This window comes from Nocardia sp. NPDC049707, assembly GCF_040674855.1.
In the GTDB taxonomy this organism is placed as follows: Bacteria; Actinomycetota; Actinomycetes; order Mycobacteriales; family Mycobacteriaceae; genus Nocardia.
Genome location: NZ_JBFANN010000024.1, coordinates 1 through 86,282, shown reverse-complemented (window position 1 = coordinate 86,282; position 86,282 = coordinate 1). Strand labels below are relative to the sequence as shown.

Below are 86,282 nucleotides of genomic sequence, written 5' to 3'. Positions count from 1 at the left end.
GTTTGCCGCAGCGTGATCCCTTGGGTGGTTTGCCGCAGCGGGAGAGCACGGGCGGTTTGCCGCAGCGTGATCCCTTGGGTGGTTTGCCGCAGCGGGAGAGCACGGGCGGTTTGCCGCAGCGTGATCCCTTGGGTGGTTTGCCGCAGCGGGAAAGTACGGGTGGTCTGCCGAAGCGTGAGAGCACCGGTGGTCTGCCGCAACGGGATTCGGCCTCGAATGGTTTGCCGCAGCGAGAGTCCGGTCTGACGGGTGTCCCGCCGCGGGACACCGGCTCGAGCTTGCCGCAGCGTGATGCTCTGGGTGGTTTGCCGCAGCGGGAGAGCACAGGCGGTCTGCCGAAGCGTGACGCTCTGGGTGATTTGCCGAAGCGTGATGCTCTGGGTGATTTGCCGAAGCGTGATGCTCTGGGTGATTTGCCGAAGCGTGATGCTCTGGGTGATTTGCCGAAGCGTGACGCTCTGGGTGATTTGCCGCAGCGTGAGAGCACGGGTGGTCTGCCGCAGCGTGATCCCTTGGGTGGTTTGCCGAAGCGTGAGAGCACCGGTGGTCTGCCGCAACGGGATTCGGCCTCGAATGGTTTGCCGCAGCGGGAGTCCGGTCTGACGGGTGTCCCGCCGCGGGACACCGGCTCGAGCTTGCCGCAGCGGGATTCTGCTTCCGGTGGTCTGCCGAAGCGTGATGCTCTGGGTGATTTGCCGCAACGTGAGAGCACGGGTGGTCTGCCGCAACGGGATTCGGCCTCGAATGGTTTGCCGCAGCGGGAGTCGGGTGCCACCGGTCTGCCGCAGCGTCAGTCGCCCGCGAGCGGATTGCCGCAGCGCGAGGCTCCGAACGGTCTGCCGCAGCGTCAGCAGGGTACGCCGCCGCCGAGCGGTCTGCCCCAGCGCGACAGTCTGCTACCGTCCCGCGACAGCCTGCCGCAGCGGGAGCCGGGCCCGACCGGTCTGCCCCAGCGCGATCCGGGTGCAACCGTACTGCCGCGCAAGGAAGTTCCGCCGGGTGTCGGTCTGCCGCGACGCGATCGCGGTGCGGCCCAGCCCGCCGTCAGCAGTGAGACCCCCGCGGTTTCCGAGAGCGGGGCAACGACCACACCGCGCGATCCGGGCCGGCACAGCTTCAAACCTGATCCGGAGAAGGCGGCGTCGTTCTTCCAGACCAGGTTGCAGCCCGCGGTCGACTCCGATTCGGTCATGGGCGGGACGCCGATCTTCGCCGAAATGATGTCGGCGTGGCTCTCGGATCCGAATGCGGACCGGTCCCAGGTGGCCTCCTCCTTCGAATCACCGGGCGACGAGGGCTGGCAGGCGGCGCGCCGCGCCAGCGAGGCCCAAGCCGAAACGAAGACGGCCGCCGGTTTGCCTCAGCGCAATCCGGGCGGAAGGCTGGTCCCCGGCGGTGTCACCGGCAACGCTGATCGCACACCGCGTCGCGATCCAGAAACGATCAGGTCCAGCTTGAGTCGTCACCAGCAGGGCGTCCGGGATGGCCGCGCAATGAAGGCAATGAACCTAACCGGAGATAAAGGAGACCGATGAACCCCGATCTAGGTGGTACGAATCGTCAGCTGGATTGGCTGGTTTCGAACTTCGCCAACGAGGTTCCTGGCGTAGCTCATGCCGTCCTGGTTTCGGCTGACGGCCTACTCATGGCGGCGAGCGCGCAGCTGCCCGTGGACCGTGCCGAGCAGCTCTCGGCTGTTACCGCCGGACTGGCCAGCCTCTCGGTAGGCGTCTCGAATCTATTCGAGGGCGGCACCGTACTGCAGTCGGTGGTCGAGATGGAGCACGGCTACCTGCTACTCATGGCAGTCGGCGACGGCTCGTATCTCGCGGTGCTGACCAATACTTCCTGCGATATCGGCCAGGTGGGCTACGAAATGGCCCTGCTGGTCGAGCGTGTCGGCCAGACGGTGCAGGCGACGCCACGCGTCACGATGGGTTCCTGATGGTGGGATGGACATAGACGATCACCGCATGGGAAGCGCCGAGCCGAGTCTCGTTCGCCCGTACTCCTTGACTGCAGGCCGTACCAGGCCCGCGGTCGAGTTGGCGTTGGAGGCGCTTGTCGCATCGCATCCGGTCGCCCTGGAGCGGCAGTTCGAACTGACCAACATCGAGACGTCCATCGTGGAGTTGTGCAGAGAATCGCCGTCCGTTGCTGAAGTGGCAGCGCGTTTGGGTATCCCCATCGGGGTGGCCCGCGTGCTCGTGGCCGACCTCATCGAGGCCGGGCATGTGCGAGTTTCGGCAACTTTGAAAGACGATTCCAGCGACGATGAACGTCGCGAGCTGATCGAAAGGGTTCTCAGTGGACTCCGGCGTATTTAATTCGACGGCACAGGTCGATACCCGCACCAGCAAGCCGACTTCGGCAAAGATCGTGGTCGCTGGCGGCTTCGGCGTCGGTAAGACCACGTTGGTGGGTGCCGTCTCGGAGATCGTTCCGCTGCGCACCGAGGCGTTGGTGACCAATGCCAGTACCGGAATCGACAATCTGACCGGTATTCCGATGAAGTCGACCACCACGGTCGCGATGGACTTCGGCCGGATAAGCCTCGCCGACGATCTGGTGCTGTACCTGTTCGGTACGCCGGGCCAGTACCGCTTCTGGTTTATGTGGGACGACCTGATCCGCGGCGCCATCGGCGCCGTGGTGCTGGTCGACACCCGCCGACTCGAGGACAGCTTCGCGGCCGTCGACTACTTCGAAGCGCGCAATCTACCGTTCCTGGTTGCGCTCAACGAATTCGACGACTCGCCGAGGTATCCGATCGAGGACATCCGCCAGGCCCTCGCGGTGCCTGCGGATGTGCCGATCCTGTCCATCGACGCCCGTCGTCGTGAGCCTGCCAAGCAGGCGCTGGTCTCGCTCACCGAGTACGCACTGCGCAAGGTCATGCAGGGCAACTGAGCGTTCGCGCCCGCCGGACCCACTCCGAATCGACTGGCCGAGAGGTCGACTGAGAGCTCTGTCGGTGCCCGGTGGCAGACTGCCGTCTATCCGGGCACCGACACTGCCTCGGGTCCGGGAGCCCGAAGCGCGAGCCTCGGCGACCAACGTCCGTGGACGCCGGCGGCGCTGGCCAGCATGCCGGTGCGGGTGGAACCACCCCGGATGGAGCGTGGAAACCGAGGTGTGCGGTCTTGTGCTGTGCACGGAAGACCTCCGAGAAGGGTGGTGCCTGGAAAGCCGAAAGGGGTTTCCCAGACACGCTGTAAGCTCGCTCGATGAGGACTTCGGCGCGGGAGTTGCTCAGGCAACTGCTCGACTCGGACTCGTTTATCGGCTGGGACCGGCCACCGGTGACGGTGGCCGCATCCCCGCGGTATCGCGAGGAACTGCGCAAGGCCGAGTTGGCGGCTGGCACCGATGAGGCCGTGCTGACCGGCGAAGGTCTGCTGCGTGGTCGACGCGTGGCCGTAATCGCCTGCGAGTTCGGATTTCTGGCGGGTTCGATCGGGGTGGCCGCGGCCGAGCGCATCGTCTCGGCGGTCGAGCGAGCCACCGAACTCGGCCTGCCGCTGGTCGCGTCACCGACCTCCGGTGGTACCAGAATGCAGGAGGGCACAATCGCTTTCGTGCAGATGGTGAAGATCGCGGGTGCGGTCGCGACGCACAAGTCGGCCGGGCATCCCTATCTGGTCTATCTGCGCAATCCCACAATGGGCGGCGTGTTCGCGTCCTGGGGTTCGCTGGGGCACATCACCTTTGCCGAACCCGGCGCACTCATCGGCTTTCTCGGCCCTCGCGTCTATAAGGCGTTGTACGGCAAGGATTTTCCGGAGGGCGTACAGGTCGCGGAGAATCTGTACCGCAGCGGCGTGATCGACGGGGTGCTCCCGGTTTCGGTGTTCCGCCGTATCGCCCATCGCGCGCTGAGCGTGCTCGGCGGCGTGCCGGATCCTGTTGCGGCGGAATCTGGTTGGGCCGCACCGGTACACCGGGTCGCGAATGCGGCTCCGGATGTCGCGGCCTGGGAATCGGTTCGGATCTCGCGCAGTCCGGGCAGGCCCGGAATCCGTGACCTGTTACGCCATGTGACGCAACGGGTTCCGCTCAGCGGTACCGGTCAGGGCGAATCCGATCGCACCATAGTGCATGCGCTGGCTCGCTTTCGGGGCCAGCCGTGCATTGTGTTCGGCCATGATCGTTCGGGGCAGCAGGGTGAACACACCATGGGCCCGGCCGCGTTACGGGAGGCCCGGCGCAGTATGGCGCTGGCCCAGGAATTGCGGCTGCCGCTGGTCCTGGTGATCGATACGGTCGGTGCGGCCCTGTCGAAGGAAGCCGAGGAGCGCGGGCTCGCCCCCGAAATCGCCCGCTGCATAGCCGATCTGGTGACCCTGGATACCCCGACTGTCTCGGTCCTGCTCGGTCAGGGCACCGGCGGTGGCGCGTTGGCCCTGCTCCCCGCCGACCGGGTCCTGGCCGCCACCCACGGCTGGCTCGCGCCGCTGCCGCCCGAAGGGGCGAGTGCGATCGTGTACCGCGATACCGCCCATGCCCTCGAATTGGCGAGAGCACAGGGCATCCGGGCCGCCGATCTGCTCGCCGACGGCGTCGTCGACCGGATCGTCCCGGAATTTCCGGACGCCGCCGATGAACCGGTCGACTTCGCCCGCCGCATGGTCGCCGCCATCGCCGACGAACTGACCGGGCTGCGCACCCGTCCGCTGGCCGAAATCCGCGCGTCCCGCCACACCCGCTATCGCCGCCTCGGCCTTCCCGAGTGCTGACCGATCTCTGCCAAACCGGACAAAAGCGATCACGTTCGGCAAACCAGTGGTCAACACACCAGGGGTTCTCGTTGACGATGCGGCGCGGCACTTCTACGGTCGGTTGGTGACCTTCAGAAGCGAGACCAGCGCCATTCCCCCGATCGTGCTGAACGACGGGAACGTGATCCCGCAGCTCGGCTTCGGTGTGTTCCAAGTGCCGCCGGACGACGTCCAGCCGGTCGTCACCGCCGCGCTGGAGGTGGGCTATCGCAGCATCGATACCGCCGCGATCTACGGCAATGAGGAGGGCACCGGCCGCGCCATCCGCGAATCCGGGCTGCCGCGCGACGAGGTCTATGTCACCACCAAGCTGTGGAATTCGGATCAGGGCTACGACTCCACGCTGCGCGCCTTCGACGCCAGCATGGCTCGGCTCGGCCTGGACTACCTCGATCTCTATCTCATCCACTGGCCGGTGGCGCAGGCCGATCGCTTCGTCGAGACCTTCAAGGCGTTCCAGACTCTGAAGGCACAGGGCCGGGTCCGTTCGATCGGGGTATCGAACTTCACCGTCGCCGATCTGAAGCGGATCATCGGCGAGACCGGTGAGATCCCGGCCGTCAACCAGATCGAACTGCATCCCCGGTTGGCGCAGCGCGAGCTCCGCGCGTTCCACGATGCGAATGCCATTGCCACCGAGGCGTGGAGCCCACTCGGGCAGGGCACACTGCTCGACGATCCGACCATCGTCGCCATCGCCGAAGAGGTCGGCCGGGCCCCGGCCCAGGTGATCATCCGCTGGCACCTCCAGCAGGGCATTGTGGTCATTCCGAAGTCGGTCACCCCGTCCCGGATAGCAGCCAACTTCGATGTCTTCGGTTTCGAACTCACCCGCGACCAGATGAACGCCATCAACACACTCGACAACGACGCTCGCATCGGTCCGGATCCAGCCACCTTCACCGCCGGGCTGCCCGCCTCCCCGAATATTTAGGCCATACCAGTCGGGTGCCGCATGAGTCGCGTTCAGGTCCTGCGTCGTGCGCCACGCGAGTTTTGGGCGTACCCGGTGAGTTACCCATGTCCGTGCGAAATCAGTGGTCTCGTTCCAGCTTTCGCCGGAACGACGGGAGTTCCAATGCTGAGTACTGGCTAGATCAAATCAAGGTGTCGCGTCAGCTCTTGGGCTGCGGCGCGGCCGGCCCGGTTGGCGCCGATGGTGCTCGCGGATGGGCCGTAGCCGATCAGGTGGATGCGCGGGTCGACGGCTACCTGGGTGGCGAGGCGGCCGGCCATGGTGATGCCGCCGCCCGGACCGCGCAGGCGTAACGGGGCCAAATGGTCCAGGGCACTGCGGAATCCGGTCGCCCACAGGATCACCTCGGCGGACTGGAACGAACCGTCGGCCCAGCGCACCCCATTCGGTTCGATACTCGCGAACATCCGATGCCGCCGCAGCGCCCCGCGGGCCTGGGCGGCGCGCAGTCGATCGTCGAGTCGCAATCCGGTGACCGAAACCACCGAACCCGGCGGCAGGCCATGCCGCACCCGGTCCTCCACGATCGCGACGGCGGCGCGGCCGTCCTCCTCGGCGAACGGTGTGTCACGGAATACCGGCTCGCGTCGGGTCACCCAGGTAGTGGTGGTGACCTGCGAGATCTCATCGAGCAACTGAACCGCCGACACCCCGCCGCCGACCACCACGACATGTTTGCCGGCGAATTCCGCGGCGGTGCGGTAGTCGTGGGTGTGCAGTTGCCGTCCGGCGAAGGTCTCCGCGCCCGGATAGTGCGGAATGAAGGGGTGCTCCCAGGTGCCGGTGCCGTTGATCAGGCCGCGTACCCGGATCGTGCCCGCGTTATCGGTCTCGACATTCAGCGTCGTGCCCCGCCCCGCCGCGAGATCCGGCCCTGCGGCACACGGGGTTCCGTCGGCATTGCGATCGCAGACCACGGTCACCGAGACCGGTCGGTGCACCCGCAGATCGAATCGCTTCTCGTACAGCTCGTAATAGCGTGGCACTGCGGTGGCGGCGGGCACCGCATCGGAATCGGGTGGCAATGTCTCGGCGAACGACATGCCTGGGAGGTCATGGACGCGATTGACGGTGCTCAAGGTGAGCGATGGCCACCGAAACTGCCAGGCCCCGCCGGGTCCCGGTGCGTGATCGACGATGAGGAAGTCCCGTTCCGGGCGCAATCCGAGGCGTTGCAGGTGGTAACCGGCCGACAGCCCTGCCTGACCAGCACCGATCACCAGGATGGAGAAGTCTCTCGGCACAAAGGGAGATCGTAACGGCTTGGTCGGTACGCGCCATGGCCTGTGGCAGAGTTGATGTAACCACTCGAACCGGTCAGTTGGGGAGAACGCATGCTCGAAGTTAGCCGCGATGGCGATGTCGTCACCATCGAACTACAGCGCGCAGAGCGGCGTAACGCGCTGAACATCGAACTCGTGACTGGGCTTCGCGAAGCGGTGTCGGCCGCGGCCGAGGAGGCCAGGGTGATCGTGCTCACCGGTGAGGGATCCATCTTCAGCGCGGGCGCTGACCTGTCCAGGGTTTACTCGGAGGGATTCCTGGCGGCCCTGGTCGACATGCTGCGCACCATCGAATCGGTCCCGGTCCCGGTGATCGCGGCGATCAACGGCGCTGCGCTCGGCGCGGGTGTGCAGATCGCGCTGGCCTCGGATCTGCGGGTCATGGAGCCCGAAGCCTATATCGCCATTCCGGCCGCCAAGCTCGGCATCACCGTCGACCGCTGGACCGTGCGGCGGCTGGTATCGCTGATCGGGGGCGGCCCGGCCCGGACCATGCTGTTCGGCGCCGGACCGGTATCGGCCGCCGATGCCTACGCCTTCGGCTTCGCCAACCGACTCGGCACGCTGGCCGACGCGCAGGAGTGGGCCACATCGATCGCCCAGCTGGCCCCGCTCTCGCTACGGCATATGAAGTTGGAATTCAACGATGACGGCACCCGAGATCCGGAGGGTACGCGGCAGCGTGCCGCACTGGAGGCGGCGTGGACCAGTCAAGATGCCAAGGAGGGGCGGCTGGCCAGGGAAGAAAAACGCGCCGCGAAATTTGTGGGGCGATAAATGACGCTGAAGAAGATAGTCGGCATTGCCGCCGCGGCATTCGGCGTCACCTGGGTGGCACGCGCGGTGTGGGACATCCCATCGGCGATCGGCGCCTCCATCAATGCCATTCAGCCGCACGCCACTGGCGCGGTGAGCTACCGCAATCGACAGTTCCACAACACCGAGCCGAGCACCCAGTTCGTTTCGGGCGCCGCTCCGTCCCTGCTGTTCTCGGCGCTGACCCGGCGCAATGCCGGTCGTCCGCGCAATGCGGTGCCGCTGGCCACCCCCGACGTGCCGACCGAGGCCGCCGATCTCGCGGTCACCTGGTACGGGCACGCATCGGCACTCATCGAGGTCGACGGGTATCGGATTCTCACCGATCCGGTATGGAGCGAACGGGTTTCGCCGTCCGCGCTGGTCGGCCCGGCCCGGCTGCATCCGGTGCCGACGCCGCTGTCGAAGCTGCCGCAGGTGGACGCCGTGCTGATCTCGCATGATCACTACGACCATCTGGACAAGGCGACTATCCGTCAGCTGGTTCACGAACAGGGCGCGCCCTTCCTGGTGCCGATCGGCATCGGCGCGCATCTGCGGCACTGGGGTGTGCCCGAACACCGGATTGTCGAATTGGATTGGGGCGGTTCGGTTTCCCTTGCGTCGCTGGGCCGCGAGCGCGATGGTATGGAGCTGGTGCTCACCTGTACCGAGGCGCGGCACTTCTCCGGCCGCGGTCTGGTCCGCAACACCACACTGTGGGCGTCCTGGTCCATCGTCGGCCCGACGCGGCGGGTCTACTTCGGCGGTGATACCGGATACACCAAGGCTTTCGCGCAGGCCGGTGCCGCGCTCGGACCGTTCGATCTGACCCTGCTGCCGATCGGGGCCTATGACGAGGCCTGGCCGGATGTGCATATGAACCCGGAAGAGGCGGTGCGGGCACATGCCGACCTAGGCGTCGGCGATCCCGGACACGGACTGCTGGTGCCGATCCACTGGGCAACTTTCAATCTGGCCTTCCACGGGTGGTCGGAGCCGGTACGCCGGATGGTCGAGGCGGCGCGGGCAGCCGGTACCGCGGTGGCGGTGCCGGTGCCCGGTCAGCGCATCGACCCCGATGACCTGCCGAGCCGGGATTCCTGGTGGGAGGATATCGGGTGAGCACATCGGTTCGTCGACAGGAAGGAATGCAGACATGAGTCTCGCGGATACCCTGAAAGGCCTGGTCGGCAAGGGTAGGGAAACGGTGGCCAAGAACGCCGACAAAATCAACGAAGCGGTCGACAAGGCCGGTGGGTTCATCGACGAGAAGACCGGCCACAAATACTCCGACAAGATCGACAAGTTGCAGGAGGCCGCCAAGAAGGCGGTGCCCTCGGACCAGCCCGAACCGGAGCCGTCTGCTCCCGCGCCGGAGGCGTCCGCTCCTGCCTCGGAGCCGTCTGCTTCCGCGTCGGAGGAGCCGCCCGCGTCGGAGGCGTATGCTCCCCCATCGGAGGAGCCGCCTGCGCCGGAGCCGTCTGCTTCCGCGTCGGAGGAGCCGTCTGCTCCCAAGCCGAAGGAACCCGGACAACCGCAGGCATGATCTGTGGCGGGGACCGTTTTCTGTCGGTCCCCGCCCTAAACTTCCTTTATGGTGACCCGCCGGAAATTCGGTGGCGGCCCGGACCGGCCGGATATCGAGGTTGAGCTGAGCAACCTCGACAAGGTGCTGTACCCGGCGACCGGAACCACCAAGGGCGAGGTCATTGCCTACTACTCGGCTATCGCACCCGCGATGCTTCCGCATATCGCCGGGCGACCGGTCACCCGGAAGCGCTGGCCCAACGGGGTCGACGAATCATCCTTCTTCGAAAAGAATCTCGCCGAGCACGCGCCGTCGTGGCTGGAGCGCCACACCATCGAACATTCCGGCCGCAAGGTCGTCTATCCGGTCATCGATTCCGAGGCCGGGCTGGCGTGGATCGGGCAGCAGGCGGCGCTGGAAGTCCATGTTCCGCAATGGCGTTTCGACGGTGACAAGGTCGGCCACGCCACCCGGCTGGTCTTCGATCTGGATCCCGGGTCGGGTGCCGGACTCGCCGAATGCGCGCGGGTCGCGCTCGCGGTGCGCGAGATGGTCGAGGGCATCGGACTGCACGCCTTCCCGGTTACCAGTGGTAGCAAGGGAATTCACATCTATGTGCCATTGGATCGGGAGTTGAGTCCGGGCGGCGCGTCCACCGTGGCCAAGCAGGTGGCGACGAATCTCGAGAAGCTGCATCCGGATCTGGTCACCGCGACAATGGCGAAATCGGCACGCGACGGGAAGGTCTTCCTGGACTGGAGTCAGAACAATCCGTCCAAGACCACCATCGCACCGTATTCGCTGCGCGGCCGGACCGAACCGAATGCGGCCGCACCGCGCACCTGGGCCGAATTGGAGAACCGGAAGAAGCTGCGGCACTTGCGCTTCGACGAGGTGCTCGCCCGCTGGCGCGATGGCGGCGATCTGCTCGCCGAATTGGATCCACCCACCTCGGCCGGCGATGCACTGACGAAATACCGATCGATGCGCGATGCCGCGGCGACCCCGGAACCGGTGCCGTCCGAAACGCCGATGCCGGGGGCTGACAATAGGTTCGTCGTCCAGGAACACCATGCACGGCGGCTGCATTGGGACGTGCGGCTCGAACGCGACGGCGTGCTGGTGTCGTGGGCGGTGCCAAAGGGGCCGCCGATCTCATCGGACCAGAATCGGCTCGCCGTGCACACCGAGGATCATCCGCTGGAGTACTTGGACTTTCACGGTGCTATCCCGAAAGGACAGTACGGTGCGGGGGAGATGACGATCTGGGATTCCGGTACCTACGACACCGAGAAGTGGCGCGAGGACGAGGTCATCGTCACCTTTCACGGTAAGCGGCTGCGCGGCCGTTACGCGATGATCCGAACCAATGGCACGCAATGGCTGATGCACATCATGCGCGATCAGAATCCGGCCGAGGAGGCGGCCGATCGAGTCTCCAGTGGTTCGGTCGGACCGAAAGCGGCGTACATCGTGCCGAGACCGGCTGGGCCCGGGCACTTTCCGCGCGGCCTACCGCCGATGCTCGCCACGCCCGGCGAAGTCACCGAGCTCGATGATGTCGAATGGTGCTTCGAAACCAAATGGGACGGCTTCCGGCTGATCGTCGAAATAGCTTCCGGGACACTGACTCTGCGCAGCCGGGCAGGCAATGTGGTGACCGAACGCTATCCCGGCATGGCGGTGCTGGCCGAGGAGTTGGCCGGACACGATGTGGTGCTCGACGGCGAGGCCGTGGTGTTCGACGATCACGGCGTCGCCAATGTCGGTCTGCTACAGGCCGATGCGGCGCGGGCGGTCTTCGTCGCCTTCGACGTGCTGTATCTGGACGGGACTTCCCTTATCCGCAAACGGTATTCGGATCGGCGCCGGGTACTGGAGGCGCTCGCCGCCAACGCACCGTCGCTGCGGGTGTCGCCGCCACTGGACGGCTCCGGCGCCGACGCGCTGCGCTACAGCCAGGAACACGGGCTGGAAGGTGTGGTCGCCAAGCGCAAGGATTCGGTATATCTGCCAGGTAAGCGCGGACATTCGTGGGTGAAGCAGCGCAACTGGCGCACCCAGCGGGTGCTGATCGGCGGCTGGCGGCGCAGCGATGCCCGCGACTTCAAATCGCTGCTGGTCGGCATTCCACACGAGGGCAGGCTGTATTACGTGGGGCGGGTCGGTACCGGGTTCAGCGAGCCGGTCATGCGGGAGCTGGCCAAAGAACTCGGCAAGCTGGTGCGCAAGACCACCCCGTTCGACAATGACCTCACTACCGAGGAACGCGAGGACGTGGTGTGGGTGACCCCGAAGCTCGGCGGCACCGTGCGCTTCATGAACTGGACCAAGACCGGTCGCCTCTGGCATCCGGCCTGGCTGAGCGAGATGTGACGGCGGTCGCTGATGGTTTGCCGGGTCATCGGGGAGTTCGCTGGGTATCGTTTGTTCGCGGTTGTGTCGGCTCGAAAACGAGGAGTGCACGGTGGATTTCAAGAACCTGGCGAACAAGGCGCTGGATCTGGCCAAGCAGAATGCGGACAAGGTGGATACGGCCATCGATAAGGTGGGCGATCTCGTCGACAAGCAGACCGACGGCAAGTTCGCGAGCCAGGTCGACGCCGCGCAGGAGGCCGCCAAGAAGGCCATCCACCAGGACGGCTGAATCGCCGATGGCGGACCGGATATGCCGATCCGCCATTCCCACGGTCAGCTCTGTTCGCGGGCGAGCAGCGGAATGATGGTCGCACTGTCGGTGACCATCGCGTGCCCCTGGAATTCGAAATCGTTGTAGGCGCGGGCCATTGCCGCTTTATCGCGGCCACCCACGGCATCGCTGATGATCACCGGCACGAAGCCGAGATCGGTCGAATGGGTGACCGTCGGCGCAATGCCGATCTCCAACGCGACACCCGTGATCGCGTACGCGCCGATGCCGAGATCGCGCAGCACCGCGGCCAGTGGCGTGCCCTCGAATGCCGACATCGAGGTCTTGTCGAAGACCACCTCATCCGCCGTCGGCCGCAACTCCGGAACCAGCTCGAAGGCCGGGGTATCGCGCTGCAGGATGAACTTCACGTCATCGACATTGTCGACCTGCTGCCAGCTCATGGCCATTCGCAGCGCGAAGGTCCCACTCAGGCGGCGCGGTAGGAAGAAATGCCGCAGGAAGATAATCGGATAACCGCCGCGCCGGGCCGCCTCGACCACCCGCGTCACCCGCTCGACGATCTCCGGACCGTCCGGAAGTTGGGAGAGCACACCGACCTGCATGTCGTAGACGATCACCGCCATGCGGTGCGGCGCACACACATCGGCGAGTTCTTCGGGAATGTCCAGTCCGTTGCCATGCCGCATGGTCAGCTCACTCCTGTTCGATGCCGATCACGGCCGGCGGAACGGCCGGACGTGATTCGGTTGCGCGATAGCTGCTTTCGAAGCGCGCCGCGGCGCGCTCAGTCCCAACTGTAACCATGTCGGAAATCGGACACGTGAGGCGTCGCCGATGCCCGCCGATGACCGTTGCTGGGCCTCTGATCAGGCAGTACCGTGATGACATCGAGGTCGGCGCCGACGCGTTCCCGGCGCATTGTGCGTCGCGCCGCGTCGGATCACTGGAGGCCCCGATGAAGATTTTGTCTGCGCCATTCGTCAGCAGTAACCGGAGATCCGGCGCGAAAACCATCCCGCTCGTTCTCGCGGTCGTGGCATTCGCATTCGTTCCGGTTGCCAGGGCGGTGCCGAGCCCGGATCCGGATCCGTTCCACCCGGCATCGATCGATCTGGCGCCGCAGCCGGCCGGCGCCATTCTGCAGGCGCGCTCGTTCGCATTGTATGGTCTGCCGCTGCCGGTTACGGCCTGGCAGGTGCAGTACCGGACCAGCGATACGAACGGTTCGCCGATCGCGGGGACGGCCACCGTCCTGGTGCCGAATTGGCTGTGGCTCGGTCCGGGCCAGCGGCCGCTGCTGTCGTATCAGATCGCCGAGGACAGTCTCGACACCCGGTGCGCGCCGTCGTACGCGCTGCGGGGCGGCTGGGATCTCGGCGCCGCGAATACCTATATCGACACACTGTTTATCGCCGAGGCACTGCGCCGCGGCTGGGCGGTGGTGGCCAGCGATTACGAGGGGCCGGATTCCCGATTCCTGGATGGCGTCAACTCCGGCCGTGCGGTGCTCGATGGGATCAGGGCGGCTCGCGCGCTCGCACCGGGCGGCGTCGGTCCGGCGAGTCCCATTGGGGCGTGGGGCTATTCGGGCGGTGCGTTCGCGACGCTGTGGGCGGCTCAGATACAACCGGAGTATGCGCCCGATATCCGGTTCGCCGGGATCACCTCCGGCGGGGTGCCCGCCGATTGGCCCGCCACGACCCAGGGTGTCGATGGCACCGTGCAGGCGGGCCTGGCCATGCTCGTCTTGATCGCGATCGCAAAGAATGATCCGAATTCCGGTGTGCCGGAACTGCTCAACGAACGCGGTCGCATCGCCCTGGCCGAGGATGCCTCGGCCTGTGGACCGGATTTCATCGTCAAGTACGGCAATGCGCATGTGGATGATTTCTCGGCGGTGCCGGATGTGTTGTCCCATCCGGTATTTCGGGCCGCGACCGACCGGCAGGAGCTGGGCGGCAGTGCGCCGATCATGCCGATGTACCTGTATCACAGCACAACCGACGATGTGGTCCCGGTCGCGGGGTTCACCGATCTGGTCGGCCGATACTGCGCACAGGGGGCCGACCTCACTTTCGTACATTCGCCGCTGCCCGGACACAATGTGGCCGCTATCGGTGAAGCGGCCGGTGCGATGGGTTTTCTTGCTGATCGCTTCGCGGGTGTTCCGGTAGCGCCCGGCTGTCACAGCCGGTGAACGAAAGATGCGGCGCGCTACGAGTATTTGCCGCGCGCCGCATCGGCCGGTGCTGTTCGCCGTCCTACTTGACCGGATTGTCCTGCCATTTGGTGGTGCCGGGCTCGGCGGCCAGGGTGCTGACCAGATCGATGCCCGCGATGATCAGTGCCGGTCCGCCGACCACGATGGTGCCGATAATGCCGCCGATGCCCGCGCCCGCGATGACGCTGGCGATGACGGCCGGCCCGCCGATGATGCCGGTGAGCCCGACGATGGCGCCGACTACCGTGCCGAGAAAGCCGCCGATAGCGGTGGCAATGCCGAACTGGGTCAGGAAGTTATCCTGCGCGCGCAGATTCTCGCGCGGCGACGCGATCGGTGTCGCCACCGGCCGCGCCTGCGTGTAGTCCTTGACCGCGGTCAGCTCCAATACCGTGCCCGCGTCGCGGATCTCATGCGGCAGTGCGAATTCCAGACCGTCCTGCCGGAACGACAGCGGCAGCGTGACCACCGTATTGCCGGCGATGTCCTTGACATCCACGGTGTTCGCGGACACCTTGAAGGACCCGTTGGTCAGTGTGGTGACGATCTTGTCGCCCACCAGTTTTGCCTCGTATCCGATATCGGGCACGGCACCCGCCTGCGCATACGAGGTGCCCGCGCCGACCGCGATGGCGGCGATGATCGGCACGGCGATCGCGGTGATCTTGCGGAAAATCATTCCGGTTGTCCAATCTTCATCAGTTCTGGCAAGCGGTAGCAACACTCCACACCGGAAAATTCCTCCCCCCGACGCCGTGCGGAGCCACGATGTGATCTAAAGAACGCACTCCGAGCACACCGTACCGCGTACAAAACATTAAGAGGAATGCTTTTCGGGGTATAAAAGTATGCCTGTATGACGAATCTCGTTATAGCTCTTCGCTATTCGTTCACGACCCCGGCTGGTGCAAGACATTGATGGCGCGGGCGATCACCAAGATCACCAACACCAGGGAGATCGCCGATTGCAGCATCATCGTCGCCTTCGCCCATCGCGACATCGGCATCACATCGGTCGGGCTGAACGCCGTCGCGTTGGTGAACGCCAGATACAAATAGTCCAGAAACTGTGGCTCCCACTCGGGTTCGGTCAGCTCTGGACTCTGCATCTGGACGAACAGGAAGTCCGGCAACGGCTTGCGCGCATGCGCGCGCGCCGCGGGTCCGCCGCGATCGAACTCCCAGTACCAGAGTCCGAACACCACCACATTGGTCAACCAGACCGCACCACCCGATACGAGCAATTCCACGGGATCGGTGAGGGCCCCTTCGATCAGTTGGAACACCAGTCGACCCGCCGAAACCGCCGTGGCCAGACTCAACAACCCGGTCAGCAGAAGGCCCCAGTTGCGCAGCCAACGCTGTTCCCGGTTGAGCCGGAATGGATTCGCCACCACCAGCACACCGAGCAACAGGACCTCGAGGAGGGGCAGCAGCAGCCAGGCCGGCTGCTGCCGAAGTTCCCGCGGCGCGACCTGCAGAACCACGATCACCAGCACGGCGAGTGTCGCGGCCCACCGCGACTCACCCTCGGTCTTGCGTTGCCAGGCAGGCACATCGTCTTGGTCCGGCACAGGGCCAGTATCGCCGATCAGGTGAGTAGATCGAGGACGATCGCGCCGAGGCAGACCGCGACAACAATTGTCAGCGCGATCGCGTCATTGCGTCCAGGGGCGCTCGGGCGGGCGGTGAGCTGGCCGGTGCCGCCGCGCGCGGTGATGGCCTCGCCGAGTTCGGTTGCCCGGCGGCTGGATACCGCCATGGCGGCGGTGAGGATATCGACGAGCGGACTATCGGCGGCGCGATTGACCAGGCTGTCCTTCGGCCGCAGTCGGCGTGCCGCCCGCAGCACTCGGATCTCGTCGATCAGCAGCGGCAGGCCACGCAATGTCAGCGCGATCACCACCGCCCATTCGTCGACGGGCACCCGGAATTTGCGCAGTGGGGCACCGAGTTTGGCCAGTGCGGGGGCAATATCGCCCATCGGGGTGGTCCAGGCGATCAGGAACGAGGCGGCCAGCAGGATCAGGCCGAAAACCGTGACATTGGCATAGCGCAGCAAGGCTTCGCCGCCCACCGGCACATTGAGCAAGGCGCCGACACCGAGCATGGCCCAGAACCACCACGGCAGGCGCGGCAGGGTGCTCAGCGGCAATCGGGCCGCCACCCCGATCGTGATCAGGAATACGACCATCACGCCGAGCACCGGCCAGGACGGCAGGAACATCAGCACCACGCTGATCAGGAACGCCCCGATGATCTTGGTTCCGGCCCAGAGGCGGTGCACCGGACTCGAAACCGGCACCTCGCGGAACAGCACCGCGGTCATGATTGCGCCTCGCTCACGCTCGGCTCCGTCATGACCGCGGAGGCGGCTGTATCGAATGTGCGCTCGCTCATTACCGACCTCCGTTGCCGAGTCGCCACGCCGGATCGCCGGGGCGTGGTTCCGGCATCGCCGAGCGGGAATCTGTCTGGTGGGCACGCGCATTCGCGGTGTCGAGGATCGAATCGGCCTCCAGAATGCGTCCGGCCTCGAGATGGACGGTCCGGTCGCAGACCGCGGCCATATCGTGCACGTCATGGGAGATGACGATCAGGGTGAGGCCGGAATTGCGCAGGCGGGCAAGCAGTTCCACGATTTCGGCGCGACCCTGCGGGTCGAGTCCGGCCAGCGGCTCGTCCAGTACGACGACCGGCGCGTGGCTGGCCACAATGGCCCCGAGCACTACGCGTTTGGCTTGGCCGCCGCTGAGTTTCTCGATGGAGCGTGCGGCGAGTGTGCGATCCAGACCCACCGCATCCAGCGCGCGTCCGACCGCGCCGGATCCGGTGGCTCGTCCACCCCAGTCCGCGATTTCGTCGCCGACCGTCTGTTTCTGCAGCTGCAAACGGGAGTGCTGAAACGCCAATTCCACCCGGCCGATCTGTTTCGCGATCGGCTTGCCGCCCAATTCGCAACGGCCGGAACTGGGTTCGATCAATCCGGCCATGATCCAGGCCAGCGTCGACTTGCCGGATCCATTGCCACCCACAACGAGTAGCGCCTCGCCACGCCGGACGGTCAGGTCGACGCCATGCAAAGCCGGTGCGGCCCAGGGTGTTCCATGGTTGTAGGTGTGGCGGACATCATTCAACCGCAGGATGGTTTCACCCATCGGGCGGCGTCGGATCTCGCTGACCGGGCGCGGCCAGGCGGGCAGTCGCTCGACGGTCCGGCCGCCGGCCAGATGTATCACCCGATCGGCGGCGGCCGTATCGGCCTCGTGATGAGTTACCAGCACCACCGCCATCGGATGGCGTTTGGGCAGTCCGGCCAGGAGCGTGACGAGATCGCGGCGACCGTTCGGATCGATCATCGAGGTGGCCTCGTCGGCAATGAGCAGGGCTGGGCGCCGAGCCAATGCCGCGGCCACCGCAAGCCGCTGCTGCTGGCCGCCGGACAGGGTCGCGGTCTCGCGATCGCCCATACCGTCCAGGCCGACCTCGCGCAGCAGGCCATCGATATCGACGGCGGCGGCGAGTTCGGTGGGCAAACCCCACACCACATCGTCGGCCGCGAGCACGCCGAGGGTTTGACTCTCCGGCCGCTGCAACACCAGTGCGGTGCCACCCAGGTGACCGAGGCCGGCCGCGCCGGGCCGGTCCACGCTGCCGGTGGTCGGCGGATATCCCGCGAGCAGCCGGGTCAGCGTCGATTTGCCGGATCCGTTGTGGCCGACAATGGCCACGAATTCGCCGATGTCGACCCTGAGATCGATCCCGGACAACGCATCCACCGGCGCACCCGGATAGCGGAAGCCGACCTCGCGCAGCCGCACCGGCAGCGGTGCGATGGGGCGGTCGTCGGGCGGTGCGTCGAGCCGATCCTCGCTGGGGAGCCAGGACAGTCGATCGAGTACCGAGCCGAGTACGAACCAGGAGAACACCGCCGTCGCGATGATGCCCACCAGCACACCGCCGCCGATCAGGACCCACCACCAGTGGATCGCGGCGTCCGCGGCGTCGGCGACCCCGCGTCCGAAGGGTTCCAGCTGGGGCTGGCGCGCGACCGTGCGCTCCAGCCCCTCCGCGGTGCTGCGGATGGTGTTGAACAGCAGATTCCGGGACCGCGACAGCATGAACAGCGATCCGACGGCGAAGGTCGCGAAGCCGAGACCAGCGAGTGCCGATAATCCGAGCACCGCGGGCAAGCCGCCGTGTCGTCGTTTGACCGTGCCGATAATGCCCGCGATGGTGGCCGAGCTGAGAATGCCGAATGCGGGCGCGATGCCCGCCGCGACAAAGCAGACCAGCATGGCCGAACCGGTCGCGGTGATCAGGGCGCGCAGCCGATAGCGGTGCGCGATCATCGCCATCGGCACCGCCGCGACCAGCTGCAGTGCCGCGGCGATCGGAAACAGCGCGCCGATGGTCACCAGCGCGACGGTGGCACCACCGAGCACCGCCCCCGCCGCCAATTCGATCGGGCGCAGCGCTCCGCGCTCGACGGGGCGGGTGGACAGATCACTCACGGGACAAGTCTGCCAGGATCCGGTGGACAGTTCGTGTGGTCTTTCTGTGGAGACCTTGTGGTCATGACTGCGCCGCGCTGGCACTCGGCTCCGTTATCCCCACATGGTGGTTGTGGTGATGTGCGAGCTGCGCTCGCTAGGCGACCCGGGTCAGCTCGTAATCGGCGGCCTTCAGCTTGCGGACGCGACGGCGATAGGCGAGCTGCCGCCCCGGCCAGTTATTCGTGATCCGGCCCGAAGTGGTGCGATACCAGCTGGAGCAGAAGTTCCACGGGGTGCGCGCGAGGCGTTCCTGGACCGCGGTGTTGAATTGCGCCTCCGCTTCGGGCCGCACCTCGAGTACATGGCCGGGACGTTCCGCGAGCAACTGGACGGCTTGGCGGATATAGCGGGCCTGCGATTCGATCATGTAGATGATCGAGCCGACGCCGAGATTGGTATTCGGTCCATAGACCAGGAACAGATTCGGGAAGTCGGGCACGGTAATGCCGTAGTAGGCGTGTGCGCCGCTCTGCCAGGCATCGGCGAGTTTGCGGCCCGCGCGGCCGTAAATATTCATCGGCCACAGGAATTCGGTGCCCTTGAATCCGGTGCCGTAGATGATCACCTCCGCCTCGTGCACCGTGCCGTCGGCGGTGCGCACGCCATTCGGCACGATTTCGGTGATGGCGCTGGTCTCGACCGTCACATTCGGCTCGACCAGCGCTGGAAAGTAGTCGTTGGAGAACAAGCCGCGCTTACAGCCGACCGGATAGTCGGGGGTGAGTTTGGCGCGCAGTTCCGGATCCGGAACCTGTTCTTCCAGATGCTTCGACGCGACCTGCGCGACCCACCGGGCGATAGATGGGAATTCGACCAGGCCGAGTGCGATGAATTCGGTGATGGCCCACCAGCCGAAGCGTTCGACGAGCAGGGCGCCGGGCAGGCGCGCGAAGAGTTTGTGCTGGATCGGGGTGTAGTCGGTATCGAATTTGGGCAGCACCCAGGCCGGTGTGCGCTGGAACAGCGTGAGGTGTTCGACGTGTGGCTGGATCTCCGGAATGTACTGGATGGCGCTCGCGCCGGTACCGATGCAGGCGACGCGTTTACCGGTCAGTTCGACGCCGTGATCCCATTCGGCGGAATGGAAGGCCTGGCCGGTGAAGGTGTCGATGCCGGGGATATTCGGTAGCGCGGGCCGGGATAATTGGCCGACCGCGGAGATGAGCACGTCGGCGGTTCGGGCCGTGCCGTCCTTGGTCTGCACGGTCCAGCGGCCGGAGTCGTCGTCGAATTCGGCGTCGGTCACCTCGGCGCCGAAATGGATCGCCTCGAGCAGTCGGTGCCGCTGGGCGACGCCGCGCAGGTAGTCGTGGATCGCGGCCTGTCCGGAATAGCGTTGCGGCCAGTCCGGCTTGGGCTCATAAGAGAACGAGTACAGCGGCGACGGCACATCGCAGGCCGCGCCGGGATAGGTGTTCTCCCGCCAGACCCCGCCGATATCGGTGCCGCGTTCCAGGATGGTGATATTGTCGAAACCGTTGCGCCGCAATTCAATTGCCATCCCGATGCCGCCGAAACCGGCACCGATGATGATGACCGTGGGTCGCTCGCCAGCTGTCATATGTGGCACTCCTCACAGCACTGTAGGTGAGTTCCACTCTAGGACTGCTGGTCGGATATCGGGACTGATCATTTCGAGGGACCCGCAAGCCAGGCGAGAATATCGAGATTTTCGGCCATAATGTCGGCTGTGGAGCGGGTACAGGATCCGAGCATCCGCGATTGGAATTTTCCGCGCGGCATTGCCAGTGTGGCGCTGATGGTCCGCTATGCCGGTGAGCACGGCGTGCCCGTCGCGCGAATGCTGGCCGGAGCCGGGCTGACCGAGGCCATGTTGCACGATCCGGACGCGCAGATCGACGCGCGCATCGAACTCGCCGTCATCCGCAATCTGGTCCGCGAACTCGCCGATACACCCGCGCTCGGTGTCGAGATCGGCCGCCGCTATCGGATCACCACCTTCGGCATCTTCGGCTTCGCCTGCGTCAGTAGTCCGACGCTCGGCAAGGCGATCTCGTTCGCGCTGCGGTATCTGGAGTTGAGCTTCACCTTCTGCCTGCCCGCCGCGCAGTGGCGGGAGGACGAATTCATCGCCTATGTACACGACGAATCGATTCCGGCCGATGTGCGCCAGTTCCTGGTCGAACGCGATGTGACCGCCATGCATCAGGTCATGAGCGATCTGATCGGTAAGCAGCTGCCGCTCACCAGGGCCGAATTCCGTTTTCCCGAGCCGACATACGTCGACCGGATCATGGCGGTTACCCAGGTGCGGCCGCGCTTCGGGCGGCAGCACAATCTATTCGCCATCGATCCGGCAATGCTGGAACAGCCACTGCCGCAGGCGAATGAGCACACCTGGGCCATGTGCCTGGCGCAATGCCGGGATCTGGTGGACCGTCGCCGCGCCCGCACGGGTATCGCGGCGCAGGTGCGCGAACTCCTGGTGCCCGGCGGCGCCGACGGATTCGCCGCCCCGCGCGGAATCGACTCCATCGCACGCGATCTCAATATGAGTACCCGCACCCTGCGCCGCCACCTCGATGCCGCGGGCACCGGTTATCGCGCACTGCTGGACGAGGTGCGGCGCGCACTTGCCGAGGAAATGCTCACCGCCACACCGCTTTCGGTGAGCGATGTGGCCATCCGGCTCGGCTACGCCGAATCCTCCACCTTTATCTACGCCTTCAAACGCTGGACCGGTGCGACACCGGCCGCCTACCGTCGCGAACGCATCGTAGGTCGCTAATTCGGCCGCACGCCGATCCAGCCGTCCATCGCAACACTGCGGAAATGTGTTGTAATGCGGTAGTTTTCGTCGATGACGTGCAGGGCGACGGCCGGGTCCGGCGCGTAGTCCATGACTTGGTGGGGTAGTTCGAGCTCCCATTCGGCGCCGAGCACGGATGCGGTGCTCGGCGCGATCAATAGCGGACGGCCGGCGAAGGTGGTCGCTGCGGCGGAATGCGCATGTCCGGTGACCACGCCGACAATACGTTCGTCGGCGGTGACCACCTCGGCCAATTTCTCGGGTTCGGCCAGCGAGATCTCATCGATGACCGGACTGAACAGGTGCGCGGGCGGGTGGTGCAGCGCAAGGAGTATGGGTGCGTCGGCGGGCGCGGCAGCGAGTATGCCGCGTAGCCAGTCGTAGGTTTCCTCGGTGAGTCGGCCGCCGGCTTCGCCCGGGATAGTCGAATCCAGCAGGGCCACGGTCAGATTGCCGACCCGGTGTGCGTGGTTGATCGGCGCGGTCGATGCGGATTCGCCGAGGAGGTCGGTGCGGAAGGCGGCGCGGTCGTCGTGATTGCCGGGTAGGGCGTAGACCGGGATATCGGCGTCGAGTGCGACGCGCGCCTCGGCGTACTGCTCAGGCTTACCCGAATCGGTGATATCGCCGGTCACCAGAATGGCATCGGGCCTGCGTCGCAGATCAGCGAGATAGGCCATCACCCGCTCGGCTCGTTCGCCATTGCGGGTGCCGAGATCGAAATGGGTATCGCTGACCTGAGCCACCAGGATCATCGGCGTTCGCTTTCTCTGGGGATCGCTCCATTGCGGCAGAATGCGCCGACATCGATTGTCGGCACCCCTTCAGGCTAGATGACCTGCGGGTTCCGTGTCGCCATGAGGCTGACCACCGGTAGAAGGGCGTGGGGTCGGAAGTGGTCGCGCGCACATCGGGTCACCTCGGCGGCTCGACGACCGACTCCCACAGTGTCTGTAGTGACCGCAGGAACACCTTGCGATCGGCGGCGGGGAGTTGGGACAGCAGCTGGTTCTCCTGGTCCTGGATATCGCGTTGCGCCTGGTCGCGGGTGGTCCGGCCGGTCGGGGTGAGTGAAATCAGGCGTGCGCGCCGGTCGGCCGGATCGGGATCGCGCCGGATGAGGCCACGCTGCTGGAGTTCGTCGAGTGTGCCGATGATGCGCGTTTTATCCGCCCGGATCTTCTTGGCCAGTGCGGCCTGGGTGTAGACGGGTTCGTCGCCGAGTCCGAGTAGGACCACATAGCCCCACATGGTCAGGCCGTGCCGTTCGAGGACGGGCAGTTCCGCGGTGGCGAGGGCGCGGCCGAGCGGCGCGATCATCGCGGCGAGGTCGGGGCGCTTTTCCGGCATGGGTAGAAAATACCGCTTGGATTATGATAATCATCAGCTTACGATAAGCTTGTGCTTATCAATTTGGATGTATCGAGAGGACAGCGATGACCACCGAGTCCAACACCGCCGCCGAACTGAAGGTCCTCGACTCGCTGGGCACGCAGGTCGATGTGATCGCCCTCAATGCCCAGGCCGTGCGCACCAGCATCGAAGTCGTTTCCCAGTTGACCGTGGCTGATCTGGCCAAGCCGACGCCGTGCGCGGGCTGGACGCTGCACGGATTGCTGGCGCACATGATCACCCAGCACTACGGTTTCGCGGCCGCATCTCGCGGCGAGGGTGACCTGTCACTGTGGCGGCTGCGTCCGCTGGGGGAGGACCCGGTCGCGGACTACCGTGCCGCCGCCGAACATGTGCTGGCATCCTTCGCCGAGGACGGCGTGCTCGACCGCGCCTTCCCGCTGCCGGAGTTCACCCGCGCCTTCGAATTCTCCGGAGCCGAAGCAGTCAGCTTCCACTTCATCGACTACGTCGTGCACTCCTGGGACGTCGCCCGAACCCTCGGCCACACAGTGCATTTCGACGACGACCTGCTCGCCGTCGCACTATCGGTAGCCGAAGTAGTCCCCGGCGGCCCGGCCCGCCTGGCCCCCGGCGCCGCCTTCGGCCCGGTCATCTCCTGGTCCGGCAACTCCACACTCGACGAAATCGTCGCCATGCTCGGTCGTTCCCCGAGCTGGCCGGCATAGTCGCCGCTCGCCGCGCTGGTTGTGGCGCGCACCGATTGGCGCGCCACGTATGGATTTGCCGGTTATGTCGTGCGTGGCGGGCAAAGTGGTGCGCGGCGTTGGGGGCTACTCGGGGGTGTGTATGAGCTGGTCGGCGTGGGCAAGGAGGGCGTCGAGGGCGGGTGGAGGTTGGAGGGGGTGCCAGAAGTCGGGGGTGGGGGGTGCTTGGAGGGTGAGGGTTGGGGGTGTGCGCCAGGGGGCGGACAGGGTTAGTTGCCAGGAGTGCAGGTGGGTGCGGGGGTGTTGGGTGGATTTGTCGAATAGGGGGTCGCCGACTATGGGGTGGCCGATCCAGGCCAGATGGACGCGGATCTGGTGGCGGCGGCCGGTGATCGGGCGCACTGCGAGCAGGGTGTGGGTGTCGGTGCGCAGGACCGTGGTGAACTGGGTTGTCGACGGATAGTTCTTGGTGGCCAATAGGTCCGCGTCATCGACGAACCAACGGCCCGCCCGCTCGCGAATGCATTCGCGGGGCGCGGCGATCCGCACCCGGTTCTTGCGGCCGACACTGAGCGGCAGTTCGATCACGCCACGATCGGGCAGACCGGTCGATTCGACGATCGCCAGGTACGCCTTCTCGGCCGTCTGCTTGTTGAATTGCCTGGTCAGCTGCCCGTGCGCGCCCAGGTCCTTGGCCAGCAGCACCAGTCCGGAGGTCACCTTGTCGATCCGGTGCACCGGATACAGCGTTTCCCCCGCCGCAGCCGCCACTTCGACAATATCGCTGTCGTGCCGCTCCCCGGTCACCGAAATCCCGGCAGGCTTGTTCAACGCCAGCACCGCCGCGTCCTCCTCGACAACGCAGCTGTTGCGCAACTCAGCCCACTCGAACTCCACCGGACGAGCTTAGGTCGTGGGTTATCGGTGCTTGTCTCTGCGGCGGAGGGGGCGCGGGCGCCTGCGGTTGCGCACTGACGATCCGCAGGTTGGCAGATTGCCGATGTCGAACTCCGGATTGCCGTCCAGGGGTCGCGGCGGCCTGTTGTCGACGAGGATGGTGTCCCCTGCCGGACGAGGCTAAGTCGTTGGCGACCGGCGCTTGCTGTTGCGGCGGAGGGTGTGCGGGCGGAGGCGGTCGAAGCCGCGGACGCGGACGCTGCGTAGATTGCGGATGTCGAACTCTGGATTGCCGTCCAGGGCTGCGGCGGCCTTGTCATCGATGAGGACGGTGCCGGGCAGGGCGACGCCGGTGAGGCGGGAGGCGATATTGACTACCGAGCCGTACAGATCGCCGAAGCGCTGTAGCACCGGGCCGTAGGCCACGGCGACCCGCAGTTCCGGCGTGCCGCCGACCATCATTGTGCTCTCCTGGATGGCCAGCGCGATTCGGGCCGCGTCGGCGGGATCCTCGGCCGCGAACATGACCTCGTCGCCGACATTCTTGATCACCCAGCCGCCGTTCTCGGTGATCGCGGCGGTGGTGGTGGATTCGAATGCCCCCAGCAGCATGGACAGTTCGTCCGGGTGCAGATGCCTGGTGAGTCGGGTGTAGCCGACCATATCGGCGAAGCCGACCGCCAATTCGCGCACCGCCTCGCCCGCCGTGGTGCCCGGGTCGAGGGAACGGGCCAGGGCCGCGGCGAGGTGGCGCCGCCACGCGTAGGTATTGAGCTGTTCGAGCTTGGAGATGGCCGCCTCGGTGGCGGCGCGCGCGGTTTCGGTCGGATCGGTGCCGGGCGCGGCCTCGGCCATCCGGGCGCTGATTTCGGCGAGCATCACATCGACCTGCCATTCGGCCAGACGTGCCATGCCCTGGCCGAGGGTGCGCGCGGCCGCGGCCTGTTGCCGGGAGTCCGCCGAGGCGAGCACATTCAGCGCGCGGAAGTTGCGCACCGCGGCGATATCGGCGTCGGTGTAGTCGACAACGGCGTCGTCGAGACCGGCCGGGAAGCCGAGTGCCGTCCACAGCCGCTTGGTCAGCTCGGTCGTCGTCCCGGACTGTTCGGTGACCTGGGTCCGGTTGTAGCGGCGCGGTCCGTCGAGCAGATACGACTCCACGACCGACTCGACCAGCTCGGATATCTCGGTGGGAACCATGATCGGTACCTTACGGCCCAGCGGGCGCCCATGGCGGTAACAGAGCAGGTGACCGGCAGCGCGGTCCGCGACTGTGATCGGTCACAATCAGCTCAGATGCAGCCACTGTCCGGTCGACGGCACGCCCGGGGCACTGTCTATCGGAGCCCGACCGTCAGATAGGTCACGAAGAACTCGTTGTTCAGCGCATGGCGGGAGCGCCGCCGCCGGATCAGGGTGATGGCGTCATCGACCGAATGCCCCAGCTCGAGCAGCGTCTGCGCGACCACCAAACCCGAACGGTTGTATCCGTACTGGCAGCGCACCATGACGCTGCGGTCGGCACGGACCGCCGCGGCGGCGATCCTGGACAATTCGCGCGCAGCCGCGAGCTGCTCGGCGAGCAGCGCCGTATCCGGAATCGCGAGGTGATGGTGTTCGACATCCGGTCCGGGCCCGTGCCCCTCGGCCTGGAACAGGCTGATCACGACATCGAATTCGGTCCCGACGATCGCGGGCACCCGCACGCCCTCGGCGTTCCCGTAATGGTGCCCACCCATCCACAGCTGTGGCACGATCTCGTTCCACGGCGCATCCGCATCGGGTATCTGTATCTTGGGCGGCCGGTCCATCTGCACCATCGCTGCCTCCCGCGTTTCGGCCCAGCTTCTCCTACGGTACCGCCGTCCTATGCGATGGCAACGGCTCGAGAAAGCGCACGGACGCGGGCGGTTTCGTTATTGCGATGCCAGATGAGGCCGAGGCGGGAACCGGCGAGGCCGGTGATCGGTACGAAGGTGACCGACCTGCGCCGATGATCCGCGGCGGTCGACGCGCACAGCAGCATGGCACCGCGGCCCGCCGCCACCTGCGCAAGTCCTTCGGCCAAGGTGGCGACCATCGGCCCGGTCGATACCGTACGGCCGCTCGGGGTGACATCCAATGCTTGGGCCCGTCGCCAATACTCCGGGGCTGGTCCCCGCACACCGATCACAGTGCACTGCGCGAGCTCTTCGACGTCCAGACTTTCGCGCCGTGCGAACGGGTGGTCGCTGGCGACCGCCAGCGTCGGCGGGTTTTCGGAAAAGACCTGTCCGAGAACGAGATCCGTCTCTCCCATGGGCAGCAGGACCAGTGCTGCATCGACCTCGTTGCGGTACAACGATCCGAACGGGTCCGACAACGGGATCTCCACCAATTCGGTTGTGCAATCGGGATATCTACGCTGTAACAGCTCGATGCTCTTGCGTAGCTCATCATTGTAGGAGCCCTGGAAACCAACGCGCAGTATGCCTTTCACGCTACGGGCCGCAGCACGCGCACTGTCCACCGTCGCTTGCAGCGCGGCGTATGCGGGGCGCAGTTCGGCGAGAAATTCCTGGCCCAGCGGTGTGAGACGCACCCGTCGGCTACTGCGCTCGACGAGCCGGGCGCCGACACGCTGTTCCAGCGTCCGCAAGAGCTGGCTCACCCGGCTCTGCGATAGATAGAGCCGCGCGCCCGCGCGGCCGAAATGCAGTTCGTCGGCCAGCGCGAGGAATGCCTCCAACTCGCGCACCTCCAGGCTGCCCATCGGTGTCCTTTCGTCGCGAGCCCGGATCGGCCGCTTACCGCGGTCGATTAGCTCAGCTCATAGAACGGTGAGAACTTCGCTGTTGTTTCCGCTCGGCGCGATCCCTTGAGTGGATGACATGACAGAAGTTCACGATGTCGCGGAAACCGTTTCGGCCCAGACGAGTTCACGGCTCGCACTGCCGCGTGGCTGGCTCGGTGTCGGTGCGGTGGCCGCGGCCACCTTCACGGTGGTCACCGCGGAAATGCTGCCGGTCGGGCTGCTCACGCCGATCGGTGCCACATTGCGGGTCACCGAGGGCACGGCCGGACTCGCGCTGACCGTGACCGGACTGGTCGCGGCGGTCTCGGCGCCGCTGCTGACCTCTGGTTTCGGGATGTTCGATCGCCGCTGGGTGCTGTGCGTGCTGCTCACCGTGCTAGCACTCGGCAATCTGGCCGCCGCCTGGTCGCCGAATTTCGCGGTATTCGTCGTCGGGCGGGTGCTCATCGGCATCGGGATGGGTGGTGTGTGGGCGCTGGCGGCGGCGGTCGCGGTGCGGTTGGTGCCGCCGAAATCCACGGGGACGGCCACCTCGGTGGTGTTCAGCGGTGTCGCCATCGCTTCGGTGCTCGGTATTCCGGCGGGCGCATTTCTCGGCGCGCTCGTCGGTTGGCGTATCGCCTTCGTAGCGACCGCGCTGCTCGCGTTTCTGGTGTTGCTGATGCTGGCCGCACTGCTGCCGCCGCTGCCCGCATCCCATGCCGCTCCACTGCGCGCGGTCCTGCGACTATCCGGCAATCCGCAGGTGTCGACCGGACTGCTCCTCGTTGCGTTCCTGGTGACCGGCCACTTCGCCGCCTATACCTATGTACGGCCAATTCTCGAGGAACTATCCGGTGCCAGCTCGGAAATGATCGGCACGCTGCTGTTGGTCTACGGAATCGCCGGTATCCTGGGGAATTTTGTCGCGGGCGCATACGCGGCTCGTAGCCCGCGCGCCACGCTGTTGATCATCAGCGCGGTTCTCGGTGCGACCGTTCTCGCGCTGTTCGGCCTCGGCGGGTCGCGCATCGTGGCAGCCGCGCTGATAGTCGTCTGGGGGCTGGCCTACGGTGGCGTCTCGGTGAGTGCACTAACCTGGTTTGCCGCTTCGGCCCCTGACCATCGCGAAGAGGTGTCCGCGCTGCTCGCCACCGTCTTCAATGCCGCGATTGCGGTCGGCGCACTACTGGGTGGACTCGTAGCCGACCACCTCGGCAGCACCGCGATCCCCTGGCTGGGTGGCGCTCTGGTCGGTGCGGCGCTGCTGACAACAGTGCTCGGCCGAGCCCCGGAAACCGCGTAGAAACTGCACTGCCACAAGGTATTTCGACCCAAAATGGCAGGACCATCCTGCGATCGGTTTGCCTGTGGTGTTTCGGCGGGTCAGAGGTCGGCGCGGGGTGTGCGGTGGCGGATCAGATCGCAAGAACACGTTCTAGACAGAAGTGAACTTTTGTCTTACATTCGGATCATGGTGACAGAGTCGTCTCACCAACCGTATTTCGAATTGAGGTCCGCGCAGACCTGGCGGGACCCGTGGCAGATGTATGCCGAACTGCGCGCGCATGATCCCGTGCATCATGTTGTGCCGCAGGATGATCCGGCGAGCGATTACTATGTCCTTTCCCGCTACTCGGATGTGTATGCGGCGGCGCGGGACGTCGCGACCTTCTCGTCGGCGAACGGCCTGACCGTCGACTACCGCGACCTCGGTGAGATCGGGCTGCCCGAACCGCGGCCGTTCGTCTTCACCGATCCGCCGGAGCACACCACCTTCCGCAAACAGGTCATGAAGGGGTTCACGCCGCGGCAGGTGCGTTCGGTCGAACCGCAGGTGCGGGCCTTCGTCGTCGAGCGGCTGGAGCGGCTGCGGGCGGCGAGTGCGGGCGATATCGTCGTCGAACTCTTCAAGCCGCTGCCGAGCATGGTGGTCGCGCATTATCTCGGTGTGCCGGAACCGGATCGGCCGAGATTCGACGAGTGGACCGAGCTGATCATGACCGCCTCGGCGGGTGGCAGTCCGCTCGACGCGCAAGAGGCGATCGGTGAATTGATGCAGTACTTCACCCATTTGATCGAACGCCGTCGCGCCGAACCCGCCGACGATACGATTTCGCATCTGGTGGCTTCCGGGCTCGGCGCGGATGGCGACTACGCGGGCATCCTCTCGATTCTCGGCTTCGCCTTCACCATGATTACCGGCGGAAACGACACCACCACCGGCAATCTCGGCGGCGCGGTGCAATTGCTGACCGAGCGTCCCGATCAGCGTCGGCTGCTGATCGAGAATCCGGCGCTCATCCCGGATGCGGTCGAGGAGTTCCTGCGGCTCACCTCTCCGGTGCAGGGTTTGGCGCGAACCGCGGTGCGCGATATCGAGATGCACGGCACCACCATTGCGGCCGGACGTCGGGTGCTGCTGCTGTATGCCTCGGCCAATCGGGATGAACGCGAATTCGGTGCCGATGCAAGCGAACTCGATGTGTTGCGACGTCCCAAGCAGATCCTGACCTTCAGTCACGGCAACCATCACTGTCTCGGTGCGGCCGCCGCGCGCATGGTCGCGTGTGTCGCACTGGAGGAACTGCTCACGCGCTGCCCGGATTTCGTCGTCGATATCGACCGTGTGCGTTACGCCCCCGGCAGTTATGTGCGCTGGCCGGATCGTGTGCCGTTCCGGGTGTCGCGATGATGGCCTCCTCGGGTGGGGCCGGAGATTGGTTGCGCCCCAAGCGCGCCGATATCGCGGCCGAGCAGATCCTCGATGCCGCCGCACAGTTGTTCGTCGAACGCGGTGTCACGAATACCGGCATGGGCGATGTCGCGAAGGCCGCGGGTTGCTCGCGCGCCACCCTGTATCGCTATTTCCCGAATCGCCGAGCGCTGCGAATCGCGTTCGTGCACCGCGAAGCTCGTCGGGTCGCGGCCGCGGTTGCCGAGCGGACTCGAGCGATCACCGATCCGCGCGAGCGCATTGTCGCGGTCATGCTCGCATCGCTGCGCGAGGTCCGTGCCGACCCGACGCTGATCGCGTGGTTCACCACGGGTGATGCGGGTATCGCCAATGAAATCGGTCAATCCTCCGAGGTCATCGAGGCCATTGCCGCCGGGTTGCTGCCGCCCGCCGCCGATCCGGACCGCTCTCGCCTGGCCCGCTGGTTGGCTCGGATCATCATGTCGCTGCTCACCGCGCCCGGTCGCGACGAGGCCGATGAACGGGTCATGCTCGAGCAGTTCGTCGCGCCGGTCGTTCTGGGTGCGTTCGCGAGCTGACCTCCTGTCGTCGCGCCGCAGGACACGGCAACGAGCAAGCCGGCTCGCGTTCACGGCGCTGAAGTGATCGCCGAACCGGCAACTCGGCCCTTGACTTGGAGAGCACTCCAGCTCGTAGCGTCGATGGCGAAGATCATCGACCACAGAGGAGAGCCCCGCATGATTCCGACCAGGAAGCTCGGCCAGTTGACCGTCGGCGCACAAGGGCTGGGCTGTATGGGCATGAGCCAGGCCTACGGCGTGCGTAATAACGACGACGAATCCATCGCCACCATTCACCGTGCGCTGGATCTGGGCGTGACGCTGCTGGACACCGCCGATATCTACGGCCCGGAGACCAACGAGCGCCTGGTCGGCAAGGCCATCGCCGACCGCCGCGATCAGGTCGTGCTCGCGACCAAATTCGGCATCGTGTGGGGCGAGGACGGCAGTATGGGGGCTCGTGGCGACGCCGCGTATGTCGAGCAGAGCTGCGATGCGTCGCTGGCCCGGCTCGGTGTCGACCACATCGACCTCTACTACCAGCACCGCGTAGATCCGAATGTTCCGGTCGAGGAGACCTGGGGTGCGCTTTCGGAGCTGGTGCAGGCGGGCAAGGTGCGTTACCTCGGCATTTCGGAGGCCTCGGCGGCGACCATCCGGCGCGCGCACGCGGTCCATCCGGTGACCGCCCTGCAGAGCGAATGGTCGCTGTGGACCAGGGATATCGAGGCCGAAGTGCTGCCGACCTGCCGTGAGCTCGGCATCGGCATCGTGCCCTTCGCACCGCTCGGCCGCGGCTTCCTGACCGGCGCCATCACCTCCATCGTCGATCTGCCTGCCGACGATATGCGCCGCCGCCTACCGCGCTTCGCCGAGGACAATCTGGACAGCAACCTCGCCATTGTCGCGACGCTGCGCGAGCTGGCCGCCGAAAAGGGTATTACCGCAGGACAATTGGCGCTCGCCTGGGTGCAGAGCCGTGGTGACGATGTGGTTCCCATTCCGGGTACCAAGCGCCGCACCTACCTGGAGGAGAATGTCGCCGCGGCCGGGATCACCCTGACCGCAGACGATCTCGCCCGCATCGATGCCGCCGCACCCGCCAGCGCCTTCTCCGGTGCACGCTACCCGGAACACCTCGCCAAGGCCGCCGGTCGCTGATTATCGCTCCGGCCTCGCACACCTCGCATAGCGACGCACTGCATGAACCGTGTCCCGAATACGAAGGTCTGCGACAGCACTGTGATGTGATCACGGTCAACCCGACCAATACCTGCGCGACATGCCATTCCCGAGAAACGGGTGTGGGCCGATTAGCCTGCGCCGGACGCGCCGTCTACGATCTTGGCGTTTGCTTGTCGTCAGCTGCTCCATCAGATCAAGTCGATCAACAGGAGAAGGTATTCGTCATGGCAATATCCCGGAAGTTCGCGATAGTTTCCGTCGCTGTCGCCGCATTCGCCGCCGCATTCGTCGGCACCCAGCAGGCCGCGGCGGAGCCGATTGCCGGAGACTGTTCCGGCGGCCAATTCAGTTACAGCACAAGTCCGCTCGGCATGTCGGTCACTCCGGTGACCGCCACCTGGAACGGCAACCTCACCGGCTGCTCGGACACACCCGCGCCCGTGGCCACAGTGAGCGGCACCTTCAGTGGATCCGGCAACTGCAGCGATGTCGATGGTCAGATCGACGGTCAGGTCAACTGGTCCAATGGCGCGGTCAGCCGGATCAGCGGGCCATGGCAGGTGCGCGGTGGCGTCGGCGGGTCGATGTCCAACACTGTGACCATCACCGATGGCCCCGGTGCGGGTGGCCATCTGGTGATCGAACAAGGTCCGATCCGCAATGCCCTGGCAATGGCGGGATCTTGTATCGCGGGCGAGGTCCGCGGTGCCGACGTGCCGATCGTCGCGGCGCATTTCAACTGAACCGATGAACGGGTACCGGGCAGTGCGCCCGGTACCCGTATTCGGATATTTGCCAGCCCGGTCGTGAAATAACTTGCCACTGAACGGGATAGGCGCATGCGCGCATAATCGTGGCTATGGCTACCCAGAACGAGGTCGTGTCCGCCGACAGTCACTCGGTGCCGAGCTGGCGCAACCGGATCATCGCGCTGCTACTGGCGGCGGTGGTGCTGATCGCCTCGTATTTTGTGCTGGCGGCATTCATTCCGCGCTGGTGGGGGCAGCGGATCGCGGATCTGGCGCACGGGAGTTTCGCCAAGGGCATCGGCTGGGGGTTGACATTCGGCACGCTCTGTACCGCGCTGGCACTGGTGCTGCTACTGATCGCCCCGCTCGCCTGGCGCCGGCGCTATGGCCGATACATCGCCGCGGTATCCGTGGTTGCCGCGGTGGTGACGGCGATCCCGAACCTGATGACACTCACCATCGTGCTCGGCGACGGTAATGGCGCACACGCGGGCCAGCGAATCCTCGACGTCGACGCACCAGGTTTCCGCGGTGCCACCTTGGTCGGCGCGATCGTGGCCGCCATAGTGGTTTTCGGCGCGGGCTTGCTGGTCACTCGCTGGCGTCGACGCCGCCGGACCGAGCATCCGCAGCTGTCGAATTAGCCCCGCTTCGGCTGGAAGTGGGATCAGCCGAGCCTGCCCCATGATCACCTCGCTTCGGTTTTCCCATTGACGAGCACGCGCGGCCCGCCGGATCATCGACCGGCCGCGCCTGCCCAGCCGTGGCAGCTAGTGCCGTCCGCCACTGATCGCGGTCTTCGGCTGATCGATACGGGCGGTGGGTGCCTGCGTGGTCTGGGACCGGTCGAGCCGGTACAGGGCCAACGTGGCCAGCGCGCCGATGGCGGTGAGTCCGACCCAGACCGCCCACTCGGCTTCGGCATCGTGGGCGGCGCCGACTACCGCGCCGGTGGCGAGGTTACCGATCAGGATTCCGATGCCGACGACGGTGTTGTAGAACCCGTAGTGGGTGGCCACCAGCCTGCCGTTGGCCAAGGAGACAACGGTGTCCATCTCGAACGGGAACACGGCCGCGGTTCCGATCGCCAGCAGGGCCGCCGTCACCAGCAGCGCGGCGATTGCGGCCACTGTCCCGAATCGCTCCGGGGCCGGCACGACCGCCAGCGGCAGAAACGACACCGCTAGCAGGCTCATGCCGACGACCAGGCTGCGCCCGCTGCGCCACCGGGTCCGCAACCACGCGGTGATGCGCAACTGGCCGGCCACCGCGACGACACCCGAGATCACGAATACCGCCGAGGTCACCTCCTGCGACCGCGCCCCGGCCACGTAGTCCGCTTGCAGCGGCAGTGCGAGATACACCTGGAACGACAGCACGTACGAGCCGATCATCGCCAGCGCGAATGCCACGAACCGCCGGTTGGACACCACGGTGCGCCAGTCCTCGAGCACCGAGGTCCGCTCGGCCGGAGTTTCGGCGTGCCGGGTGGGTAGCGCGAACAGTTGCGCCACTGTCAGGACCGCGAACACCGCCGCCGCCGCGCCCGCGGTCACCCGGAAATCCAGCGCCATCAGCGCGAGTCCGACCAAGGGGCCGGCCAGGATGCCGGCCTGGTAGAAGATGTTGAACACCGCGAACGCTTCCACCCGGCGCTCGCCGGTGTCGGCCGCGAGATAGGCGCGAACCGCCGGATTGAACAGCGCTCCGGCGAAACCTGTTGCCGCCGAGGCGATCAGCAATCCCGGCAACGAGGTCGCGAATACCAGTAACGCGAAGCCACCGGTCCGCAGGAAACATCCGGCGACGATCAGCGGTTTGTAGCCGAGCCGGTCGGCGAGCGTGCCGCCGACGAGAAACATCCCCTGCTGGGAGAAGTTCCGCACGCCGAGCACGAGGCCGACCGCCCATGCCGCCAATCCCAGTGGGCCGGCGAGGTATCCGGCCAGGTACGGCATCAGCATGTAGAAGCCGAGGTTGATGCCGAACTGGTTGACCATCAACAGCCGGGCGGCGAGATCGAAGCTGCGGAACTTGGCGAGCACGGTCATGACGCCTGCCCCCGACCATCGTGATGTTTCGGATCGATGACAGTAGTGCAGCGAGTCCAGGACTGTACGACTACCTCGGTCGGGTGGGTGATGGTGTCCGGTTCGATCGGCGGATCGGCGTCGAATAGCCCGTGTTGCTCGCAGTAGGTGTCGTTGTAGATGGTGTCGAAGTAGCGGTCCGGCCCGTCAGGGAATACTGCCGCGATGCGTAGTTCGGGGTCGTGCGTGCGGGCGGCCCAGCTCGCCACCAGCGCGACCGCGCCGACGCTCCAACCACCACTGGCATGGTGGGTCGCGGCCAGGGTGCGGCACGCCCAGACCGCCTCCGACGGAGCGATCCAGTGAATTTCGTCGAACGCGGCGTAGTCGACGTTGTGCGGATAGATGCTCGAGCCCAGCCCGCGCATCAACCGCGGACCGGCGGGCTGACCGAAGATCGTCGAGGCAATGGTGTCGACCCCGATCAGCTTCAGGTCCGGGTTGAACCGCCGCAACACCCGCGCCACCCCGGCGGAATGACCGCCGGTGCCGACCGCGCACACCAGCACATCGACACTGCCGAGCTGTTCGATCAGCTCGATCGCGAGCGATTCGTAGCCGTCGACGTTATCCGGGTTGTTGTACTGATCCGGGCACCACGCATCGGCCTCACCATCGAGCAACTCGATCACCCGTGCACGCCGGGCCTGCTGCCAACCACCGATCGCATGCGGCTCGGTCACCAGATCGACCTGTATCCCATACGCGGCGAGCTTCTGCGCCATGATCGGCTCGAGGCCCGGATCGGTCACCACCGTGACCGGATGCCGATACACCATTCCCGCCAGGGCCAGACCCAAACCCAATGTGCCGCTTGTGGATTCGACGATCCGCGCGCCGGGCGCCAGATCGCCGCGTGCTTTCGCGCGCCGAACCATGTGCAGGGCGGGGCGGTCTTTCATCCCGCCGGGGTTGAAGCCTTCGAGCTTGGCCCAGAACCCTCGGCCCGCCGGTGCCAATGGTTCGCCGACCCACAGGATCGGGGTGTTACCGACCAGCGCGTTCAGGTGTCGGGCCGGGCCCGGCGCGGCCACCAGCGCCGCCGGGACCTCGGTACGCGTGCCGAGCACAACTTTGTCCATGACCTTTGCTTTCTGTATCGAGACGCCCCGCAGGGGCGCAGAGACGAACGGGCAGCGGACACCGGCCGGCGGGGGACAACACGCGCCGGCCTGGCGCTGACCGATCAGCGTCGGGCGATACAGATACGCGTCAGCAGGACTCGGCCGCTGACGACAGGCCGAGCCGCGACCGGCGGACCACGCACGCCACCGGAATCCAGCCGGTACCCTGCTGCGACGACCATGGTCGTGACCAGTGCAAACAGGACCAGCAGCAGCGGCACGAGACTTCCAGCAGTTACCGGTAGTGCGGGTGTGTGGAAGCAGTGGACGGCATGCGGCGCACCGTGGTGCTCATCGAGATCGGCGATGGCATGTGCCGAACCATCCACCGTCGAGGCCACCAGAGCAGTGATCGGAGGTGCCGCCGCATGGGGGTGCTGAGCAGTTCCATGCGCATGGTGATCGTCGGCGAGCAGCGTGCAGTGCAGCAGCGATGCGATGAGCAGCGCCGCGGCTAGTAGCGCCAGCGTCCAGGCGGTGGGTCGGAACCGACCGATGAGCTTCACCGCGACCACAGCCTCCTCCCGCGAACCCGTCCGGCCGAAACGCTTCCTACCTACATCCTCACGCACTACCAACGTCCGCACGCAGAGGACATGCGATGGACATCCTGCCAAAAATCTACTATTCGCATACGTACGAGGCTGGAGTTGTATGACCGATGCCACGAAATTGAGGGGACAGGGCTGGCCGGCTGATGTGCGGCCGTCGCGCCGCCGCCGAGAGGCTTCCGGCTTGTGTGGCGTGGCTCTCGCGTAGCAGGGACCGGATGCTGAACTCCGCCATCCACATCGTCGCCGTCACCCGAGCGCGTACATCCAGCAGCCCCGGATGTGTCTACCACCAGCGGAAGATGGCCGAAGGCAAGACCTCGCGTGAGGCGAGCCTGAAACGGCAAGTGGCGAAACGGCTCTGGCGAACAATGTGTGACGACCACGTCGGGAGACTCACACCCGCTGCCGACGTGGCCTGAACCCGACCAGGGCGGCATCCGCCGAACAACCATCGCCGTATCCGGCTATCATCGCCATATGACGATCAATAATGTCGGGGGTTGTCTCTCGGCGGATAGCGAGTCGGGCCCGGCGCTCGATTCCGCGGTCGCGTTGTTCCACAGCCTTTCCGACGGAACACGGTTGGCGATCGTGCGTCGCCTCGCCCGTGGGGAGGCGCGGGTCGCCGATCTCGTCGCCGAACTGGGGTTGGCGCAGTCGACAGTGTCGGCGCACGTGGCGTGTCTGCGGGACTGCAAGCTCGTCGAGGGACGCCCGCAGGGCAGGCAGGTGTTCTACTCCCTGGCCAGGCCGGAGCTGCTCGATCTGCTCGCGGCTGCCGAGACGGTTCTGGCGGCGACCGGTTCCGCGGTCGCGTTGTGCCCGAACTACGGCACCGAGTCGGCAGCGTGGTGACGGGATGAGCGACGCGTGCGGCTGCGGTCACGATGAGCCCACCGAGGAAGGCGAGGAGCGAGAAGCGGGGAAGCTCTGGCAGGTCACTGAGATCCGGGCGGCCGCCGTCGCCGGAATGCTGCTGCTCGCCGGGCTGGTCGTCAACCTGTCGGACGGCCCGCAGTTGGTGCGAACGGTGCTGGAGGCCGTCGCGCTGCTTGTTGCCGGCTATACGTTCGTCCCGTCCACCCTCACCCGGCTGGCGAAGGGAAAGGTCGGGGTCGGCACCCTGATGACGATCGCGGCCGTCGGTGCGGTGGTGCTCGGGGAGGTCGGGGAGGCGGCGATGCTCGCCTTCCTGTTCGCGATCAGCGAAGGCCTCGAGGAGTACGCGGTTTCCCGCACCCGCCACGGCCTGCGGGCGCTGCTGTCGCTGGTCCCGGACACCGCGACGGTGATCCGCGACGTCGAGCAGAGCGTGCCCCCGGCCGAGTTGCGGCTCGGCGAGGTCATGATTGTCAAACCGGGCGAACGGATCGCCACCGACGGCATCATCCGCGGCGGCCGCACCGCCCTGGACACCTCGGCGATCACCGGCGAGTCGGTGCCGGTCGAGGTCGGCCCGGGCAACGAGGTGTTCGCCGGATCCATCAACGGCACCGGTGTCCTCGAGGTGGAGGTCACCGCGTCCGCGCAGGACAACTCGCTGGCGAAGATCGTGCGGATCGTCGAGGCCGAGCAGACGCGCAAGGGCGAGGCTCAACGCCTCGCCGACAAGATCGCCAAACCACTCGTCCCTGCGATCATGGTCGCCGCCGCGGTCATCGCGGTGGCCGGCAGCCTGCTCGGCGACCCGCGGATTTGGATCGAACGTGCCCTGGTCGTGCTGGTTGCTGCCTCGCCGTGCGCGCTCGCCATCGCCGTCCCGGTCACCGTGGTCGCCGCGATCGGCGCCGCCAGCAAGCTCGGCGTCCTGGTGAAGGGAGGCGCCGCCCTCGAAGCCCTCGGCAAGATCGGCGGCATCGCCCTGGACAAGACCGGCACCCTCACCCGCAACCAGCCCACCGTCATCGACGTCGCGACCGCAGACCGAGCCACCCGCGACGAGGTCCTCGCGATCGCCGCGGCACTCGAGTCACGCAGCGAGCATCCTCTCGCCAAAGCGATCCTGGCCGCTGTCGACGACATCGCTCCGGCCGAGAACGTCGAGGCCGTCACCGGAGCGGGCCTGACCGGACAGCTGGATCGGGCGCAGGTGCGACTCGGCCGGCCGGGATGGATCACTCCCGGACCGCTGGCCGGCGCCGTCGAGCGCATGCAACTGGCCGGAGCCACGGCCGTCCTCATCGAGCGCGACGGACGCGTCGTCGGCGCGATCGCGGTCCGCGACGAATTGCGCCCCGAGGCCGTCGAGGTGGTGTCGCAGCTGCGGCGCGAGGGTTACCACGTCGCGATGCTCACCGGCGACAACGAACGCACCGCGCGCGCCCTGGCCGCCGACGTCGGGATCGAGGACGTCCACGCCGACCTGCGGCCCGAGGACAAGGCCCGCATCATCGGCGAGCTCGGTCGGCAGCGGTCGATGGCCATGGTCGGCGACGGCGTCAACGACGCCCCCGCCCTGGCCACCGCGGACGTCGGAATCGCGATGGGCGCGATGGGAACCGACGTCGCCATCGAAACCGCCGACGTCGCCCTCATGGGTGCGGACCTCCGCCATCTGCCGCAGGCCCTGACCCATGCCCGACGCTCGTGGCGGATCATGCTGCAGAACGTTGGCCTCTCGCTGGTCGTCATCACCGCACTCATGCCGCTGGCGTTGTTCGGTGCCCTCGGCCTAGCCGCGGTGGTCCTGGTGCACGAAGTCGCCGAGATCGTCATCATCGCCAACGGTGTGCGCGCCGGACGCGTCCGACCCCTGGTCGCCCAGGGGCCGGCAGCTCAGGAGACCGCCCCGCTCGTCGGGGCCCATTCGTGACCAGCATCTCGGCGGCCGACCCGCCCGCGGCCGCGGCCCGCCGACGACATCACCGGTTGCTGCTCCTCTTCGTTGTGTTCGCGCTCACGGCAGTCGCGCTGATCGCCGATCTGCTTGCCCGACAGCAGCTCTCGGGTGGAAACGGTGTCGACCTCGGTGTACTGCAGCTGCGTCTGGCCTACAACAGCGGCGTCGCGTTCAGCGTCGGCGACCAGCTGCCGGCGCCGGTCATCCTCGCGGTGACCGGCGCGGTCACCGTCGGCATCGCTGTATTCGCCTGGCGCAGCGCACCCATCAGCCGAACCATCCAGGTCGTCGGGCTCGCGGCAATCGTCGCCGGCGCCACCGCCAACGTCATCGACCGCATCCACGACGCGAAAGTGACCGACTACTTCCACACCGGGTGGTGGCCCACGTTCAACCTCGCCGACACCTACATCACCTGCGGAGTGGTCCTCGTCATCGCCGCGGCCCTCCTCGAATCTCCCACCGGCACCGCCGAGGAAGACCCGAGATGAGCAGAATGCCCGCAAACCTCCGCAGCGCATACACCGCGGAAATAACCGCGGCCCGTCATGCTGACGGCGACGCCGAACGTTGGAACCACCTCGAACGCGCCCACATCATCTCCCAGCCCTACCCCTGGGCCACACACCCGCAACCACATCGCCATGTTCGCTGTCGCCGCCGGACTGACCACGCCCATGCCCATCGCCGCCGATCTCGCCGACATCATCCGCGGCTGAGCCCGACCGAACACCTCGACGAAATGTCTTGTCTCCCAGGTTAGTTCTCGTCGCGAGTCACTGTGGTGTTGCTTTCGGCAGGGCGACGGTCATGGTGAGTCCGCCTCCTGGGGTGTCGCCGGAAGTGGTCGTCGCGTCCATGGCTTCGGCTATCGTGCCGGACCGTCACCATCGCTGGCGGATAGGCGGATAAAGCGTTGGTCATAGCCCCTCGGCTCGTACGGGTCTACCGTTGGATGAGTGGTGGCCCTTTTCGTCTGTTCGCGTCACCGCGTCGCAGGGCAGGTCAGCCGCTGAGGCTGGCGTCATCGGCACAGTCGCCGAACTCGCGTTCCGAATGCTCGACCCGCACTTCCGTAGGAACAGATCGGTCCATCGGGGTGGTCCCGATCGGTCGTACGGGTTGCCCAGCCCGAGAGGAACGGAAATGAACACCCCACATTCCGATCCCCTGACGACCGCCGCCGGCATCCCTGTGGCCAGCGGGGAGTGCTGATACGCATACCGGCCACCCATCGAGATCGCTCACGGAAGGAATCCATCATGACGACTACCGCGCGCGACCGGGCCGACCAGCTCGACCTCGTCAATCGGTTGACGTCCTCCTTCCAGGACCTCCCGGACGCTCCGTACGAGCTGTCGAACGATCGTGTCGAGGCGTACCTCAAGACCTCGCACGATGTCGGCGGTTTGCGGGATGCGCCGATCGAATTCATCGAGAAGGAGGGCGAGCACTGGGAGCACAACACTTACGTGATGGCTGAGGTGCTCGGGTGGCGTGGTATCTGGGTGTCGGAGGAGCGCCGGCGCCTGCACAACGTCGACCTCGGCCGTGCGATGTACTTCGGACTTCCCTACTACGGCCGATGGTTGCTCGGCATCACGCGGGTGCTGATCGACAAGCACATGGTCTCGTTGACCGAGCTCACCGCGAGGTACAACGAGGTGAAGGCCAGGGTCGCCGACCTCGCACCGCACGAGCTGCTGGAGCCGAAGCCCGGGAGCATCGCTGACGGCAACGACATCCCCCGTAACAAACACCACGTGCACGCGGTCGGCAAGGGCGATCCGCAGGTGTACGCCGGCCAAGCACCTCTGGCCGAGTTCGCGGTCGGTGATGTGGTGCGGGTCCGCGACAGGCAGGCGTTGTTCTACACCCGCACCCAGGAGTTCGTCCGCGGCGCCGTGGGCGAGATCGCGACGGTTGCCTACGAATCTCCAGCCGCCGAGGACGAGGCATTCGACTACGAGGCTATCGGCTCACCCCGGCCCGAGTGGTTCTACATCGTCCGCTTCAAGATGACCGAACTCTGGCCGGACTACACCGGCGAGGAGACCGACACGCTGCAGACCGAGTTACCCGAGCGCTGGCTCCAGGCCGTCTGAGACGCAGAAACCCCGCCTCCCGGAAAGGCTTTCGATCACCATGTCAACGATTGGGCACCAGCACGGTCACCGTCCGCCCGCACCCATGGTCGAGGAGGTGTCCGACTTCGAGGTCCTGGAGGTCGCGGTCCGCGAGCTCTGCCTCGAGAAGGGCATTTTCACGGCGGAGGACCACCGCGCCTTCACCGAGTTCGCGGAGCGCATCGGCCCGATGCCCGCAGCGCGGCTTGTCGCCAAGTGCTGGCTCGACGATGAGTTCAAACGCGCCGCGCTCGCCGATCCGATCGAGGCGTGCACGGCTGTGGGAGTCGACTGGCTGCAACCCACGGGCTTCGGCACGCCGAGCGACTTCACGGCGCTGCACATCCTCGAGGACACCCCGACGCTTCATCACGTCGTCGTCTGCACGCTCTGTTCCTGCTACCCCCGGCCGCTGCTCGGCAATTCACCCGAGTGGTACCGCACGCCCAACTACCGGCGCCGGGTGGCGCGGTACCCGCGCGATGTGCTCGCCGAGTTCGGTACCTACCTGCCCGCGGACGTCGAGATCCGAATCGAGGACTCCAACCAGAAGCACCGCTTCATGGTGCTCCCGATGCGTCCGGAGGGCACCCAGGACTGGTCCGAGGACGAGCTGGCCCAGATTGTCACGCGCGACTGCTTGATCGGCGTCGCCCTGCCCAGGCCCGGTGTCACAGCCAATGTCACGGCCAATCGGGTCCGCGAAGCGCAGCGAGGAGGGCACTGACATGGTGGACACCGGCAGGCAGAACCGGTCCGTGGTCGTCGCGAAGGTCGACCCGTCCCTGCTGACCACCCGGGTCGAGGTGCTCGAAGACCTCGCCTCTCGCCAGGATCAGCTCTGGCCGGCACTCAGCCGGAAGTGGTCGGTCGACAATCCCGCACCGCCGTGGAAGACCAGTCTCGACGGGATGTGCGACGCACTCGACGATGCTTCCCTCGCGCACCCGGGAACAGTCTTGTCGTTCGAGCAGCGCCGCAACGAAGAAGACGCACTCGCCCAGGAGCGGTACATCGACTTGCCATTCCCCGAGAGTCAGCTGGTCGCGTTGGCCCACTCACTCATCTGGCGGGGCGTCATCGACGAGGACTCGCTGCTCGATCGCATGGTGACGGTGCGGCAGCGCCTCGAGGCCTGACATCGCCACCCGGGCCGGCCTGGCTTGGCCCGCCGCCCACTCCAACGGATGTGACCTCACGCCGCTGAGCGAGCACCTACACCGGCCAGCTACTCGCCATAACCACCACGGCGACACCCTGCCCAACGCGGCTGATTCAATCGAGTCCCGAATACTCACAGGCGCTGCCGAATACTTATGCCCGTGTTCTCATCCGCCGTTACACCGCAGGGCCGCGCGGAAGTTTTCGATCTCGCGGCTCATAAACACGGCGAACACAAGACCATTGTGTCGCAATCGGATTCCCCGACAGAGATCGATTCCCCGCGCTCCGTCCGCCAGCAGGGAGGACAGCCTGATCGACTACTACGACTCGGAAGGGAGATCTCGCGCCGTATATCAAACATAGGTTCGGAAAACAGCGCCTATTGGCCACGAGCCTGGCCGAAGGATTCCATGCCGTCGACCTCGTCGAGTTGCATCTGCAAGGTTCGAACCGTCGCCGAGCCAGTGCACTTTACGGTGTAGATCGCCAAATGCTTCGCAGAGCGCGTGCCGAGCGAATTTTCGACCATCAAGCAGGAAACAGCAGTGTGGGGCGGCGTGACGTGTCGTTCATCACGACATGCCCAGCCTGCCCGGCAGCGTCGAAGGTGACCAGGATGCCGACGCAGGTAGGCATACCCGCGGATCGAGCTGGAGCAGTCCGCGAGGAAACCGTACTCGGCGTACGGCCCGATGAGCATTTTCACGCACTCGGCCGAGCACTCACAGTAAGCGCCGAGGAATATTTAGCCATCCTAAGGTGGTTGCCCCAGCTAGAGCTTTGCCTTTCAGGAATTTAATTCTTGTTTGTTGAAGGAGGTTTCTTGATGTCAACTTCTGTGAATGCTCGCGAAGCACGTCGACAAAATCGATTCGAGAAGTTGATCTCGACCGACGCGCAACTCCGTTCCGCGCAGCCCGATCCGGCGATCACCGCGGTACTGGACGACCCGGGCACACTACTCATCGACGTGATACGCACTGTGCTGAATGGCTATGGTGACCGGCCCGCTCTCGGCCAGCGCGCGGTCGAATTCGTGACCGACGCAAATGGACGCACCGTTGCCGAATTGCAGCCCCGTTTCGACACCCTGACCTACCGGGAAACCTGGTCCCGCGTCCGGTCCCTCGCCCATGCCCTGGCCGACAACCCGGTCCGGCCGGGCGACCGCGTGGCGACTCTCGGATTCGCGAGCGTGGACTACGCGATCGTTGACATGGCGCTATCGCTGGCCGGAGCGGTCGCCGTTCCGCTGCAGACCAGCGCCCCGGTGCAACAACTGCACCCGATCCTTGTCGAGACGGAACCGGTCGCGATGATCTCCAGCGTCGACCACCTCGCGGACGCGGTCGAACTCGCACTCACCGCGTACACACCACAGCGCCTGGTGCTTTTCGACTACCACCCGCAGGTCGACGAGCACCGTGCGGCATTGGAATCGGCCCTCGTCCGGCTGACGGACCGACACGTCACAGTCGAGGTGCTCGGTGACATCATCGAACAGGCGCCGCACGACGCCGACGCGCGAGAGATTCCGAGCGGCGATGGCGATGCGCTGCGCCTGTTGATCTATACCTCCGGCTCAACGGGGGCCCCGAAGGGCGCGATGTACACCGACCACCTGATGACCAACTACTGGCGGGGTTGGTTCAGCCTCGACTCGGACTTGGATGCCGAGCTGCCGGCGATCACGTTGAATTTCATGCCGATCAGCCACGTCATGGGTCGAGTGATCCTCTATTCCACGCTTGGTAGGGGCGGAACGGCGTACTTCGCCGCCCGCAGTGACTTGTCGACTCTGCTCGAGGATCTCGCGCTGGTTCGCCCGACGAGGCTGGATCTGGTGCCGCGTATCTGGGAGATGTTGTTCCAGCAGGTGCAGAGCGAAGTCGATCATCGCTGGAACGGCGGCGCACGGGAGGCCGTCGAACGACAGGTCATGGCTGAGCAGCGCGAGAAGCTCATCGGCGGACGCCAGTTCTCGGCGATGACAGGGTCCGCACCCATCTCACCCGAACTGCGGTCCTGGGTCGAAGAGTTCCTCGATATCCACTTGACGGAGGGGTACGGCTCGACCGAGGACGGCATCGTCCTTGTCGACGGCCGGATCCAGCGCCCACCGGTGCTCGACTACAAGCTGGTCGATGTTCCCGATCTCGGCTACTTCGCTACCGACAGGCCTCATCCACGCGGCGAATTATTGATCAAGTCCCCGGATCTGGTTCCTGGCTATTACAAGCGACCTGACGTCACCGCCGAACTGTTCGATGCCGAAGGCTGGTACCACACCGGCGATGTGATGGCCGAGATCGGCCACGATCAGCTGGCCTACGTGGACCGCCGCAACAACGTGCTGAAGCTTTCGCAGGGCGAGTTCGTCACCGTCTCGACGTTGGAGGCAGCCTACGGCGCTCACCCGCTGGTGCGTCAAATCTTCGTGTACGGCAACAGCGCCCGGTCGTCGCTGCTCGCGGTGATCGTCCCGACCGACGACGCACTCGACAGTGTCGGCGGCGACGTGACCGCGGTCAAGCCGCTGCTCAGCGATGCGTTGCGGAGTGTTGCTCGGGAAGCAGGCTTGCAGTCCTATGAGATTCCCCGTGATTTCCTGGTCGAGACCACACCGTTCACCATGGAGAACGGTCTGCTGACCGGTATCCGCAAACTGGCCCGCCCGAAGCTCGCGCAGCACTACGGCCCAGCGCTCGAGCAGCTCTACCGCGATCTGGCCGACGGCCGGGCCGAGGTGCTGCGTTCGCTGCGCGAGGGCGGTGCACACCGGCCGACAGTGGAAACCGTGATCCGGGCCGCCGGTGCGCTGCTCGGTGCGGCCACGCCTGAGATCGCTCCCGATGCCGCGTTCCCTGATCTCGGCGGGGATTCGCTGTCGGCGTTGACCTTTGCCACTCTGCTTCGCGAGATCTTCCACGTCGACGTCCCGGTGGGCGTGATCGTCAGCCCCGCCAGCGACCTCGCCGCCATCGCGGACTATATCGACACGCAGCGTGTCGGTGGGGCCGAGCGCGCGACCTACGACGCGGTGCATGGTCGCGACGCGACCGAGGTACATGCCCGCGATCTGACGTTGGACAAGTTCCTGGACGAAGCTACGCTTGCGGCCGCGCCGGCGCTGCCCAAGGCGAATGGCGACGTGCGTGCGGTGCTGCTGACCGGAGCGACCGGTTTTCTCGGCCGATATCTTGCGCTGCAGTGGCTGGAACGGATGGATCTGGTCGACGGCAAGGTCATCTGCCTGGTGCGCGCCAAGTACGACGCCGCTGCCCGGCAGCGTCTCGACGCGACGTTCGACAGTGGCGATCCGAAACTGATCGAGCACTACCGGTCGCTGGCGGCCGATCATCTCGAAGTGCTCGCCGGCGACAAGGGCGAGAAGAATCTCGGACTCGACGACGCCACCTGGCAACGGTTGGCCGACACCGTCGACCTGATCGTCGACCCCGCCGCGCTGGTCAACCACGTTCTGCCCTACAGCCAGATGTTCGGGCCGAACGTCGTCGGTACGGCGGAGCTGATCCGAATCGCCCTGACGACCCGGATCAAGCCATTCGTCTATGTGTCGACGATCGGTGTCGGTGACGGCATCGAGCCGGGCAAGTTCATCGAGGATGCCGATATTCGACAGATGAGCCCGACCCGCGAAATCAGCGACAACTACGCCAACGGATACGGCAACAGCAAGTGGGCCGGCGAAGTCCTCCTGCGCGAGGCGCACGACCTGTGCGGTCTGCCGGCGTCGGTGTTCCGGTGCGACATGATCTTGGCCGACACGACCTACGCCGGACAGCTCAACGTGCCGGACATGTTCACCCGGATGATGCTCTCGCTGGTGGCCACCGGAATCGCGCCGTACTCGTTCTACGAATTGGACGCCAACGGCAATCGGCAACGCGCGCACTTCGACGGGTTGCCCGTGGAATTCATCGCCGATGCCATCGCGACCCTAGGCGCCAACGTGGTCAACGGATTCGAGACTTACCACGTGATGAACCCCTACGACGACGGCATCGGCATGGACACCTATGTCGACTGGCTGAACGACGCCGGTTACCGGATCGCCCGGGTGCCCGAATATGCGGCCTGGTTGGCGCGGTTCGAGACGATACTGCGCGGCCTGCCTGACCGGCAGCGGCACGCGTCGCTGCTGCCGCTGCTGCACAACTACCAGAAGCCCGAACGTCCGATCAATGGGTCCCTCGCGCCCGCGGATCACTTCCGAGCGGCCGTCAAGGACAACAAGATCGGGCCGGAGAAAGACATCCCGCACGTCTGCGCGCCGGTGATCGTCAAGTACATCACCGACCTGGAGTTGCTCGGTCTGCTCTGACCGGGCTTGCCACGACAGTCTCTGGGCAGCCGTGCCGCGTGAGCCCGCTCAGCGCCGGCACCAGTCCGTGCGTCGGGTACACCGCGCGACAGCTCCTGGCTCCCAGGAGAACTCGCTACAAAGTCGAAATACAAGCCCGCACAAGTGGATACACCCGCGATCGAGACGGTGAAGATGAACGGGCCGCGTGCCTCGGGTCAGCAGTGCGTGAATGTCCTTGCGGCACAGCTCGAGTAGCCCACTGGTGTGGACTACGCCGCGACAAACCTTACGCCGATGCTGCCGTCCGAGAGCGGCTCGGCCGACTACTCGATGTTGCCCTGCAACCCCGACATCGAGGTCCTCATCGCCGGGCCGGCGACACCACCGATATCCGAGACCGTTCTCGGCGACTGCTCGAGAAGCGACGTCGTGCCGCCGAACCGGCCGAGGAGATCGCCGACAAACACGCCGCCTCAGGTATCGAACATCGCTGGGCGGGTCGGTCGCGGCGGCAAGGAAACCGCCGATACGGCACGCACGCACCACCGGCCGCACGGATCGGTCAGCCGAGCTGGGGAACCACGCTGTGGACGCGGGCGATAAAAGTGGCGAAATCCGCCATGAACCCGGTGAGGAACTGCTTCGTCGAGTCATCGAGGACATCGCCATCAGCGGTGAAGACGTCCGGGTGGAACTGGATGTAGGCCTCCGGGGAAGTCATCTGCGGGGAATTGCAGTAGCCGAGGACGCTGCGCAGACTGAGCTGGGCAATCGCGGTACCGATCTTGCCCGGCGAGGCGCCGATGACGGCGGACGGCTTGAGTGTGAACGAGTTGTCGCCCCACGGGCGGCTGGCCCAGTCGATGGCGTTCTTCAGCGGGCCCGGGATCCCGCGGTTGTGCTCCGGTGTCACGAATAGCACGGCGTCGACGGTGGTGATGGCCGCCTTGAGTGCGCGGCCCTCCGGTGGGTAGTCGACGTCGTAGTCGCGGTTGTACAGCGGCAGATCCTTGATCGGAATCTCGGTGAACGTCAACTGTGGTGGCGCCAGCCGGATCAGGGCCTTGGACAGGATCCGGTTGACGGATTCCCCGGACAGACTGCCGATGATGTAGCCGACCGTGTAGGTACTCACGCGTTGCCTCCTGACCAGAGGGTTGTCCGGTGCTTACGGGAGCGCCAGGCGTCGTCGACGCGCGGCGGTTTCGACGAGAGTGCACGGCCAACGTAGCACTTCACAGCGGTCGTGTGGCCCGAGTAGTGAGACGCCGTCGGTCGACGCGGTGTCGAGGTAGTGGATCGACCGCCCGCGCCCACCCGAGCAACCGTTCGACCTGCATGTTTCCGGTTCGGTTGGTGACCGCTAAGTGCTCTACGAACTGAAAACATGCCCTGAGCTGGGAAATACTTCGCAGGTTGGTGCCCTCGGCAGGACACGCAGGACATGTGCAACCGGAAAACGCCCGGTCATCGGCGGGACTTATGCAGTGTGACTGCGGTGTCCAGGTTGCTACGTGTCGGCGGGCAGGATCCGGAACGAGCGGAAACCGGGTGTCAGTGGTTCGATCGCGCGGAAGTCGCGCTGGTCGAGGGTGAATATGCAGTCGGTTTTGTATTTGTCGGCGACCGCGACGCCGACCGCGTCGGCTAGGTCGAGTTGCAGCCCTTCGTATTTGGCTCGGACCGATTGCGCTGTGGACAGGTCGACGTGCTTCAACTCGGCAAGCCGGTAGCGGCCGTCGAGGGCTCGGCCCAGCAGTGCGTCGGTGATCTTCATCGCCGCGGCGAAGCCGAGGTCGCGGCGGGTCAGGTGATCCAGCTCGGTCAGCACCAGCGGCGATATGACCAGGGTTTCGGAAGGCAATTCGACACGGTCCGGTCGCGCCTGGACCGCAGTGGTGTCGCGGTATCAGCTCACAGGCAGTACTTGGCGCCGGAGGAGATCGACTGCACCAGGCAGGCCAACGACTGAGCGCTGCTCGATCCGGGCGATACGCCGATGGGATCGCCCTGCACGCCGACGGGCGCCACCTGGTTGCTCGGCGCGGGCTCCAACGGAATTCCGCTGGGCGCCGCATTCGCCACCCCCGCCCCGGCGGTCAGCGCAATCGATACGGCGACAAAGACTTTCAGTGTGGTACGGCTCATCGGGCAACTCCTGGGTAGTGGGTAGGACCACCCGACACGGTAACCATGCCGTTCACCGCGGGCACGCCCCCAATTGCGTTGACAGAGTTTCGGGCGGCCGGATGGCGTTCATATGGTTTCCCTTCAGTGAGCGAGCAAGGCCAAGGCGGCGTCGCGCGGAATGAGCCGCAGTGCGGCAGTGAACAATTGATTCGCGCGGCTGGTGAGCACGACCGGACCGGACCTGTCGGACAGCGCTTTCCGGGCGCGATCCACTACTTCGCGAGGTGTCTGGACCAGCCAGGACGGCGCATCGTGAGCGGTTTGCGAGGCGGTGCGCGTGACACCCGGGCACAAGGCCAGGACATGCACGCCGCGCGGTTTCTGTTCGTGCCACAACGTCTCGGAGAATGACGTGACGAAGGCTTTGGTGGCGCTGTAGACGCCGGTCCCGGGCTTCGGCGTTACCCCCAGCGTGGAGGAGACATTGACCAGCGCACTGCCGGGGGTGGCCGCGCCGAGGAACGCGTGCGCCAGCACGACCACCGCGCGGCAATTCAGATCCATTGTGGTGAGCGCGGATTCGAGCGGTTCTTCGACGAAGTCGCCATGGGTGGCGGTACCGGCATTGTTCACCAGCAGCGTGTATCCGCCGTGACGTAACAGTTCGGCGGTCGCCGCCAATCCCGCGCCGGTGGCGAGATCCGCGACCAGGTAGTCGTGCCCGTCACCGATTTCGGTCATGAGCGCTTGTAAGCCCGTGGTTCCACGTGCCACAGCGGTCACCGAATATCCCTGCGCCGCGAGCGCTACCGCGAAGGCTTGCCCGATACCCGCACTGGCCCCCGTCACGAGCGCCCTCACCGCTCGGCCTCGGGCTCGGTGTCGGCATCGAACAGGAACGAGATGCGCTCCATAACAGTTTTGCGCTGGGTGTTCTGGAAAGCGGCGATGCGCCACTTCCCGTCGTGTCCGCGCACCATGGTGTAGGTCTGGGTCTTCGACAGCTCGCTCGGGCGCTCGCCGTCGTACCGGTCGCCCCGGGTGGTGACCACCGCGGTGTCCGCACCGAAGAAGCGGATGCCGAGGTATGAGTCGGCGAGCTTGCTGCCCTTCACGAATCCGTCGAACAGCGCACGGTGCGCCTCGGTCAGATCCCGGCGGCTGTTGTAGTAGGTACCCGCGAACGTGGTGTAGGTGCCGTTCTCGGTGAAGGTCGCGCCGAAGGCGTCGGCATCGCCTTGTCCCCAGGCAGCGGTCATCTCGGCCAGTGTCGTGCATACCCCCTGTAGGTCCGCTGCACTGCCGCCGTCCGGCGTGACGCCGGTGCACTCGGCTGTTCCTCGATTACGCACGTCTGAGGTTTGATCCAGCCACACGTACCCGCCCGCAGCGGCAAGGCCGAGGGTCAGCGCACTCGCGCCGAGCACCTTGGCGACGGTGCGGCGACGGGACTTGGCCGGGGTGGCGGATTCGGTATTCGTGATGGTTGTGATCATGGCGGAACCTTCTCCCGTGATATTCTCTGCCTAGAAGATGTATATGCGTTAAAGATGTCTCTTCGTTGAAGAAGAGATTAGAAGGAAGGTGTGCACCGTGTCAACAGAAGGTCGAGAAGACAACGAAGGCCAGGTCTTCCGGCGGTATCTGAGTTCCGTTGTGCTGCATGCTCGAGCGGGCGCCAAGGCTGTCGGACTGGGCGCCACCGACCTGTACGCCCTCAACATCCTGGAACTGAGCGGAGCCATGACGCCCGGCGAACTCTCCACCCGTACGGGCCTCACCACCGGACCCACCACCAGACTCATCGACCGCCTCGAACGGGCCGGTTATGTGCGCCGCGCCAACGATCCCGGCGACCGCCGCAAGGTCATCGTCGAACCGATCGCCCAGCCCGCGGACCTCGACACAGTGCTCGCGCCGGCCCGCCGGAAGATCGGCGAGATCATCGGCGGGTATTCACCCGAACAGCGCGAGTTCCTGTTCGACTACTTCGCCTGTGCGGCCGACGCCCTCCAGCAGGCGGCGGGGGAAATCAGCTCCGCGGGCATGTCCCACGGCTAGCGGGTGCTCGGGGTGTGAGCTCGACAATGTGATCGTCGGGATCGCGCTGAGGCCCGGATTGCGTTCGCCGAGGATTCGGCGGTGTCCTACCGGAGCCGTCGCGACCAACGGGAGTATCGGGTAGCGCAGCCGAACGGTGAAACGGTTCTATTGCGAGGAATGGAACCTGCGACGCTGAAACCGCCCTGCCCTGCGGAAACGCAGTGGAAAGTTGTGCCCTCGGCAGGATTCGAACCTGCGACACCCGCTTTAGGAGAGCGGTGCTCTATCCCCTGAGCTACGAGGGCTGAACGTGCGGTGCCCGGGGCACCGAGTGGGACGACGGGGAGTCTACCGGGTGGGAGGCGCGGGGGCCGCATTCGATTTGGTCGGGGGGCGAGATCGGTTGAAGGTTCACTCGGTTCGAGTCGCTGTCTGAGGCTCTCGAGGGGCTGGCTCTGTTCTTTCGATGCGTCGGAGTGTCGAGTGTTCGACTTCCCTTCGGGCGTATCTGAAGCTCGTGAATGTAATCGTCTCAGACAGTTGATGATTGCGCTCAGGCGACTCTCGTCGCCCGGCCGGGTGCTCAGAACCCGCCGTCGAAGCCGCCCCCGTCGAATCCACCGCCGTCGAAGCCACCCCCGCCGAAGCCGCCATCGAAACCCCCACCATCGAACCCACCGCCCGAGTCGTACCCGCCTTGATCGCCGGCGTCGTATCCGCTCTGATCACCCGAGTCGTACCCCTGGTCGGCGGCCGCCGCATCGAGCGCGTCCTGATACCCCGCGCCGTAACCGCTTTCGAAGCCCTGCACGTCATAACCCACCCCGGACATCCCGGAGAACAGTGACGAGAACAGCAGGGCCGAACCCAAACCCCAAGCGCCGCCGATCAATGCGGGGCGCCACCATGGTTCGGAGTACCAGCCCGCGGGGACCGGTCGCCCGGCGACGCGCCCGCCCGGATAGTAATTCGGGGTCTCCGCGGAAGGGGTTGGTGATGCGGCTACCTCTCGGCCCTCGTATTCGACGACCCGCTTCTCGGTGACCTTCCCCGCGGTGTCCTGACCGTCCAATGCCGGAACGGCCGGACCCGGATCCATGCCCAGCGCGGAGCGGGCGGCTCGGATGTAGTACATGCCCTCGATCGCAGTTTGCTTCGCCAACCGCGCCTGGGCCGGCGTGCGCGCCTGCGCGATCTGCGAACCGGCCGCGATATGCCGCTCCGAGGCGTCGGCGAGTGCCTGCTTCGCCGCCTCATTGCTATCGGGGAGGTGGTAGAGCTGGCCCGCGAGCCGCTCGATCATCTGCCTGGCTTCGGCGGCCGCATCGTCGAACTCGCGTACGGCGCGCTGTTTGGTCTGCTGCGTCTGGTAGATGACGTAAGCCGCCGCGAGCAGGATTACCACGCCGATCAGTAGCCACAGCATCGCTCGTGCCCTTTCGTCATCGATCCCGGTCGTCCCCGAGTTTACTGGGGGATTGCTGAGAGTCGACTGAGCTTCGCGGCGGGCGGTGACCCGCCGTAATCTATTGTCCGGTGAGCCGACGGGCATGACCAGCCATTGGATCTGGTTGTTGCGCACGAAGAGGTGGCGATGGTGCTCGGCTGTGTCCAATTGGACACAGCATCGATCGGGTATGAAGCCGCGCGCGGATAAATAGCGCATCGGCAATCAGCGGAAGTTCACCTTCGCTGTGCCAAACTTGGGCCCGCACAGCTCTGCACTCCTCACCCTCGGAGGATTGTCCATGAAGAATTCTGTTGCGCCACTGGAACTACCCGAACCGTTGGTTATAACGCTCGGAAATCTCAAAGGCGGCGTCGGCAAGACGACCTCAGCGTTTTTCTTGGCCGCATACTTCGCACAGGTCCACGAATTGCGTGTGCTCGTCATCGATGCCGACCCGCTCAGTCAGACCGGATATTCCTGGTATCGGCGGCTGCTCAGGGGCGCGATCGAGGTGCCGTTCAAGCTGATCGCCTTCCCGTCGCGACACGTCGACGACTGTATTACCGACAATGCCGGGAAATTCGACGTGATCATTGTCGATGCCGGTGGTGAGTCGGCCGAGATATTCAAGGCCGCCATACCGCAGAGCGATGAGCTGCTTCTGTTGACCAGTGTCAGCCCGTCGGAGGTCAAGCGGGTGCCGAGTACCTATAAGGCCGCCGAGGAGGCCGCGGCGGATAGCGGCCGCGAGATCCGGGTGCGGGTGCTGATGACCAAGGTGCCGGTGACGATGAAGAACGGCGTGAACGTCTCGACCGAATACCGCACCCAGCGCGGAAATCTGGAGGATGCGGGTTACGACGTCTTCGAATCCTATTTGAGCGCGTGGAAATGGTATCGGGAGGCGGCCGACGGGGAGGTCGGTGAAGGCGCCGAGAATCCGATTGTGGATCTCGGGGAGTATCGGCAGGTCGGAGCGGAGTTGGTGAGTCCGTACCGGGTCGCGGTGGAGGTGTTCGCCTGATGCCTCCGCAGCGTAGAAAGGGTTCGATCGGTAAAGGTTCGATCGGCGGCGGGAATCCGTTGGCCGATGGCGCCGAGCACACGCCGCCGGTATCGCCGCTGCGGGATGCCGAGTGGCGAACGGGCCCGCTGAGCGCGGCGTCGCTGGAGGTGCTCGCACCGACCATTGATGCGAATGTGTCGACGACCGACGCGAATGTATTGACGATGCCGCTGCCCGCGCCGAACGACAACACGCCGGACGGTCCGCTCGACGATCGCGAGCAGGCCCAGTTGACGGCCTGCGAATCCTCGATCGACGGCCTGCGGGTCGCCTTCTGGGCGGCTGGACGGGCGCTGCAAATAGTGCGCGACGGTCGGCTCTACCGAGATCGGTACGCGAGCTTCGACGAGTATGTGGAGCAACGCTGGGATATGCAGCGGTCCTACGCGCACAAGCTGATTCGGGCCTGGCCGCTCGCCGCCAAATTGCATCCGGTCGCGCCCGCCATCAATGAGGGGCAGGTTCGCGAACTGCTGCCGGTGGCTGCTCAGCATGGCGAGGATGCGGCGGTCACCGTGTATACGACCATCGCCGGTGCCGCCGATGTGAAGGTCACCGCGGGCAAGCTGCGCGAGGCCGTCGCGCTGCTGCCCGAGCGATTCGACAAGGCCGAGGTGGTCGAATTGCTGCAGGCGTGGCTGCGCGGGGAATTGCGGGACGAATCGAATGCGCGGGCCGTCGATCTGTTCGCCGCGGTGGAATCGCGGTTCGCCGCGCTGACGCGACGAATTGTCAAGGGCTCGAACTATGATCCGGTGGCGGCGCGCGAATTCGCCGCGAAACTGCGCACTCTCGCCGAGCAGATCGAGGAGCAGATCATCGCCTGAGCCGTTTTGTGTCGACATGCCTCGTTGTGGAAGTGGCTCCGGAGCGGGGCATTTCGATTTAGTTATGCATTTGTTATCGTCAATGAGCGTGTTGTGTCGCATAATTCGATCGGATTGCGCGAAATATGATCGCTCGGATCCGCTGGACTAAAGATCACCGTGATGGTTTTCGAATTCATTCGAGGTCTTGGTGAAGTCCTACGCGCCAATGCAATGCGGCGTCGCATGACCCGCCAGGGCCTTCGATACGAGCATCGGAGGACCGGATCATGGCATCAATTACGGAGGGTCGATATTCTCGTTTCCTGCGGCGCGCGCTCCCATGGGCCGTCGGCGCGGGAGTCATCGCAGGCGCGGCGATCGCCGCGGCACTGCTTGCAGGAGGTCAGGCGTCAGCACAACCGCTGACCATTCCGGGTGTCGGGACATTCGAAGCCCCGAACCAGGTTTCGATTCCCGGCATCGAGGTCCCGGCGGATGGGCGATCGTTGCCCGCTCCGATTCCCGCGGTAGCGGATTCCGGCGCACCTCTGGATAGCGCGCCCGCTGAAGTTCCGGGGAAGGAATTTTCGGCACCACTCGCGGTTCCAGGAACGGAACTCGCTGCGCCTTTCCGGATTCCGGGTAATGAACTTTCGATTCCGCCGAAGGTTCCGGGTGCGGAGTTCTCGGCGCCGCTTGCGTTTTTGAATATCGAGCGTTCGGCACTTCCATTTGTTCCGGCTATTGAGATTGCTGCTTCGGATGACGTACCGGTTGCGGTGCGGGGCAAGGAGCTTTCGGGGCCGCTGGCTGTTCCGGGTCCCGCGCTGGCGGTGCCGCTGCGGGCTTTGGGTGTCGAGCGTTCGACACTTCCGATGATTCCGGCTATTGACGTTGCTGCTTCGGATGACGTGCAAGTTGCGGTGCAGGGCAAGGAGCTTTCGGAGCCGCTGACTGTTGCGGGTCCCGCATGCGCGGTGCCGCTGCGGGCTCTGGGCATCGAGCGTTCGACACTTCCGATGATTCCCGCGGTCGAGAATCCCATCGCTGTCTCGGAGGTCGCGCCTGTCGAGGTCCGTCACAGGGAACTCTCGATTCCGCTGGCGATGCCGGGTGCGGAGATTTCGATACCCCTCTGGGTGCTCGGGTTCGAGCGGTCGGCTCCGCGCGCGATACCCAGTCTGGAACGGTCCGCGCCGCATACCGCTCCGGGGGCGGAGCGCTCACTGCCCTTGGCGATTCCGTGGGGCGAACGTTCGACTCCGGTGCCTGCGGGGCTTCCCGATGCGGAGCCTGCGGCACCCGCGACGATTCCGGGAACCGGGATTACGGTGCCCGCAGACATGTTCCGCAATGAACTCGCGTTCCTCGCTGGTGCGCTCGGCATCAAGCCGCCTGTCTCGCCCCCCGCGCCCGCGGTGTCGCCGCAACGGACGCACGGTGCGATCGCCGTCGACGCGGCGCGCGGCAAGGTCGGCACCGAATACAGCATGGGCGCGACGGGGCCGGATGCCTTCGACTGTTCCGGGCTGGTGCAGTGGTCATACGAGCAGGCGGGGGTGAAGGTGCCGCGCACCAGCTACGAGCAGTTGGCCTCGGGTACCCCCGTCGCCCAGGACGAGTTGGAGCCCGGTGATGTGGTGGCGTTCTACGACGGCGGCCACTCGGCCCTCTATGCCGGTGACGGCAAAGTCATCCACGCCTCCACCTACGGGACCGGCGTGATCATGTCGCCGATGTCCTCGATGCCATACGCGGGTGCCCGTCGGTACTGACGCGGTAACGGGCACCGGCCTGGAATGCCGCGTTTCATTCAGGTCTTCCTCGGTAGGTCGGCTGGCGTGCACGAGTCGCACCGGCTGAACCCGATGGGTAGTTCGAAGCGGAGCGGACCGGTCTGTCGGCGACGTGCGGGGGTATCGCCGTCGGGCCGGTCCGAAGGAGCGACGCCATCGACGGCTGCGTTGTTCTATTATCTGCGTATGAATGCAGATAGCTTGCCGCTGCGGCCGCCGATTGCGGAGGATCTGGCCGGGCTGGTCGTCGAGGTCTTTCGCATGTTGGCCGACTCGACCCGCGTCCAGGTCCTGTGGGCACTGGTCGACCGGGAGCTCTCGGTCAACGATCTGGCCGATCACATCGGCAAACCGGGCCCCTCGGTATCGCAGCATCTGGCCAAGCTGCGGATGGCCCGCCTGGTCCGGACCCGCCGCGCCGGAACCACCATCTTCTACAGCCTGGAGAACGAACACATCCGCCAGTTGGTCGTGGACGCGGTGTACAACGCCGAACACGCGGGCCCCGGCGTACCCGCGCATCACCGCGGCGACGGTTCCGTGCGCAAACTGCCGGTTCGCGATCAGGCGGTGGCGGAATGAGTCACGAACGCAATCCCGAACGCTGGCAGGGCATTTCGGACGCCCGCGGTGATGAAGTCCGAAATGACAGGAGTCACGGGCACAGTCATGACGCCGCCGACGGCCACACACACAGCCGCGGGCCCGGGTGGGTGCATCGGCACGATCACGGACATGATCACGAGCACCCCCACCACGACCATCCGGGTGGGCTGCGCGGTGCGCTGCGCGAGATCTTCGTGCCGCACAGTCACGATGCCGCCGACAGCGTCGACGATGCGTTGGAGTCGAGTGCCATCGGGATCCGTGCGGTGAAGATCAGCCTGGCGGTGCTCGGGCTGACCGCGGTACTCCAGGTATTGATCGTGGTCGCTTCCGGCTCGGTGGCGTTGGCGGCGGATACCATTCACAACTTCTCCGATGCGCTGACCGCGGTGCCACTGTGGATCGCATTCGCGCTCGGCCGGCGGGCGGCGACGCCGCGCTATACCTATGGGTTCGGGCGGGCCGAGGATCTGGCCGGGTTGTTCGTGGTCGGGATGATCGCATTGTCGGCGATCATCGCCGGATACGAGGCGGCGCGCAGGCTGATCGAGCCGGTGCCGATCCAGCATCTGAGTTGGGTCGCGGCTGCGGGGCTCATCGGATTTCTCGGCAACGAGACCGTCGCGCTGTATCGGATCAGGGTCGGGCGGCGCATCGGCTCGGCGGCACTGGTCGCCGACGGATTGCATGCGCGGACGGACGGATTCACCTCATTGGCGGTGCTCATCGGTGCGGGCGGCGTCGCGCTCGGCTTCCCGCTCGCCGATCCCATTGTCGGACTGTTGATTACGATCGCGATCCTGGTGGTACTGCGCTCGGCCGCGCGCGACGTGTTCCGCCGCTTGATGGATGGCGTCGAGCCCGCCCTGGTGAACACCGCCGAGCAGGCGCTGGTCGGCGAACCCGGGGTGCTCGGTGTGCGCAGCCTGCGCATGCGTTGGATCGGCCACCGGCTGCACGCGGATGTCGAATTGGATGTCGCCCCGACCACCACCCTGGCCGATGCGCACCGCTTGGCCCATGGCGCCGAGCACACCCTCACCCATGCTGTGCCCAAACTCGACAGCGCGCTCGTTCACGCGTATCCGGCCCACGTCGCGGGGTGACGTCGGTGATGGCACCTGCCTGCTGATGGTATTCGCGCTCGGCCCCAGCTATGCGCCCAACTCTTGGGTAGCATCCCCGGTGTGATGTGGCTAACGGCAAGCAAGCCGCCGTAGCCACCGAAGAAAAGGAGTAGTACCGATGTTGAGCACCATGCAGGACGAGCCGTTGTCGTTGGCGACGTTGCTGCGCTACGCATCGACGTTCATGGGCGATTCCACTGTCTCGACCTGGACCGGCACCGGCGTACGCACCATGACCTACCGCGAGCTCGGCGCCGAATCGGCACGCCTGGCAAATGCGTTGCGCAGCTTGGGTATTGCTGAAGGCGATCGGGTCGCCACCTTCATGTGGAACAACAACGAGCATATGGTCGCCTATATCGCGGTACCCGCGATGGGTGCGGTGCTGCACGCGCTCAATATCCGGTTGTTCCCGGAACAGCTCGTCTTCGTGGCCAATCACGCCGAGGACCAGGTGGTGATCGTCGACGGCACGCTGGTGCCGATGTTCGCGCAGTACCTGCCCAATCTGAAGACGGTCCGCCACGTCATCGTGGCCAATGGTGATGCCGCCGCACTGCAGGCCCCCGAGGGCGTACAGGTGCACTCCTACTCCGAACTGCTCGCCGCGCAGCCGGATACCTTCGACTATCCGGTGATCGACGAACGATCCGCCGCCGCGATGTGTTACACCTCCGGCACCACCGGTGACCCCAAGGGCGTGGTGTATTCGCACCGCTCCAACTGGTTGCACGCCATGCAGGTGTGCCAGCCATCCGGCATGGGCTTCTCCAACAGCGACTATGGGCTCGCCATCGTCCCGCTGTTTCACGCCAATGCCTGGGGTCTGCCGTATGCAGCGCTGATGTCCGGTGCGAATGTCCTCATGCCCGACCGCTTCCTGCAGCCCGGTCCGCTGCTGGAGATGATGGCGGCCGAAAAGCCGACCTTCGCCGCCGCGGTCCCGACCATCTGGGGCGGTGTGCTCGCCGGGCTGGCCGCCAAGCCGCAGGACATCACGCATCTGCGCTCGGTGGTCATCGGCGGTTCGGCGGTGCCGCCGTCGATGATGCGCGCCTTCGAGGAAAAGCACGGCGTTCGCATCGTGCACGCCTGGGGTATGACAGAGACCTCCCCGCTCGGCAGCGTCTCGCATCCGCCCGCCGGCGCGACCGGCGAGGACGAATGGGAGTACCGCTTCACCCAGGGCCGCTTCCCGGCGAGTGTGCAGGCGCGCCTGGTCGGCGATGACGGCAGCGTGATCCCCAATGACGGAGTGTCGCTGGGCGAGCTGGAAGTTCGCGGTCCCTGGATCACCGGGTCGTACTACTCGCCGGACGGTGCGATGGTCGATCCGGACAAGTTCGACAATGGCTGGTTGCGCACCGGCGATGTCGGCAAGATCAGCCCGGACGGCTATCTCACCCTGGTCGACCGCTCCAAGGATGTCATCAAATCCGGCGGCGAATGGATCTCCTCGGTCGATCTGGAGAATGCGGTCATGGGCCATCCGGCCGTCGCCGAGGCCGCGGTCATCGGTGTGCCGGATGAGAAGTGGGATGAGCGTCCCCTCGTTGCCATCGTGCTCTCCGACGGTGCCGAGACCGAACCGGAAGAACTGCGCGACTTCCTCGCCGACAAGTTCGCCAAATGGCAACTGCCCGAACGGTGGGCCTTCATCGCGGAAGTCCCCAAGACCAGTGTCGGCAAATTCGACAAGAAGCGCCTGCGCGCCCAGTACGCCAACGGCGACCTGACGGTCACCACACTGTCCTAGAACGACAGGCCCCGCGTCACCACTTCAGCATCGGTAGTGGTGACGTGGGGTGCGTCCGGATTCGTTGGGCGGCCAGTTGGACCAATCGGCGATGGAATCCCTTGTCGGGGTAGCGCTTCGCCAGGTCGCGGAAGGTCGAGCGCGGGATGCCGAAGCGACCGAGCAGGCCGTATTCGACGTCGATCGCATCGGCGCGGCGGAAGATCTCGATCGGGTCGGTGGGTGTGCCCGCCGACCGGATCTTGTGGTGCTCGTCGATCATTGCGACGACCAGGTCTGCCAGGTCGGCGCGGTCGATCTGGTCGAGCCATTGCAACGCGAGGTCGGCCGATGGCGCGAGGTAGTCGAAGGTGCCCGCGGTCCAGATGCCGAGATCGTGGAAGGCCGCGGCCGTGCGGAACTCCTCGCGGGTGCTCGGCAAGCTGCCCGAGCCACCGCCCAGCAGATCGCAGAGTTCCAGCAACCGCAGCACATGGTTGGTGTACGCACCGCGATCCGAGCCGAGTTGCGGCAGCCAGGGGTGCAGTCGCCGATCGATCTCGTCACGAAGATCGTTGCCGCTCATGCGCTCTCATACTACGCGTGGTCAGGTGCGACGCTCGTCCGCTTCGAGGGTGGAGAAGTCGATCTCGCCGGCGTCGACCATTCGGCGCATGCGCTCCACAGCGGCAGTGCGGCGTCGACGGTCGATGATCTCACGCAGGGCTGCGTTAACCGTGTCGCTCGTGGTGCTGGTTCCCAGATACCTTGCTGCTTCGGTGCAGGCCTGCTCGTCGAGGTCTATCACCGTTCGTTCCATCGCCGAACCCCTGATCTGTCGGTATCCAGTTCGAGAATGGGATATCACGCGCGGGATCTGGTCACCGCGGCCGGGTGTTCGGACACGAGTCGGCGCGGCCGATATCTCGACCGCGCCGACCTGCGAACCACTCAGCAGTTGCGGAGTTCGGGGCTCTGGTTCAGTAGTTGGGCGCGGGTCCCGATGAAGGTGGTGTAGGTTTCGCCGCCGACGGCGGCGATCGGGAAGGCCGCGACGCGGTGGCAGTTCTGGAAGGCGAGTTTCACGTTGAAATGGCGTTCCAGCCCGCCGCGGATGGCGTCGGAGGCCATGGCGCGCAGCAGTTGTCCACGGGCCACCTCGTCGGGCGGTGGAACGACATTGTCGGCGAATTCGGCTGTGCCGGAATGCAGCTCACCGGCGACCCGGCTGACGACCTCCCAGGCGTAGGGGAGGGAGACCCGCACGACCTCGACGAAGTCGGCGTCGTCGACCTCGCCGCGTTCGGCGAGTTCGAGAAGGGCGGTGGGAACATCGAGGGACATACGCTCTCCTGACGTGGATGGCTGTAGCGATGCTCCTCGATTCTAATCGGAAACTGTTGTCAACAAGACTGGATTCGTCGCGAAAGTGCTGTGGTCAGTGCGGTTTTCGCTTCAGCGGCCAAGGTGCGGACCAGTTCGCCGGCTGGTAGCTCGGGTGCCAGTGCATGAGTCTGGCCAGCCCACATGTTCACCTCGTCCGGGTTGCCTGCCGCTCGGGCGGCGGCTCGCAACGGTGCTGTGGCGTAATGGATTTCCGGATAAGCGACCGGTGCCGTCGCGGAATGTTCGTCCATGAACCGATTGCGCAGGCCGCGCGCCCGGCGGCCGGTGAAGGCGCGGGTCAGCATGGTCGGGGTGTCGGCGCCCAGTGCGGCGCGATGTACCGCATTGGTGCCCGCTTCCGGCGAGCGCAGGAAGACGGTTCCGAGTTGCACGGCCGCCGCACCGGCCGCGAGTGCCGCAGCGATCCCGGCGCCGGTCGTGATGCCGCCGGTGGCCACGATCGGCCGCTCGACGGTCGCGCCGAGGATCTGCAGCAGCGCGAGCAGGCTCAGCGGATCGGTGGCGTCATCCGCGACGCGATCGATGAAGGTGGCGCGATGCCCGCCCGCTTCCGCGCCTTGAGCGATCAGTACATCGGCGCCCGCCTCGACCGCGATGCGGGCCTCGGCGGCCGAGGTGACCGTTACCCACACCTCCGAACCGACCGCGTGCAATCGATCGACCTCGGCGGTGCTCGGGCAGCCGAAGGTGAAGGTGACGACCGCGACCGGCGCATCGACGAGCAGCTCTAGCTTGGCGTCCCATTCGTCGGTGTCGTACTTCGGCGTGCCGACCTCGTGGGTGCGGCCCAACTCGGCTAGGTAATCGGCAAAACCCTCGGGCGCGGTGGCGGGACCAGGAGTGAACAGGTTGATGCCGAATGGCGCGGTGGTGAGTTCGCGGGTGGCCGCGAGTCGCGCCGCGGTATCGGTCGAGGTCAGGTATCCGGCGGCGAGCAGGCCCAGCCCGCCCGCCGCGGAAACCGCCGCCGTCAATTCGGGCGTGGACGGCCCGCCCGCCATGGGCGCCAGCACGATCGGAGCGCTCAACTCGTTGAGGATCACGGTCTCAGTGTGGCGCATGGGGTGCCGTTAGTGATTGCTTGCCGGTCGCTCGAAAGTGTCCGTGAGGTCGACCCGCGTTTCTGACCAGGTACGGAATGAGGATTTCGGTGGGAAAGGTTGCGGAATGATCACGACCGGGTAGAGTTCCCGTCACAACGGACACCGAAACGTTACAAACCTCGGAATCCGTTGAGCCAGTGTAGGTCGAGTGCAAGGACCAGCTTTGTCGCACCATCGGGTAAGCCCCAGTTCCATAACCGTCATGAGCCTCATCGGCGACGGTGTTGCGGGGCGGCCGACGCGGCATCGCGCCGAGCCGTCGACCACCGACCGGATGAAGGTCGCGGCCGGTGTCGCGGTTGCCGCCGGCGCCCTCATCGGCACCGCAGCCCAGGTCGCGCCTGCCATTGCCGCCCCGCTCCTGCCGGGCACGCACGACGGGGACGAGGAAGCCGCCGCGCCCATGACCTTCCAGGGCACGGCGGAGCTACCTGTCGAAGAGGTCAAGGCGGCGACCCCGGTAGTCGAAGCCGCGCAGGCCGTCGCCACCCCGGTGGCCGCGCCGATCGCGGACCTGGTCGCCAATCCGTTCGGCATCAGCAATCTGCCGCCGGAGATCGCGGGCCCGCTGGCTCAGGTCGAACAGATCCTCAAGGACGCGCAGCAGCAGCTCGCCCCGGCATCCGCCGTGCGCCCGGTCGCCGGTGCGGTCAGCTCCGGATTCGGTTCGCGCTGGGGCGAATTCCACTACGGCCTCGACTTCTCCGATCAGATCGGCGCGCCGATCCACTCGGTGAGCAGCGGCACCGTCATCGAGGCGGGCCCGGCCTCCGGCTTCGGTCTGTGGGTACGGGTCAAGCAGGACGACGGCACCATAGCGGTCTACGGCCACGTCAACGAGATGTTCGCGCGTGCCGGACAGCGGGTGAACGCGGGCGATGTCATCGCTACCGTCGGCAACCGCGGCAATTCGACCGGACCGCATCTGCACCTGGAGATCTGGGATCAGGCGGGCAATAAGATCGACCCGATGCCATATCTGGCGGCCAAGGGCGTGCCGTTGCAGTGGGGCCCGTCGGCGCACTGATTTTCTTGCCCGGCTTGATATTTCGACGACCACAAGGGCCCCATGGGGACCGTACGGTCGTTAGGCTCGCTTCCCGTGAGCGAGCGAACCATCGACACAGCCGAGCATCGCTCGGTCATGGCGGAGCCGAGCGCCGGCGAGGCGCAGTCATGAGTGAACGCGGCGGGCGAACCATCGACACCGTCTGTCCCGCAGGTACAACGGAGCCGAGCATCAGCGAGGCGCAATCGTGACTGTGCTGGGCGATATCTTCGAGCCTGGATCACCGCATGGGCGCACCTACGCCGTGCTGGTGCATCATCCGCGATCCAGCCTGGCCGAGGTAGCCGGTTATCTGGGCGTCTCGATGGAGATCGCCGCCGCATCGCTCGAGGTATTGACCGATCTGCAGGCCGCGGTCAGCCAGCTGTCCACCGATGGCGAGGCCATCTGGGATGCGCACGCCCCCGAATCGCTATCCGAGGCCGAGGCGCGGCGCAGGCAGCACGAGATCAACCAGATGCACGCCGCGGCAGCGCGATTGAGCGAGACGTTCCGATCGGTGCGCCGCTCACCGCGCAGCAATGGCGCGATCGTGCCGGTATTCGAACGCCTGGAGATGCTCGCTGATTTCGAGGAGGTGCAGACCTCGGCCCGCAACAGTGTCAAGATGATCGAGCGCGGCCCCTATCTCAGCGATCCGGAACGTGAGCGACAGCTGTTCTTGCTCAAGCGCTCTCGGATCGGCGACGGCATCCGATACCAGACGCTCTATCAGGACACCATCTACCAGGATGCCGAAAGGTTGCGGTACGCGCTGTCCGCCAATGCCAGTGGGGCCAAGGCGCGCACGCTGCCACAGCCGCCGTTCAAGCTGATCATCAGCGATGACGAGCGGGCGAGCCTGGTCCTGCACGTGGACGAGCGCCGTCCGGATCCGATGGGTTTGCGCATCACCGGATCGCCCGGATTGCGGTTGCTGGTCAAGACCTTCGATGTGCTGTGGTCGCTGGCGGCGCCGATTTCGGTGAATCCGGCCGCCGACGAACTCGACGAGCGGGATAAGGCGATTCTGACCCTGATGGGCCTGGGTGCGACCGATGACACCATCGCGCGCCGCCTCGGCATGTCCCGTCGAACCGTCGTCCGGCGGACCGCGCGGCTGCTGGAGCGGCTCGGCGCGAGCACCCGGTTCCAGGCGGGTGTGCAGGCGACCAGGCGAGGCTGGCTGTAGCTCGAGTAAGTGAACGGCTCGAGTGGACAACATGGGACGAATGCTGAACGATCAATGCCCCAGAAGTTTGAGGGCTTGTGTCACAACGGATTCGAAGGTAGCACCGCGCCTCCGCGATTCGCGGGCAGTTAGCTCTCTCTTCAATACGATTTACCCGATTGCGTTGCGCAGGTGCGAATGCGGCGGCGGATTTCCGCGATTCGACCCTGTCCATATGTTCGATGTGAAAGGCTAATGGTTCCAATGGATAGGGTGCGTCAGTCTGTTCGGACCAACCGTCGGCGCCGGACCGGCGCCCCACACTTCGGACAACTACTCACCGGCGCCGTCGAATCCGGCGCCGATGCGGCGGCGGTTCGCTGGAACCCGACCGGCGCTCCGGCCGACCAGCGCGAGCTGACCTATCGCGAATTCGACGAGGCGTCCTCGCGGCTGGCCAGGGAATTGATTGCGCGGGGTATCGGACCCGGCGACATTGTCGCTACCGCGCTGGCCCGGTCGCTCGAGTCGGTCCTCGCGGTGTGGGCGATCGCGAAGACTGGTGCCGCCTATGTCCCGATCGATCCGGCCTATCCCGCGCAGCGTATCGCGCATATGGTGTCGGACTCCGGCGCTGTGCTCGGCCTGACCACCGCGGTACATCGTGCGGCGCTGCGTGCATCGGTCGATTCGGGTGCATCGGTCGATTCGGGTGCATCGGTCGATTCGGGTACCTCGATCGACTGGGTCGAGCTCGATGATCCCGCGGTGGCCGCGCGGATCGCCGCGCAACCGGAGCGGCCGATTTCGTATGCCGATCGGGTGCGGCGGCTGGACGAGCGGCATCCGGCCTATGTCATCTACACCTCGGGTTCCACCGGGCGGCCGAAGGGCGTGGTGGTGACGCACGCGGGATTGGCCGGGTTGGCCGCGGTCGGGCAGTGGTATGAGCTGACCGCTGACGCGCGAGTGACGCATCTGAGTTCGCCGAGCTTCGACTTCTCGCTGATGGAGTTGCTGTTCACGTTCTCGGTGGGCGCGACGCTGGTGATCGCGCCGCCGACGGTATTCGGCGGTGCCGAGCTCGCGGATCTGCTACGCCGAGAACGGGTTACCCATCTGCTCATCACCCCGGGTGCCCTGGAATCGGTCGATCCGGCCGGCCTGGACGAACTGCGGGTCGTGGTGGCCGGTGGCGACAAGCTCGGTGCCGAACTCGTCGAGCGCTGGGCTCGGGACGGGCGGACCGTTTTCAATGCCTATGGCCCGACCGAGGTCACGGTCATGGTCACGACCGGCCACATGGCGCCCGGCGCGCCGGTTACCCTCGGTGGCACCGTCGCCGGGGTCGGGGCGTTTGTGCTCGATTCGCGCTTGCGGCCGGTGCCCTCGGGTGTCGTCGGCGAGTTGTATCTGGCCGGACCCGCGTTGGCGCAGGGCTATCTCGGACGTCCCGGGCTGACCGCCGAAAGGTTCGTCGCCAGTCCGTTCGGTGCGGAGGCCGGTGCGCCCGGTGCGCGGCTGTACCGGACCGGAGATCTGGTGCGGCGCAATGAAACCGGTGTGCTGGAATATCTGGGCCGGTCCGATTTCCAGGTCAAGATCCGCGGTCTGCGCATCGAACTCGGCGAGATCGATAATGCGCTCACCGCGCATCCGGATGTGGATTTCGCGGCCACGCTCGGTAGGACACTGCCCTCGGGCACCGCGCTCGTCTCGTATGTGCTGCCACGCGCCGATTCCGTCGTGGATACTGCCGAACTCGTGGCCGCGCTGGAGCGAAAGCTGCCCAAGTACATGGTGCCAACGGCCATTGTGGTGCTCGACGAACTGCCGTTGACGCCGGTGGGCAAGCTGGATCAGGCCGCGCTGCCCGATCCGGTTTTCGAGGCGCGTGAGTTCCGTGCGCCGTCCACGCGGGCGGAGCAGGTCGTCGCCGAGGTGTACGCGGCGCTATTGCTCGCCGACGGTGGGGACGTCGGTGCCGATGACGATTTCTTTGCACTGGGCGGCAACTCGCTGCTGGCCGCACAGGCCGCCGCCCGCATCGGTACCGCGCTGGATACGCGGGTGCCGGTGCAGCTGGTATTCGAGGCACCCGGTGTCGCCGAACTCGCGCAGCGGGTGGCGGCGCAGATCGGTGTCGCGGCCGGGCAGGCCCTGGGTGCGCAGCCGCGCCCGGATCGGATTCCGCTCTCGTACGCACAGCAGCGCATGTGGTTCCTGAACCGCTTCGATCCGACCAGCGGTGTCAACAACATCCCGCTGGCGGTGCGTTTGTCCGGCGTGCTCGATATGGAGGCGTTGCACGCGGCGGCGCGTGATCTGGTGGCGCGGCACGAGGTGCTGCGGACGGTGTATCCGGAAATAGATGGCGAGGGCAGCCAGGTCGTATTGCCGATCGATGATGTCCGTGCGGTGCCGGAACTCGAGATCGTTTCCGCGAGTGCGGCCGAGTTGCCCGAATTGGTCATCGCCGCGGCGGTCGCCGGATTCGATGTCGCTGTCGCGCCGCCGATCCGGCTGCGGCTGGTACGGCTGGGTGCGGCCGAGCAGGTGCTGGTGTGCGTAGTGCACCACATCGCGGCCGACGGGTTCTCCATGGGGCCGCTGGCACGGGATTTGATGTCCGCCTATTCGATTCGGTCGGGTGGTGCGCGGCCGCAGTGGCAGCCGCTCGAGGTGCAGTATGCCGATTACGCGATCTGGCAGCGGGCGGTGCTCGGCGCGGAAGACGACGCGGAATCGCTACTGGCACAACAAATCGCCTTCTGGCGCGCCGAATTGGCCGGATTGCCCGAGCAATTGGCCCTGCCCACCGATCGGCCGCGTCCTGCGGTGCTGTCCAATCGCGGCGCCGTCTTCGCCTTCGAGGTCGACGCCGAGGTGCATACGGCGCTCGAACATATTGCCCGCGAACATCATTCGACGCTGTTCATGGTGGTGCACGCCGCGCTCGCGGTGCTGCTGTCCCGGCTGGCCGGAACCACCGATATCACCATCGGCACCCCTGTTGCCGGGCGTGGGGACGCCGCACTCGACGATGTGATCGGAATGTTCGTCAATACGCTGGTGCTGCGCGGCGAGGTCGACCCCGAACTATCGTTCGACGATTTGCTGCGTAACTTCCGACGGGCCGATGTGGCGGCCTTCGGACATGCGGATGTGCCGTTCGAGCGACTGGTCGAGCTGCTCGATCCGGTGCGTTCGATGGCACGGCATCCGCTGTTCCAGGTGATGCTGACCTTCCAGAACATGGACCGGCCCGAGCTGGAGCTGCCCGGCCTCACTGTTTCCGGTATCGATCTGGGTGTGGTGCAGGCGAAGTTCGATCTCGAGCTGACCGTGGTACCGCGCGAGGACCACGGGGCGGCGAACGGTCTCGCGGCATCGTTCACCTATGCCACCGACCTTTTCGACGAGGCGACGGTGGCCGGTTTCGCACAGCGTCTGAATCGGGTGCTCGCGGCGGTTGCCGAGGATCCGCACCGGGTGGTGGGGGAGCTCGAGTTGCTCGCGCCCGCGGAGCGGCAGCGGATGCTACGGGACTGGAACGACACCGGGCATCCGGTCGTCCCGGAGCTGCTGCTCGACGACTATCGCCGTGCGGTGGCGGCGCATCCGGATGCGGTCGCGGTGGCCTACGAGGGGACCGAACTCACTTATCGCGAATTCGACGAGCGGGTCAACCGGCTCGCTCGGCTGTTGATCCAGCGTGGCGTCGGTGCGGAAGCCCTGGTGGGACTGGCGGTTCGGCGTTCGATCGACCTGGTCGTCGGCATGTATGCGATTGTGACGGCCGGTGCTGCATATGTGCCGCTGGATCCGGATCATCCAGCGGAGCGGGTCGCGCATATCCTCGATACCGCCGCACCCGTCTGTGTGCTGACCACGACCGCCGATGTGGTTGCGGTTTCGGACGATATGCCGGTGGTGTACCTGGATACCGTTGAGCTGACGGCAATCTCGGGGGATCCGGTGCGGCCGACGGAATTGCTGCGACCGGTTTCGCCGGACAATCCCGCCTACGTCATCTTCACCTCGGGCTCCACCGGTCGCCCGAAAGGTGTGGCGGTCACCCATGCGGCCATCCACAACCAGATCGAGTGGATGCTCGCGCACTACCCGCTCGGTCCCGATGATGTGTATCTGCAGAAGACCGCCACCACATTCGATGTGTCCCTGTGGGGATATTTCATGCCGCTGCGCGCGGGTGCGAAGCTGGTAGTCGCCACGCCGGAAGGTCACCGCGATCCGGCCTATCTAACGGAAACGATTGCCGCGCAGCGGGTCACCGTCACCGACTTCGTGCCGTCGATGCTGACGGTATTCGCCGCTCATCTGACGTCCGGGTCCTGCCCGACACTGCGCGATGTCTTCGTCATCGGTGAGGCCCTGCCACCGGAGACGGTGACCGCGCTGCGTGCGGTATCGGATGCGGCCGTGCACAACCTGTACGGACCGACCGAGGCGGCGGTGTCGATCACCGCATGGCGTGCGGAGGCGATCGAGCAGGCCACCGTGCCGATCGGCCTGCCGCAGTGGAATTCGCAAGTCTACGTACTGGATTCGCGACTGCGGCCGGTGCCCGCCGGGGTCGTCGGTGAGCTGTATTTGGCCGGGGCGCAGTTGGCGCGCGGGTACGTCACCCGGCCGGATCTGACGGCGGATCGGTTCGTCGCCGACCCGTTCACCGCCGGTGTGCGGATGTATCGCACCGGAGATCTCGTCGTCTGGCGCGCGGACCCGCACCGGTTGGAGTACGTGGGCCGCAGCGACTTCCAGGTGAAGTTCCGCGGCCAGCGCATCGAACTCGGCGAAATCGAAACGGCACTACTCGCCCAGGCCACGGTCAGCCAAGCGGCGGCGCTGGTCGCGCCGTCGGCGACCGGCGATCAGCTGGTCGGATATGTGGTGCCGCGGCCGGGACAACAGCTCGACCCGCAGCAATTGCGGACCGCGGTGGCCGAAGTGCTTCCGGCGTATATGATTCCGGCCGCCATTGTGGTGCTGGACGCCTTCCCGCTGAATACCAGCGGCAAGCTGGATCGCAAGGCATTGCCCGAGCCCACCTTCGCGGCACGCGAATTCCGCGCCCCGATCACTCCGACGCAGGAGATCGTCGCCGCCGTCTTCGCCGAGGTGCTGGGTATCGAGCGGGTCGGCCTCGATGACGATTACTTCGCACTCGGCGGCAATTCGTTGCAGGCCACCCGGGTCGTCGCACGGATCAACGACGCACTCGATTCGAATGTCGCGGTGCGCGATCTGTTCGAGACCTCGACCGTCGCCGCACTCGCGGCCGGCATCATCCCGGGAGCGGGCCGGACGGCCGCAGCGCGCCTACCGCTGACGCGGACCGAGCGCCCGGAGCTGGTGCCGCTTTCCCTTGCCCAGCAACGAATGTGGGTGCTCAACCGCATCGATCCGCAGTCCCCGGCATACAACCTGCCGTTCGCGATTCGGTTGACCGGCGCGCTCGATGTCGCGGCGCTGCGCGGGGCCGTCGAGGATGTGCTGGTGCGGCACGAAGCGCTGCGCACCCGGTTCCCGACGGCGGGTACCGGTGGGCAGGCGTATCAGGAGATTCTGCCGGCCGCCGAGGTGCTGCCCGATGGACTCCAGGTCCAGACCACCACGGATATGCTCGGTCGGGTCGTCGAGCTGGTGTCGGCCGGATTCGAGGTGACCGAACAGGTTCCGGTGCGGGCTCGGCTATTGCGCGATGCCATCGGTGACGGATATGTGCTCGTTGTTGTGGTGCACCACATTTCGGCCGACGGCGCCTCGCTCGCGCCATTGGCCCGGGATCTGGTGACCGCCTATCTCGCCCGCGTCGCCGGTGTGGCCCCGGGCTGGTCGCCACTTCCGGTGCAGTACGCGGATTTCGCACTCTGGCAGCGCGCGGTGATCGGCACCGATGACGATGAGAACTCCGTGGCCGCAGGGCAATTGGCGTACTGGCGTGAGCAGCTGGCCGGACTGTCGAGCGCACCGGTGCTGCCGCTGGATCGGCAACGCCCGGTAGCGCCGACGGGTCGTGGCGCATCGGTCGGCTGGACCGTGCCCGCCGAGGTGCACGAGGGCCTGGTGCGGATCGCGCGTGAGCATCGATCCTCGCTGTTCATGGTGGTGCACGCGGCGCTCGCCGTGCTGCTGGCCCGGCTATCGGGCGGTTCGGATATCGCCATCGGCACGCCGATCGCCGGACGTGGTCAGCGGGCGTTGGACGAGCTGGTCGGCATGTTCGTCAACACGCTGACGCTGCGTACTTCGGTCGAGCGTGACATGGCATTCGGCGAGTTGGTCGAGCAGACGAGGGCGACGGATCTGGCGGCATTCGCCCATACGGATCTGCCGTTCGAGCGGGTGGTCGAGGTGATCTCCCCGGGGCGTCCGCTGTTCCAGGTCATGCTCGCCTTCGAGAATCTCGAACGGCCGAGTCTGGAACTGCCGGAACTGACGGTCGCGGCCTTGGACGCGGGCGATGTCGTCGCCAAGTTCGATCTGCAGGTGGTCGTCGAACCGCGGCTGGGTGCGGACGGGACGCCGGATGAGCTTGTCACCGTATTCACCTACGCCACAGATCTTTTCGAAGAATCGACGGTGCGTGGGCTCGGGCGCATGCTGGAGCGCATTCTGACCGCGGTGGTCGCCGATCCGGGCGTGCGCATCGGCGGTATCGATATTGTCGACGAGCAGGATCTGGTCCCCACCGTGACCGATGCCAGCGCGGCGGCCACGGACGGCACCGAGCTGACCCACCTGCTGACCGCGGCGGTGGAGGACGATCCGGACGCGCCCGCACTGGTGTGGGGCGCGGCGGAAGTGCCCTACCGCGAACTCGATGCCAGATCGTCGCGGCTGGCCAGGGTGCTGATCGGGCGCGGTTGCGGGCCGGGGACCGGTGTGGCGATCCGGCTGGACCGCGGTATCGACTGGGCGGTGGCCGCGTGGGCGGTGCTCGAGGCGGGCGCGGCGCTGGTACTGCTGCCCGCTGACGAGGTTGCGATCCCGGATGAGCCAACGGTGCGGATCGGGTTGACCACCGGTGCCGGTCCGATCGGTGACGGCGTCGAATGGCTGCGGCTCGATGATCCGGCGATCAGCGCCGAAATCGCCGCGCAGTCAGCGCGACCGGTCAACCACGCGAATCGGATCGCGGTGCTCAGCGGGTCCGATCCGGCCCTCGTCATCGCCGCGACCGGGGTGCGGATGAGCTACGACGAGCTGGCCACCGCGGCCGATCGCCTGCGGGTTCGCACCGGTCTGACCTTCGAATCGCGCACCTTCCGGCACGGCCGGTCCGATTCGGTGGCGACGCTGCTCGAGGTGGTGAGCGCCGGTGCGACCGGGGCCAGTCTGATCGTGGTGTCGAGTGCCGACGATCTGGGTGCCTCGCTCGCCGAGGAGTGGGTGACGCATCTGATCGCCGATCGGGCCGCGCTGGCCGCCATCGATACGGCCCGGCTGACGGAACTGCGGGCCGTGGTGGTCGAGCAGGGCATACCCGCCGAGGTCGTGGTGCCCGAATCGGCCGAGATCGTGCCGTTGGATGAGTTACTGCCGGTGGGTGTCGAGCTGAGGTAGCTGACGCGCACGGGGTGGGTGAGATGTAACGACAACGCTAGAAAGTAGTTCCGGAAATGGTCGGCTTGTTCGAAGATGTGGTGGAGTTCGCGCGCGGTGCGCGACAGAGGTTCGGCGCATGACGCGGCCGAATCGCGAGCGGCCCAACCGGACTCGCGGCCCGCGGATCAAGACCCTGCCGCAATTGCTCACCACTGCCGTTGAGGCCAATCCGGCCGGACCCGCGATCGTATTCGCCGATGCCACGGCGACATTGGCGCAGTCGAGTTATGCCGAACTCGATGATCGGTCGAACCGCCTGGCGCGCTTGCTGATCGAGCGCGGCATCGGCCCGGAGGATCTGGTTGCGGTTGGGATTCCGCGGTCGGTGGCATCGATCGTCGCGGTGTGGGCGATCGCCAAGGCCGGTGCCGGATTCGTCCCCGTCGACCCGAACTATCCTGCCGATCGCGTCGCCCACATGCTGTCGGATTCCGGTGCGGCACTGGGGCTTACTGTCGCGGCAGTGGACCTACCCGGCGGCCTGGAGTGGCTCGCCATCGATACCGCGGACTTCGAGCGGCGGATCGCGGCATATTCGGCGGACCCGATCACCTACGCGGATCGGATCCGGCAACTGCGTGCCGAGCACCCGGCCTATGTCATCTACACCTCCGGATCGACCGGTACACCCAAGGGGGTGGTCGTCACCCAGGCCGGGTTGTCGAATTTCTGTGATGAGCAGCGCGAGCGCTATACGCTGACCGCCGATTCGCGCACCCTGCATTTCGCCTCACCCTCCTTCGACGCGTCGGTATTGGAGTTGCTGCTGGCGCTGAGCCGGGGCGCGACCATGATCGTCGCCGCACCGACGGTGTACGGCGGCGCCGAACTGGCCGCACTGCTGCGCCGGGAGCGGGTGACACATGCCTTCATCACCCCGGCCGCGCTCGCCTCGTTGCCCGCCGAGGGGCTGGACGAGTTGCGCGTCGTGGTCGCGGGCGGCGAGGCCTGCCCACCGGAGTTGGTGCAGCGCTGGGTACTACCGATCGCGGATGGCCGAACCCGGGAATTCTTCAATGGTTACGGGCCGACCGAGACCACGATCATGACCAATATCAGCGCACCGCTGGTGCCCGGCGAGCCGGTGACCATCGGGGGGCCGATTCGCGGGATCACTGAATATGTGCTGGACCCCGAACTCGCGCCGGTGCCGGGCCGGGTGGTTGGTGAACTCTATATTTCCGGTGCGCAGGTGGCCCGCGGCTATCGCGATCGACCGGGACTGACCGCCGCGCGGTTCGTGGCCGATCCGTTCGGTGCGCCGGGTTCCCGGCTCTACCGCACCGGCGATCTGGTGCGCTGGACCGCCGATCGGGAGCTGGAATACCTGGGGCGCAACGATTTCCAGGTCAAGATCCGCGGTTTCCGCATCGAACTCGGTGAAATCGATGCGGTGCTCGCCGCACACAGCGGCGTCGATTTCGTCGTCACCATCGGTCATGAGCAGGACAGCGGCGCGACGATTCTGGTGTCGTATGTGCGGGCCGTCGATGGTGTCGTCATCGATACGGCGGAACTGACCGAGCTGGCCGCGCGCAAACTGCCCGCCCATATGGTGCCGAGCGCCATTATGGTGCTCGATGAGATCCCGCTGACCCCGGTGGGCAAGCTTGATCGGCGGGCACTGCCCGCACCGCAATTGCGCACCAGGACTTTCCGCGCGCCATCGGGTGCGGTCGAGCCGGCGATCGCCGAACTCTTCGCCGAGGTCCTCGCGCTCGAGGTGCCCGTCGGCGCCGATGACGACTTCTTCGAACTCGGTGGCAACTCGCTGATCGGCACCCAGGTGATGGCGCGTCTCGGTGCGGCGCTGGATGCCCGGATTCCGGTGCGTCTGCTCTTCGAGATGCCGACCGTCGCCGGACTGGCCGCCGCGGTGGCCGAACACGCGGGGGCGGGTAACCGCAAGGCATTGGTCGCCGGCCCGCGTCCCGCGGCGATTCCGTTGTCGCTGGCCCAGCAGCGGATGTGGTTCCTGAACCGGTTCGATACCGCATCGGCGGCCTACAACATCCCGATCGCGGTCCGGTTGAGCGGTGCGCTGGATGTGGCCGCGCTGCGCGCGGCGGTCGCAGATCTGGTTGCGCGGCACGAGGTTCTGCGCACGGTGTATCCGGAGACCGATGCGGGTCCGGTGCAGCTCATCCTGCCCGCGGACCAATCGGCGCCCGAGCTGACGGTCCGGACGGTCGCGGCCGAGCAGCTCGAATCCGCCGTGCGCGAACTGCTTTCGACGACCTTCGATGTGACCGCCGAGGTGCCGCTGCGGGTCGGCTTGTTCGAGGTCGAGAACACACAAGCCGATTTCGTGTTGGCGCTGGTGGTGCACCATATCGCTGGTGACGGTACCTCGATGGGGCCGTTGACCCGAGACCTGATGACCGCCTATGCCGCGCGGTCGGCCGGTGCCGCGCCCGGCTGGGCACCGCTACCGGTGCAGTACGCGGACTACAGCATCTGGCAGCGCGAGGTGTTGGGCAGTGAGGACGACCCGGAGTCGTTGGCGGCCGGGCAGATCGCCTACTGGCGCGACGCACTCGCCGAGCTGCCCGATCAGCTGGAGTTGCCGACGGATCGGCCACGGCCGCCGGTGCAGTCCTTCGCCGGTGGCAAGATCCCGGTGGACATCGACGCCGAAACCCACCGGGCGCTGGTCGAATTGGCACGCGCCGAGGGTGCGACGCTGTTCATGGTCGTGCACGCGGCCTTGGCGGTGCTGCTGGCGCGGTTGTCGGGTACCGATGACATTGCCATCGGCACGCCCATGGCGGGTCGCGGTGAGGCGGCGCTGGACGAGCTGATCGGTATGTTCGTCAATACCCTCGTATTCCGCACCCGGGTCGATGAATCCGCACTGTTCACCGAACTGCTCGCGCGCCAACGCGAGACGGATCTCGCGGCCTTCGCCAATGCCGATGTGCCGTTCGAACGCCTCGTCGAGGTGCTGAATCCGGTCCGCTCGACAGCCCGGCATCCGCTGTTCCAGGTGGGCTTGTCGTTCCAGAATCTGGCCGCGACGAGTCTGGAACTACCCGGACTGACCATCTCGGGCGTGGACTTCGATGCCGCGGTCTCGCAGTTCGATCTGCACTGGATCATCGGCGATCGCTACGACGAGACCGGTCGGCCCGCGGGCATCCGCGGTGCGGTCACCTATGCGCACGATCTGTTCGACGAACCGACGGTGCAGGGCTTCGTAGCTCGGTTCACCCGCCTGCTCGGTGCGATCGCCGCCGCACCGCGCACCGTCGTCGGTGCGGTGGAACTGCTGGATGCCACGGAATGGACCGAACTGGTGTCCGGCCGCAATGCGACCGACCATGCGGTGGACGCGACGGCGACGCTGGTGTCGCTATTGGACGCGACCGTAGCCGCGACACCGGGTGGGGTGGCGCTGATGGGCGCGGACGGTGAGTCGATGACCTATGCCGAGCTGGATGCCCGGGTGAATCGTCTGGCCCGGCACTTGATTTCGCGCGGGGTTGGTCCCGAGTCGCGGGTGGTGCTCGCGCTGCGCCGGTCGGTGGATCTGATCGTCGCGATGTACGCGGTGGTCAAGGCCGGTGCCGCGTATGTGCCGGTGGATCCGGATCAGGCCGCGGCGCGGACCGATTACATTCTGGGTACCGCGGCACCGGTCTGCGTATTGACCAATGCGGCAGCGGGCTTCGATACCGAACTGGCACCGGTGCTGCGACTGGACCGGCTCGACCTCGGTCGGCTCGCCGCGACACCGATCGCGGATGATGAGCGGGTCCGGCCACTGCATGCGGCGAATATCGCGTACGTGATCTTCACCTCGGGTTCGACCGGGCGGCCGAAGGGTGTCGCGGTATCGCATGCCGCGATCGTCAACCAATTGCTCTGGAAGACCGGCGAATTCGCACTCGGACCTGGCGACGCGGTGCTGTTGAAGACGGCCGCCACCTTCGATCTGTCGGTGTGGGAGTTCTGGTCGGCGGCGGTATTCGGCGGGCGATTGGTGCTGGCCCACGCGGATGGGCATCGCGATCCGGACTATCTGAACGAGCTGATGGCGCGGGAGTCGGTGACCACCTTGCATGTGGTGCCGTCGATGCTGGACGCGCTGTTGTCGGGTCGGCTGCCGTTCACCTTGCGGCGGGTGCTGGTGATCGGTGAGGCGCTGCCCGCAGCGCTGGCGCGGCGATTCCGGGACACCTATCCGCACAAGGAACTGGTCAATCTGTACGGCCCGACCGAGGCGGCGGTGTCGGTCACCAGCCATCGGGTGACCGATGCGGATGCGGTGTCGGTGTCGATCGGTGCGCCGGAGTGGAACAGCCGTGTCTACGTACTGGATGCGCGGTTGCGTCCGGTGCCGTCGGGTGTTTCGGGTGAGTTGTATTTGGCCGGTGCGCAATTGGCACGCGGTTACTTCGGGCGGGTCGATCTGACCGCGGAGCGGTTCGTGGCGAATCCGTTCGAGTCGGATACGCGCATGTACCGCACAGGTGACCTGGTGGCCTGGAATGCGCGGGGTGAGTTGGAGTATCGCGGCCGCACCGACTTCCAGGTGAAGATCCGTGGCTTCCGGATCGAGCTGGGGGAGATCGAGGCGGCATTGACCGCGCTGCCGGAGATCGCGCAGGCGGCGGTGATCGCCGACGCCGATGAGCGGACCGGTGATCGGCTCGTCGCGTATCTGGTTCCGATGGGCGGCGATGTCGATGTGGCACAGGTGAGGTCGGCGCTGGGGCGTGTGCTGCCGTCCTATATGGTGCCCGCCGCCTATGTAGTTCTCGCGGCGCTGCCGCGCACCGTCAATGGCAAACTGGATCGAAAGGCATTGCCCGCGGCGGAGTTCGAGACCCAGGTGTTCCGTGCGCCGTCGACGCCGATCGAGGAGATCGTCGCCGGGGTGTTCACCGATGTGCTCGGGGTGGCTCGGGTCGGGATCGATGACGACTTTTTCGCGCTCGGCGGCAATTCGCTGATCGCCACGCAGGTGGCGGCGCGCTTGGGGGCCGCGCTGGATACCCAGGTGCCGGTGCGGGTGTTGTTCGAAGCGAGCACCGTCGGGGCACTGGCGGTGCGGGTGGAACAGCATGTCGGCTCCGGTCGGCGGCCGCCATTGGCCGCGCTCGAGCGACCGGATCGGGTGCCGTTGTCGCTGGCACAGCAGCGAATGTGGTTCCTGAACCAGTTCGATACCGCATCGCCCGCCTACAACGTGCCGGTCGTGGTGCGGCTGTCCGGTGCGCTGGATATCGATGCACTGCGCGTGGCGGTCGCGGATGTGGTGGCCAGGCACGAGGTGCTGCGCACCGTGTATCCGTCGCACGACGGTGTCGTGCGTCAGGTGATTGTGCCGGTGGGACAAGCGGTTCCGAAGCTGACGGTGGCCGATATCGCGGCCGGTGAGCTGCGGGATCGCATCGTCGAGCTGGTCGGCGCCGGGTTCGATGTCACCGACGAGGTGCCCGTGCGTGCCGAATTGCTCTGCTGCGATGGTGAATACGTGCTGGTGCTCGTGGCCCATCACATCAGCGCCGATGGCTGGTCCATGGGCCCGCTGACCCGTGACCTGATGCTCGCCTATCTCGCACGCACCGGCGGATCCGCTCCCGCGTGGACGCCATTGCCGGTGCAGTACGCCGACTTCGCGCTCTGGCAACGGACCGTACTCGGCTCGGAATCGGATCCGAATTCGCTCGCCGGACAACAGGTGTCGTATTGGCGCGAGAACCTGGTTGAGCTGCCGGATGAGCTGAATATGCCGTTGGATCGGGTCCGGCCCGCGGTCCCGTCGTTCGTCGGTGGCCGATGCGATATCCCGATCGACGAGCAGTTGCACGCGGAGCTGCTGCGCTTGGCCCGCGAGCACAATGCGACCCTGTTCATGGTGGTCCACGCCGTACTCGCGGTATTGCTGGCCCGACTATCCGGCACCGACGATATCGCCATCGGTACGCCGGTCGCCGGGCGTGGTGAGGCCGTACTCGACGATGTCGTCGGCATGTTCGTGAATACGCTCGTATTGCGCACCGAGGTAGCGGGTGGCAGCACCTTCGCCGAGTTGCTTGCCCAGGCCAAGGAGGTGGACCTACAGGCGTTCGCGCACGCGGATATTCCGTTCGAGCGTCTGGTGGACCTGCTGGAACCGGAACGGTCGACGGCGCGGCATCCGCTGTTCCAGGTGGCGCTGTCCTTCGAGAACCTGCCGGACAATTCCTTCGAGCTGCCCGGGTTGCACGTGGCCCCGGTCGATTTCGATCTCACGACCGAGAAATTCGATCTGTCGCTGGCGATTCGCGAGTCGAGTTCGGGCATCTTCGCCGCATTCACCTATGCGCGCGACCTTTTCGATGACGCGACGGTGCGCGTATTCGCGGATCGGTTCGTGCGGTTGCTCACCGCGATCGTCGCGAATGCCGAAACACCGGTCGGTGATCTGCCGCTGCTGGCCGACTCCGAGGTCGAATTCCTGACCCGGGTGCAGCCGGATCGGATGATGGCGGGTGGGCTCCTGCCCGACCTGCTGTTGCGCGGGCTGCGGCTCGGGGCCGACCGCACCGCGGTCCGGTATGCGGACCGGTCGATCAGCTACCGCGAACTCGACCGGTACTCGTCACGGTTGGCCCGGGTCCTGATCGAACGCGGTGTCGGTCCGGAAAGTCTGGTCGCGCTGGCATTGCCGCGTTCCTACGAGATGGTCGTCGCGATGCTGGCCGTCACGAAGGCCGGTGGCGCGCATGTGCCGATCGATCCGAGCCATCCGCTGGAACGGGTCCGGTACCTGCTGACCGACTCGGCCGCGGTACTCGGACTGACCGTTGCCCAGTATCTCGGCGACCTTCCCGATGACGTGCGCTGGCTCGCGCTCGACGATCCGGCGACGGAATCGCTGTGCGCCAACCGATCCGCCGCACCGATCACCGACACCGACCGGATCACCCCGCTGCGCCTGCACAATCCGGCCTATGTCATCTACACCTCGGGTTCGACCGGTATGCCCAAGGGCGTCACCGTGACCCACGCCGGACTCGGCGGTCTGCTCGAGCATGCGATCGAGCTGTACCGGCTCGACCCGACCTGCCGCTTCCTGCATATCTGCGCGCCGAGCTTCGACCCATCGGTACTGGAATGGCTGTGCGCCTTTTCGGTCGGCGCGACACTGGTGATCGTGCCGTCCACCGTGCCCGGTGGGCACGAACTCGGTGAGCTGCTACGCGCCGAACAGGTGACGCACGCGATCATCACCCCGGCGGTGCTCGGCACGGTCGATCCGACCGGCCTCGACCACCTCGAAATGCTTTCCGTCGGTGGCGATGTCACCACACCGGAACTGCTGGCCAAATGGCAGCCCGGTCGCAGGTACTACAACGGCTACGGCCCGACCGAGACCACCATTATCTCGTCCTATGCGGAACTGACCGCGGGACAGCACATTACGATCGGCAGTCCGGTGCGCGGCATGTCCGCACTTGTGCTCGACGCGCGGCTGCACCCGGTACCGCCCGGCGTGACGGGTGAGCTGTATCTGGCGGGCGGCGCGCTGGCCCGCGGTTACCGCAACCGAGCCGGGCTGTCCGCGCAACGTTTCGTCGCTGATCCGTGGGGCGAACCGGGTGCCCGGATGTATCGCACCGGCGACCTGGTCCGCTGGTACGCGACTCCGGCCGGGTCGTGGGGGCTGGACTATGTGGGGCGCAGCGACTTCCAGGTGAAGATCCGCGGCTTCCGCGTCGAACTCGGCGAGATCGATGCGGTGCTCGGCGGTCACGAGGATATCGAATTCGCGGTCACGCTCGGGCGCGAAACGGCATCGGGTGCAACGGTGTTGGTGTCGTATGTACTCCCGGTGGCCGAACGCATCGTCGACCAGGACCGACTCACCGAATTCGCGGCGCGCGTCCTGCCTTCGCATATGGTGCCGTCGGCCATCGTCGTCCTCGACGAGGTGCCGCTGACCACCAACGGCAAGCTCGACCGGGACGAGCTGCCCGAGCCACGGTTCACCGCCACGGTGTCACGGGCACCGTCCGGCCGGCTGGAATCGCGGATCGCCAAGCTCTTCGCGCAGGTGCTCGGCGTGCGGCAGGTCGGTGCCGACGACTCCTTCTTCGCCATCGGCGGCGACAGCATCATCTCGATCCAGTTGGTGTCGCGGGCCAAGGCGGTCGGAATCGGATTCACTCCGCGCGATGTCTTCGAGCAGAAGACGGTCGCCGGATTGGCCAGGGTCGCGGTGCTCGGCACGGATCCCGCGCCGGTCGTGCTGGCCGAGCTGCCCGGCGGTGGGGTCGGCGACATACCGCTCACGCCGGTGCTCGCGGGTTTCCTCGACAACGGTTCGTTCGGCCGATTCGCGCAGACCCTCGTGCTCGCACTGCCCGATGGCATCGATCGCACCGGACTGGTCGCTACGCTCACCGCGGTGCTCGACCACCACGACATGTTGCGTGCACGGGTATGGCAGGTCGAGGGCCGGTGGTGGCAGCAGGTGGCCGCGCCGGGCACCGTCGACGTGTCGGCACTGTTGTCCGAGGTGGAGGTGCCCTACGGGGCCGAGCTCGAGCGAATCGGCAATGCCGCCATGGCTTCCGCGCTAGCGGCGCTGGACCCGGGCACGGGCCGGATGGTCGCGTTCAGTTGGCTGCGCAGGTCGGGTGCACGCGATCTGCTCATCGTCGCGGCGCACCACTATGTGATCGACGGGGTGTCCTGGCGGATTGTGATCCCGGACTTCATCACCGCATGGGCGCAGCGTTGCGCGGGGATCGCCATTGCGTTGCCGCCGGTCGGGACATCGTTCCGGCGCTGGGCGCACGGTCTGGTCGAGGCGGCGGGCTCGCCGTCGCGGATGGCCGAACTCGACTACTGGCGCACGGTGCTGGCCACACCGGATCCCTTGCTCGGTACACGTGCGCTCGATCCCGCCGTCGATACCCACGCGACGGTGCGGCAGTTGACGGTCGAGGTGCCGGTGGGGGTCGCCGATGCGGTACTGACCACGGTGCCCGCGCTGTACCGGGGCGGTGTCAATGACGGTCTGCTCGCGGCGCTGGCTATGGCGGTGCGGACCTGGCGGGCGCGCCGCGGTATCGACGCCGCGGTCACCAGAATTCGACTGGAGGGCCACGGCCGTGAAGAAGCGGCCGTACCCGGTGCCGACCTGACCCGCACGATCGGCTGGTTCACCAGCGTGGACCCGGTGGCGCTCGATCTCAGCGGCGTTGCCGAAACCGCGGCGATACTGCGGTCGGTGAAGGAACAGTTGCACGCGGTTCCGGATCGCGGTATCGGCTTCGGACTACTGCGCCAACTGAATTCGGGTACCGCCGGTGCGCTGGCCGCTGATATCGGGCAGATCGGCTTCAACTATCTGGGCCGGGTATCCACCGGCGTACCGGAGGGGCTGACCGATCCGGCCTGGCTCCCATCCGGCGATCTGGGTGACCTCGACGACGGCCAGGATCCGGCGCTGCCCGCCTCGGCCGTTGTCGATATCAATGCGATCGTCATCGATACCGATGCTGGACCGCGCATGGACGTGGTGTTCAAATACGCCGGTGAAATCCTCGACGCGGCGGCGGTTCAGGAACTGGCCGACGACTGGCTCACCGCGCTGACGGCGGTAGCCCGGCACGTCACCGAGCCGGACGCCGGTGGTCTCACCCCATCGGACGTGCCGCTCGTATCGACCACCCAACGCGAACTCGACACCTGGCGCGCGAACTACCCGGGCCTGGTCGAGGTGCTGCCGCTGTCGCCGCTGCAAACCGGTCTGCTGTTCCTGATGGAAATGCTGGCGGAGTCGGTGGACCCGTATGTCATCCAGGTGGCGGTCGAACTCTCGGGCGAATTCGAACTCGAGCGCCTGCACCGCGCCGCGCAGGCGGCACTGGACCGGCACGCGAATCTCCGCAGCGCCTTCACTTTCGGCGCGAACGGCAAACCGGTGCAGCTCATCGCGGACGATATCCGGGTGCCGTGGCGGGTGGTCGCCGAGGTACCCGATGCCGATCTGCCCGAGCTGCTCGCCGCCGATCAGCGCACCGGATTCGATCCCGCACTCGCGCCGCTGCTGCGATTCACGGTGTACCGCACCATATCCGGGCGCACGCAACTGGCGTTGACGGCGCATCACATCCTGCTCGACGGCTGGTCGATGCCGCTGCTCATGAAGGATCTGCTGATCCTCTACGCAACCAGGAGCGATACCTCGCTGCTGCCCGCGGGGCGGCCGTACCGCGACTATCTGGCGTGGCTATCGCGCCAGGACCGCGCTGCCACCATGGGCGCGTGGGATGCGGCGCTGACCAAGGTCCGGCCGACACTGCTCGCGCCCGCGCTGGTGCGACCCACGGTGCCGGACAACGGATTCGGCAGGACCGCATTCGAACTATCGGCGACGGAGACGGCCGCGCTGACGTCCTTCGCCGCGGCGACCGAAGTCACCGTGAATACGGTGCTGCAGGCGGCATGGGGTGTAGTCGTCGCCGGTATCACCGACCGCGACGATGTGGTCTTCGGCGTCACGGTTTCCGGACGTCCACCACAGCTCGACGGCGTCGACGCGATGGTCGGCCTGTTCGTGAACACCATTCCGGTGCGCGTCCGATTCGATTCGGCGACAACGGTTTCGCGTCTGCTCACCGAGCTGCAAGCCGAGCAGGCGGCGCTGCTGGAACATCATTATCTCGGGCTGGCCGACATCCAGGCGCTGGCGGGTGGCAGCGAATTGTTCGACACGCTGGTGGCCTACGAGTCATATCCGATCGATACCGATGGGCTGCGGCAGGCGGGCAGCGCTGTCGACGGGTTGGTGGTCGGTGGCGTGAATTCGGTCGACTACACCCACTATCCGGTCACCGTCCGAGCCGAACTGGGGACCAGGCTGCGGGTCGAGGTGCTGTACCGCGGCGATGCCGTCGCGGCCGCGGCGGCGCGGGCGCTGACCGAGCGTTTGCGTGCGGTGCTCGGCGAATTCGTCACCGCACCAGAGGATTCGGTCGCCGCCGTGCGTGCTGGTGCGAGCCCCGATGTGCTCACCCAGGTTCGATACTGGCGCAATACGCTGGCTGGCCTGCCGGATGAGTTGACGTTGCCCATGGATCGACCGCGCTCGAGCATGCCCGCCGATGTCGGTGGGCGGGTCCCGCTCGAGATCGGCGTGCACCTGCACCACGAACTGCGGCGGCTCGCCGAGACCAGGGATACCTCGGTATTCGTGGTGGCGCACGCGGCCTTCGCGGTGCTGCTGGCGCGGCTGTCCGGTACGACCGATATCGCGATCGGTACACCGGCCTCGGGTACGGGCGAAACCTTCGACAACACCGTGGTGCTGCGTACCGAATATCACCCGAATGCGACCTTCGATGAACTGCTCGGCGCGGTCGCCTCGGCCGATGCAGCCGCATTCGCGCACGCCGATGTGCCGTTCGCGCAACTCGTCGAGGTACTCGACCCGATCCAGATGACCGGCAGGCACCCGCTGTTCCAGGTCGCGATCGATAATGTGGGCCCCGCAACCGATCCGCTCACGGTGGACCTGCGGCTTTCGCTGAGCGAGCGGATCGGCCCGCGCGGTGAAACCCAGGGTGTGCTGGCCGAATTCACCTATGCGACAGACCTGTTCGACGCCGCGACCGCACAGGGCTTCGCCGATCGGTTCGCCCGCATCCTCACCGTGGTCGTCGCCGATGCCACGGTGATCGTCGGCGATATCGAGCTGCTCGGACCGAACGAGCGCACCAGAGTGCTGCACGAATGGAATTCGCGCGGTGCCTGGGTGCCCGCCGCGACCCTGCCCGAGTTGATCGCCGATCAGGCCCGGCGTAGGCCCGATGCCGTCGCGGTGCGCTTCGGCGATACCGCCCTGAGCTTCGCCGAGCTGCGGCGACGGGCGAACCGGGTGGCCAGGGCGCTCATCGCGACCGGTGCCGGACCGGAATCGCTGGTGGCCGTCGCGGTTGCGCGCACCGAAGAGCTGCCGGTCGCCTTGCTCGGCGTGCTCACCGCGGGCGCGGCGTATTTGCCGATCGATATCACTTATCCGGCGCAGCGGCTGGCCTTCGTGCTCTCCGATGCGGTGCCGGTCTGTGTGCTCACCACCGCCGAACAGCGTGCCGATGTGCCGGTCGGCGAGTTGCCGGTGATATTGCTCGAAGAGACAACGGAATTCGACGATCGCCCGGTCAGCGATGCCGACCGCATCGCACCGCTGTTGCCCGATCACCTCGCCTACGTCATCTACACCTCGGGTTCGACCGGTGTGCCGAAGGGTGTTGGGGTGGCGCATCGCAATGTGGTCGAGCTGTGCGCGAATACCCAGCCGCTGTTCGGTTTCGACGACACCGATGTGTGGACGCTGTTCCACTCCTTCGCCTTCGACTTCTCGGTGTGGGAGTTGTGGTGCGCGTTGGCCACCGGAGGTGCCGTGGTCGTCGTCGATTACGCGACCTCGCGGGCACCGGAACTATTCCGCGAGTTGCTGATTCGGGAACAGGTCACGGTGCTGAACCAGACACCGTCGGCGTTCTATCAGCTCATCGAGGCCGACCGAGCCGCGGCGGATTCCGATAGCGAATTCGCGCTGCGACATGTCGTATTCGGCGGCGAGGCACTGGATCTGCGACAGTTGCGGCGCTGGTACGAGCGCCACGACGCGGATGCGCCGCGCCTGGTCAATATGTACGGCATTACCGAAACCACGGTGCACGTCTCGTTCCTGGCGCTGGACAAGCAGATCGCGGACAGTCCGGACAGTCTGATCGGACGTGCGTTGCCCGGTTTGGACGGTTATGTGCTCGACCAGCGCCTGCACCCGGTACCGGTCGGCACGCCGGGTGAGATCTATGTGGCCGGAGCCCAGTTGTCCAGGGGATACCTCGGCAGGCCCGGTCTGGCCGCGGTGCGTTTCGTCGCGAATCCGTTCGGCGCACCAGGATCTCGCATGTACCGCACCGGCGATCTCGGCCGTTGGGGCCACGCCGGACTCGCCTACGCGGGGCGCAGCGATCAGCAGGTTCAGTTGCGCGGCTTCCGCATCGAACTCGGTGAGATCGAATCCGCGCTGCTGCACTGCCCGGGGGTGAGCCAAGCGGTGGTGTTGGTTCGCTCGACCGAACGTCTCGGTGATCAGCTCGTTGGATACGTGGTGCCCGCGGCCGGTGCCGACCTCGACCCGGACGAACTGCGCGTTCAGGTGGCCGAATTCCTCACCGGCTATATGGTTCCCGCCGCCATCGTGGTGCTCGAGGTCATGCCGCTGACGCCGAACGGCAAGCTGGACCGGCGCGCATTGCCCGAACCCGCCTTCGCGGCACGGGAATACCGCGCACCGGCCACCCCGATCGAGGAAACCGTCGCCGCCGCCTTCGCCGAGGTGCTCGACCTCGACCGATTCGGTATGGACGACAACTTCTTCGAGCGCGGCGGCAATTCGCTGATCGCCACGAAGCTGACCGCGCGGCTGAGTTCGCTACTCGGCGAGAAGATTCCGGTGATGCGGATATTCACCGCGCCGACCCCAAGTGAATTCCTGGCCGAATTGGCCCGCCGAGCGGGCGGGCACGTCGAGGGCGAGGCGGCCTTCGATGTGGTGCTGCCGCTGCGCGCGACGGGTACCACCGAGCCGCTGTTCTGTATCCATCCGGTCTCCGGTATCGCGTGGTCGTTCGCGGGTCTGGCCGCGTATCTCGATTCCGACCGGCCGATCTACGGCATCCAGGCGCCCACACTGGCCGCACCGGCCGTGCTGGCGGACACCATCGAGGAATGGGCCCGGCTCTATGTCGAGGCGATCCGCACGGTTCAGCCGACGGGGCCGTATCACCTCATCGGCTGGTCGATGGGTGGTGTTTTCGCCCACGAGATCGCGGTGCAGTTGCAGCGGGCCGGACAGCGGGTGGCCACCCTCGCGGTGATGGACAGCTATATGGCCGATCCGCCCGACGAACGCGCGCAGGGCGCGGGCTCACCCGTGCCGGTGGCCGAGCTGATCGGCGGCCTGCTCGGTGAACAGGCCGGTGACCTCGGCTTCGACACCGACGTGGACTGGGGACAACTCGCCGAGCGGTTGGGCGAGCTGCCGGAGCCGTTCGCCTCCTTCGGCTCCGACCGGTTCACCCGGGTGCTGGATACCGCCGTGCATTCGGTCGTGCTGCGCAATGCCTATCGGCCGGCTCGGTTCCACGGCGATGTCATCTACTTCACCGCGGCGCTCGACGATCCCACCGGCTCGATCGGTGCGTCGATCTGGTCCGAGGTGGTCGACGGCGTGGTGGACAATCGCGCGGTGCCGACGACTCACTGGCGGATGACGGCCGCTGCCGGACTCGCTGAAATCGGCGCAGTGCTGACCGAGGTTTGGCGGGAAACCCGCAGCGGAGACTGATCTTCGGCGGTGCTGAACTCATGTGCGCACTCATTGCGGTGGCCGCACACCCTTACCGGGTGTGCGGCGTGGTGCCGCACGATCTGGC

64 protein-coding genes, 1 tRNA gene and 2 pseudogenes are annotated in these 86,282 nt (G+C 66.1%); 39 read left to right on the top strand and 28 right to left on the bottom strand.

Translation table 11 applies throughout. From position 1 onward, the window contains the following. On the bottom strand, window positions 1–557 hold a 557-nt coding region (locus tag AB0J29_RS21765), incomplete at its 3' end, for a hypothetical protein (protein ID WP_364788961.1). Window positions 558–692: 135 nt separating this feature from the next. Between AB0J29_RS21765 and AB0J29_RS21760 the strand changes: the two genes are divergently transcribed. The 6 genes from AB0J29_RS21760 to AB0J29_RS21735 all read left to right on the top strand — a co-directional run bounded on the left by AB0J29_RS21760 (window position 693) and on the right by AB0J29_RS21735 (window position 5,712). Then, window positions 693–1,535: a hypothetical protein gene (locus AB0J29_RS21760; RefSeq protein ID WP_364788958.1), complete on the top strand. Its 843-nt coding sequence runs from the start codon at window positions 693–695 to the stop codon at window positions 1,533–1,535. Beyond that, a complete protein-coding gene (locus tag AB0J29_RS21755; RefSeq protein ID WP_011207200.1) occupies window positions 1,532–1,945 on the top strand; it encodes a roadblock/LC7 domain-containing protein in 414 nt (137 codons plus the stop codon). Before AB0J29_RS21760 ends, AB0J29_RS21755 begins: the two co-directional genes overlap by 4 nt. Window positions 1,946–1,952: 7 nt before the next feature. Next, on the top strand, window positions 1,953–2,327 hold the full coding sequence (locus AB0J29_RS21750) for a DUF742 domain-containing protein (protein ID WP_040686485.1): 375 nt from the start codon (window positions 1,953–1,955) through the stop codon (window positions 2,325–2,327). Continuing rightward, a complete protein-coding gene (locus AB0J29_RS21745; RefSeq protein ID WP_364788955.1) occupies window positions 2,308–2,910 on the top strand; it encodes an ATP/GTP-binding protein in 603 nt (200 codons plus the stop codon). Before AB0J29_RS21750 ends, AB0J29_RS21745 begins: the two co-directional genes overlap by 20 nt. A 317-nt stretch (window positions 2,911–3,227) precedes the next feature. Continuing rightward, window positions 3,228–4,736 (top strand): carboxyl transferase domain-containing protein, encoded by a 1,509-nt coding sequence (locus AB0J29_RS21740; protein WP_364788952.1) that lies wholly within the window; start codon window positions 3,228–3,230, stop codon window positions 4,734–4,736. Window positions 4,737–4,842: 106 nt separating this feature from the next. Beyond that, window positions 4,843–5,712: an aldo/keto reductase gene (locus AB0J29_RS21735; protein ID WP_364788949.1), complete on the top strand. Its 870-nt coding sequence runs from the start codon at window positions 4,843–4,845 to the stop codon at window positions 5,710–5,712. 158 nt (window positions 5,713–5,870) lie between these two features. Here the strand turns inward: AB0J29_RS21735 and AB0J29_RS21730 are convergent, their stop codons facing one another. Beyond that, complete coding sequence (locus tag AB0J29_RS21730) at window positions 5,871–6,998, bottom strand: NAD(P)-binding domain-containing protein (RefSeq protein WP_364788946.1); 1,128 nt, start codon at window positions 6,996–6,998, stop codon at window positions 5,871–5,873. A 90-nt stretch (window positions 6,999–7,088) separates the two neighbouring features. On the opposite strand from AB0J29_RS21730, the gene AB0J29_RS21725 reads away from it, so the two are divergent. From AB0J29_RS21725 to AB0J29_RS21705, 5 genes are all read left to right on the top strand, one after another. Continuing rightward, the gene (locus tag AB0J29_RS21725; protein WP_364788943.1) at window positions 7,089–7,814 is read left to right on the top strand and encodes an enoyl-CoA hydratase; all 726 of its coding nucleotides are present in this window, start codon (window positions 7,089–7,091) and stop codon (window positions 7,812–7,814) included. Next, window positions 7,815–8,957, top strand: a complete 1,143-nt coding sequence (locus AB0J29_RS21720; protein WP_364788940.1) for an MBL fold metallo-hydrolase — start codon at window positions 7,815–7,817, stop codon at window positions 8,955–8,957. Between the two features lie 34 nt (window positions 8,958–8,991). Continuing rightward, complete coding sequence (locus tag AB0J29_RS21715) at window positions 8,992–9,381, top strand: antitoxin (protein ID WP_364788937.1); 390 nt, start codon at window positions 8,992–8,994, stop codon at window positions 9,379–9,381. Between the two features lie 48 nt (window positions 9,382–9,429). Further along, the gene (locus AB0J29_RS21710; protein ID WP_364788934.1) at window positions 9,430–11,739 is read left to right on the top strand and encodes an ATP-dependent DNA ligase; all 2,310 of its coding nucleotides are present in this window, start codon (window positions 9,430–9,432) and stop codon (window positions 11,737–11,739) included. A 91-nt stretch (window positions 11,740–11,830) separates the two neighbouring features. Continuing rightward, window positions 11,831–12,010, top strand: coding sequence for an antitoxin (locus AB0J29_RS21705; RefSeq protein ID WP_364788931.1), 180 nt, complete (start codon window positions 11,831–11,833; stop codon window positions 12,008–12,010). Window positions 12,011–12,054: 44 nt separating this feature from the next. Here AB0J29_RS21705 and AB0J29_RS21700 read toward each other — a convergent pair whose 3' ends face one another. Further along, window positions 12,055–12,702: an isochorismatase family cysteine hydrolase gene (locus AB0J29_RS21700; protein WP_364788928.1), complete on the bottom strand. Its 648-nt coding sequence runs from the start codon at window positions 12,700–12,702 to the stop codon at window positions 12,055–12,057. A 269-nt stretch (window positions 12,703–12,971) separates the two neighbouring features. Here AB0J29_RS21700 and AB0J29_RS21695 point away from each other — a divergent pair, with 269 nt between their 5' ends. Continuing rightward, a complete protein-coding gene (locus tag AB0J29_RS21695) occupies window positions 12,972–14,213 on the top strand; it encodes a lipase family protein (RefSeq protein ID WP_364788925.1) in 1,242 nt (413 codons plus the stop codon). Window positions 14,214–14,277: 64 nt separating this feature from the next. Here AB0J29_RS21695 and AB0J29_RS21690 read toward each other — a convergent pair whose 3' ends face one another. The 5 genes from AB0J29_RS21690 to AB0J29_RS21670 all read right to left on the bottom strand — a co-directional run bounded on the left by AB0J29_RS21690 (window position 14,278) and on the right by AB0J29_RS21670 (window position 20,354). Beyond that, window positions 14,278–14,916 (bottom strand): ammonium transporter, encoded by a 639-nt coding sequence (locus AB0J29_RS21690; protein WP_364788922.1) that lies wholly within the window; start codon window positions 14,914–14,916, stop codon window positions 14,278–14,280. Window positions 14,917–15,127: 211 nt separating this feature from the next. Then, window positions 15,128–15,811 (bottom strand): hypothetical protein, encoded by a 684-nt coding sequence (locus AB0J29_RS21685; protein WP_364788919.1) that lies wholly within the window; start codon window positions 15,809–15,811, stop codon window positions 15,128–15,130. Window positions 15,812–15,828: 17 nt separating this feature from the next. Beyond that, window positions 15,829–16,566, bottom strand: a complete 738-nt coding sequence (locus AB0J29_RS21680; protein WP_364788916.1) for an energy-coupling factor transporter transmembrane protein EcfT — start codon at window positions 16,564–16,566, stop codon at window positions 15,829–15,831. A gap of 70 nt (window positions 16,567–16,636) precedes the next feature. After that, window positions 16,637–18,751, bottom strand: coding sequence for an ATP-binding cassette domain-containing protein (locus tag AB0J29_RS21675; RefSeq protein WP_364788913.1), 2,115 nt, complete (start codon window positions 18,749–18,751; stop codon window positions 16,637–16,639). Window positions 18,752–18,887: 136 nt separating this feature from the next. Beyond that, window positions 18,888–20,354, bottom strand: a complete 1,467-nt coding sequence (locus AB0J29_RS21670; RefSeq protein ID WP_364788910.1) for an NAD(P)/FAD-dependent oxidoreductase — start codon at window positions 20,352–20,354, stop codon at window positions 18,888–18,890. A 129-nt stretch (window positions 20,355–20,483) separates the two neighbouring features. Between AB0J29_RS21670 and AB0J29_RS21665 the strand changes: the two genes are divergently transcribed. Beyond that, window positions 20,484–21,542 carry an AraC family transcriptional regulator gene (locus tag AB0J29_RS21665; RefSeq protein WP_364788907.1) on the top strand — a complete coding sequence of 353 codons (1,059 nt, stop codon included), beginning with the start codon at window positions 20,484–20,486 and terminating at the stop codon, window positions 21,540–21,542. Here the strand turns inward: AB0J29_RS21665 and AB0J29_RS21660 are convergent. Together AB0J29_RS21660 and AB0J29_RS21655 are read right to left on the bottom strand one after the other, a co-directional pair. Further along, window positions 21,539–22,318, bottom strand: coding sequence for a metallophosphoesterase (locus tag AB0J29_RS21660; protein ID WP_364788904.1), 780 nt, complete (start codon window positions 22,316–22,318; stop codon window positions 21,539–21,541). The genes AB0J29_RS21665 and AB0J29_RS21660 overlap by 4 nt on opposite strands. Window positions 22,319–22,478: 160 nt before the next feature. Continuing rightward, a complete protein-coding gene (locus tag AB0J29_RS21655) occupies window positions 22,479–22,913 on the bottom strand; it encodes a MarR family transcriptional regulator (protein ID WP_364788901.1) in 435 nt (144 codons plus the stop codon). A gap of 86 nt (window positions 22,914–22,999) precedes the next feature. On the opposite strand from AB0J29_RS21655, the gene AB0J29_RS21650 reads away from it, so the two are divergent. Further along, the gene (locus AB0J29_RS21650) at window positions 23,000–23,644 is read left to right on the top strand and encodes a TIGR03086 family metal-binding protein (protein ID WP_364788898.1); all 645 of its coding nucleotides are present in this window, start codon (window positions 23,000–23,002) and stop codon (window positions 23,642–23,644) included. Window positions 23,645–23,749: 105 nt separating this feature from the next. On the opposite strand, the gene AB0J29_RS21645 is transcribed toward AB0J29_RS21650, so the two are convergent. The 4 genes from AB0J29_RS21645 to AB0J29_RS21630 all read right to left on the bottom strand — a co-directional run bounded on the left by AB0J29_RS21645 (window position 23,750) and on the right by AB0J29_RS21630 (window position 27,272). Next, entirely contained in the window at window positions 23,750–24,520 is a 771-nt protein-coding gene (locus AB0J29_RS21645; protein ID WP_364788895.1) for an RNA pseudouridine synthase, read from the bottom strand. A 180-nt stretch (window positions 24,521–24,700) separates the two neighbouring features. Next, window positions 24,701–25,720 carry an adenylate/guanylate cyclase domain-containing protein gene (locus AB0J29_RS21640; RefSeq protein ID WP_364788892.1) on the bottom strand — a complete coding sequence of 340 codons (1,020 nt, stop codon included), beginning with the start codon at window positions 25,718–25,720 and terminating at the stop codon, window positions 24,701–24,703. 137 nt (window positions 25,721–25,857) lie between these two features. Continuing rightward, window positions 25,858–26,340: a hypothetical protein gene (locus tag AB0J29_RS21635; RefSeq protein WP_364788889.1), complete on the bottom strand. Its 483-nt coding sequence runs from the start codon at window positions 26,338–26,340 to the stop codon at window positions 25,858–25,860. Between the two features lie 47 nt (window positions 26,341–26,387). Beyond that, window positions 26,388–27,272 carry a LysR family transcriptional regulator gene (locus AB0J29_RS21630; RefSeq protein WP_364788886.1) on the bottom strand — a complete coding sequence of 295 codons (885 nt, stop codon included), beginning with the start codon at window positions 27,270–27,272 and terminating at the stop codon, window positions 26,388–26,390. A gap of 118 nt (window positions 27,273–27,390) precedes the next feature. Here AB0J29_RS21630 and AB0J29_RS21625 point away from each other — a divergent pair, with 118 nt between their 5' ends. The 6 genes from AB0J29_RS21625 (at window position 27,391) to AB0J29_RS21600 (ending at window position 33,129) form a co-directional block, all read left to right on the top strand. After that, window positions 27,391–28,599 (top strand): MFS transporter, encoded by a 1,209-nt coding sequence (locus tag AB0J29_RS21625; RefSeq protein WP_364788883.1) that lies wholly within the window; start codon window positions 27,391–27,393, stop codon window positions 28,597–28,599. A gap of 168 nt (window positions 28,600–28,767) precedes the next feature. Then, a complete protein-coding gene (locus AB0J29_RS21620) occupies window positions 28,768–29,988 on the top strand; it encodes a cytochrome P450 (RefSeq protein WP_364788880.1) in 1,221 nt (406 codons plus the stop codon). Then, entirely contained in the window at window positions 29,985–30,569 is a 585-nt protein-coding gene (locus AB0J29_RS21615; protein WP_364788877.1) for a helix-turn-helix domain-containing protein, read from the top strand. Before AB0J29_RS21620 ends, AB0J29_RS21615 begins: the two co-directional genes overlap by 4 nt. A 159-nt stretch (window positions 30,570–30,728) precedes the next feature. After that, window positions 30,729–31,712: an aldo/keto reductase gene (locus AB0J29_RS21610; protein WP_364788874.1), complete on the top strand. Its 984-nt coding sequence runs from the start codon at window positions 30,729–30,731 to the stop codon at window positions 31,710–31,712. A 248-nt stretch (window positions 31,713–31,960) separates the two neighbouring features. Next, complete coding sequence (locus AB0J29_RS21605; protein ID WP_364788871.1) at window positions 31,961–32,479, top strand: hypothetical protein; 519 nt, start codon at window positions 31,961–31,963, stop codon at window positions 32,477–32,479. A gap of 116 nt (window positions 32,480–32,595) precedes the next feature. After that, window positions 32,596–33,129, top strand: coding sequence for a permease (locus AB0J29_RS21600; RefSeq protein ID WP_364788868.1), 534 nt, complete (start codon window positions 32,596–32,598; stop codon window positions 33,127–33,129). Window positions 33,130–33,255: 126 nt separating this feature from the next. Here AB0J29_RS21600 and AB0J29_RS21595 read toward each other — a convergent pair whose 3' ends face one another. The 3 genes from AB0J29_RS21595 to AB0J29_RS21585 all read right to left on the bottom strand — a co-directional run bounded on the left by AB0J29_RS21595 (window position 33,256) and on the right by AB0J29_RS21585 (window position 36,214). Then, window positions 33,256–34,536, bottom strand: a complete 1,281-nt coding sequence (locus AB0J29_RS21595) for an MFS transporter (RefSeq protein ID WP_364788865.1) — start codon at window positions 34,534–34,536, stop codon at window positions 33,256–33,258. After that, complete coding sequence (locus AB0J29_RS21590; protein ID WP_364788862.1) at window positions 34,533–35,657, bottom strand: PLP-dependent cysteine synthase family protein; 1,125 nt, start codon at window positions 35,655–35,657, stop codon at window positions 34,533–34,535. Before AB0J29_RS21590 ends, AB0J29_RS21595 begins: the two co-directional genes overlap by 4 nt. A 104-nt stretch (window positions 35,658–35,761) precedes the next feature. Continuing rightward, window positions 35,762–36,214: a hypothetical protein gene (locus AB0J29_RS21585; RefSeq protein ID WP_364788859.1), complete on the bottom strand. Its 453-nt coding sequence runs from the start codon at window positions 36,212–36,214 to the stop codon at window positions 35,762–35,764. A 516-nt stretch (window positions 36,215–36,730) separates the two neighbouring features. Between AB0J29_RS21585 and AB0J29_RS21580 the strand changes: the two genes are divergently transcribed. From AB0J29_RS21580 to car, 8 genes and pseudogenes are all read left to right on the top strand, one after another. Next, window positions 36,731–37,108 (top strand): metalloregulator ArsR/SmtB family transcription factor, encoded by a 378-nt coding sequence (locus AB0J29_RS21580; RefSeq protein WP_364788856.1) that lies wholly within the window; start codon window positions 36,731–36,733, stop codon window positions 37,106–37,108. Window positions 37,109–37,112: 4 nt separating this feature from the next. Then, window positions 37,113–39,065: a cation-translocating P-type ATPase gene (locus tag AB0J29_RS21575; protein WP_364788853.1), complete on the top strand. Its 1,953-nt coding sequence runs from the start codon at window positions 37,113–37,115 to the stop codon at window positions 39,063–39,065. Between the two features lie 5 nt (window positions 39,066–39,070). Beyond that, on the top strand, window positions 39,071–39,583 hold the full coding sequence (lspA, locus tag AB0J29_RS21570) for a signal peptidase II (protein WP_364789011.1): 513 nt from the start codon (window positions 39,071–39,073) through the stop codon (window positions 39,581–39,583). After that, window positions 39,580–39,811 (top strand): annotated as a pseudogene (locus tag AB0J29_RS21565) (DUF3703 domain-containing protein). The gene lspA and the pseudogene AB0J29_RS21565 overlap by 4 nt, the downstream one beginning before the upstream one ends. Window positions 39,812–40,354: 543 nt before the next feature. After that, window positions 40,355–41,197, top strand: a complete 843-nt coding sequence (locus tag AB0J29_RS21560; protein ID WP_364788850.1) for an SH3-like domain-containing protein — start codon at window positions 40,355–40,357, stop codon at window positions 41,195–41,197. Between the two features lie 40 nt (window positions 41,198–41,237). After that, complete coding sequence (gene scnC / locus AB0J29_RS21555; RefSeq protein ID WP_364788847.1) at window positions 41,238–41,945, top strand: thiocyanate hydrolase subunit gamma; 708 nt, start codon at window positions 41,238–41,240, stop codon at window positions 41,943–41,945. A gap of 1 nt (window position 41,946) precedes the next feature. Next, window positions 41,947–42,357 carry a thiocyanate hydrolase gene (locus tag AB0J29_RS21550; protein WP_364788844.1) on the top strand — a complete coding sequence of 137 codons (411 nt, stop codon included), beginning with the start codon at window positions 41,947–41,949 and terminating at the stop codon, window positions 42,355–42,357. Between the two features lie 851 nt (window positions 42,358–43,208). Beyond that, window positions 43,209–46,727, top strand: a complete 3,519-nt coding sequence (car, locus tag AB0J29_RS21545) for a carboxylic acid reductase (RefSeq protein ID WP_364788841.1) — start codon at window positions 43,209–43,211, stop codon at window positions 46,725–46,727. A gap of 544 nt (window positions 46,728–47,271) precedes the next feature. Here car and AB0J29_RS21540 read toward each other — a convergent pair. The 5 genes from AB0J29_RS21540 to AB0J29_RS21520 all read right to left on the bottom strand — a co-directional run bounded on the left by AB0J29_RS21540 (window position 47,272) and on the right by AB0J29_RS21520 (window position 50,335). After that, window positions 47,272–47,844, bottom strand: coding sequence for an NADPH-dependent FMN reductase (locus tag AB0J29_RS21540; protein WP_364788838.1), 573 nt, complete (start codon window positions 47,842–47,844; stop codon window positions 47,272–47,274). Between the two features lie 375 nt (window positions 47,845–48,219). Further along, window positions 48,220–48,573 (bottom strand): PIN domain-containing protein, encoded by a 354-nt coding sequence (locus tag AB0J29_RS21535; RefSeq protein ID WP_364788835.1) that lies wholly within the window; start codon window positions 48,571–48,573, stop codon window positions 48,220–48,222. Between the two features lie 50 nt (window positions 48,574–48,623). After that, window positions 48,624–48,857: a hypothetical protein gene (locus tag AB0J29_RS21530; protein ID WP_364788832.1), complete on the bottom strand. Its 234-nt coding sequence runs from the start codon at window positions 48,855–48,857 to the stop codon at window positions 48,624–48,626. A 123-nt stretch (window positions 48,858–48,980) separates the two neighbouring features. Continuing rightward, window positions 48,981–49,688 carry an SDR family NAD(P)-dependent oxidoreductase gene (locus AB0J29_RS21525; RefSeq protein WP_364788829.1) on the bottom strand — a complete coding sequence of 236 codons (708 nt, stop codon included), beginning with the start codon at window positions 49,686–49,688 and terminating at the stop codon, window positions 48,981–48,983. 8 nt (window positions 49,689–49,696) lie between these two features. After that, window positions 49,697–50,335, bottom strand: a complete 639-nt coding sequence (locus AB0J29_RS21520; protein WP_364788826.1) for an SgcJ/EcaC family oxidoreductase — start codon at window positions 50,333–50,335, stop codon at window positions 49,697–49,699. Window positions 50,336–50,432: 97 nt separating this feature from the next. Between AB0J29_RS21520 and AB0J29_RS21515 the strand changes: the two genes are divergently transcribed. Further along, window positions 50,433–50,900, top strand: coding sequence for a MarR family transcriptional regulator (locus tag AB0J29_RS21515; RefSeq protein WP_364788823.1), 468 nt, complete (start codon window positions 50,433–50,435; stop codon window positions 50,898–50,900). A 214-nt stretch (window positions 50,901–51,114) separates the two neighbouring features. On the opposite strand, the gene AB0J29_RS21510 is transcribed toward AB0J29_RS21515, so the two are convergent. Together AB0J29_RS21510 and AB0J29_RS21505 are read right to left on the bottom strand one after the other, a co-directional pair. After that, window positions 51,115–51,187 (bottom strand) — tRNA-Arg (locus AB0J29_RS21510). Between the two features lie 278 nt (window positions 51,188–51,465). Next, window positions 51,466–52,305, bottom strand: coding sequence for a DUF1542 domain-containing protein (locus AB0J29_RS21505; RefSeq protein WP_364789009.1), 840 nt, complete (start codon window positions 52,303–52,305; stop codon window positions 51,466–51,468). 358 nt (window positions 52,306–52,663) lie between these two features. On the opposite strand from AB0J29_RS21505, the pseudogene AB0J29_RS21500 reads away from it, so the two are divergent. The 6 genes and pseudogenes from AB0J29_RS21500 to AB0J29_RS21475 all read left to right on the top strand — a co-directional run. Next, window positions 52,664–53,356: pseudogene (locus tag AB0J29_RS21500) on the top strand (ParA family protein); the annotation flags it as partial. Further along, window positions 53,356–54,225 carry a hypothetical protein gene (locus tag AB0J29_RS21495; RefSeq protein ID WP_364788820.1) on the top strand — a complete coding sequence of 290 codons (870 nt, stop codon included), beginning with the start codon at window positions 53,356–53,358 and terminating at the stop codon, window positions 54,223–54,225. The pseudogene AB0J29_RS21500 and the gene AB0J29_RS21495, both read left to right, overlap by 1 nt. A gap of 269 nt (window positions 54,226–54,494) precedes the next feature. Continuing rightward, complete coding sequence (locus AB0J29_RS21490; RefSeq protein WP_364788817.1) at window positions 54,495–55,982, top strand: C40 family peptidase; 1,488 nt, start codon at window positions 54,495–54,497, stop codon at window positions 55,980–55,982. A 207-nt stretch (window positions 55,983–56,189) separates the two neighbouring features. Further along, window positions 56,190–56,585, top strand: coding sequence for a metalloregulator ArsR/SmtB family transcription factor (locus AB0J29_RS21485; RefSeq protein WP_364788814.1), 396 nt, complete (start codon window positions 56,190–56,192; stop codon window positions 56,583–56,585). After that, a complete protein-coding gene (locus tag AB0J29_RS21480; protein ID WP_364788811.1) occupies window positions 56,582–57,715 on the top strand; it encodes a cation diffusion facilitator family transporter in 1,134 nt (377 codons plus the stop codon). The genes AB0J29_RS21485 and AB0J29_RS21480 overlap by 4 nt, the downstream gene beginning before the upstream one ends. A 139-nt stretch (window positions 57,716–57,854) precedes the next feature. Continuing rightward, the gene (locus tag AB0J29_RS21475) at window positions 57,855–59,492 is read left to right on the top strand and encodes a long-chain fatty acid--CoA ligase (protein WP_364788808.1); all 1,638 of its coding nucleotides are present in this window, start codon (window positions 57,855–57,857) and stop codon (window positions 59,490–59,492) included. 16 nt (window positions 59,493–59,508) lie between these two features. Here AB0J29_RS21475 and AB0J29_RS21470 read toward each other — a convergent pair whose 3' ends face one another. The 4 genes from AB0J29_RS21470 to AB0J29_RS21455 all read right to left on the bottom strand — a co-directional run bounded on the left by AB0J29_RS21470 (window position 59,509) and on the right by AB0J29_RS21455 (window position 61,939). Further along, a complete protein-coding gene (locus tag AB0J29_RS21470) occupies window positions 59,509–60,057 on the bottom strand; it encodes a hypothetical protein (protein ID WP_364788805.1) in 549 nt (182 codons plus the stop codon). Window positions 60,058–60,078: 21 nt separating this feature from the next. Beyond that, a complete protein-coding gene (locus tag AB0J29_RS21465) occupies window positions 60,079–60,291 on the bottom strand; it encodes a type II toxin-antitoxin system VapB family antitoxin (RefSeq protein WP_364788802.1) in 213 nt (70 codons plus the stop codon). Window positions 60,292–60,422: 131 nt separating this feature from the next. Continuing rightward, the gene (locus tag AB0J29_RS21460; RefSeq protein ID WP_364788799.1) at window positions 60,423–60,815 is read right to left on the bottom strand and encodes an SCO5389 family protein; all 393 of its coding nucleotides are present in this window, start codon (window positions 60,813–60,815) and stop codon (window positions 60,423–60,425) included. Between the two features lie 59 nt (window positions 60,816–60,874). Beyond that, window positions 60,875–61,939 carry a nitronate monooxygenase gene (locus AB0J29_RS21455; protein WP_364788796.1) on the bottom strand — a complete coding sequence of 355 codons (1,065 nt, stop codon included), beginning with the start codon at window positions 61,937–61,939 and terminating at the stop codon, window positions 60,875–60,877. Window positions 61,940–62,183: 244 nt separating this feature from the next. Here AB0J29_RS21455 and AB0J29_RS21450 point away from each other — a divergent pair, with 244 nt between their 5' ends. From AB0J29_RS21450 to AB0J29_RS21435, 4 genes are all read left to right on the top strand, one after another. Next, the gene (locus AB0J29_RS21450; RefSeq protein ID WP_364788793.1) at window positions 62,184–63,008 is read left to right on the top strand and encodes a M23 family metallopeptidase; all 825 of its coding nucleotides are present in this window, start codon (window positions 62,184–62,186) and stop codon (window positions 63,006–63,008) included. Window positions 63,009–63,237: 229 nt separating this feature from the next. After that, window positions 63,238–64,221, top strand: a complete 984-nt coding sequence (locus tag AB0J29_RS21445; protein WP_364788790.1) for a LuxR C-terminal-related transcriptional regulator — start codon at window positions 63,238–63,240, stop codon at window positions 64,219–64,221. A 243-nt stretch (window positions 64,222–64,464) separates the two neighbouring features. After that, window positions 64,465–71,790 (top strand): amino acid adenylation domain-containing protein, encoded by a 7,326-nt coding sequence (locus tag AB0J29_RS21440; RefSeq protein WP_364788787.1) that lies wholly within the window; start codon window positions 64,465–64,467, stop codon window positions 71,788–71,790. Window positions 71,791–71,908: 118 nt separating this feature from the next. Continuing rightward, window positions 71,909–86,194 (top strand): amino acid adenylation domain-containing protein, encoded by a 14,286-nt coding sequence (locus AB0J29_RS21435; protein ID WP_364788784.1) that lies wholly within the window; start codon window positions 71,909–71,911, stop codon window positions 86,192–86,194. Window positions 86,195–86,282 lie beyond the last annotated feature (88 nt).

Excerpts from the sequence above, each read along its gene's own strand:
- AB0J29_RS21755 (WP_011207200.1), top strand. The coding sequence starts at position 1,532 with ATGAACCCCGATCTAGGTGGTACGAATCGTCAGCTGGATTGGCTGGTT.
- AB0J29_RS21750 (WP_040686485.1), top strand. The coding sequence starts at position 1,953 with ATGGACATAGACGATCACCGCATGGGAAGCGCCGAGCCGAGTCTCGTT.
- AB0J29_RS21740 (WP_364788952.1), top strand. The coding sequence starts at position 3,228 with ATGAGGACTTCGGCGCGGGAGTTGCTCAGGCAACTGCTCGACTCGGAC.
- AB0J29_RS21725 (WP_364788943.1), top strand. The coding sequence starts at position 7,089 with ATGCTCGAAGTTAGCCGCGATGGCGATGTCGTCACCATCGAACTACAG.
- AB0J29_RS21720 (WP_364788940.1), top strand. The coding sequence starts at position 7,815 with ATGACGCTGAAGAAGATAGTCGGCATTGCCGCCGCGGCATTCGGCGTC.
- AB0J29_RS21715 (WP_364788937.1), top strand. The coding sequence starts at position 8,992 with ATGAGTCTCGCGGATACCCTGAAAGGCCTGGTCGGCAAGGGTAGGGAA.
- AB0J29_RS21710 (WP_364788934.1), top strand. The coding sequence starts at position 9,430 with ATGGTGACCCGCCGGAAATTCGGTGGCGGCCCGGACCGGCCGGATATC.
- AB0J29_RS21700 (WP_364788928.1), bottom strand. The coding sequence starts at position 12,702 with ATGCGGCATGGCAACGGACTGGACATTCCCGAAGAACTCGCCGATGTG.
- AB0J29_RS21695 (WP_364788925.1), top strand. The coding sequence starts at position 12,972 with ATGAAGATTTTGTCTGCGCCATTCGTCAGCAGTAACCGGAGATCCGGC.
- AB0J29_RS21690 (WP_364788922.1), bottom strand. The coding sequence starts at position 14,916 with ATGATTTTCCGCAAGATCACCGCGATCGCCGTGCCGATCATCGCCGCC.
- AB0J29_RS21680 (WP_364788916.1), bottom strand. The coding sequence starts at position 16,566 with ATGACCGCGGTGCTGTTCCGCGAGGTGCCGGTTTCGAGTCCGGTGCAC.
- AB0J29_RS21670 (WP_364788910.1), bottom strand. The coding sequence starts at position 20,354 with ATGACAGCTGGCGAGCGACCCACGGTCATCATCATCGGTGCCGGTTTC.
- AB0J29_RS21660 (WP_364788904.1), bottom strand. The coding sequence starts at position 22,318 with ATGATCCTGGTGGCTCAGGTCAGCGATACCCATTTCGATCTCGGCACC.
- AB0J29_RS21655 (WP_364788901.1), bottom strand. The coding sequence starts at position 22,913 with ATGCCGGAAAAGCGCCCCGACCTCGCCGCGATGATCGCGCCGCTCGGC.
- AB0J29_RS21650 (WP_364788898.1), top strand. The coding sequence starts at position 23,000 with ATGACCACCGAGTCCAACACCGCCGCCGAACTGAAGGTCCTCGACTCG.
- AB0J29_RS21640 (WP_364788892.1), bottom strand. The coding sequence starts at position 25,720 with ATGGTTCCCACCGAGATATCCGAGCTGGTCGAGTCGGTCGTGGAGTCG.
- AB0J29_RS21635 (WP_364788889.1), bottom strand. The coding sequence starts at position 26,340 with ATGGTGCAGATGGACCGGCCGCCCAAGATACAGATACCCGATGCGGAT.
- AB0J29_RS21630 (WP_364788886.1), bottom strand. The coding sequence starts at position 27,272 with ATGGGCAGCCTGGAGGTGCGCGAGTTGGAGGCATTCCTCGCGCTGGCC.
- AB0J29_RS21625 (WP_364788883.1), top strand. The coding sequence starts at position 27,391 with ATGACAGAAGTTCACGATGTCGCGGAAACCGTTTCGGCCCAGACGAGT.
- AB0J29_RS21620 (WP_364788880.1), top strand. The coding sequence starts at position 28,768 with ATGGTGACAGAGTCGTCTCACCAACCGTATTTCGAATTGAGGTCCGCG.
- AB0J29_RS21615 (WP_364788877.1), top strand. The coding sequence starts at position 29,985 with ATGATGGCCTCCTCGGGTGGGGCCGGAGATTGGTTGCGCCCCAAGCGC.
- AB0J29_RS21610 (WP_364788874.1), top strand. The coding sequence starts at position 30,729 with ATGATTCCGACCAGGAAGCTCGGCCAGTTGACCGTCGGCGCACAAGGG.
- AB0J29_RS21605 (WP_364788871.1), top strand. The coding sequence starts at position 31,961 with ATGGCAATATCCCGGAAGTTCGCGATAGTTTCCGTCGCTGTCGCCGCA.
- AB0J29_RS21600 (WP_364788868.1), top strand. The coding sequence starts at position 32,596 with ATGGCTACCCAGAACGAGGTCGTGTCCGCCGACAGTCACTCGGTGCCG.
- AB0J29_RS21595 (WP_364788865.1), bottom strand. The coding sequence starts at position 34,536 with ATGACCGTGCTCGCCAAGTTCCGCAGCTTCGATCTCGCCGCCCGGCTG.
- AB0J29_RS21590 (WP_364788862.1), bottom strand. The coding sequence starts at position 35,657 with ATGGACAAAGTTGTGCTCGGCACGCGTACCGAGGTCCCGGCGGCGCTG.
- AB0J29_RS21580 (WP_364788856.1), top strand. The coding sequence starts at position 36,731 with ATGACGATCAATAATGTCGGGGGTTGTCTCTCGGCGGATAGCGAGTCG.
- AB0J29_RS21575 (WP_364788853.1), top strand. The coding sequence starts at position 37,113 with ATGAGCGACGCGTGCGGCTGCGGTCACGATGAGCCCACCGAGGAAGGC.
- AB0J29_RS21560 (WP_364788850.1), top strand. The coding sequence starts at position 40,355 with ATGACGACTACCGCGCGCGACCGGGCCGACCAGCTCGACCTCGTCAAT.
- scnC (WP_364788847.1), top strand. The coding sequence starts at position 41,238 with ATGTCAACGATTGGGCACCAGCACGGTCACCGTCCGCCCGCACCCATG.
- AB0J29_RS21550 (WP_364788844.1), top strand. The coding sequence starts at position 41,947 with ATGGTGGACACCGGCAGGCAGAACCGGTCCGTGGTCGTCGCGAAGGTC.
- car (WP_364788841.1), top strand. The coding sequence starts at position 43,209 with ATGTCAACTTCTGTGAATGCTCGCGAAGCACGTCGACAAAATCGATTC.
- AB0J29_RS21530 (WP_364788832.1), bottom strand. The coding sequence starts at position 48,857 with ATGAGCCGTACCACACTGAAAGTCTTTGTCGCCGTATCGATTGCGCTG.
- AB0J29_RS21520 (WP_364788826.1), bottom strand. The coding sequence starts at position 50,335 with ATGATCACAACCATCACGAATACCGAATCCGCCACCCCGGCCAAGTCC.
- AB0J29_RS21495 (WP_364788820.1), top strand. The coding sequence starts at position 53,356 with ATGCCTCCGCAGCGTAGAAAGGGTTCGATCGGTAAAGGTTCGATCGGC.
- AB0J29_RS21490 (WP_364788817.1), top strand. The coding sequence starts at position 54,495 with ATGGCATCAATTACGGAGGGTCGATATTCTCGTTTCCTGCGGCGCGCG.
- AB0J29_RS21485 (WP_364788814.1), top strand. The coding sequence starts at position 56,190 with ATGAATGCAGATAGCTTGCCGCTGCGGCCGCCGATTGCGGAGGATCTG.
- AB0J29_RS21480 (WP_364788811.1), top strand. The coding sequence starts at position 56,582 with ATGAGTCACGAACGCAATCCCGAACGCTGGCAGGGCATTTCGGACGCC.
- AB0J29_RS21475 (WP_364788808.1), top strand. The coding sequence starts at position 57,855 with ATGTTGAGCACCATGCAGGACGAGCCGTTGTCGTTGGCGACGTTGCTG.
- AB0J29_RS21470 (WP_364788805.1), bottom strand. The coding sequence starts at position 60,057 with ATGAGCGGCAACGATCTTCGTGACGAGATCGATCGGCGACTGCACCCC.
- AB0J29_RS21465 (WP_364788802.1), bottom strand. The coding sequence starts at position 60,291 with ATGGAACGAACGGTGATAGACCTCGACGAGCAGGCCTGCACCGAAGCA.
- AB0J29_RS21460 (WP_364788799.1), bottom strand. The coding sequence starts at position 60,815 with ATGTCCCTCGATGTTCCCACCGCCCTTCTCGAACTCGCCGAACGCGGC.
- AB0J29_RS21455 (WP_364788796.1), bottom strand. The coding sequence starts at position 61,939 with ATGCGCCACACTGAGACCGTGATCCTCAACGAGTTGAGCGCTCCGATC.
- AB0J29_RS21450 (WP_364788793.1), top strand. The coding sequence starts at position 62,184 with ATGAGCCTCATCGGCGACGGTGTTGCGGGGCGGCCGACGCGGCATCGC.
- AB0J29_RS21440 (WP_364788787.1), top strand. The coding sequence starts at position 64,465 with ATGGATAGGGTGCGTCAGTCTGTTCGGACCAACCGTCGGCGCCGGACC.
- AB0J29_RS21435 (WP_364788784.1), top strand. The coding sequence starts at position 71,909 with ATGACGCGGCCGAATCGCGAGCGGCCCAACCGGACTCGCGGCCCGCGG.